105 protein-coding genes, 3 tRNA genes and 2 pseudogenes (1 of these 110 running past the window's edge) are annotated in these 115,343 nt (G+C 65.6%); 56 read left to right on the top strand and 54 right to left on the bottom strand.

The features are described from left to right. The 5 genes in view from C5B85_RS06735 to C5B85_RS06715 are tightly spaced (at most 54 nt apart) and all read right to left on the bottom strand, a layout consistent with a single transcriptional unit that may run on beyond the window. Positions 1-65, bottom strand: the start of a protein-coding gene (locus C5B85_RS06735; RefSeq protein WP_104285258.1) for an Arc family DNA-binding protein. Its footprint begins 163 nt before the window's first position; 65 of the gene's 228 nt are visible here — the first part of the coding sequence; the start codon lies at positions 63-65; the stop codon falls past the left edge of the window. Positions 66-119: 54 nt separating this feature from the next. After that, positions 120-881 carry an ABC transporter permease gene (locus C5B85_RS06730; RefSeq protein WP_104285257.1) on the bottom strand — a complete coding sequence of 254 codons (762 nt, stop codon included), beginning with the start codon at positions 879-881 and terminating at the stop codon, positions 120-122. Further along, a complete protein-coding gene (locus tag C5B85_RS06725) occupies positions 878-1,657 on the bottom strand; it encodes an ABC transporter ATP-binding protein (RefSeq protein ID WP_104285256.1) in 780 nt (259 codons plus the stop codon). Before C5B85_RS06725 ends, C5B85_RS06730 begins: the two co-directional genes overlap by 4 nt. 2 nt (positions 1,658-1,659) lie before the next feature. Next, a complete protein-coding gene (locus C5B85_RS06720) occupies positions 1,660-2,022 on the bottom strand; it encodes a DUF1048 domain-containing protein (protein WP_104285255.1) in 363 nt (120 codons plus the stop codon). Position 2,023: 1 nt separating this feature from the next. Next, the gene (locus C5B85_RS06715; protein ID WP_104285254.1) at positions 2,024-2,425 is read right to left on the bottom strand and encodes a PadR family transcriptional regulator; all 402 of its coding nucleotides are present in this window, start codon (positions 2,423-2,425) and stop codon (positions 2,024-2,026) included. Positions 2,426-2,657: 232 nt separating this feature from the next. Between C5B85_RS06715 and C5B85_RS06710 the strand changes: the two genes are divergently transcribed. Continuing rightward, positions 2,658-3,194: a PadR family transcriptional regulator gene (locus C5B85_RS06710; protein ID WP_258070631.1), complete on the top strand. Its 537-nt coding sequence runs from the start codon at positions 2,658-2,660 to the stop codon at positions 3,192-3,194. Between the two features lie 170 nt (positions 3,195-3,364). Beyond that, positions 3,365-5,059, top strand: coding sequence for an AarF/ABC1/UbiB kinase family protein (locus C5B85_RS06705; RefSeq protein WP_258070663.1), 1,695 nt, complete (start codon positions 3,365-3,367; stop codon positions 5,057-5,059). A 212-nt stretch (positions 5,060-5,271) separates the two neighbouring features. On the opposite strand, the gene C5B85_RS06700 is transcribed toward C5B85_RS06705, so the two are convergent. Next, positions 5,272-5,889 carry a YdeI/OmpD-associated family protein gene (locus tag C5B85_RS06700; protein ID WP_104285252.1) on the bottom strand — a complete coding sequence of 206 codons (618 nt, stop codon included), beginning with the start codon at positions 5,887-5,889 and terminating at the stop codon, positions 5,272-5,274. Between the two features lie 104 nt (positions 5,890-5,993). Between C5B85_RS06700 and C5B85_RS06695 the strand changes: the two genes are divergently transcribed. Then, entirely contained in the window at positions 5,994-7,700 is a 1,707-nt protein-coding gene (locus C5B85_RS06695) for an FAD-dependent oxidoreductase (protein WP_104285251.1), read from the top strand. A gap of 106 nt (positions 7,701-7,806) precedes the next feature. Here the strand turns inward: C5B85_RS06695 and nhaA are convergent, their stop codons facing one another. From nhaA to rpsF, 12 genes are all read right to left on the bottom strand, one after another. Further along, positions 7,807-9,648: a Na+/H+ antiporter NhaA gene (gene nhaA / locus C5B85_RS06690; RefSeq protein WP_219819360.1), complete on the bottom strand. Its 1,842-nt coding sequence runs from the start codon at positions 9,646-9,648 to the stop codon at positions 7,807-7,809. 130 nt (positions 9,649-9,778) lie between these two features. Beyond that, positions 9,779-10,570, bottom strand: coding sequence for a S9 family peptidase (locus C5B85_RS06685; protein ID WP_104285249.1), 792 nt, complete (start codon positions 10,568-10,570; stop codon positions 9,779-9,781). Between the two features lie 13 nt (positions 10,571-10,583). Further along, positions 10,584-11,063 (bottom strand): cupin domain-containing protein, encoded by a 480-nt coding sequence (locus tag C5B85_RS06680; RefSeq protein ID WP_181064314.1) that lies wholly within the window; start codon positions 11,061-11,063, stop codon positions 10,584-10,586. 197 nt (positions 11,064-11,260) lie between these two features. Beyond that, positions 11,261-11,509 carry a hypothetical protein gene (locus C5B85_RS06675; RefSeq protein WP_104285248.1) on the bottom strand — a complete coding sequence of 83 codons (249 nt, stop codon included), beginning with the start codon at positions 11,507-11,509 and terminating at the stop codon, positions 11,261-11,263. Between the two features lie 67 nt (positions 11,510-11,576). After that, positions 11,577-11,762: a hypothetical protein gene (locus tag C5B85_RS18920; protein WP_146077868.1), complete on the bottom strand. Its 186-nt coding sequence runs from the start codon at positions 11,760-11,762 to the stop codon at positions 11,577-11,579. A 431-nt stretch (positions 11,763-12,193) separates the two neighbouring features. After that, entirely contained in the window at positions 12,194-12,433 is a 240-nt protein-coding gene (locus tag C5B85_RS06670) for a ribbon-helix-helix protein, CopG family (protein WP_181064313.1), read from the bottom strand. A 70-nt stretch (positions 12,434-12,503) separates the two neighbouring features. Continuing rightward, positions 12,504-13,889, bottom strand: coding sequence for a replicative DNA helicase (gene dnaB / locus C5B85_RS06665; protein WP_068482203.1), 1,386 nt, complete (start codon positions 13,887-13,889; stop codon positions 12,504-12,506). Between the two features lie 357 nt (positions 13,890-14,246). Beyond that, entirely contained in the window at positions 14,247-15,815 is a 1,569-nt protein-coding gene (gene mptB, locus C5B85_RS06660) for a polyprenol phosphomannose-dependent alpha 1,6 mannosyltransferase MptB (protein ID WP_104285246.1), read from the bottom strand. 200 nt (positions 15,816-16,015) lie between these two features. Then, complete coding sequence (gene rplI / locus C5B85_RS06655) at positions 16,016-16,468, bottom strand: 50S ribosomal protein L9 (protein WP_104285245.1); 453 nt, start codon at positions 16,466-16,468, stop codon at positions 16,016-16,018. A gap of 12 nt (positions 16,469-16,480) precedes the next feature. Continuing rightward, entirely contained in the window at positions 16,481-16,741 is a 261-nt protein-coding gene (gene rpsR / locus C5B85_RS06650) for a 30S ribosomal protein S18 (RefSeq protein WP_068482210.1), read from the bottom strand. 38 nt (positions 16,742-16,779) lie between these two features. Next, positions 16,780-17,364 carry a single-stranded DNA-binding protein gene (locus C5B85_RS06645; RefSeq protein ID WP_104285244.1) on the bottom strand — a complete coding sequence of 195 codons (585 nt, stop codon included), beginning with the start codon at positions 17,362-17,364 and terminating at the stop codon, positions 16,780-16,782. 2 nt (positions 17,365-17,366) lie between these two features. Further along, entirely contained in the window at positions 17,367-17,756 is a 390-nt protein-coding gene (gene rpsF, locus C5B85_RS06640) for a 30S ribosomal protein S6 (protein WP_104285243.1), read from the bottom strand. A gap of 227 nt (positions 17,757-17,983) precedes the next feature. On the opposite strand from rpsF, the gene C5B85_RS06635 reads away from it, so the two are divergent. Then, positions 17,984-19,393, top strand: coding sequence for a hypothetical protein (locus C5B85_RS06635; protein ID WP_104285242.1), 1,410 nt, complete (start codon positions 17,984-17,986; stop codon positions 19,391-19,393). 79 nt (positions 19,394-19,472) lie between these two features. Here C5B85_RS06635 and C5B85_RS06630 read toward each other — a convergent pair whose 3' ends face one another. Beyond that, on the bottom strand, positions 19,473-20,903 hold the full coding sequence (locus tag C5B85_RS06630) for a CCA tRNA nucleotidyltransferase (RefSeq protein ID WP_104285241.1): 1,431 nt from the start codon (positions 20,901-20,903) through the stop codon (positions 19,473-19,475). A gap of 92 nt (positions 20,904-20,995) precedes the next feature. On the opposite strand from C5B85_RS06630, the gene C5B85_RS06625 reads away from it, so the two are divergent. The 7 genes from C5B85_RS06625 (at position 20,996) to C5B85_RS06595 (ending at position 29,854) form a co-directional block, all read left to right on the top strand. Then, positions 20,996-23,326 (top strand): DUF6049 family protein, encoded by a 2,331-nt coding sequence (locus C5B85_RS06625; protein ID WP_104285240.1) that lies wholly within the window; start codon positions 20,996-20,998, stop codon positions 23,324-23,326. Positions 23,327-23,328: 2 nt separating this feature from the next. Next, complete coding sequence (gene murJ / locus C5B85_RS06620; protein ID WP_219819358.1) at positions 23,329-25,410, top strand: murein biosynthesis integral membrane protein MurJ; 2,082 nt, start codon at positions 23,329-23,331, stop codon at positions 25,408-25,410. 71 nt (positions 25,411-25,481) lie between these two features. Beyond that, on the top strand, positions 25,482-26,474 hold the full coding sequence (trxB, locus tag C5B85_RS06615; protein WP_104285535.1) for a thioredoxin-disulfide reductase: 993 nt from the start codon (positions 25,482-25,484) through the stop codon (positions 26,472-26,474). 108 nt (positions 26,475-26,582) lie between these two features. Further along, positions 26,583-26,906, top strand: a complete 324-nt coding sequence (gene trxA, locus C5B85_RS06610; protein WP_104285239.1) for a thioredoxin — start codon at positions 26,583-26,585, stop codon at positions 26,904-26,906. Between the two features lie 37 nt (positions 26,907-26,943). After that, positions 26,944-27,429: a Cys-tRNA(Pro) deacylase gene (gene ybaK / locus C5B85_RS06605; protein WP_104285238.1), complete on the top strand. Its 486-nt coding sequence runs from the start codon at positions 26,944-26,946 to the stop codon at positions 27,427-27,429. A 104-nt stretch (positions 27,430-27,533) separates the two neighbouring features. Then, positions 27,534-28,856 (top strand): PLP-dependent aminotransferase family protein, encoded by a 1,323-nt coding sequence (locus tag C5B85_RS06600; protein WP_104285237.1) that lies wholly within the window; start codon positions 27,534-27,536, stop codon positions 28,854-28,856. 35 nt (positions 28,857-28,891) lie between these two features. Beyond that, the gene (locus tag C5B85_RS06595; RefSeq protein ID WP_104285236.1) at positions 28,892-29,854 is read left to right on the top strand and encodes a D-alanine--D-alanine ligase; all 963 of its coding nucleotides are present in this window, start codon (positions 28,892-28,894) and stop codon (positions 29,852-29,854) included. A 101-nt stretch (positions 29,855-29,955) separates the two neighbouring features. Here the strand turns inward: C5B85_RS06595 and C5B85_RS06590 are convergent, their stop codons facing one another. Then, a complete protein-coding gene (locus C5B85_RS06590) occupies positions 29,956-30,918 on the bottom strand; it encodes a ParB/RepB/Spo0J family partition protein (RefSeq protein WP_104285534.1) in 963 nt (320 codons plus the stop codon). Here C5B85_RS06590 and C5B85_RS19140 point away from each other — a divergent pair. Then, the gene (locus C5B85_RS19140) at positions 30,917-31,306 is read left to right on the top strand and encodes a hypothetical protein (protein ID WP_181064312.1); all 390 of its coding nucleotides are present in this window, start codon (positions 30,917-30,919) and stop codon (positions 31,304-31,306) included. The genes C5B85_RS06590 and C5B85_RS19140 overlap by 2 nt on opposite strands. A gap of 118 nt (positions 31,307-31,424) precedes the next feature. Here C5B85_RS19140 and C5B85_RS06580 read toward each other — a convergent pair whose 3' ends face one another. The 7 genes from C5B85_RS06580 to rpmH form a co-directional block, all read right to left on the bottom strand. Continuing rightward, positions 31,425-32,348 (bottom strand): ParA family protein, encoded by a 924-nt coding sequence (locus C5B85_RS06580; protein ID WP_104285235.1) that lies wholly within the window; start codon positions 32,346-32,348, stop codon positions 31,425-31,427. A 6,786-nt stretch (positions 32,349-39,134) separates the two neighbouring features. Next, positions 39,135-39,773 carry a 16S rRNA (guanine(527)-N(7))-methyltransferase RsmG gene (gene rsmG / locus C5B85_RS06570; protein WP_104285233.1) on the bottom strand — a complete coding sequence of 213 codons (639 nt, stop codon included), beginning with the start codon at positions 39,771-39,773 and terminating at the stop codon, positions 39,135-39,137. A 281-nt stretch (positions 39,774-40,054) separates the two neighbouring features. After that, complete coding sequence (locus tag C5B85_RS06565) at positions 40,055-40,564, bottom strand: R3H domain-containing nucleic acid-binding protein (protein WP_104285232.1); 510 nt, start codon at positions 40,562-40,564, stop codon at positions 40,055-40,057. 42 nt (positions 40,565-40,606) lie between these two features. Further along, the gene (yidC, locus tag C5B85_RS06560) at positions 40,607-41,617 is read right to left on the bottom strand and encodes a membrane protein insertase YidC (RefSeq protein WP_104285231.1); all 1,011 of its coding nucleotides are present in this window, start codon (positions 41,615-41,617) and stop codon (positions 40,607-40,609) included. Between the two features lie 21 nt (positions 41,618-41,638). Next, the gene (gene yidD, locus C5B85_RS06555; protein WP_104285230.1) at positions 41,639-41,944 is read right to left on the bottom strand and encodes a membrane protein insertion efficiency factor YidD; all 306 of its coding nucleotides are present in this window, start codon (positions 41,942-41,944) and stop codon (positions 41,639-41,641) included. 1 nt (position 41,945) lies between these two features. Beyond that, positions 41,946-42,404, bottom strand: a complete 459-nt coding sequence (gene rnpA / locus C5B85_RS06550) for a ribonuclease P protein component (RefSeq protein WP_258070628.1) — start codon at positions 42,402-42,404, stop codon at positions 41,946-41,948. Continuing rightward, positions 42,343-42,480 carry a 50S ribosomal protein L34 gene (rpmH, locus tag C5B85_RS06545; RefSeq protein WP_068484134.1) on the bottom strand — a complete coding sequence of 46 codons (138 nt, stop codon included), beginning with the start codon at positions 42,478-42,480 and terminating at the stop codon, positions 42,343-42,345. The genes rnpA and rpmH overlap by 62 nt, the downstream gene beginning before the upstream one ends. A 380-nt stretch (positions 42,481-42,860) precedes the next feature. On the opposite strand from rpmH, the gene dnaA reads away from it, so the two are divergent. From dnaA to C5B85_RS06500, 9 genes are all read left to right on the top strand, one after another. After that, entirely contained in the window at positions 42,861-44,369 is a 1,509-nt protein-coding gene (gene dnaA, locus C5B85_RS06540; protein WP_104285228.1) for a chromosomal replication initiator protein DnaA, read from the top strand. 478 nt (positions 44,370-44,847) lie between these two features. Then, positions 44,848-45,987, top strand: a complete 1,140-nt coding sequence (gene dnaN, locus C5B85_RS06535) for a DNA polymerase III subunit beta (protein WP_104285227.1) — start codon at positions 44,848-44,850, stop codon at positions 45,985-45,987. A 3-nt stretch (positions 45,988-45,990) separates the two neighbouring features. After that, a complete protein-coding gene (gene recF / locus C5B85_RS06530) occupies positions 45,991-47,202 on the top strand; it encodes a DNA replication/repair protein RecF (protein ID WP_104285226.1) in 1,212 nt (403 codons plus the stop codon). Next, complete coding sequence (locus C5B85_RS06525; RefSeq protein WP_104285225.1) at positions 47,195-47,683, top strand: DUF721 domain-containing protein; 489 nt, start codon at positions 47,195-47,197, stop codon at positions 47,681-47,683. The genes recF and C5B85_RS06525 overlap by 8 nt, the downstream gene beginning before the upstream one ends. A 165-nt stretch (positions 47,684-47,848) precedes the next feature. Next, complete coding sequence (gene gyrB / locus C5B85_RS06520; RefSeq protein ID WP_104285224.1) at positions 47,849-50,089, top strand: DNA topoisomerase (ATP-hydrolyzing) subunit B; 2,241 nt, start codon at positions 47,849-47,851, stop codon at positions 50,087-50,089. A gap of 17 nt (positions 50,090-50,106) precedes the next feature. Continuing rightward, complete coding sequence (gene gyrA, locus C5B85_RS06515) at positions 50,107-52,749, top strand: DNA gyrase subunit A (RefSeq protein WP_104285223.1); 2,643 nt, start codon at positions 50,107-50,109, stop codon at positions 52,747-52,749. Between the two features lie 11 nt (positions 52,750-52,760). Continuing rightward, on the top strand, positions 52,761-53,168 hold the full coding sequence (locus C5B85_RS06510) for a DUF3566 domain-containing protein (RefSeq protein ID WP_104285222.1): 408 nt from the start codon (positions 52,761-52,763) through the stop codon (positions 53,166-53,168). Between the two features lie 54 nt (positions 53,169-53,222). After that, a tRNA-Ile gene (locus C5B85_RS06505) sits at positions 53,223-53,296 on the top strand. Between the two features lie 38 nt (positions 53,297-53,334). Beyond that, a tRNA-Ala gene (locus C5B85_RS06500) sits at positions 53,335-53,407 on the top strand. A gap of 227 nt (positions 53,408-53,634) precedes the next feature. On the opposite strand, the gene C5B85_RS06495 is transcribed toward C5B85_RS06500, so the two are convergent. The 3 genes from C5B85_RS06495 to C5B85_RS06485 all read right to left on the bottom strand — a co-directional run bounded on the left by C5B85_RS06495 (position 53,635) and on the right by C5B85_RS06485 (position 56,623). Next, a complete protein-coding gene (locus C5B85_RS06495; RefSeq protein WP_258070626.1) occupies positions 53,635-54,480 on the bottom strand; it encodes an NAD(P)-dependent oxidoreductase in 846 nt (281 codons plus the stop codon). A 170-nt stretch (positions 54,481-54,650) separates the two neighbouring features. After that, entirely contained in the window at positions 54,651-56,282 is a 1,632-nt protein-coding gene (locus tag C5B85_RS06490) for a cation acetate symporter (protein ID WP_104285221.1), read from the bottom strand. After that, positions 56,279-56,623, bottom strand: coding sequence for a DUF485 domain-containing protein (locus tag C5B85_RS06485; protein WP_104285220.1), 345 nt, complete (start codon positions 56,621-56,623; stop codon positions 56,279-56,281). The genes C5B85_RS06490 and C5B85_RS06485 overlap by 4 nt, the downstream gene beginning before the upstream one ends. Before the next feature lie 182 nt (positions 56,624-56,805). Here C5B85_RS06485 and C5B85_RS06480 point away from each other — a divergent pair, with 182 nt between their 5' ends. The 5 genes from C5B85_RS06480 (at position 56,806) to C5B85_RS06460 (ending at position 61,222) form a co-directional block, all read left to right on the top strand. Further along, positions 56,806-57,699, top strand: coding sequence for a LuxR C-terminal-related transcriptional regulator (locus C5B85_RS06480; RefSeq protein ID WP_146077867.1), 894 nt, complete (start codon positions 56,806-56,808; stop codon positions 57,697-57,699). Between the two features lie 176 nt (positions 57,700-57,875). Further along, entirely contained in the window at positions 57,876-58,751 is an 876-nt protein-coding gene (locus C5B85_RS06475; protein ID WP_104285218.1) for a MetQ/NlpA family ABC transporter substrate-binding protein, read from the top strand. A gap of 35 nt (positions 58,752-58,786) precedes the next feature. After that, positions 58,787-59,953 (top strand): methionine ABC transporter ATP-binding protein, encoded by a 1,167-nt coding sequence (locus C5B85_RS06470; protein WP_374953088.1) that lies wholly within the window; start codon positions 58,787-58,789, stop codon positions 59,951-59,953. Continuing rightward, entirely contained in the window at positions 59,950-60,609 is a 660-nt protein-coding gene (locus C5B85_RS06465) for a methionine ABC transporter permease (RefSeq protein WP_104285217.1), read from the top strand. Before C5B85_RS06470 ends, C5B85_RS06465 begins: the two co-directional genes overlap by 4 nt. 154 nt (positions 60,610-60,763) lie before the next feature. Beyond that, complete coding sequence (locus tag C5B85_RS06460; protein ID WP_104285216.1) at positions 60,764-61,222, top strand: NUDIX hydrolase; 459 nt, start codon at positions 60,764-60,766, stop codon at positions 61,220-61,222. Positions 61,223-61,263: 41 nt separating this feature from the next. Here the strand turns inward: C5B85_RS06460 and C5B85_RS06455 are convergent, their stop codons facing one another. After that, positions 61,264-62,160 (bottom strand): DMT family transporter, encoded by an 897-nt coding sequence (locus C5B85_RS06455; RefSeq protein WP_104285215.1) that lies wholly within the window; start codon positions 62,158-62,160, stop codon positions 61,264-61,266. Positions 62,161-62,228: 68 nt separating this feature from the next. Between C5B85_RS06455 and C5B85_RS06450 the strand changes: the two genes are divergently transcribed. Beyond that, positions 62,229-63,098, top strand: a complete 870-nt coding sequence (locus tag C5B85_RS06450) for a LysR family transcriptional regulator (RefSeq protein WP_104285214.1) — start codon at positions 62,229-62,231, stop codon at positions 63,096-63,098. Positions 63,099-63,131: 33 nt separating this feature from the next. On the opposite strand, the gene C5B85_RS06445 is transcribed toward C5B85_RS06450, so the two are convergent. Next, positions 63,132-63,737: a hypothetical protein gene (locus tag C5B85_RS06445; RefSeq protein WP_104285213.1), complete on the bottom strand. Its 606-nt coding sequence runs from the start codon at positions 63,735-63,737 to the stop codon at positions 63,132-63,134. 131 nt (positions 63,738-63,868) lie between these two features. Here C5B85_RS06445 and C5B85_RS06440 point away from each other — a divergent pair, with 131 nt between their 5' ends. Beyond that, positions 63,869-64,408, top strand: coding sequence for a peptidylprolyl isomerase (locus tag C5B85_RS06440; protein WP_104285531.1), 540 nt, complete (start codon positions 63,869-63,871; stop codon positions 64,406-64,408). Between the two features lie 21 nt (positions 64,409-64,429). Beyond that, on the top strand, positions 64,430-65,305 hold the full coding sequence (locus C5B85_RS06435; protein WP_104285212.1) for a rhomboid family intramembrane serine protease: 876 nt from the start codon (positions 64,430-64,432) through the stop codon (positions 65,303-65,305). Between the two features lie 204 nt (positions 65,306-65,509). Here the strand turns inward: C5B85_RS06435 and C5B85_RS06430 are convergent. Beyond that, positions 65,510-65,743: pseudogene (locus C5B85_RS06430) on the bottom strand (cell division protein CrgA); the annotation flags it as partial. A gap of 151 nt (positions 65,744-65,894) precedes the next feature. On the opposite strand from C5B85_RS06430, the gene C5B85_RS06425 reads away from it, so the two are divergent. After that, positions 65,895-66,800, top strand: a complete 906-nt coding sequence (locus tag C5B85_RS06425) for a class E sortase (RefSeq protein WP_181064311.1) — start codon at positions 65,895-65,897, stop codon at positions 66,798-66,800. Then, a complete protein-coding gene (locus tag C5B85_RS06420; protein WP_104285210.1) occupies positions 66,800-66,991 on the top strand; it encodes a hypothetical protein in 192 nt (63 codons plus the stop codon). Before C5B85_RS06425 ends, C5B85_RS06420 begins: the two co-directional genes overlap by 1 nt. Before the next feature lie 146 nt (positions 66,992-67,137). Here C5B85_RS06420 and pknB read toward each other — a convergent pair whose 3' ends face one another. The 7 genes from pknB to C5B85_RS06385 form a co-directional block, all read right to left on the bottom strand. Beyond that, positions 67,138-68,910: a Stk1 family PASTA domain-containing Ser/Thr kinase gene (pknB, locus tag C5B85_RS06415; protein ID WP_104285209.1), complete on the bottom strand. Its 1,773-nt coding sequence runs from the start codon at positions 68,908-68,910 to the stop codon at positions 67,138-67,140. Positions 68,911-69,096: 186 nt separating this feature from the next. Next, on the bottom strand, positions 69,097-70,893 hold the full coding sequence (locus C5B85_RS06410) for a protein kinase (protein WP_104285208.1): 1,797 nt from the start codon (positions 70,891-70,893) through the stop codon (positions 69,097-69,099). Next, positions 70,890-72,350, bottom strand: coding sequence for a penicillin-binding protein 2 (locus C5B85_RS06405; RefSeq protein ID WP_104285207.1), 1,461 nt, complete (start codon positions 72,348-72,350; stop codon positions 70,890-70,892). The genes C5B85_RS06410 and C5B85_RS06405 overlap by 4 nt, the downstream gene beginning before the upstream one ends. Beyond that, entirely contained in the window at positions 72,347-73,741 is a 1,395-nt protein-coding gene (locus C5B85_RS06400) for an FtsW/RodA/SpoVE family cell cycle protein (RefSeq protein WP_104285530.1), read from the bottom strand. The genes C5B85_RS06405 and C5B85_RS06400 overlap by 4 nt, the downstream gene beginning before the upstream one ends. Next, on the bottom strand, positions 73,725-74,975 hold the full coding sequence (locus tag C5B85_RS06395; protein ID WP_181064310.1) for a Stp1/IreP family PP2C-type Ser/Thr phosphatase: 1,251 nt from the start codon (positions 74,973-74,975) through the stop codon (positions 73,725-73,727). The genes C5B85_RS06400 and C5B85_RS06395 overlap by 17 nt, the downstream gene beginning before the upstream one ends. 2 nt (positions 74,976-74,977) lie before the next feature. Continuing rightward, on the bottom strand, positions 74,978-75,562 hold the full coding sequence (locus C5B85_RS06390; RefSeq protein WP_104285206.1) for an FHA domain-containing protein: 585 nt from the start codon (positions 75,560-75,562) through the stop codon (positions 74,978-74,980). Further along, entirely contained in the window at positions 75,559-76,269 is a 711-nt protein-coding gene (locus C5B85_RS06385) for a DUF3662 and FHA domain-containing protein (protein WP_104254452.1), read from the bottom strand. Before C5B85_RS06385 ends, C5B85_RS06390 begins: the two co-directional genes overlap by 4 nt. A gap of 245 nt (positions 76,270-76,514) precedes the next feature. On the opposite strand from C5B85_RS06385, the gene C5B85_RS06380 reads away from it, so the two are divergent. Further along, a tRNA-Leu gene (locus C5B85_RS06380) sits at positions 76,515-76,599 on the top strand. 283 nt (positions 76,600-76,882) lie between these two features. After that, the gene (locus tag C5B85_RS06375) at positions 76,883-78,352 is read left to right on the top strand and encodes an MFS transporter (RefSeq protein ID WP_258070625.1); all 1,470 of its coding nucleotides are present in this window, start codon (positions 76,883-76,885) and stop codon (positions 78,350-78,352) included. A 221-nt stretch (positions 78,353-78,573) separates the two neighbouring features. On the opposite strand, the gene C5B85_RS06370 is transcribed toward C5B85_RS06375, so the two are convergent. After that, the gene (locus tag C5B85_RS06370) at positions 78,574-79,848 is read right to left on the bottom strand and encodes an alpha-amylase family glycosyl hydrolase (RefSeq protein ID WP_104285205.1); all 1,275 of its coding nucleotides are present in this window, start codon (positions 79,846-79,848) and stop codon (positions 78,574-78,576) included. A gap of 177 nt (positions 79,849-80,025) precedes the next feature. On the opposite strand from C5B85_RS06370, the gene C5B85_RS06365 reads away from it, so the two are divergent. Next, complete coding sequence (locus C5B85_RS06365; protein WP_104285204.1) at positions 80,026-80,946, top strand: aldose 1-epimerase family protein; 921 nt, start codon at positions 80,026-80,028, stop codon at positions 80,944-80,946. A gap of 154 nt (positions 80,947-81,100) precedes the next feature. Then, positions 81,101-82,642 carry an HNH endonuclease signature motif containing protein gene (locus C5B85_RS06360; RefSeq protein ID WP_181064309.1) on the top strand — a complete coding sequence of 514 codons (1,542 nt, stop codon included), beginning with the start codon at positions 81,101-81,103 and terminating at the stop codon, positions 82,640-82,642. Positions 82,643-83,017: 375 nt separating this feature from the next. Here C5B85_RS06360 and C5B85_RS06355 read toward each other — a convergent pair whose 3' ends face one another. After that, complete coding sequence (locus tag C5B85_RS06355) at positions 83,018-83,947, bottom strand: N-acetylglucosamine kinase (protein WP_181064308.1); 930 nt, start codon at positions 83,945-83,947, stop codon at positions 83,018-83,020. 78 nt (positions 83,948-84,025) lie between these two features. Here C5B85_RS06355 and C5B85_RS06350 point away from each other — a divergent pair, with 78 nt between their 5' ends. The 4 genes from C5B85_RS06350 (at position 84,026) to C5B85_RS06335 (ending at position 87,228) form a co-directional block, all read left to right on the top strand. Then, positions 84,026-84,757, top strand: coding sequence for a hypothetical protein (locus C5B85_RS06350; protein ID WP_104285201.1), 732 nt, complete (start codon positions 84,026-84,028; stop codon positions 84,755-84,757). A gap of 70 nt (positions 84,758-84,827) precedes the next feature. Continuing rightward, on the top strand, positions 84,828-85,766 hold the full coding sequence (locus tag C5B85_RS06345; RefSeq protein ID WP_258070624.1) for a CoA ester lyase: 939 nt from the start codon (positions 84,828-84,830) through the stop codon (positions 85,764-85,766). Between the two features lie 149 nt (positions 85,767-85,915). Next, the gene (locus C5B85_RS06340) at positions 85,916-86,380 is read left to right on the top strand and encodes a peroxiredoxin (RefSeq protein WP_219819356.1); all 465 of its coding nucleotides are present in this window, start codon (positions 85,916-85,918) and stop codon (positions 86,378-86,380) included. A gap of 134 nt (positions 86,381-86,514) precedes the next feature. Beyond that, positions 86,515-87,228, top strand: coding sequence for a GNAT family N-acetyltransferase (locus C5B85_RS06335; protein ID WP_104285198.1), 714 nt, complete (start codon positions 86,515-86,517; stop codon positions 87,226-87,228). A 137-nt stretch (positions 87,229-87,365) separates the two neighbouring features. Here C5B85_RS06335 and C5B85_RS06330 read toward each other — a convergent pair whose 3' ends face one another. The 5 genes from C5B85_RS06330 to C5B85_RS06310 form a co-directional block, all read right to left on the bottom strand. Continuing rightward, complete coding sequence (locus tag C5B85_RS06330; protein WP_219819355.1) at positions 87,366-88,562, bottom strand: ATP-binding protein; 1,197 nt, start codon at positions 88,560-88,562, stop codon at positions 87,366-87,368. A 17-nt stretch (positions 88,563-88,579) separates the two neighbouring features. Continuing rightward, positions 88,580-89,062 (bottom strand): DUF3224 domain-containing protein, encoded by a 483-nt coding sequence (locus tag C5B85_RS06325; protein ID WP_181064307.1) that lies wholly within the window; start codon positions 89,060-89,062, stop codon positions 88,580-88,582. 112 nt (positions 89,063-89,174) lie between these two features. Next, positions 89,175-89,942 carry an HAD hydrolase-like protein gene (locus tag C5B85_RS06320; RefSeq protein WP_258070622.1) on the bottom strand — a complete coding sequence of 256 codons (768 nt, stop codon included), beginning with the start codon at positions 89,940-89,942 and terminating at the stop codon, positions 89,175-89,177. 69 nt (positions 89,943-90,011) lie between these two features. Next, complete coding sequence (gene nucS / locus C5B85_RS06315; protein ID WP_104285195.1) at positions 90,012-90,707, bottom strand: endonuclease NucS; 696 nt, start codon at positions 90,705-90,707, stop codon at positions 90,012-90,014. A gap of 119 nt (positions 90,708-90,826) precedes the next feature. Next, a complete protein-coding gene (locus C5B85_RS06310) occupies positions 90,827-91,459 on the bottom strand; it encodes a LysE family translocator (protein WP_104285194.1) in 633 nt (210 codons plus the stop codon). Positions 91,460-91,593: 134 nt separating this feature from the next. Here C5B85_RS06310 and C5B85_RS06305 point away from each other — a divergent pair, with 134 nt between their 5' ends. Next, positions 91,594-92,730, top strand: coding sequence for an ECF transporter S component (locus tag C5B85_RS06305; RefSeq protein WP_104285193.1), 1,137 nt, complete (start codon positions 91,594-91,596; stop codon positions 92,728-92,730). A gap of 7 nt (positions 92,731-92,737) precedes the next feature. Here C5B85_RS06305 and C5B85_RS06300 read toward each other — a convergent pair whose 3' ends face one another. Both C5B85_RS06300 and C5B85_RS06295 read right to left on the bottom strand, forming a co-directional pair. Then, the gene (locus tag C5B85_RS06300; protein ID WP_104285192.1) at positions 92,738-93,826 is read right to left on the bottom strand and encodes a hypothetical protein; all 1,089 of its coding nucleotides are present in this window, start codon (positions 93,824-93,826) and stop codon (positions 92,738-92,740) included. A 204-nt stretch (positions 93,827-94,030) separates the two neighbouring features. After that, positions 94,031-95,392: an MATE family efflux transporter gene (locus C5B85_RS06295; protein WP_104285191.1), complete on the bottom strand. Its 1,362-nt coding sequence runs from the start codon at positions 95,390-95,392 to the stop codon at positions 94,031-94,033. Between the two features lie 119 nt (positions 95,393-95,511). Between C5B85_RS06295 and C5B85_RS06290 the strand changes: the two genes are divergently transcribed. Beyond that, positions 95,512-97,524 (top strand): M13 family metallopeptidase, encoded by a 2,013-nt coding sequence (locus C5B85_RS06290; RefSeq protein WP_104285190.1) that lies wholly within the window; start codon positions 95,512-95,514, stop codon positions 97,522-97,524. A 127-nt stretch (positions 97,525-97,651) separates the two neighbouring features. Here the strand turns inward: C5B85_RS06290 and C5B85_RS06285 are convergent, their stop codons facing one another. Both C5B85_RS06285 and C5B85_RS06280 read right to left on the bottom strand, forming a co-directional pair. Next, entirely contained in the window at positions 97,652-98,152 is a 501-nt protein-coding gene (locus C5B85_RS06285) for a hypothetical protein (protein ID WP_104285189.1), read from the bottom strand. A 275-nt stretch (positions 98,153-98,427) separates the two neighbouring features. Further along, complete coding sequence (locus C5B85_RS06280; RefSeq protein WP_104285188.1) at positions 98,428-99,771, bottom strand: glutamyl-tRNA reductase; 1,344 nt, start codon at positions 99,769-99,771, stop codon at positions 98,428-98,430. Positions 99,772-99,914: 143 nt separating this feature from the next. Between C5B85_RS06280 and hemE the strand changes: the two genes are divergently transcribed. The 12 genes from hemE (at position 99,915) to C5B85_RS06220 (ending at position 110,862) form a co-directional block, all read left to right on the top strand. After that, positions 99,915-101,048 carry a uroporphyrinogen decarboxylase gene (gene hemE, locus C5B85_RS06275; protein WP_258070621.1) on the top strand — a complete coding sequence of 378 codons (1,134 nt, stop codon included), beginning with the start codon at positions 99,915-99,917 and terminating at the stop codon, positions 101,046-101,048. Next, the gene (locus C5B85_RS06270; RefSeq protein ID WP_104285187.1) at positions 101,045-102,529 is read left to right on the top strand and encodes an NAD(P)/FAD-dependent oxidoreductase; all 1,485 of its coding nucleotides are present in this window, start codon (positions 101,045-101,047) and stop codon (positions 102,527-102,529) included. Before hemE ends, C5B85_RS06270 begins: the two co-directional genes overlap by 4 nt. Before the next feature lie 97 nt (positions 102,530-102,626). Beyond that, on the top strand, positions 102,627-102,950 hold the full coding sequence (locus C5B85_RS06265; RefSeq protein ID WP_104285186.1) for a hypothetical protein: 324 nt from the start codon (positions 102,627-102,629) through the stop codon (positions 102,948-102,950). Between the two features lie 30 nt (positions 102,951-102,980). Further along, the gene (locus tag C5B85_RS06260; RefSeq protein WP_104285185.1) at positions 102,981-103,442 is read left to right on the top strand and encodes a phage holin family protein; all 462 of its coding nucleotides are present in this window, start codon (positions 102,981-102,983) and stop codon (positions 103,440-103,442) included. Further along, on the top strand, positions 103,435-103,731 hold the full coding sequence (locus C5B85_RS06255) for a DUF3618 domain-containing protein (protein ID WP_104285184.1): 297 nt from the start codon (positions 103,435-103,437) through the stop codon (positions 103,729-103,731). The genes C5B85_RS06260 and C5B85_RS06255 overlap by 8 nt, the downstream gene beginning before the upstream one ends. Before the next feature lie 61 nt (positions 103,732-103,792). Continuing rightward, positions 103,793-104,587, top strand: coding sequence for a hydrogen peroxide-dependent heme synthase (gene hemQ / locus C5B85_RS06250; protein WP_258070620.1), 795 nt, complete (start codon positions 103,793-103,795; stop codon positions 104,585-104,587). A gap of 89 nt (positions 104,588-104,676) precedes the next feature. Then, complete coding sequence (locus tag C5B85_RS06245) at positions 104,677-105,870, top strand: ferrochelatase (RefSeq protein ID WP_104285524.1); 1,194 nt, start codon at positions 104,677-104,679, stop codon at positions 105,868-105,870. Further along, on the top strand, positions 105,867-106,790 hold the full coding sequence (hemC, locus tag C5B85_RS06240; RefSeq protein WP_181064306.1) for a hydroxymethylbilane synthase: 924 nt from the start codon (positions 105,867-105,869) through the stop codon (positions 106,788-106,790). The genes C5B85_RS06245 and hemC overlap by 4 nt, the downstream gene beginning before the upstream one ends. Positions 106,791-106,831: 41 nt before the next feature. After that, positions 106,832-107,746, top strand: coding sequence for a uroporphyrinogen-III synthase (locus tag C5B85_RS06235; protein WP_104285183.1), 915 nt, complete (start codon positions 106,832-106,834; stop codon positions 107,744-107,746). Between the two features lie 96 nt (positions 107,747-107,842). Next, a complete protein-coding gene (hemB, locus tag C5B85_RS06230; RefSeq protein ID WP_104285182.1) occupies positions 107,843-108,868 on the top strand; it encodes a porphobilinogen synthase in 1,026 nt (341 codons plus the stop codon). Continuing rightward, the gene (gene hemL, locus C5B85_RS06225; RefSeq protein WP_104285181.1) at positions 108,865-110,217 is read left to right on the top strand and encodes a glutamate-1-semialdehyde 2,1-aminomutase; all 1,353 of its coding nucleotides are present in this window, start codon (positions 108,865-108,867) and stop codon (positions 110,215-110,217) included. Before hemB ends, hemL begins: the two co-directional genes overlap by 4 nt. 6 nt (positions 110,218-110,223) lie before the next feature. Next, the gene (locus C5B85_RS06220; protein WP_104285180.1) at positions 110,224-110,862 is read left to right on the top strand and encodes a DedA family protein; all 639 of its coding nucleotides are present in this window, start codon (positions 110,224-110,226) and stop codon (positions 110,860-110,862) included. 149 nt (positions 110,863-111,011) lie between these two features. Here the strand turns inward: C5B85_RS06220 and C5B85_RS06215 are convergent, their stop codons facing one another. Next, positions 111,012-111,671 (bottom strand): FMN-dependent NADH-azoreductase, encoded by a 660-nt coding sequence (locus tag C5B85_RS06215; protein ID WP_104285179.1) that lies wholly within the window; start codon positions 111,669-111,671, stop codon positions 111,012-111,014. A gap of 81 nt (positions 111,672-111,752) precedes the next feature. Here C5B85_RS06215 and C5B85_RS06210 point away from each other — a divergent pair, with 81 nt between their 5' ends. Continuing rightward, on the top strand, positions 111,753-112,100 hold the full coding sequence (locus C5B85_RS06210; protein WP_104285178.1) for a helix-turn-helix domain-containing protein: 348 nt from the start codon (positions 111,753-111,755) through the stop codon (positions 112,098-112,100). 21 nt (positions 112,101-112,121) lie between these two features. Here C5B85_RS06210 and C5B85_RS06205 read toward each other — a convergent pair whose 3' ends face one another. Continuing rightward, positions 112,122-113,141 (bottom strand): acryloyl-CoA reductase, encoded by a 1,020-nt coding sequence (locus C5B85_RS06205; RefSeq protein ID WP_104285177.1) that lies wholly within the window; start codon positions 113,139-113,141, stop codon positions 112,122-112,124. Positions 113,142-113,198: 57 nt separating this feature from the next. On the opposite strand from C5B85_RS06205, the gene C5B85_RS06200 reads away from it, so the two are divergent. After that, positions 113,199-113,675 carry a GNAT family N-acetyltransferase gene (locus tag C5B85_RS06200; protein ID WP_104285176.1) on the top strand — a complete coding sequence of 159 codons (477 nt, stop codon included), beginning with the start codon at positions 113,199-113,201 and terminating at the stop codon, positions 113,673-113,675. Positions 113,676-113,785: 110 nt separating this feature from the next. After that, a complete protein-coding gene (locus C5B85_RS06195) occupies positions 113,786-115,141 on the top strand; it encodes an ABC transporter substrate-binding protein (protein WP_104285175.1) in 1,356 nt (451 codons plus the stop codon). Here the strand turns inward: C5B85_RS06195 and C5B85_RS19135 are convergent. Continuing rightward, positions 115,138-115,343, bottom strand: a pseudogene (locus tag C5B85_RS19135) (hypothetical protein); the annotation flags it as partial. The gene C5B85_RS06195 and the pseudogene C5B85_RS19135 overlap by 4 nt on opposite strands.

Genomic DNA, 115,343 nt, shown 5'->3' with positions numbered 1-115,343 from the left:
GCCGCACGTGCTTTGAGGGCACGCCTCGTCTCTTCGGGCAGATTCCGGATAGTGAGCGTCGCCATGAGACCTCCAAGAGTGCTAGCAATGCTAGCACTGTCCAAGTTCAGTCCATCAGCTCAGCTGATCTTGCGCCGGTAGACCACGTTCGCCGCGAGGTAGGAAGCAAGCAGGATGCCGACGCACCACGCGAGCGCCAGCCAGAGGTCACCGCTCACCTGTTGCCCCTCCAGGAGTTGGCGGATGCTGTTCACGATCGACGTCACGGGCTGGTTCTCCGCGAACCAACGCACGGGGCCTGGCATGGTCCCGGTCGGCACAAACGCCGAGCTGACGAACGGCAAGAAGATGAGCGGATAGGAGAAGGCGCTCGCGCCCTCGACGGTCTTCGCGGAGAGCCCCGCGAGCACTGCGATCCAGGTGAGGGCGAGCGTGAAGAGCACGAGGATGCCCGCGACTGCCAGCCATTCGAGCACTCCGGCTCCGGACCGGAACCCCATGATGAGCGCGACCCCCACGACGACCGCGACGGAGACGAGGTTCGCGACCAGCGACGTGAGGACGTGCGCCCACAGTGCGGACGACCTCGCGATCGGCATCGACTGGAACCGCTCGAAGATGCCGCCCTTCAGGTCGAGGAAGAGCCGGTATGCGGTGTACGCAACCCCGGAGGCGACCGTGATGAGCAGTATCCCTGGCAGCAGGTAGTCGACGTATGCGCCGGCGCCGATGTCGATCGCCCCGCCGAACACGTAGACGAACATGAGCATGAACGCGATCGGCATGACGGCCGTCGTCACGATCGTGTCAGGACTGCGGAGCACGTGGCGCAACGAGCGGCCAGTGAGGACGGCGGTGTCGCCGAGGAAGTGCGTGGTCATGACGCCACCTTCCGTTCCTTGTTCCGGTCGCCGACAACGGCGAGGAAGATCTCCTCGAGGGTGGGCTGTCTCTCCACGTACTCAACCTTCGCCGGCGGCAGCAGTCGTTTGAGCTCTGCAAGCGTGCCGTTCGCGATGATGCGACCTTCGTGGAGGATCGCGATGCGGTCAGCGAGCTGCTCCGCCTCGTCGAGGTACTGGGTGGTGAGGAGCACGGTGGTGCCCGCAGCGGCGAGCCCCCGCACGGCCGCCCACACCTCGAGCCTGGCCTGCGGGTCGAGGCCGGTCGTCGGTTCATCGAGGAACACGACGAGTGGGTCCCCAATGAGGCTCATCGCGATGTCGAGCCGACGCCGCATGCCGCCCGAGTAGGTGGCCGCCCGCCGCCCGCCGGCATCGGCGAGCGAGAACCGCTCAAGCAGCTCGTCGGCGATTCGATCGGGCCGCGGGACGTGTCGCAACCGCGCGACGAGGGCGAGGTTCTCCCGGCCCGTGAGCACCTCATCCACGGCCGCGAATTGTCCGGTGAGGCTGATCGCGCCCCGCACTTCGGCGCCCTGAGCGGAGACGTCGAAGCCGTTGACGGATGCTGCACCACCATCGGCGCGAAGGAGGGTCGAGAGGATGCGCACCAGGGTCGTCTTGCCGGCCCCGTTCGAGCCGAGGAGAGCGAAGATGCTGCCCTTTCCGACCGTGAGGTCGACTCCGGTCAGTACAGCGAGGTCGCCGTACGACTTCGTGATGCCATCGACGACGATGGCCGGACGTGTGCTCATGGCTACTGTCCTCGCTCCGCTTCCTCGACGGCCTTCACCAGTCGAGCGCGTTCCTTGTCGATCCACTGCTTGCCTGAGTACGACTGGCCGAAGGTCTCGGCGAAGTCGACCGGGTCGGCGCCCACGATGTCGTGCACGGGTGTGCCGTCTGCGGCCGCGCGCTCCCACAGATCAGCGAGGTCGACGTTCATCCGCACCATCGACTCCCCGTCGGTGATGCCGCTGTAGTACATGAGGTAGCGCTGGATGGCCTGCGCCACCTTGGCGTAGGGCGCCGGCAGCGCGTCCAGTCGGGCCTGCGCGTCCTTGAACTGCTTCTTCTCTTCGAACGAGCCGGTGAGCGCTTCGATCCACTTGGCGGCCATGTCAGTTGCCTCTTTCTTCGTCTGTGCTGGTCTTGTCTGTGCTGGTTTCGTCTGCGACAGTTCCAGCGGATGGTGTGGTGCTGGTGTCGCGGAGCTGCTCGAGGCGTTCCGCGAGGAACTCCCACGTGCGCCAGAACTCCCCGAGGTACTCAGTGCCCTCTGCGTTGATCGTGTAGACCTTCCGCGGCGGACCCTTCTCGGATGGCACCTTCTCGACGTCGACGAGCCCCTTCTGCTCGATGCGCACGAGGAGCGCGTAGACCGTGCCCTCTGCGATGTCGGCGAAGCCCTGCTCGCGTAGCCAGGTCGTGATCTCGTACCCGTACGCGGGACGCCTGGCTAGGACGGCGAGCACGATGCCCTCGAGCGTGCCCTTGAGCATCTCTGTCGCTTGCTTGCCCATCGATCACCCTCTCTACTCAGTAGTGATGACTACCAGTACAAAGTAACACTGAGTACCAGTATCTAGCAACAAAGAGTTGTTCGGGTGGAGGGAACACCCAGACAGGCGGAATGCACAGCTTCGCCGACATTCACCGATGTATCGTCGGGTGTCGTCAGGTATCGCGAGTACCTCGCATCCCTCGCGCCGATTTTTCCGGCAACGGATGCCTGCCACACGAAAGGGAATGAACATGGTCACTCAGCACACCCCAGGCGGACTCGGCTTCGGCCTCCGCGAAGCCGTCGACGAGATCCGCGAGAGCTTCGCATCCCGCCCCACGAACCCCCGTGCTGGCCGCGGCGATGTCCGCACCGCGCTGCTCGTTGCCCTACTCGAAGGTCCTCAGCACGGCTACCAGCTCATCCAGGCCATCGAGGAGCGCACGAGCGGTGCCTGGAAGCCGAGCCCCGGCTCCGTCTACCCGACACTGCAGCTGCTTTCCGACGAAGGACTTGTTGTCCCCGAGGTCACTGGCGAGCGCAAGGTCTACGCGCTCACCGAAGAAGGACGAGCCGTCGCAGTCGATGCTTCGACTGGCGACCTGCCGTGGGAGTCTCCCGCAGCACGCCGCGCTGAGCGCGCCGCGACACTTCCGAAGGCCGGCGCACGACTCGCCCAGGCCGTCGTGCAGGTGCAGAGCAGCGCAACCCCCGACCAGGCCGAGCGCGCAGCAGCGCTCCTCGACGAGACTCGGCGCAAGCTGTACTCGATCCTCGCCGAGGACTGAGCGTGACAGATGGCCTTGGCCTGACCGAGCAGCGGGCGGGTGCAAGCAGGCCGACGGCCACGAGCAGGCTAACGACCGCAGCGGCGCAGGCGCAGGCCGTCACCCGAGGCAGCACACCCCAGGAGAACACGACCAAGCTCTCTGCGGATGGGCGCGCCAGGTATCGCAGGATCGTCCGGTTCGCACAGCGCGCGATGGTGCAGATCTGGTGGTTCGAGATCTTCCTGCCGCGCATCCGTCTCGGCAAGCTCTCGGAGCGAGGGCGTACTGCGCGCATGCAGCGGCTCGCCCGGCGCTTCCACGCCCTCGCGGTCGAGCTCGGCGGGCTCATGATCAAGGTCGGCCAGTTCATGTCGTCGCGCCTCGACGTGCTCCCACCCGAGATCACGGCCGAGCTCGAGGGGCTTCAAGACGAGGTCCCCGCTGTGGCCTTCCCCGCGATCCGCGCGCAGGCCGAGTCGGAGCTCGGCATGGCGCTCGAGCAGGCGTACGCGAGCTTCGAGGAAACCCCTATCGCGGCCGCCTCGTTCGGGCAGGCCCACCGAGCGACCCTCACCCCCAACCTCGCTGAGGAGACGGGATACACGACGGTTGTCGTGAAGGTGCAGCGGCCTGGCATCGAAGACCTCGTCGAGACCGACCTGCGCGCGCTTCGCCGCGTCGGGCAGCTCCTCAAGCGCGTCGAGCTCGTGTCGAAGCGCGCCGACGCTCCCGCGCTCGTCGAGGAGTTCGCGGCAACCAGCCTCGAGGAGATCGACTACATCCACGAGGGCTCGAGCGCCGAGCGCTTCGCGTCCGACTTCGAGACCGATCCCCGAGTGGGGGCCGCGCAGGTCGTGTGGGAGCGCACAGCGTCGCGCATCCTGACCCTGTCGGACGTCACCGCGATCAAGATCACGGACGTGGATGCCCTCCGCGCCGCGGGCATCGACCCCGTCGAGGTCGCCAACGAACTCGCACGGGCGACGTTCCAGCAGCTCTTCGTCGCGGGGTTCTTCCACGCGGACCCGCACCCTGGCAACATCTTCGTCACTCCCCTTGCGACGCCAAGACTCCCGGCTCCGTCAGACGGCGAGGGTGAGGCCGCGGCTGACACCCCGACGCCCGTCACGTGGGAGCTGACTTACATCGACTTCGGCATGATGGGTGTCATCTCCGACACCCTGCGCGCGAGCCTGCGCCAGCTCATCTTCGCCATCGTGTCGCGCGACGGGCCAGGCCTGGTCAGGTCGATGCGCAGCGTCGGCGTGCTGCTGCCTGCCGGCGACACGATCGAGCTCGAGCAGGCGATGACCGAGCTCTTCGGACGCTTCGGCGGCATGGGTGTCGCCGAGCTGCAACGAGTCGACCCCGCCGAGCTCGGCGATTTCGCCGACCGTTTCCGGGACACGATCCGGGAGATGCCGTTCCAGCTGCCCGAGAACTTCCTGCTCATCATCCGCGCTGTCTCGCTGGTCTCCGGCGTGACCTCGGCACTCGACAAGGACTTCAACATGTGGGAGGCGGTCGACCCGTTCGCCCGCACCCTCACGCGCGACGAGGGCGGCAACACTATCCAGGCCGTCGCGAAGCAGGCAGTCTCGGCACTCGCGACCGCCGTCACGCTGCCGGGGCGACTCGACGCGCTCACCACGCGACTGGAGGCGGGGCAGCTCAAGGTGCAGACGCCAAGTGTCGACCGGCACATGCGCTCACTTGAGCGGATGCTGCGCGGAGTCGTGTCGGCGATCGTCTTCGCGGCGCTGCTCATCGCAGGTGTCATACTGCTGCCGCAGCTCGCGCCGCTCGGCATCGTTCTCATGAGCGTCTCCGTCGTGCCGTTGCTCCACGCGATTGCCGTCACGTTCGGCCGACGCCGACGCTGACGCAGACTCGCGCGCATCCACAGACTCGCGCATCCACAGGCTCGCGCATCCACCACCTCCCGTTTCGGGATGGGTTACACGCTTCGGGATGGGTTGCAACCCATCTGCAAGCGCGAAACCCATCTCGAAATCACGACTCCGAGGTGGTCACGACTCCGAGGTGGTCACGACTCCGAGGTGGTCACGACTCCGAGAGATGCAGACTGAGAGGCTCAGACGGCGAGCTTGCCGCTCTTCGACAGTTCAGGGTCGGTGCACGACGAGAGATCGAAGCAGCACGGGCGTCGCTTTCCGGCCTCGAGCTTCGACAGGCCGACCTCGATTCGACGCTCCCGGGTCTTCACAACTCGCGTCGAGTTGATCCACCGCACCCACTCCCACCTCGCCATCGGCGTGATGTCGTTCCAGGTCTCGGTGGAGTCCGGTGCTTCCGCGAGCGCCACGGCGAAGTCTGCCGGCACCTTCGGCTCGGGCCACTCGCCGCTCGGCCGCAGCTCGACACTGACAGTGCCACCGTCGGCCGCGTCGGAACCGACCGCAGCAGCGACGTCGAGCCAGTGCCCACGCAGGCCGTCTGGCTCGATGACGGTTTCGAAGGTTCGCGAGGCGTCGCCGTCACGTGCACCCGAGCCAGCACGAGCGCGGATCGAGCCGACAACGGCGACCTGCCCGCGCGAGGGCAGCATCCGGCTCGCGTCATCCGGAAGGCGCACGATGAGCCGTTCCCCGTCGTCCCCCACGATGGGCACGGCGATGACCTGCGCCTCGAACCTGACGGCAGTGGTGTCGGGTGCGGCCTCCTCGCCGAGCGCGCCGCGTGCGTCAGCCATGAGCCTGATCGTCTTCCATGACAGGAAGCGTACGCCCGACCGACGCGTGAACCACCGTTCTTGCACTTCCGACAGAATCGCGCATCCGTCAGTACGCTGATTCCATGACTGACCAGCCCATCATCCTCATCGCCGCTGATGAGCACCTCTCGCAGATCGAAGCAGAATTCCGGGCAAGATACGACCGCGACTACCAGATCGTCACGTCCGGCGACGTCCAGGGTGCCTTGGAGGTCCTCAAAGAGCTCGTCGACTCCCGAGCCCCCATCGCGATGATCGTCGCCGGCGTCTCCCTTGGGGAGACCTCGGGGGCCGCGTTCCTTCGCCGCACGCAGGCCTTCTCGTCGACTGCGAGGCGACTCATCCTGGCAATGCCGGGGGCCACGTACGCCGCGAACCTCGACGACCTCCGCGAGGCCACCATTCGTCGCGACATCGACACCTTCACGGGCATCCCGATGGGCCCGCGCGATGAAGAGTTCCACACGATCGTGACGGAGCTGCTCTCCGAGTGGGGCTGGTCGGTGGCTCGCCCCGCGGTCAGCCTCATCGATGTCGTCGCCGAGCCGCACGACCGCGAAGCCGGCGCCATCAGGGACCTGCTCGAGCGCCTCGGCTTCCCGAACCGCATCCTCACCCCGGACAGCATCGAAGGCGCAGCACTCCTCGCGCAGGCCTCGGCGGACTCCTCGTCCCCAGTGGTCTTGCCGCTCGCGAGAGCTTATGACGGACGACTCTTTCCCGCAGCAACGGCGAGGGGCCTCAACGAGCTGCTTTCGACGCAGTTCGATGCGGTCCCCGAGGGTGAGGTGGCGGATGTCCTGGTCGTCGGCGCCGGCCCCGCCGGCCTCGCCGCGGCCGTCTACGCCGCCTCCGAGGGACTCAGCACGGCCGTGCTGGAACGGGATGCGATTGGCGGGCAAGCAGGGTCAAGCTCGATGATCCGCAACTACCTCGGCTTCCCGCGAGGCATCTCAGGCATGCGCCTCGCGCAGCGATCCCGCATCCAGGCCGGACGCTTCGGCGCGAAGTTCTACACGGGACGCTCAGTCACCGGCCTCGAGCCCTGCACGCTCGACGGCGTGCCCAGTTACCGGGTGCACCTCGGCGACACCGAGCTGCGTGCGCGGACCGTGCTCATCGCGACGGGTGTCGCGTATCGGCGCCTTGGCATCGAATCGGTCGACGAGCACACCGGTGCAGGCGTCTACTACGGAGCCGCCACCTCCATCGCTCGCGAGATGCAGGACAAGAACGTCATCGTCGTCGGCGGAGGCAATTCAGCCGGTCAGGCGGCCGTACACCTCGCGAAGTTCGCGAAGCACGTGACCATCCTCATCCGCCGTGCTTCGCTGAGCGAGTCGATGTCCGAGTACCTGATCCGCGAACTCGACTCGACCCCGAACGTCTCAGTCGCCGGCAACAGTGAGATCGCGGACGGCGGAGGGGAAGCGGCCCTCGAGTGGGTGACCGTTCGCGACCGAACCTCGGGAGATGAGCACCGCTTCGACATCGGCGGGCTCTTCTGCATGCTTGGCGCCCAACCGGACTGCACGTGGCTGCCGGAGGGAATCGCGCTCGACAAGGCCGGCTTTGTGCTCACGGGACGAGACGTTCCCAAGGATGCGTGGACCGACGGCATGCCTCCCGCCGACCTCGAAACCACTCTCCCTGGTGTCTTCGTCGCCGGTGACGTTCGCTCCGGATCGATGAAGCGCGTCGCCTCCGCCAGCGGTGAGGGCGCTTCCTCGCTGCCCCTCATCCACACCCACCTCGCCGCCCTGCGCGCTCGCGAGTTCGGCGCCGAGTAGGCAAGCTGCCCCGCCGACGGCGCATCGACACGGAAAATGCCGCTTCGCCTCGAAACGAAGCGGCATTTCTCGTGTGCCTGCGGGCGGATGCGTGGGCCGGGCAGGGTCAGGAACGCCGGCGGATCGCGAGCTCCTTGCGTTGCGCCTCGATCGTCGCGATGAGGGTGCGCGCGTCGTGCGCACCGCTGTGGCGCGTCTCGCCGATGAAGAACGTGGGCGTGCCGCGCGCACCGCTGTCGAGTGCGCTCTGCATGTCGTCGCGGATGCGCTGCGGCAGCGCCTCGTCGAGCATGTCGACGTCGAAACGGTCGAGGTCGAGGCCGATCTCCTCCGCGTAGCCGCGCAGGTACTGCACGTCGAGGCGCTCCTGGTTGGCGAAGAGCACGTTGTGCATCTCCCAGAACTTGCCCTGGTTTGCGGCCGCCTCCGCCGCGATCGCAGCCTGGAAGGCGTGGGGGTGGTAGTCCTCGAGCGGCAGGTGCCGCACGATGTACCGTGCACCGCCGTCTTTGAAGTGCTCGCCCAGGTCCTGCCACATGCCGGTCGCTCGCGCACAGAACGGGCACTCGAAGTCGAGGTACTCGACGATCGTGACCTGCGCATCCGGATCGCCCAGCATGTGGTCGTTCTCGGGGTCGACCGGGCGCGAGAGCGTCGTCGGCAGGTCGGCGCTCGTCTCGTTCATCTTCACGCGAGCGAAGGTGAAGGTGAGCCAGCCGATGACCCAGGAGAGGACCATGGCGATGAAGACGCCGACGATCGCCTGGCTCGCGACTTGACCCTCGAGGGCAAGCGAGATGATGAGCAGCGACATCGTGAAGCCGATGCCGCTGAGCGCAGCGCCGCCGAAGACGCTGCCCATGCCAACCCCCTGCGGGAGCGTGCCGAGGCCAGCCCGAACGGCGATCCAGCTGCCGAGTGCGATGCCGCCGAACTTCCCGATGACGAGTCCCGCCACAACACCCCAGGTGATGGGCGATGTCAGCGCGTCGCCGAGCATCCCGCCGCGCAGGTCCACGCCCGCATTCGCGAGCGCGAAGATCGGCACGATGAACAGCGCCACGGGGCTGAGCAACACCTCGTGGAGGCGCTCGTTGACGGAAATCGACTTGGCGAGGCCCAGTCGCACGTTGCGGGCTGCGTCTGCGCGGGGCGACTGCGTGAAGTCACGGAACAGGCGCTTTGCTCGCACCACATCGTCGCGTTCGGGGTCGGAGGCAGGAATGAGCAGGCCGGCCGCCATGCCCGCGAGCGACGGATGCACACCAGAGGCGAGGGTCGCCGCCCATAGCACGACGATGAGCACGATGTAGGGCGTGCTGCGCCACTCGTTGGCCCGGGCGAGGAGGAAGAGCAGTACCAGGCAGACAACAGCGATGGCCAGGGGCATCCACTGCACCGACTCGGTGTAGACGATGCCGATGATCGACACCGCGAGGAAGTCGTCGACAACGGTGAGCGTCAGCAGGAACACGCGCAGCTGGCTTGACAGCTTCGGTCCGACGAGCGCGAGCGCTCCGAGCAGGAACGCGGTGTCGGTGCCGATGACGGCACCCCACGCCTCTGGTGCGTCTCGGCCGGCGATGGCCAGGTAGATCAGGGCGGGCAGCACGACGCCGGCGATCCCGGCGACGATCGGGACCAGCGCCTGGCGACGGTCGCGGAGCGAGCCGACCGCGAACTCTTGGCGAACCTCGAGGCCGATGAGGAAGAAGAAGATGACCATGAAGCCGTCGTTCACCCAGTGGTGAAGGCTCATGTCGATGCGGAAGTCGCCGACACCGATGGCCGCGTGCATCTCCCAGAGGTGCACATACGACTCAGACCAGGGCGAGTTCGCCCAGAGGAGTGCGAAGACCGCGACTCCCACGAGCAGGAGCGCGCTCCCCGATTCGGTCCGTAGCCGGTCCGCGACGAGGCGCACCCAGTCCTGTTTCTGCTTCCCCAATGGATCCCCCTCCACCTCGGCGCTGGTCTGTGCTCAGACCCCTCGCACCGGATGGAAAGCATACGTCCCAGCGGAGGCGCTTGGGGGTGTCAGGCAGGCCCTGCTGATCCCTCCCTGGCGTCAGACCGCCTCAGCTGTGGCGAGCGAATGCGGATGCGGAGGCGGATGCGGATGCGGATGCGGATGCGGATGCGTCGAGCCAGGCATGCACGTCTGGCCAGTGCGGCGCATCCGGTGCGATCGCGGCGCGGTGCTCAAGGCTCGCGGGCTCGATGAGTTCGACCTCGGCGCCCGCCTGCCTGGCGGCGGCGACGTAGGCCCGGGTGTGCTCGACCGGGACACGCGCGTCGTCGGCGCCGTGCACAAGCAGTGCTCGCGCCTGCAGAGGCAGGTGCTCGATCGGTGACGCAGACGCATAGAGCTCCGGGGCTTGGGCGGGCGCCACGCGGAAGAATTCCGATACGGCTCCTTCTCCGTTGCCTTCTTCGTAGCCGCGCGCGAGATCGGTGACCGGCGCGAGCGCTATAACCGCGTCGCCTGGCTCTGCGCCGAGCAGCGCGAGTTGCCCGCCAACCGAGTGCCCGACGATCACGAGCCGAGCATCCGACGTCAACTGGAACGCCTCGCTGCGCGCCACCGAGAGACCATGCGAGAGGTCCCCTCGCGTCGCTGACCACCCATCGTCGCCCCGCCGGTACTCGAGATTCGCCACGGCCCAGCCGCGTCGGGTGAACTCTGGCACCAGCGGCAGCATGAGTTCGGCGGTGAACTGCGACCGCCAGTATCCACCGTGGATGAGCACAGTGAGCCCGCGCACGGGCCCGGAAGGTGCCCAGAACGTCAGATTCTGGTCTCCGTCCGAGCCGTATCTCTCGCGCCGCGCCCCCGGGTCGCCCGGCACGCTCCGGACGCTCGCATCCATCACGTGCGCCGCCTCACGCGCCTTCCACGGCACCCTCTGGCAGGAAGTCGACGCCGTTCAGGGCTGAGAGACGCACGACTTCGGCCGGGTCGGTCACGTTGTGAAGCAGGCTGAAGAGGTTCGCCAGCTTGCCGCCTGGGCTTACCCAGAACAGCGACTTCGCTGCCTCGTCCTGCTTGTTGTAGTAGGCGTGCGGGATGCCTTTCGGCATCTGCACAAGGTCGCCCGGGCCGGCCGTGGTCCATTGGCCGTCGAGGTAGAGGGTGTAGACCCCCTCGAACACGTAGATGAACTCGTCCTGGGTGGGGTGCACGTGCGGCGGCACCCCGGTTCCGGCTGGGTCGAGCGAGAGCCATGAGTAGGTCGAGGCGCTCTCTGATTTCGTGATGTAGGTGTGGCCGAGCACATTCCAGACACGGCCGGCAACGGCCTCGTCTGCTCGGACGATACATGCGGGCAGGTCGCCCAGGACGATCTCTTCAGAACTCACCATTGGGTTCCTCCAGTCGGGTCGGTGCGCTCAGTCTGGCAGATGCCGCGCAGCCTCGACGACCGCCTTCGGGCTATTTGCTGGCCCGCTGGCGAATCCCGACGACGCGCGGGGTCGTCAGGAAGGCCCTGCTCATCCCTCCCCGGCGGGGCGCTCTCGAGGAGTCGGCCGCGGACTCGGCGTGACTGCGGAAGTTCGGCTCAGGCGAGGGCGCGTGTCTTCGCGCGGATGCCGACGTAGGCGGCCACCCAGGCGGCTCCGACCACCGCCGCGCTGGCGCTGGCCGCGACCATCATCGGTGCAGAACCAGTCACGACGCCGGCGACGAAGAGCACAATGAGGCTCAGGATTCCGACGCTCATCCCGATCGTGAGGACCCGCATCGCGATGCGCTGCTTGTCCGCGTCGCGCTGAACGGTGGTGCTGGTGTTCGTGCCGTTGGCGTTCATGGTCCCACTCCTCTGTCGCTGTGTTCACGTGGCCCGAGCCTCGGGTCGAGTGCCTCGGTTCATCTGACTACGACGTTACGGATGCGTGGGCGTGCGCCGCTTCCACCGTGAGGGGGAAGTGCGCCGCCGTGCGGAGGAACTCTGCAGACACGGCAGTAGTCGCGAGGATGAGCTGGCCGCCGTGTAAACCTTTGTTGACGAACGGGCCACGAAGAGGGTCGGCGGAGCTCCAGATGAAAGTGGCGTGAATCACCACTGGTGTGCACTCAGGGGTCGATCGGCAAGTGCACGGCACATGAGGCCAAACTTCGAGCCTCTTTCGTTACCGCCGCGTGCCTTGGACAGAGCCGGCGTGCTAGCCACTGAAGTAGCTGCGCGCCGGTCAACCAGGTCGTTGACGCTGCCCCTTTTGGTGTCTCACGAATGCGCTTCGATCAGTTCGGCTAACCCACCAATTTTTCCCAGGCCGGACGTTGAGCGATGGTTTGGCTTGCCATCGAACGCGTGCTCTCCGGATGCCCGGGAACCCGTCTACAGGTGTTGCCCCGTCCGGGAACGCCACTAGCCGATCGACAAGCTGGTCGACCTGGTCGAGGAATCTGAGTTCCAGTTGGTCGTAGATCTCTCGGAAATGTTCACGCGCCTCTAGGAGATCTGCAACTGCGAGTTCAGTAAACCGAAGGGTCACTGCTCTTCTCGCAGGACCGACCGAACCTCGTCCCAGCTTCGAGTGCGGTCCGGATGCTGAGTCTCCTCGTCGAGCGCAGCTTTCAGGAGCAGTTTTTCCTGCTCACCGGGCACATACACCGGTTCACCGAAATGGCTACGCAGAGCCTCCTGGATCACTTCTGAGCGAGTGCGATGCTCGACAATCCGTGCGCGCTCGAGGATCTCGTAGATCTCGTCTGGCAGGCTGATCGCCACCTTGTGAGAACCCATGTTTTCTCCGAACCTCACCGGTATGACCGAATCACACCGAGCATCCACGAGAAAACTACTGGCCCGTGGCGTACCCGGGGGCCATGTCCATGAAGCGCGAGAAGTGCCCTTGGAAGGTGACGGTGATGGTGTCGGTCGGGCCGTTACGGTGCTTCGCGAGGATGAAGTCGGCCTCACCGCCTCGCGGGCTCTCGCGGTCGTACGCACCCTCGCGGTGGAGCAGGATGATCATGTCGGCGTCCTGCTCAAGCGATCCGGACTCACGGAGGTCGCTGGCTGCTGGCCGCTTGTCGGCACGCTGCTCGGGACCACGGTTCAGCTGGGACAGTGCGATGACCGGAACGTCGAGTTCCTTCGCGAGCAGCTTGAGCGCACGCGAGAACTCGGAGACTTCCTGCTGGCGGCTCTCGACGCGCTTGCCGCTTGTCATCAGCTGCAGGTAGTCGATGACGACGAGGTTGAGACCAACCTTCTGCTTGAGCCTGCGGCACTTGGCGCGGATCTCGACGAGCGTCATGTTTGGGCTGTCGTCGATGTAGAGCGGGGCGTCGGAGATGTCGCCCTGCGTGCGCGCGATCTGCGTGAGGTCTTCTTGCGTGAGGCCTCCCGCGCGCATGTGCTGCAGGCGCACACTCGCCTCGGCGGAGATGAGACGCATGGCGATCTCGCTCTTGCCCATTTCCAGGCTGAAGAAGATCGAGGGCTTGCCGTGCGTGATGGATGCGGAGCGCGCGAAGTCGAGGGCCACCGTCGACTTTCCGAGACCCGGGCGGGCTGCCACGATGATGAGCTGGCCGCCGTGGAAGCCGTTCGTGATGCGGTCGAGGTCGCTGAACCCCGTCGGCACACCCGTCATGCCGCCTGACTTGTTCTGCGCGGCGTCGATGTCGTTCTGCGCCTCGAGGATCGCCTCGGCGAGGACTACGTAGTCTTCCTTCTCGACGGCACCCGTGACCCCGTAGATCTCAGCCTGCGCCTGATTGACGAGGTCGACGACCTCACCTTCCGCGAGATAGCCCATCTGCACGATGCGCGTGCCGGCCTCAACGAGGCGTCGCAGCACTGCCCGCTCGGAGACGATGGCCGCGTAGTAGCCGGCGTTGGCTGCGGTCGGAACGATTCCCGCGAGCGTGTGCAGATACTCGGCGCCACCTGCGCGCGAGAGCTCACCCGACTTCGTGAGGTGGTCGGTGACCGTGATGACGTCGGTCGGCTCGCCCGCCGCGTAGAGCGCGTGCACTGCGTCGAAGATGATCTCGTGCTTCGGGACGTAGAAGTCGATGCCGCGCACGCCCTCGACGACATCGGCGACCGCATCCTTCGAGAGCAGCATGCCACCGAGCGCGGACTGCTCTGCGAGCAGGTCGTGTGGAGGAGTGCGTACCCCGTCGTGCGTTTCGCGTTCACCCTGAGGCGGGGAACCGAGGTGCGCGATCGACACGGATGCTCCTGACTTCGCTCGAATGCCGGTGAGAGATTTCCCCACAGTAGCCCCCACCTCCCCCGCCGAGCGAACACGAAGCGGCGTGCCTGTGGATAACCCTGTGTGAAACTGTGGAGACGCGCCGTAGGGGTTGTGGAAACTGTGTGGAGAACGTAACTACCAATTGGTCGGTCTAGTGTTAAAAACTAGTCCTGACCTGGCTTTTACTGCTTCGCAAGCATTGTGTATAAGAGGTGTGAAGCATCCATTGAAGGTTGAATGTGCAGAGCCGCACTGTGCATAACATCCGGCACGGACCCCGCGCAAACCGGGGATATCCGGCGTTTTCCACAGACCAGAGGCGCAACGCCGCGCTCAGTGAGACGTGTCTGCCCGCAGCTGCTGCCTGCGCTCGCGCCTCGCAGCCAGGCGGTCGACCAGCACCTGGCCGAATGGGACCGCGACAAGCAGCGCACGCCCTGAGACGTTTCTCGAGCGCCACCACCACACGAGTACCGACAGTGCGAAGAGGACCGTGATGAGCGCTACGACGAGCCTCGTGTACGGACCCTCAAAGAATGAGTCAGTCGGTTCGGCGAGCGTCACCGTCGTGAAGAAGATCGTCGCAAGCACCGCCAGGTCCTCCTGCCCCTTCCGCCACGGCCCCGCGACGGCCGCGAACGGAAGTATCCACATGACGTACCAGGGGTGGATGGCCGTGGACGCGGCGACGATGACGGCCGTGCACAGCACAAGGCGGAGCACAGGGTCGATGGGTCGCTTGGTGATCACAACCCACGACGCGACGAGGCCAGCTATCGAGAAGGCGATGACCTTGAGGATGATCTCGAACACGAACGGGTCAAGTGAGACGAGCTCTGCGAGGCCGCGGACCGTGCCGACCATGAGGGTGAGCGGCGAGTACCAGTGCTGGATCGCCCCTGGCACGGTGAGAGCCGTCACCCACCCGAAGCCGAGGCCGAGCGCAAGACCGAGCGCCCCGACGAAGCCGATGGCGATCGCCCCGTGCAGTGCCCAGCTCTTCACCCTGTCCCACAGGGGAAGCGTGCTCGGGCGGCCGACAAGCGCCACGATGGGCAGGGCGATGAGCGCGATCGGCTTGATGGCGATCGCAAGGGCGATCAAGACCACTGCAAGGATTCGGCGCCCCTTGAGAGCCGCCAGGAGTCCGAACCCCATGCCCGCGAGCATGAGCCCGTCGTTGTGCCCTGAGGCGATGAACAGGAGGAGCGTGAGGGGGTTCGCCGCGATCATCCACGCGACGAAGGCGCGATTGCGGCCACGGAGTGCGGCGATCTTGAGGAACGCGACCACCATGAGCACGGCCCCAGCGGTCGCGGCCAGCCGGTTCAGGAAGAGGGCGTACTCGGGGATCTCGGAACCGAGCCAGGAGAAGACGGCAGCTAGCGCGATGAAGAGCGGCCCATAGGGCGATTCGGTGCTCGACCAGAACGGGTCTACTCCAAGCGAGTACCAGCCTGCGATCTCGTTGACGCCGTGCTGGTACGGGTCGATGCCAGCCGCCATGAGACGACCGACGGCCACGTACGAGAACATGTCGCGACTGAAGACGGGCACGCAGATCAGCAGGGGAACGGCCCAGATGACGGAGGTTCTGATGACCCGCCGCAACGAGGCGTCGTCATCTCGGATGCTCGGACGGAAGCGCAGCCACGCGATGACGAGGAGAAAGCCCCCGACGATGAGCAGCATCGTGCAGAGGCGCGTCAGGTCGGGCGAACTCCGAAAGAACGCGATGGGAAACCACTCACGCAACCCGAGGCCGTCGCCGATCCAGCCGGCACCGAACGAGCCGACGAGGATGCACAGCGACCCGATGAGACCCAGGAACGTCGGGCTCACCGTCGCCGCAAAGCGGCGCGGCTCGCGCGCGATCGCGGTTCGGTGAGTGTGGTGCGGCATGTTCTTGAATCAATCAGGGGAAGGGTCCGGCCGGATGCTGGACTCCGCTGACCTTATAGCGTTCCGACGCACATCCGCCCGGGAGTGGTGCTTGCACGCCGGAGGGTGTAGCGCGGCGCAGGACCAAAACGACGACGGCCCAGGACATCGAAATGTCCTGAGCCGTCGTCGTGTCACTGCCGCAGGACGGCAGCTGCTGGTTATCGCTGGGCGATGACCTGGAGCTTGACGGTCGCAACGAGGTCGTCACGGAGGCGAACAGTCGCCTCGTGGTTGCCCGTGTACTTGATCGGGTTGGGGAACTCGACCTTGCGCTTGTCGATCTGGCCGAGGCCAGCTGCTTCGACAGCGGTCGCAACGTCGGCGCCGCGAACGGAACCGAAGAGGCGGCCTTCAGCGCCCGACTTGACGTGAAGCTTGACGAGGGCGGCCTCGATCTTGTCCTTGAGCGCCTTCGCCTCTTCGAGGGTTGCGAGTTCGCGTGCGGCACGAGCTGAACGAATCTGCTCGACCTGCTTCTCGCTGCCACGGGACCAGCTGACTGCATAGCCCTTGGGGACGAGGTAGTTGCGGGCGTAGCCGCTCTTGACCTCGATGACGTCACCGGCTGCACCGAGGCCGGAGACCTCGTGCGTAAGAATTACCTTTGCCATGTCGACTACTCCTTAGCGGCCAGAGCCGGCGTAGGGCAGGAGCGCCATTTCACGTGCGTTCTTGACTGCACGCGCGATGAGGCGCTGCTCCTGAACGGAGACGCCGGTGATGCGACGTGCGCGAATCTTTCCGCGCTCCGAGATGAACTTGCGGAGGGTGTTGACATCCTTGTAGTCGATGACTCCGACCCGGATCTGCTTCGCGGGAGCAGCGGGCTTGCCGCCCTTCCCGCGTACACCCTTGCGGCGGTCGCCGCTTGACTTTCCAGCCATTGGGATCTTCTTTCGTTGAGTGTGCTTGCGAGCGCCCTTTAGAAGGGGGGCTCGTCAAAATCGTTCGATGCGCCGGGCGTCGCCCAGCCGGATGCGCCGTTGTCGCGAGGCTGGCCCGCGGGCTGTCCCCACGGCTCGTCCGCAGGAGCGGACTGGCGTCCACCGGCGTTGCCGCCGCTGTTGCCGCCACCGAAGGAGCGCTGCTGGCCTCCACCGAAGCCGCCCTGGCCGCCACCCTGCTGTCCGCCGGCGCCGCCGGAGGACGTACGGGTGAGCTGAGCCGTGGCGTAGCGGAGGCTAGGTCCGATCTCTTCGATCTCGAGCTCGATGGAAGTGCGCTTTTCGCCTTCCTTCGTCTCGTAGGAACGCTGCTTCAGGCGACCCTGCGCGATGACTCGCGAGCCCTTTGCAAGGCTCGAGGCGACATGCTCTGCGAATTCACGCCAGACACTCGCCCGAAGGAAGAGTGCCTCGCCGTCCTTCCACTCGTTCGCCTGACGGTCGAACACGCGGGGGGTGGATGCGATGGTGAAGTTCGCGACTGCGAGCCCGTTCTGCGTGTAACGGAGTTCGGGGTCAGCCGTGAGGTTGCCCACCACGGTGATGATCGTGTCGCCGGCCATGACTAAGCCTCGGTGGTCGCCGCAGGCTTCGCTGCAGCAGCAGCGGCCTTGGCAGCCTTGCGAGCCTCGTCGCGCTTCGCCTCGGAGGCAACGCGAGCGATGGCCTCTTCTGCGCGGAGCACCTTGGTGCGCATGACAGCTTCGGACAGGTTCAGCTGGCGGTCGAGCTCGTTCGCCGTTGCCGAGGTCGACGTGAAGTCAACGACGGCGTAGATGCCTTCGCTCTTCTTGTTGATCTCGTAGGCGAGGCGACGACGGCCCCAGATGTCGGTCTTCTCGATGGTTCCACCGTCGTTACGAATGACGTTGAGGAACTTATCGAGGCTTGGAGCTACGGTGCGCTCGTCGATCTCTGGATCGAGGATCACCATCAACTCATACTGATGCACGATAAACCCACCTCCTTCGGTCTAGAACGGCTGCAGACGATCTGCAGCAGGAGGGTTATTGCGCGTGTCTGGGCAGTTGATCGCACAGACAACCTCGCCAGCATAGTCGCTTCTGCCTCCCAAATGCCAGCCAATTGGAAGAACTCCCCTTCGCGCGAACGAATATGCTCGTTCCAGCACAACCGGCGGCCCCCGTGGTCCGCTGAACCGCACCACTACCTAGGGGAATCATGAGCGATCCAACAGGCGGCGCGGGCGAACGCGACCCGAACGCCCCCGTGCCACAGAACCCAGCACCGCAGAACGGCGACCCTGCAGCACCGCAGGCTCCTCAGGCGTCCTTCGGCGACCAGCCCGCCAGCGGCGAGCAGGGCGGTTATGGCGTCGGCAGCAGCTACGGCTCGAACGGCGACAACTACCAGGCTCCGAGCAACTACACGGCTCCGGGCGGTTCGTACGAGGCTCCAGGTTCCGCATCCGGCTACCAGAGCGGCCAGTCCTCTTACTCTGGCTCCGCCGAGCCCAGCGTGCCAAGCGCCTCGTCGAACTCCGGCTACTCGACTCCGGGTTACGGCTCGTCGAGCGACTCCTCGTACTCGGCACCGAGCGCAGGCTCCTACACGGGAGACACGTCGTACACGGCACCTTCCGCATCCGGTAGCGACTACTCGGCACCCGCGTACGGCAGCACGCCCGACTACTCGGCAGCTGGCGGATACGGCAACAGCAACGAACCTGGTTCGTACGGCTCCGCACCTGCCCCTGACGCGTACGGCGCACCCACGCAGAACGCGTATGGCTCGGCACCCGCCGACCCGAACGCGTACGGCGCGCCTGGACAGAACGCCTACGGTTCGGCGCCTCAGGACCCGAACGCGGCGCCCGGCTACGGTGCCGCGTACGGTGTCGCCGGTGGTGCTGGCGGTGGACAGCAGCAGTACGGCAACTACGCACCGCAGGGCCAGGGCGGTATGAACACGCTCGGGCTCATCGCGCTCATCGCCGGTGTCCTGAGCATCGCGATCTCGTTCATTCCCTTCTTCGGGTACTTCGGCATCGTGCTCGCGCTTGCAGCCATCGGACTCGGCATCGCCGGATTGGTCGTCAAGCGCTTCAACGCGAAGAAGCTCCTCGCGATCATCGGGCTCGTGCTCGGTGGCCTCGGACTCATCGTGGGCCCGTTCATCACGACGGCGACGACGGTCGCAGCCGTCGCGAGCCAGCTTCCTGAGGTCGACGACTACGAGACGCTCCTCGATGAGGAGTACTCGACGCTCGACAACGGCTTCCCGGCCGAAGGCGAGATCGAGGTCGAGCTCACTGTGACCAGCACGTCGACCACGCCGGTCGACATCACGTACAGCTACGACAACGCACTCACGGGCGCCGATCGCCAGCAGGTCGACACCGAGGCGCTTGCAAGCGCAGTGCCGTGGTCGGAGTCGGTGACGATGAAGTACAAGGCTGAGTACGGCTACGACAGCTCGTCCGCATCCGTGTACGCGACGACGAGCGACTACTCGGACACGTCGCAGCTCACGTGCACGCTGACGGTCAACGGCAACGTGGTCGAGGAGGCGACGAGCTCGAGCTACGTCTCCTGCTCGGGCTACAGCCTCGCCGACTACCTGAGCGAGTAACGCCAAGTCCCAGCACACGCGAATGGCCCCGTCTTCGGACGGGGCCATTCGTGTTCAACGGGCGCGCAGGATGCTCGACCTAGGGTCGGTTCGTTTCCCACCATTCGAGGAGTCGCTGCTTCGCGTCGTCGTGATCGAGCGGTCCCTCATCGAGGCGAACCTCGAGCATGTGCTTGTACGCCTTCCCGACGAGGGGCCCTGGCGCGATCTCGAGGATCGCCATGATCTGCTCCCCGTCGAGGCTCGGGCGCACGGAGTCCAGCTCTTCCTTCTCCTGCAGTTCCAGGATGCGCCGCTCGAGGTCGTCGATCGCGAAGAGGAGCCGGTCAGACTTCCGCTGGTTGCGGGTCGTGATGTCCGCGCGGATGAGGATGAGGAGCCGCTGCAGCTCCGGTCCCGCGTCGCGCGCGAAGCGTCGCACCGCGGAGTCCGTCCAGCCGGCGCCCTCGTAGTTGAAGACGCGCATGTGCAGCTCGACGAGTCGCGAGACCGACTTGATGGTGTCGTTGTCGAAGCGCAGCGCGGTGAGGCGTTTGCGTGCGAGCTTCGCACCGACGACGTCGTGGTTGTAGAAGGTGACCTTCTTGTTGTCTCCGAAGCGCCGCGTCTTGGGCTTGCCGATGTCGTGCAGCAGCGCGGCGAGGCGCAGGACGAGGTCGGAGTCGGCACCGGGGTTGCGCTCGCGCTCGAGGCTGATCGCCTGTTCGAGCACCGTGATGGAGTGCTCGTAGACGTCCTTGTGGCGGTGCGCGTCGTCGCGCTCGAGCTGGAGTGCGGGCAGCTCGGGGAGCACGAGCTCTGCGAGGCCCGTCTCGACGAACAGCTCAAGGCCTGCGCGTGGAGTGTCGGTCTTGAGCAGCTTCACGAGCTCGTCGCGCACACGCTCGGCGGAGATGTCGAGGATGCGGCGCCTCAGCTCGACGATGGCGTCGAACGAATCGACGTCGAGCTGGAAGCCCAGCTGCGACGTGAAGCGCACTGCCCTGAGCATGCGCAGCGGGTCGTCGCCGAATGAGACGGCTGCCTCGATTGGCGTGCGGAGCGTCGCGTCGATGAGGTCCTTCGTGCCGTCCGAGGGATCCACGAGTGTCATCCCGGGCAGCTGCAGCGCGAGCGCGTTGACCGTGAAGTCGCGCCGGTGCAGGTCGCCATCGATCGTGTCCCCGAACGCGACGACTGGCTTCCGAGAAGTTCCGTCGTAGCTATCGGCGCGGTACGTCGTTATCTCGACCGTCTCACCCGAGAACCTCGCCCCGATTGTTCCGAACTCGCGGCCGATGTCCCAGTGCGCATCCGCGATGGGGGCGACGATGCGGAGGATCTCGTCCGGTCGCGCGTTCGTCGTGAAGTCGAGGTCGGTGACGTCCCTGCCGAGGAAGGCGTCACGGACGGGACCGCCGACGAGCGCAAGCTCGAAGCCGGCCGATTCGAAGGCGGAGGCGAGCTCTGCGACAGGCGAGGCGGTCGCGAGTCCGCGAAGGCGTTCCATGGCGGACTGCACGTTTTGCATCCGCTCATTCTACGAGGCGAGGCGGATGCTCGCCGAGCCGCCCCGGGCGCGTACAGCTCCCCACCTCCCCGTCCGTACTTACTATGGAGGTCATGGACCACGCACCGCGCGCAGCTGTGCCACGGTTCCTGCGTGCCGCTGCACGCCGGGTTGTCCCTGCGACGCTCCTGGCGTCGCTGCTGGCACTCGGGGTCGCCGGTGGCGCGTCAGCAGCACCCACGAGCCAAGCGAACCCGGCCACGATCGTTGCCTCAGCGGCCGAGCCGCGAGCGATCGCCGACGCCCCTGACGGGCAGGTCTCGGTCTACGCAGCACCTGCCGATGGCGGGCTCGTGCAGCCCGGCGGGGCCCTGGTCGTCGAACTGGTCGTCGTGAACAAGACCGAAGCTGACCTCGAACCCGCCCAGCTCGAGCTCGCTGTTGGGTCGTCGACCATCGACACGCGGTTCGCCCTTGACGCGTGGAGCGCATCCAGCGACGAGGCTGCGGTCGAGCGACTGGACGTCGTCGCAAGCCTCGCGACGGCGGCCGTCGCTGCCGGGGAGACCACTCAGGTCAGCGTCTCCGTGCCAGCTGAGGGGCTTCCCTTCGCGGCCACCGATGACTTCGGCCCGCGTGCCATGGCGGCAACATTCACGGATGACGACACGAAGCTCGCGCAGGCCCGCTCCACGATCGTGCTCAACGGGCCAGTCGCGGCTCAGCCGACGCTCGTCTCAACCGTGGTCCCGATCACGTCCGGACTCGTCGCGAACGCGGACGAGGCGCTCCTCAGCAGCCAGCACCTGACCGAGGAGACCGCTCCGGAGGGGCGCCTCACGCAGGTGCTCGCTGCAGTAGAAGCCAGCCCGAGCACAACCGTGGCAATCGACCCGCGCATCCTCGTGTCGATTCGCGTGCTCGGCTCGGCTGCACCCCGCTCCGCGACCGACTGGCTCACGAGGCTCGAAGCGCTCGAGAATCCGACGTTCGAGCTGCCGTTCGCAGACGCGAGCCTCACCCTGCAGTCGCAGTGGGGTGCCGCAGAACCCCTGCAGATCCCGAACTTCGACTTCGCCATCGATCAGGCCAACTTCGCAGAGCCCTCGGCGACCACGACAGCCACCCCCACGCCGACGCAGAGCACCGGCTCAGCGATGCAGCCACCAGCCGAGGAAGCCGTTGATGGTGAATCGCCAGCGACGACCGAGGAAACGACGGCTGCACCCACGCCGACCGAGTCACCAGAGCCGTCGGCACCGCCGCTGCCCACGACCGAGAGCCTGGTGAGCTTCGACTACACGATGACCGGGGTTGTCTGGCCGCAGGCAGGCACCGTGCAGTCCACTGACCTCGCCCGCTTCGAGACCTGGGGCGGATCGTCGATCATCCTCGACGACACCAACGCGAGCACAAGCGCGGAGGCCAACTTCACCGAGAGCGCGCAGGCCGTCGTCTCCGGTTGGAACGCGGTCATCGCGGAGCGGATCCTCGACAACGCCATCGACAACGCGGTGCACGCATCGACGGACGAGGAGTGGAATGAAGCGGCCGCTCGCGTGGCGACGCTCCTCGCCGTCGTCACACGCGAGCTCCCGAATGAACCCCGCACCCTTGTCGGCACCGTGACGCGCGACGAGTTCGACGGCGAACGACTCGCACAGACGCTCCAGTTCATCGACGGGCTCAGCTGGGCGACACCGACACCGCTCACGTTCCCGAGCGACGACGACCAGGACCGCCGTGAAGCGACACTCATCGACGGCACCGTGGGCGAGCAAGCGCTCAGCCGCATGACATCCGCCATGCAGGCGATCGAGCGCGCGCAGACGATCTCGACGATCTTCGACGACCCCACCGACTACAGCGATTCCGTGCGCACCGCGAGCATCGGGTCCCTCTCGACGGGCTGGGCGAAGTATCCGGTTGAAGCGCAGACGGCGGTCAAGAACATCCGCGACTACGTCACCGTCACCGAGTCGTACGTGCAGCTCGGTGACACGAGCGAGGCGCTCATCGTCGGCCGCGACACTGAGCTCCCACTGTTCGTGTCGAACGCCGTGCCGAATCGTAAGGTGACCGTGCTGGTCGAACTCCAGCCCACCACCGGAGCCGTGGAGACAGGTGACGCCGTTGCGCTCACGATCGAGACCGGCTCCATGGCCCGAGTGGGCATTCCCATCACCGCCATCGCGAACGGCGCGACCTACGTGAACGTCAAGATCATGACGCCGGAGGGCGAGCCGCTCGCCTCGACGAAGCAGATCCGACTGGATGTGCGCGCCGAGTGGGAGGGCATCGCCATCCTCATCGCGAGCATCGGCCTCGCCGTGCTCTTCGTCGCCGGCCTCGTGCGCACGATCCGTCGCCGACGCGCGGCGGTCGCCGGAACATCCGGTGACGTGACCGACACCGTCAACGCGACCGAGAGCACCAAGGAGTAAGCATGGCTCAGGGCATCGCGCGGGCGAGCGCGCTCCTGGCATCGGGCACCATGGTGTCGCGCGTGCTGGGCTTCGTGAAGGCCATCGTCATCGCTCAGACCATCGGCGTGATCGGCGTCTCCGCCGACGCGTTCGCCGGCGCGAACCAGCTACCGAGCAACATCTACTCGATCATCTCGGTGGGCCTCCTCAACGCCGTCATCGTCCCTCAGGTCGTCAAGGCGGCCAGGCACGAGGACGGCGGGCAGCTCTACGTCAACCGTCTCGTCACGCTTGCCATGGTGCTCCTCGGCGGGTTGACGATCCTCGCGACGGTCGGGGCGCCCATCATCGGCGCCCTCTACGGTGCGAGCCTCAGCTCGGAGCAACTCGGTCTGCTCGTGGCATTCGCCTACTGGTGCATGCCGCAGATCTTCTTCTACGGCATGTACGCCGTGCTCGGAGAGATCCTCAACGCACGCGGGCTGTTCGGCCCGTTCGCGTGGGCACCCGTCATCAACAACGTGGTCGGTATCGCGGGGCTGTTGCTCTTCAGCTCTGTCTTCGGCGCCGACCCGACGGGCGATGGACGCAACATCGACTCGTGGGACCCCACGATGATCGCGATGCTCGGTGGCACGGCGACAATCGGCGTCGCGATGCAGACGATCGTGCTGCTGTTCTTCTGGCGGCGCGCCGGGCTCCGCTTCGGCCTCGACTTCCAGTTCCGAGGCACCGGCCTCGGCCAGGTGGGAAGACTGGCAGGCTGGACTCTCGGGATGCTGCTCATCATGCAGCTCGCGGGCCTCGTCGAGACGATCGTCGCGAACGTCGCCTTCGGTCGGGCGGCATCGATCGCTGCCATGCAGAACGCCTTCCTCATCTTCGCCTTACCGCACGCTGTCATCGCAGTGTCCATCGCTACTGCCTTCTTCACACGCATGAGCGCGGCAGTGAGTGACGGCAGACCCAAGGACTTCATCCGCGATCTCTCCGAGGGATCACGCCTCATCGGCATGTTCCTCGTCTTCTCTGGATTCGGCCTGGCGCTCGTCTCCGTCCCTTTCGCGCGCATCTTCGCGTCGACGGATGCCGGCATCAACTCCATCGCGATGACGCTTGTCGCCTTCCTCATCGGCCTCATCCCCTTCAGTGGTCTGTTCCTCGTGCAGCGCGCGTTCTACGCGCTCGAGGACACCAGGACCATGTTCTTCGTCTTTCTCTTCACCGTGCCGCTGCACATCTTCGGCATGGCACTCGCCGCGATCGGCCCGTTCGAGCTGATCGTCGTGGGGCTCGCCCTCATGCAGTCGATCATGTCGACGCTGCGGCTCGCGATCCTGCTCTTCATCCTCCGGAAGCGGATGGGGCAACTCGACTTCGCGAACATCGCCCGCTCATACCTGCGCTTCACGATCGCCGCCGTCGCCGCCGCCGTTCCCGCCCTGCTGGTCATGTTCCTGCTCGGCACATTCCAGGAAGACGGTTTCCCGCGCTCCGGCATCTTCCAGGCTCTCATCTCCTGCGCGATCGGCGCCGGCGTCATGGCGCTCTTCTACTTCCCGCTGCTCTGGCTCCTCAAGTCGACTGAGTTCCGCGGCTTCGCCGGCCCGGTGCTGGCGCGCTTCGGCATCAAGAGCGGTGGCCCATCGGATGCGGCGCGCAGGGAAGAGGAAGCGCTCGACGAGGACATGCTGGCGAACTTCCCCGACAGCGCCGCCGTCTCCGGCAACGACTCCGCACCCACTCCTTGGAATCTCGCGTCAGAAGATGCCGATGCTGAGGTCAGCGAAGACCGCAGGCAGGCCGAGGAACAAGAGAAGCGCGAAGAGCGCGTCAATGCTGCGTCGTGGGCATTCGGGGGCGCGACCGAGGACCTCTCGACGGCCGGCATCATCCTGCCCATGCACACTCGCACGACCGAGATTCCGAAGGTCGGACGGCAGGAGCCCCCGCGCACGCGTCGGGAGCGTCGCGAAGAGGAACGCCGGGCTGTGATCGAGCTGGCCGCCCGCCGTGAAGAGGAGGCTCGCCTCGCCCGAGAAGCCCGCGGCGAGACGGATGAGCTCAACGGGCGCGGTTCAACACCTCGTCCGAAGGAATAGTCGCTAGTCTCAACGCGTTTGCCTGTATGTCGAGCCGCGATTCCCGCGACTCGGAGAAGTGCGGAGGACTCATGCGGAACGTCATCATCATCGGCTCAGGCCCCGCCGGCTACACCGCTGCCATCTATGCGGCACGTGCTGGCTTGAAGCCGGTTGTCATCACCTCGAGCGTCGAAGTCGGCGGCGAGCTCATGAACACGACCGACGTCGAGAACTTCCCCGGTTTCCCCGAGGGCATCCTCGGTCCAGACCTCATGGAGCGCATGCAGGCGCAGGCCGAGCGTTTCGGCGCGGAGCTCGTCTACGACGACGTCGTTTCTGTCGACCTCGACGGCGACGTCAAGAAGGTCTCCACGTCGTACAGCGGTGACTTCGAGGCGCGCACCATCATCATCTCGACGGGTTCCGCGTACCGGAAGCTCGGCCTTGACGCGGAAGCTCGCCTCTCGGGCCGTGGAGTCTCCTGGTGTGCGACCTGCGACGGCGCGTTCTTCAAGGACCAGCACATCGCGGTTGTCGGCGGCGGCGACTCGGCCATGGAAGAGGCGACCTTCCTGACGCGTTTCGCGAGCAAGGTCACGATCATCCACCGCTCAGAGAATCTGCGCGCATCCGTCATCATGCGGGAGCGCGCCGAGCAGAACCCGAAGATCGACTGGATGCTCAACTCGCGCATCGACGACATCACGGGTGAGACGAGCGTCGAGTCGGCAAGCGTCCTCAACACGGACACCGACGAGCGCACCGAACTGCCCGTCACGGGCGTGTTCGTCGCGATCGGCAACGACCCGCGCATCGACCTCTTCAAGGATGTCCTCGACATCACCGAGGAGGGCACCATCTGGGTGGACGGCCGTTCGTCACGCACGAGCATCCCTGGTGTCTTCGCGGCCGGCGACGTCATCGACCCCCACTACCGGCAGGCCATCACGGCCGCAGGGTCCGGCACCGTAGCGGCGCTTGACGCCGAGGCGTTCCTCGCGGCGCTGCCGGAGCCGATCGCTCAGGAGTCCGAAGACCAGGCTGCTGCTGCGGTGACGGAGAGCGAAACCGTCATCGTCTGACCGTCGGGGCGTTTCGCCAGCCGAAGTGGGTCATCCGCTCAATCCGGGCAGGCACTCGGCACCGAACACCATTCACCACGAAGCACGACAACTCCCACGGAGGTACAAATGTCAGAACCGATCGTCGCCACCACGGCGAACTTCGACCAGATCGTGGCAGACGCCCAGGGTCCCGTCATCGTCGACTTCTGGGCGCCCTGGTGCGGCCCGTGCCGTCAGGTCGCGCCTGTGCTCGACCAGATGAGCGAAGCGCACGAGAACCTCTCCATCGTCAAGGTCAACGTCGATGACGAGCCAGACCTGGCCATGAAGTTCCGCATCACGAGCATCCCCGCCCTCAAGCTGTTCTCGAACGGCGAGGTCGTCAAGGAGGTCGTCGGCGCCTACCCGCGTGCTGCCCTCGAGAAGCAGTTCGCCGACTACCTGGGCTAAGCCGCTGGGCTGAGGCTCAGAGTCAGGTTCAGCAGTCATGGCGAGAGCGCCGATCACCCCCGCGACGAAGGCGCTCGACGCGGCCGGGGTCGTGCACGTGGTTCACAGCTACGTGCACGACCCCGGCGTCTCTGCGTTCGGGGCCGAGGCGGCCGAGAAGCTCGGCATCGACGAGGCTCGCGTCTTCAAGACGCTCGTGGTGCAGCTCGACGAGAAGCAGTTGGCCGTCGCAGTTGTGCCCGTCAGCGGGTCGCTCGACCTGCGCTCCCTCGCCCAGGCGGCGGGCTGCAAGCGCGCGGCCCTTGCCGACACCGCGCTCGCTGAGAAGCGAACCGGCTACGTGCGGGGCGGCATCAGTCCGTTCGGGCAGCGGATGCGCTTGCCCACCTACCTCGACGAGTCGGCCTTCGCGCATCCCACGATCTTCGTGTCCGGCGGGCGTCGAGGCCTCGATATCGAGGTCGCCCCGGACGCGTTCCTCTCGATCACCGAGGCCGTTCGGGCCGTAATCGCGCGCGACTGACCCCGCACGCCACAGGGTCGGGCAGTCCACTTCCTGCATGCGGTTCGCGAGCGAACTGTTCGCGCGGGCGTATCCTGGGATTTCGACTCTCGCGAAGGAACCCCGTGACGCATCCAGGCGACGTCGGCCCGCAGACAGGCCGAAACCTTGACCCGTGGTACACCAGCTACGCCGACCGCACCGCCGGTCTGGCCGCCAGCGAGGTCCGAGCCCTCTTCGCCGTCGCCTCCCGCCCCGAGGTCGTCTCCCTCGCCGGCGGAATGCCGTTTGTGCAGGCACTCCCGGAAGAGCTCATCCACTCTGCCTTCACGACGATGATGCGCGAGCACGGATCCGAGGCGCTGCAGTACGGCGGAGGCCAGGGCATCCCCGAGGTGCGCGAGCAGATCCTGCAGGTCATGAGCCTCGAAGGCATCAACGATGCCTCGGCCGACGACGTGGTCACGACTACCGGGTCGCAGCACGCGCTCGATCTCGTCTCGAAGCTCTTCCTCAACCCCGGCGACGTCGTCCTGGCCGAAGCCCCCAGTTATGTCGGCGCGCTCGGAACGTTCAAGTCCTACCAGGCTGACGTCGCCCACGTCTCGATCGACGAGAACGGCCTCATCCCGGAGGCGCTCGAGGAGACCATCGCGCGTCTGCGCGTCGAGGGCAGGACCATCAAGTTCCTGTACACCGTCGCGAACTACAACAACCCGGCCGGCGTGACCATGAGCCTCGAGCGGCGCGTCCGCGTGCTCGAGATCTGTCGGCGCGAGCACATCCTGATCCTCGAGGACAACCCGTACGGGCTCCTGTACTTCGACAAGCCGGGTCTCCCCGCGCTGCGCTCGATGGACGCCGAGAACGTCATCTACCTTGGCTCGTTCTCGAAGATCCTGTCGCCCGGCCTGCGCGTGGGTTGGGCGCTCGCCCCGCACGCCATCCGCGAGAAGCTGATCCTCGCGGTCGAGGCTTCTATCCTGTCGCCGTCGACGTTCAACCAGTGGGTGGTGACCGAGTACCTGCGGCAGAGCGACTGGCAGCAGCAGATCGAGGGGTACCGGGCTGTGTACCGCGAGCGTCGAGATGCCATGGATCAGGCGCTCAATGAGTACCTGCCGCAGCTCAGCTGGACAAAACCGGACGGTGGCTTCTTCGTCTGGGTGCGCCTCACCGAGCAGCTCGACTCGAAGCAGATGCTGCCCCGCGCCGTGAAGGAGCTTGTTGCCTACACGCCGGGCACCGCGTTCTTCGCCGATGGGCGTGGTCGCCACGAGATGCGCCTCTCGTTCTGCTACCCCACCCCCGAGCGCATCAAGCTCGGCGTGCGGCGCCTCGCGAACGTCATCAACGGCGAACTCGATCTCGTCGAGACGTTCGGCACGTCCACGCGCCGCGGGCGGGACGAAGACCGCGTCACCACACCCCCGCCGAACATCTCCTGACCGCGGCACCTGACTCTCCTACGAAGGGAACTCCATTGAGCATCGAGGGCCTGCACGTCGTCATCCTTTCCGGCGGCATCTCGCACGAGCGGGACGTTTCCCTGCGCTCCGGCAGACGGGTCGCGGATGCGCTCGGCCGCGCGGGTGCGGAGGTCACCATTCGCGAGCCTGACGCGTCGCTGCTCGGTTTCCTCGAGGAGACCAAGCCTGATGTTGTGTGGCCGCTGCTGCACGGCTCGAGTGGCGAGAACGGTGCCCTGTACTCGCTGCTGCGCGCCGGACGTTTCCCGTATGTCGGCTCCCGTCCGACTTCGGCGCGGCTCGCGTGGAACAAGGCGACCGCGAAGGCGCTCGCGAAGCGCTCCGGCTTGTCGACACCCCCGTCGATAGTGCTTGAGAACAGCACCTTCCGCGAACTGGGAGCCGAGGCCGTGATGCGGCTCATCGCGCGCGGCATCGAGCTGCCTGCGGTCGTGAAGCCCGTTGAGGGCGGCTCCGCCCAAGGCGTGACGTCGGTGGCGAGCTTCGAGGAACTCCCGCAGGCGCTGGTCACCGCATTCACCTATGACGACACCGTCATCATCGAGAAGCGCATCGAGGGGCGTGAAGTGATGGTTGGCGTGCTCGACCTCGACGGAGAACCTCTTGCGCTCCCCGCAGTCGAGGTCGTGCCGAACAACGGCGTCTACGACTACGAGGCGCGCTACAACGCCGGTGAGACGACGTACTACGCGCCGGCGAGGCTCTCCGAGGACGAAGCTGCGCGCGTCAGCGAGGCGGCACTTCACGCCGTGGCGTCCATCGGTCTCTCCGACGTGGCCCGTGTCGACTTCATCGTCGACGAGGCCGGAGTGGTGTGGTTCCTCGAAGCTGACCCCATCCCGGGTCTCACGGAGACTTCTATCGTTCCCCTCGGCATCGAGGCTGACGACTCGGAGCTGAGCGCCATCTACGCCCAGCTCGCTGCGGCCGCAGCCGCGCGCGGTCCGCTCGAGTAGCAACGGCCGTTCGACCCGCAGGACCTGAACACGACTGAAGCGGGTGGATGTGCCTCTCGGCGCATCCACCCGCTTTTGTTGTCCTGGGTGCCACCCAGCAGCTATTTGCCGGGTGCTGACTCGCCGAGTTCCTCGAGGATGCGGTTGAGGTCGGCGATCGACGCGAAGTCGACGACGATCTGGCCCTTGGTGCGCCGCAGGGTCACCTTGACGCGTGTGTTGAGGCGGTCGCCGAGCTGCTCGCCGATCTCGTCGAGGTAGCCGGTGAGGCCGCTGCGTGGCTCCTTGTGGATGGGTGCCTGAGTGTCCGCTTTGGCACTGCTCGACTTGGCGGCTGCCGCTTCCGCGGAACGGACGCTGAGGTCCTCGTTCACGATCTTGTCGGCAAGCTGCTGCATAGCTGCCGGCTCGCCTGCGCTGAGGATCGCGCGAGCGTGGCCGGCGGAGAGCACACCGGCAGCCACGCGACGCTGCACCTCAAGCGGCAGGCGCAGGAGGCGGAGCGTGTTGCTGATCTGCGGACGCGAACGGCCGATACGTTCGGCGAGCACTTCCTGCGTGATGCCGAAGTCGTTGAGCAGCTGCTGGTACGCGGATGCCTCTTCGAGGGGGTTCAGCTGACTGCGGTGCAGGTTCTCGAGGAGCGCGTCACGAAGCATGACGTCGTCTTCGGTGTTCCGGATGACGGCCGGGATGCTCGGCAGCCCCGCTGCTTTCGTCGCACGGAGGCGGCGCTCACCCATAATGAGCTCGAAGTCAGCTTCGTCGCGCAGCGGGTGGTCGTCTGGGATGGGGCGCACGACGATCGGCTGCAGAACGCCGAACTCTCGGACGGAGATGATGAGTTCCTGCAGCGCGCTCTCATCGAACTCGGTGCGGGGCTGGTGCGCGTTGGGGACGATGCGGCTTGGGTCGAGAGCTCGCAGGGTGGCACCGGGGATCTCGATGAGTCCGTCCGAGTTGTCGTCACTACTGTCGGGGGCGGTGTCTCCACCGCGCGTAGCTGCGGAAGCGTCAACATCAGTTACCGTGCTCGCGGCCAGTTCTGACGTGTCCTCAACCATGCTTACTGAATCGATGTTCTTCGATTCAGTGTCCTCCTTGGCCCCTGTTGCCGTGTCTTTTGCCGTGTCTTTTGCCGTGTCGTTTGCCGTGTCGTTTGCCGTGTCGTTGGCGGTCGCGGCGGCCGTTGTTGCTCGTGTCTTCGCGGCAGCTGCTGCGCCTGCCCTGGGCTTAGTTGCCGTCGTTTTTGCCGTGCCTGACTTGGCCGCGGCTGGTGTGGCCGTTGGAGTCTTGGCGCGCGTGGTCCGAGTCGCGGGCGTCTTTCGCTTTGGTTCCTCGGCTGCTGATTCAGCGGCGGTCGTCGTCGAGGGAGCCGCCTCGACCGCGTCGCTGGCGGCGTCTGGAACCTTCGTGGCTGCATTGGTACGCGTCGATGCAGTCGTGGGGTAGGCAGGCGTTTCACTGTCGAAGAAGACGTCTGAGGGGCGTGATGCGCCTCTGTCCGAGGTGGGGATGAGGGAGCCGATGCCTCGTCCTAGTCCAGTGCGTTTTTTGGTTGCCATGGTTGTTATGCTCCTCGCTGGGCGATTTCGACGGCCGCTTCGAGATACGCGATCGCGCCGGTCGAGGTTGGTTCGTGCGAAATGATGGTCTTGCCGAAGCTTGGCGCCTCGGAGATGCGGACGGTGCGCGGGATCGCAACCTTGAGCGTCTCTTGGGGGAAGTGTTCGCGCACGTCTGCGGCGACTTCCTGTGACAGGTTGGTTCGTCCGTCGTACATGGTTAGCAGGATCGTTGTGAGTCGAAGCTGTGGGTTGAGGTCCTGCGACAGGAGGTTGAGGTTGGCGATCAACTGGCCGAGACCCTCGAGCGCGTAGTACTCGCACTGGATGGGGATGAGCACCTCGCGGGCAGCCACGAAGGCGTTGATTGTCAGCAGCCCGAGGGAGGGAGGACAGTCAATGAAGATGTAGTGAAACTCTTCTTCAGTACCTGTTGTCTCGTCGAGGAGGGCAGCGATGGCCTGACGCAGTCGGTAGTCGCGCTTATCGAGGTTGACGAGTTCGATTTCGGCACCGGCGAGGTCCAGCGTCGCCGGGACGCACCACAACGTGTCGATGTCGGGGCATTGCTGCATCAGCTCGCTCAGCGGTTCGCCGTCGAGCAGCGCCTCGTAAGTGCCGGCCGTTTCACCGCGGTGCTCGATGCCAAGCGCCGTCGACGCGTTGCCCTGTGGGTCCAGGTCGATGACCAGAACGCGTGCGCCGAGCGTCGCGAGTGCGGCTGCCAAGTTGACCGCTGTAGTGGTCTTACCAACGCCACCCTTTTGGTTGGAGACAGTGAAGATGCGCGTGTGGTCGGGGAGGGGAACTTCCTTCTTGACCAGGCTTTTCCTCCGCTGGTTCAGCTCGGACAGAGCTGTCGCGAGCGGTGAATCGTCGAGCCCTGACGCGGGTGGCGTCGCGGCATCGCCGGCAGATGAAGCTTTCAAGAATGCTCTCCCTCAAGTAGACGTCTCAATTGTGCCCCACATCCTCGCGGGAAACGCGGTGACGCTCAGAGTTGTGGAATCGCGCACGTTCCACCCGGCCTGTTTCACGTGGAACAGACGTGGTGGTTTCAACTTCAACTACAGGGTTCGGCACGCGGCAGTGAGACGAGAACGCTTGTCCGACACCCTGAAGCTGGGTTCTCGACGCGCGTCACAAACGAGGAGGTGCGAATGACTCTTGGTCGGACGCCGACCGTTCCACGTGAAACGCGACCGTTTCACGTGAAGCCGACGCAGTTCAGCTCGCCGACGCGGTTCAGCTCGTGCTGCAAGCTGTTCCACTGAGCAGCCTTGTCCATGGTTGATAGATCAGTAGGGGACGTCGGCCGTCTGTGAGTGCAGGTAGCGTGCCGTATCGGGCCCGAGGCGAGCTTAGGAGGCGTCCCACCCTTGACAGTCGAATGATCCCCAAGACATCGAACACCCAGCACGCTGTATGAGCCCGAATACGACACAGCCACACTAAGCAGCTCGGCTACCGAGTGGAGCAGGTAGTGGTGTGTGTTGGGGTTGGGGTTGGGGTTGGGGTTCTCGGGCTTCCCGGCCACAACCACCATCCCAATGAGTTCCAGAGACTGGTCATTGCGAGCACAGAGTCCGCAGCGAGATGCGGAGTGGGATAACAAGCAGTGAAGACAAATCAAGCAGTGATGACGGGGGCGGCGGAGCGATCAGTCTTTGATCGGGTAGCAGAACAGACCTTGCCGGGGACCAATTGACCGAACTCGGTTGCCAGCCGTGCGCTGCATCGCACAGTCTCTGTGATCTCGTCCATCGCCGACGTTTTCTAAAGCCGAACGAAGCAAACCTGGAAACCTGTGTAGCAACTGCATCTTCAGCAAAACCAACGCGCGCCAAACAAACGTGTTTCACGTGGAACAGCCGCAGATTGTGCACATCCCGGATACGGGACCAGTGTCGGCCGGACCGACCGAGTCTGCCTCTCCGACTCGGCATTCGTCCGTGCCGCGTGTTGACCGCGCTTAGCAATCAGCCGAGCAGTCACGCACTCAACTCGGGATGTGCTCGTATGCGCTCATGGCCGCGCTCACCAGGATCGCCGCTGGAAGACAGGGATCTCACCCGCGCCGGCCGGCGTTCATGGTGAAGATCATAAGGGGAATCAGTCGGTCGTGGCCCGACTCCAGGGTGAAACGAAGCAGACGACGAAGCTTCCCGATTCAGGTTCTGATAGGCGCGCATTCGCGACAGACATGCGTGAACGCACCCCAAACTTGGAGTCGTAGCCGTCGTGGTGGGAGTCCCCAAGCTTCTACTGCGAAGCGGAGCACGGACTGCTCAACGACGAGAAGCACCTAGTATCGAGCTCGTAGTGAGGAGCTCACAGCTCACAGCTCACAGTACTGAGCTCGCGGTTCTCCAGAGCTCTCTCTCCCAGCGCGGGCAAGACTATGCGGCTGCAACCTGACCCAATAGGCTGCCGCCCTCCGAATCCACGAGACGCGTCACCAAATGCTCCCTATTGTGAAGGAGGTCGATTTCGGTGATTCACACGCTCAGCATCTCGACACCCTCCGCGCGTCCGAGAATTCCCTTCGCAATGTTCGTCGCGACATGCAACTCATTGAGCGCGAGCGCGGCCCGCCACGTGTCCGCCGGGACCACTTCGTTGAGTCGGATCGCTACACTCTTGATCTGAGGTCCAGGCGCCCGACTTCGAGGCCCAGTTCCTGCGGTTGAGTTCCACGTGAAACATCGCTTCTTGCAAACACTTCTGACATCTACCGCGGCACGGCCTAGCTTGTCCCTCACTCTCAGCCATCAGCCAGAGCCTGTAGGTGTCACTTCGTCCAGTCCCAAGCGCCCTCCTTCCCTCACACATCCTTGCCTAGGGCGGCGAGTCTCGAACGTGCAACTGAGCGCGAAGACTTGTGGTGCGCCTGGCGACAGCCAATCGTCAAGACCAACGAAATTGCGCACACCTCAGCAGGAACTATCTCACCCCGGCAGCGAGCAGCGAGAGCCTGCCGAAAAACCGAGAACTAGACCACCCTCGCCGCATGCCAAAGCGTAGATAGCTATTCAGTGAAGCGTGTCCCGCTCGTCCAGACGGCAGGAGGGGATGTGTTCACTCACAACTCGGGAGAGAGAAGCCAATTGGCTCCGCGACACATTGCGAGCTCTGTTTCGTTTCACGTGGAACACTTCTCGCCTCCATGCGTTTGCGCTCAATCGGGCACTATGTATTCGTTTCATGCAAAACACTTCTTAGGTTGAAACTCAAAAGAACACGGCAAGGCATGGGATCCAAGACAGAGCGGCCGGGAGTGTTTCACGTGAAACACCCGATCGGCTCACGCAAACTGCCCAACTTGGATTCATTCCTTGTCGCTGCTGTAGAGCGGCTGGCAAGCGTAAGAACCACCACACCCAGTCCGTGCGCGGACTCACTCCAGCCGCACTGGCACTCGAGCTCAATTCGCGCCCAATACCGCTCCGAGAGAGACCCACATCGCCCTCGGAAGCGGCTCAATCTCGCGATCATCGCGCCCAGGCGAACCGAGGATTTCCACGAACGGAGGAAGGTGGACGTCCTGCCCACCCTCGAGATACATACCCGTGAAACACAGATCATCGTCGTTAGGACGACTCTTTGCCCTCCATTGCGCCCCGACTGAGACCGTCTGTCTGAGCATCAGCAAGGAGCGCACTGCACAGGCGGCCACACAGCACAGGCCGCCACAGAGCGCAGAGCGCAGAGCGCAGAGCGCGAGCGCAGAGCGCAGGCAAGCAGCGCGGAGGGAGTACCGACTGCTGAACACCAGACACGAGACCAAAGGACAAAGGACAACATGTCGAAGACAGACAGTGAAACCTCGACTCCACGAAACAACGCACAAACTATTGTGTTGCCGGCCACACCAATCCGCTGTTGAAGGCCCGACCCAAAACGTTCGGTCTTCTGGGGCCCAGCGATCCAGCGGCGCGTTTCACGTGGAACGCATCACCAAGCGGTCCAGCGGTGCGTTCCACGTGGAACGCTGAAGAGGCCCTACCTTTCACTTGATCACGGAGTCTCCGAAGAGCCGGCTAAGCCGACCGTCGGCTGTTGGGAACTTGGGCTCATCCACCGAAAAGCACCCCCAGTGAAGCCGAGGCGATCCGATGGGAAAGGGCACATTCACCTCTGCTCGACACTCGACAGCACAACCACGATGCGATCGACGAGCAGTTGCTGGCGTCTCTGGCATGAGACCGGCTGCATGAAGCCACGGCCACCAGGCGGAAGGCATCAGGCATAGGCCAGATGCAGGGCAGGGCACGCAGGGCACTAAGCACTGAGCACGGGGCACGGGGCACGGGGCATGGGGAGCTGCTGAACACGAGTGGCCCCGGGCACTGGGTACTGCGCGGCCGCTGGGCACGAGAGGGCCGGAAGAACCCGGCACGAGGCCGATAGGCACGAGCCACAAGCCACAAGCCACAGAGTATGTAGTACTTCCAGCACACCAGAAGACGGGCACCCGAGCAGAATCCTGAGAGACGCGACGCTGAGTACAGCACTGCGAACCCAGAGCCACACCGATCGGTCACGAGAAGTCCGACACAAGCGAGCACTGGACTGCACCGAGCAAGGCAGCTGGGTTCGGCACGGAAACTCCTCTCCGTTGGGCGTCTGACCTCCAGCACTCGGGCGCTGTATGCCCCGCTGCCGAACGACCTCGAAGGCCTTGTCTGGGGCATTCTGATAGTCGGTCTACGGAGCTCGCGCGTGCTCACTTGGGGCTGCAGTATCGTGCTCGGCAGGGGGCTGGGTAGGTAGCTGGACGGTACATCGACACCGTGCAGGAGGTGGCCTTGCAGTCCGACAGGGAAGCTCAGACTGCTCTTGCATTGTCCCTCCACGACCGCGAGTAGCGCGCGGCTCAACACCCGTCTAAGAAAAGCCAGCGAGGGCCCCCCCGCACCAGATCTACCGGGCTGGTCACCGGGATCGACCGGCATCCAATTGCGATAGACCCGCGCCGGTGCATTCTGGCTGTCCTGATGGCCTCCCTCCTCGTTCCACGTGAAACAACAGCTAGCGTCCGACATCTCGAACGAACATTTCCGATACCTAGTTCCTGAAACTCAGATGGTCTGGGTCGGGCCTACTCACGATGTGGGCGCGAGTTGTGTTGCCTGCGGATCGTAGATCGGCGTCAGATTTCGCCAATGTGCCCCTGGGCTCGCGACCTCGTTCCGTGGTTAGTGGCGTGAGAGCGATTGACCCCCGTCCTATGAAGTCACTAGCCATATGACGAGGGGACGGGACGGGACGTGACGGACCCGTCGGTGCTCGGAACCAGCACTTGTGGTTGTCACCAACGCAAGCGGCACCGATACTCACATCGACGCCGTCAGTGGCAGTGCACGCGCCAGTAGCACTGACAATGGCGGCAGCAACAAGAGCGACAGCGGGAGAGACTGGTGGCGCTGCGCTCCGTGTCGCGTTTCTTGGAAGGTAAGTCCACTTCGGACTCTCGTTTCCCTGAGCATCGCACGTCCACTTCCAGGGCCAGCGCGACTCTCATCGCTCAACACACAGGCAAGGGTGCTCATGGTGTCCCGCGGTAGATGGATGGCATGCACAAAGCGCGCAGGACCAAGAACTGGACCGAACAAGAACAAGAACAAGGGCCAGAACCAGAACAGGAGCAAGAGCAAGAGCAACAGCAAGAGCAAGAGCAAGAGCAAGAGCACTGCACTAACTAACCTCGGACCGCTCACTGCTACGCAGAAGCACAGGTGGGTTGGCTTGACACTCTTGACCGAGCTCACGTCGAGCCAGAGCGCACGCAGACAGCTGTCGCCGCACGTGGGCGGGTGTGTTGTCTCGGCAAAGCCGTTCCACGTGAAACGTAATGAGCCGCCTGCGCACTAACTACGCGGCGACAGTTGCAAGGTCGTCGAACTCTAGCGAGAAGTGCTGGCGTCGACGGGTTCGGACTTCGGACCGACAAATCTCGGATAGGGACCTCCGCCGGCCTCACATGTTCCACGTGAAACTTGATCAGTTCGGCTTTTTCACCCGTCGTATGCCCACATCATCGGCCTTCACAGTATCGGGCTCTGAACAGCCGACTGGAGAACCCCTGCCGCCTGGCACCAACACCGGCCGCGCAACCTGAGCGACATCTAGACCCCTGGAATAGACGCATACTCTTGCGTCCATTTTCGGAGGCTACCGTCGTTGTTGCGGATGGGGCCCGCTTGAAGTGATAAGACCCACGGAGGACTCGGCGGTCTCGACGGACGGAGGGACCGTGGCTCAGCGCCGATACGACAGTGGACCGAGTTGTGCCACCGGATGAGCTCACCTGAAAGCGCTGACTTCTCCGGCTGCAGCATGAAGCGTCCCGGATTGCTGCAGCTCGAAGAAACTAAAGCCCGCATTTCAGCCCACGCCAATTTCGCTCGGCAACCCTGCCTGCCTTGCCATCCCCGCCCTGCCCTCCCGTTCCCTGCCACCCTCACCCTGCCCTGCCGTTCCTGTCGTTCCCTGTTTATGCCCTGCCCTGTCGTTCCTTGTCATGCCTGTCCTGTCCTGCGTGCCTTAGCTCAGGAACAGTAAGTTCTGAAGAATCAACGATGGGCCTTGGCTTTGAGATACGCGCTAGTGGCAGTAGCAATAGTCAGCGCGTATGAGGTAGTCGCACCGCGATGACCAGTCGCCAGACTTCGTTCCACGTGAAACCACCGCGAAAACGATTGAAAACTTTCAAACCGCGATTGCTGCTCCCAACCACAGAGCCGTTGCGGTGTACTACCTTCGGTTCGCCGATGCGTTCCACAGTTCTGACTGTCTATTGAAGTACCGTCTCTGCCGACGTCAAAGGGCCTCATGTTGGTCGAGCGCGGGACCAGCAGCGTGTGCACCCCCCTGCTGCTACACTCGCGTGTTCGAGTGTGTGCCCTGCTCAACACTGCCCTTCGAATCGACCGAGAGACGGCGAGCGGGTCCAGTGACAGAAATTGTCGCCTGTCACGCCACCGACCCCGGCCCCAACGCGCGGCCACCAGTCACGAAGGATCGCAGGTCCTGCGAGTAGCGAACGTGTAGTTGACTACCGGCAAGCGAGCAACACTGCACCTGCCGACGAGAGGGTGACTACGCGAGCGAGGGTCACTCGGCGCAGAGGAGTACACACCTGCCGAACGACGCTAGCCCGGAGAGAGTGCGGGTGAACCTCTATGCCGCAAGGCAGCACAGGACTGCGCCGCACACTGCGCCGCAGACTGGCACTGCACTGCACTGCACTGCACTGCACTGCACTGCACTGCACTGCACGTAGCTTCATCCGTGTCAGACAGACACGGATCCACGTACTGTACGAGAGCAACCCCAACCCCACCACAGCCAGCTGAATCATCAACAGTCTTCGAGCCGCTGCTCGACCTAGACACCTGACGTTCCATGTCTGCACCGGCTCAAATCTTCAAAGTTTCACGTGAAACAGTGCCCGAAATCGTCTCTGCACGGACGCATCTACAAAAGTTGCCATAACGAGCTCGAATCGCGAGCAGAATTGCGCGCTCAGCCCCGTGGGCACAGTACTCGCGTCTTCAGCGAGGAGAACCGCACGAGATGCAGAATTGCATTAAATATCCGCGGCGACGAGCGTGTACGAGGCTCAACCGAGGGAATTTCGAATGACTGCGTTGAATCGGCGTAACTCGATCCAAGACTCACGCTCTCAGCAAGCGGGCTCGCAACTAAACCTTCTATTCGACCGTCGCCCGGATGACGCGCGTGGTCTCAGTGTCGAGCCCTTCGCCAAGCTCCTCGACGCGCACGTCGGTGAGTCCGAACTTTCGGATCGCCTTGCTTGCCTTCTCGATCTCGGCCTCGGCAGAGCGTCCCTTGAGGAAAACCAGTTCACCACCAGAACGAACGAGAGGAACCGTGATCGGAATTAGCTTGCTGAGAGCTGACACCGCGCGCGCCGTTAGCTGATCAAAGGTGAACTCATCGTGCACCTCTTCCGCACGAGCGCGACGCACCTGCACGTTTGAAATGGCCAGAGCATCCACCTCACGTTGCAGCCACTCCGTGCGACGCTCCATCGGCTCGATCAGCACGAAGTTCACGTCAGGCCGGGCGATCGCCAGCACGAGTCCGGGGAGACCGGCACCCGATCCGATGTCACCCACGAGCCCCGGACGCAGAAGCGGCGCCATGAGCACGGAGTTCACGACGTGACGAGTCCACAGCCGCGGGTACTCCAGCGGCCCCACCAGCCCGAGCTGCTCCCCATACTTCGCGAGGTCAGCCGTAAAAGCCCGAGCAAGATCGATTCGCTCCCCGAACAGCTGCGCGGCGATGGCCGGCTCAACCTCGAGTTCAGTTGGCTGCTCAGTCATAGAGAAAATCCTCTCGCAACAAAAATGTATCGACAAGAACGCACTGCAGTCCCGTGGCCAGCTGCAGCCAGTCTGACACGACGTTGACGCCTCGGACATCGCCGCCGAGATATGCACGTTCGTCATCCTGTGGATAACTATGTGGAGAACTCACGAGCAAACAAAATCACGACGAAGATCAAGGAATACACTCGCTGACCAGGTCTTTTAGTGCAAAGCACTACTCAACAACGAATCAGCGGGATTGGGACTGTGGAAAGTCCTGTGGATAAGTCTGTGGATCAGGCCGAGGCCCCGGGGCGAATGACCGTATGACGCTCACGCGCCTCACCCTCCGACTCAGAAACGTAGCCACGCTCGGAGACGATGTCGTGCACGATTTTCCGCTCGTACGAAGACATGGGTGGCAGCGCCGCAGACGAGGCCCCCTCTTCGATACGCGTGATGGCGCGGTCTACGAGGCCTGCGAGCTCTCCACGGCGCGCCTCACGCGACCCGCCGATGTCGAGAATGAGCCTCGAGAACTCACCTGTCTCCGCCTGCACAGCGAGACGGGTCAGATGCTGCAAAGCATCGACAGTCTCACCGTCAGCAAGCTTCGAGAGGTTCGACTCTCCATCCGAATTGACCGAGATGTACGTACGTGCCTCGCGAACCTCGATGTCGAGGTCACCGTCAACGTCACTGATGTCGAGGAGCTCTTCGAGGTAATCAGCAGCGATGTCGCCGTCGTCACGGGAATCCGGTGCGCTCTTCCCGGCGGGGATGGCCTCGGAGGTTGCTTCAGTCATTCGTGTTCCTTATAAAGACAGTGGGGCGACGAGAGTGGGAAACTACTTCTTCGCGGGAGGAGTGCTCTTCCCCGACGTACCACCCGTGTTGGGCTTGCCGCCGGTTGCCTTCTTCTTCGCGCGGTTCTTCGAAACCGGCTGAGCACGCTGCGCTGGCTGCTGCATGGGGGCCTCAACGATGACATTCCCCTTCGAGTCCTTGCGTTCAGGCTCGACCCACTTGCCGCGAGCCTTGAGACGGTCCTCGCGAGCCTTAGCGGCCTCGGAGCCGGGCGTCGGCATGTTGCGGATGATGATGTACTGCTGGCCCATGGTCCAGAAGTTGGAGATAAGCCAGTACGTCATGACGCCGAGCGGGAACATCACGCCGGATACGAGGAATGTGAGGGGCAGGATGTACAGCAGCATCTGCTGCTGGCGGTACATCGGCGACTCCTTGGTCGCCTGCGACACGTTCTTGGAAGTGATCTGCTTCTGTGTGATGAACTGCGAAACCGTCATCACAACGACCATGACGCCGGCAAGGATCTGCACGCCCACGTTGCCATCGTTGTTCAGGAACGTCGCGCTGAGCGGTGCTCCCCAGATGTCAGCCTGAGAGAAGGAAGTCGCAAGCTCTTGGTTGAGCGCGCCAACACCCACCGTGTTGTGCTGCGCGCCGTTCAGCACAGAGAACAGACCGAAGAAGATCGGCATCTGCACGAGGAGGGGCCAACAGCCGGCCATCGGGTTCGACCCGGTGCGCTGGTAGACGGCCATGGTTTCGCGACGCATGGCCTCCATCGAGAACTGGTCGCGCTTGCCCTTGTATTTGTCCTGGATCTTCTTGATCTCAGGAGCGACGTCCATCATGGCGCGCTGGGACTTCACCTGCTTGACCATGAGGGGGATCATGGCGGAGCGAACCACGAGCACGAGGCCGAGGATCGCGAGGATCCAGGTCCAACCATCAGTGCCGTTGAGACCGAGCGTCGTCCACAGCGTGTGGAAACCGACCAAGATGAGCTCGATGACCCATTTGATCGGCCACAAGATGGTTCCGAGGATATCCATGAGTGCGGTGACGTCTTTCTCTTAAGTTCCGCTACTGCCCTGGACAACGAATCCATGAGCGGTAGTGGTGGTGGTTCGGTGTTCAGGCTCAGGCACGTCGTCAATGCCTCCAGCAGCCCAAGGGTGGCAACGAACGAGTCGTCGCCCGGTGAGGAAGCCGCCCCGGAGGACGCCATGAACCTGCACAGCCCTTAAAGAGTACGCGGAGCAGCTGGGGTGATACCGGCAGACGTCTCCGTACAGCGGTGAGATCACCAGGCGGTACGCGTTCAGGACTGCTATCACCACGTTGCGGGGAAGCAGAGCAAGTCGGCGCAGGGCACGCATCTCAGCCGCCCGACTTCGATCTGTCGCGGGCATCCGCATCACTGGGGGCAGCGATGCGACGCACGCCTCGGATCGAACCGAACCTGGCACGCTCACGGAGATCATCGAACCCGAGCGCGGCCGCTTCCGGATGCACTCGGTACACGATGTCGAAGCCAGAGCCGACTTCAGGGAGAAGCTCCCTTGAGACTGCCTTGAGGCGTCGACGGATGCGGTTGCGCACAACGGCCACACCTACCCGCTTCGAGACAATGAAGCCGAAGCGGGTAGGTGTGTCGTTGTTTTCGCGCTCGCGCACGCTGACCGTGATTCCCCGAGCACCTACGCGAACGCCGCGCCGAACGATGGCCTGATAGTCATCGCCCTTCGTGACGCGGTTCGCGTAGGGAAGCAAGAAGCTACGCGGAAAGCTCGGTGCGACCCTTGCGGCGACGAGCCGAGAGGATGGCGCGACCCGCACGGGTGCGCATGCGCAGGCGGAAGCCGTGGGTCTTCGCGCGGCGGCGGTTGTTTGGCTGGAAAGTACGCTTCGACATGAGAACTCCGGAAGATACGACCCGATCGGCGGACGCCGTACGGATTTTCACAAGTGCCCTACCGAAGGGCACAACTGCCTTAACCTACGTGACCTGCGGCCGGCAGTCAACTGGCGCCAGAGGGCCAGCATTATGCTCAGGACACCGACGGCCGCGCGCACGACATGCCGAATCCTTCAAAAGCGATTGGCGCGCGTCCCGATCCGGCGTAGGCTAGCCCCCTACCCCCGCGAGTTATGCACAGGCACCCGCCTGTTTGTCCACAGAAGTTGTGGATATCTCTCCGGGTAGATCACAATGACTTGCGCACCAGTGCCACACGGCCGGTGCGTTGACCATGCTGCGGGTGCGTAGCCAAGAAGAATCGCCAGTCCGCAGAGATGCGGTCTCGTGAAGTACAGAGGGACGGGGGGAGTGCTTCGGTGACCGACCCGGTTTCAGAGACGTGGCAGACGCTGCTCTCCACACTTCGAGAAGATGATCGCGTCCCAGCTTCCCTGCTTGGATTCCTTGGACTGGTCGAGGCCAAGGGCGTCATGAGTGGCGCGCTGCTCCTCGAAGTCCCCAACGACATGACCCGAACGATGATCGAGACTCGCGCTCGCGTGCCAATGCTCGCTGCGATCGCCGAACTCGGCGAGCCTGAGATCAAGACCTTCGCGGTTCTCGTCAATCCGGATGCCGCTCCGCGCGCATCCGTGAGCGAGCCTCTCGACTCGCACGACTACATCGAAGTGGCTCCGCCGCGCTCCGCCCCTGCGCCGACCAGCTCGGTGACCGTGGTCGAAGCAGACTCGGTTGGCCTCCACTCTTCCTCGGACCAGAGCGCTCGCACACAACCCGACCCCGAATCGCGACTCAACCCGCGGTACACCTTCGACAACTACATCATCGGCGGGTCGAACCGATTTGCGCATGCCGCTGCGGTTGCTGTCGCCGAGGCACCCGCCCGCTCCTACAACCCGTTGTTCGTCTACGGCGGCTCCGGACTCGGCAAGACCCACATGCTCCACGCGATCGGCAACTATGCAGAGTCGATCTACCCGGGCATCCAGGTCAGGTACGTCTCGAGCGAAGAGTTCACGAACGACTTCATCAATTCGATCGCGAACAACCGGACGCAGTCGTTCCAGGCGCGCTACCGCGACAACGACATCCTCTTGATCGATGACATTCAGTTCCTCCAGGGCAAGGACTCGACGCAGGAAGCGTTCTTCCACACGTTCAACACCCTGCACGAGCACAACAAGCAGGTCGTGATCACCAGCGACCTCCCCCCGAAGCAGCTGACCGGCTTCGAAGACCGAATGCGGTCGCGCTTCGAGTGGGGGCTCATCACCGATGTGCAGTCCCCAGACCTTGAAACGCGAATCGCGATCCTCAGGAAGAAGTCGCAGGTCGACAACCTTCTGATCCCCGATGACGCGCTCGAGTTCATCGCGGCGAGGGTCTCCTCGAGCATCCGCGAGCTGGAGGGCACGCTCATTCGCGTCACGGCCTACGCGAACCTCAACGGTGAGAAGGTCGATCTGGCACTCGTCTCGACGGTGCTGAAGGATCTCGTGTCCGACCAGGACACGGGAATCGTGTCGCCGGTCGACATCATCAACAGGACAGCTGCGTACTTCCAACTGACCGTCGATGACCTGTACGGCTCCTCACGGTCACAGGCAATAGCGACGAGCCGACAGATCGCGATGTACATCTGCAGGGAGATGACCAACCTCTCCCTCCCGAAGATCGGGCAGCTGTTCGGCGGGCGCGACCACACCACGGTCATGTACGCGCATCGCAAGATCACAAAGCTCATGACCGAGCGCCGGGACGTCTACAACCAGGTCACCGAGCTCACCGCGCGCATCCGCCAGAACGGAAACGGCCGCTCCTGAACCCACTTCAGCTCCGCATCACAGGCTCTCGAGGTCGGATGCGGGGTTTTTCTTGGCCTCAAGCCCTGTGGATAACTTGTGGAACTCTGGAACAACACGCGGAGACGGACTGTGGAAAACGCCCTCGACGCTGTGGAGTCCGGAAAGTTGTGCACGCCAGTGCTCGTCAGCGTGCACAGGGCGTCCACCGCCCCGCCACAACTTACATTTTTGTAGTTCCCATACGGACGCTGGTCAGAACAGAGTTATCCACAGTGTGCACAGCTGTTAATACGATGATGACAAGTAATCTATAGATATTGGGAGAGTCGATGACATCGATGAGCGGTGGTCGGCCGAGCCTCGATGGGCTGGTATGTTCACGGGCGCGAAGCGGCGAGGGAGTCGCTCAGGACATCACAGGATGCTCTGACGATCGGGGACAACACACCGAATCGAGGCGGCTACCATTGGGGCATTCCAACGAGAGGAACGCCTAGTGAAGTTTGTGGTCAACCGTGACGTCTTCAGCGATGCGGTGTCGTTTGTCGTCAAGCTTCTGCCTCAGCGCCCGACTCTTCCCATCCTCAGCGGTGTTGTTGTCGAGGTCGGGGAAGCAGGGGTCACGCTCTCGTCATTCGACTACGAGGTCTCGAGCCGCACCAGCATCGACGCTGATGTGCAGGAGCCAGGGGCTGTGCTCGTCCAGGGACGTCTGCTCGCAGACATCGCGAACCGGCTTCCTCAGGCACCCGTGGAGCTCAGCCGCGACGACTCTGGGGTTGTCATTCGCTGTGGAAGCGCTTCGTTCCACCTGCCGACGATGCCCATCGAGGAGTTCCCGAGCCTTCCCGTCGTTGAGGGCGCAAGCGGCTCCATCGCCGGTGACGTGTTCTCGGAAGCTATCTCGCAGGTTGCAGTTGCAGCTTCTCGCGAAGACGTCGCGCCAGTGATCACGGGTGTGAACCTCTCGCTGCAGGCAGATTCCATGAGCCTCGTCGCGACCGACCGCTACCGCGTCGCGGTCCGCACCATCGAGTGGCAGAGCTCTCTCACGGAGACCGAGACGGCCCTGGTTCCCGCCAAGACGCTCGCTGAGGTCGGCAAGTCGCTCGGCAGCTCCGGCGAGATAACGATCACGCTCGTCAAGGACGACATTCGCGAACTGATCGCTTTCTCCGCAGGCAACAAGACCGTCACGTCGCTCCTCATCAAGGGAAACTTCCCTGCCGTCGAGCGCCTCTTCCCGGCAGAGACGCCGCACTACGCCGTGCTCACCGTGAGCGACATCGTCGACGCGGTTCGCCGCGTGCAGCTTGTGCTCGAGCGTGAGGCTGCTCTCCGGTTCACCTTCACAACCGAGGGGCTTCACCTCGAGGCGCTCGGCAGCGAGCAGGCGCAGGCAAGCGAGAACCTCGACGCCGTGCTGCACGGCAACGACATGGTTGTCTCGCTCAAGCCGCAGTTCTTGCTCGACGGAGTTGGCGCCATCCACTCGCCGTTCGTGCGTATCGCGTTCACGAACTCCGAGAACCCGAACAAGCCGGGCCCTGTGCTGCTCACGAGCCAGACCTCGCGCGACGAGGGTGAGTCGACGAACTACCGCTACCTGCTGCAGCCGAATCTGCTCATGCGGTAACCGGTGCACGTCACCCGTCTGCAACTGCACGACTTCAGGAACTACGAGTCGGCCGACCTCACGCTCGGGCCAGGAGCTCACTTGTTTGTCGGCTCCAACGGCCAGGGCAAAACGAACCTGGTCGAGGCGATCGGCTACTTGGCCACGCTCGGTTCCCATCGAGTCTCGAGCGACCAGGCGCTTGTGCGCTTCGGCCAGGAGTTCGCCGTCGTCAAGATGGAACTCGCCCATGAGACCCGCTCGCTGCACCTCGACGTGCAGATCGCGAGTTCCGGTGCCAACAAGGCGCGTGTCGGTGGCCAGAACGTTCGATCTCGAGACCTCGCTCGGTACTTCGCGAGTGTGCTGTTCGCGCCAGAGGATCTGACCCTCGTGCGTGGTGAGCCCGGCGCTCGCCGGCGTTTCCTCGACTCCCTGCTCGTGACGCATTCGCCGAAGCTCGGTGGAGTGATCGCCGACTATGAGCGGGTCCTTCGGCAGCGGAACTCCCTGCTTCGCTCGATGCGCGGACCGAGATCGTCGGAAGCGATGGTCGCGACGCTGGATGTGTGGGATGAGCGGATGCTGGAGCTCGGCTCGCAGATCATCGCCGAGCGGCTCCTTCTCTGCGACCGTCTGCTGCCGCACCTCGCGGGCTCGTACCGGCGATTGGTCGGTGCTGACCACCGGCCGACCCTGTCCATGCGTGTATCGGCGTTCGGCCACGCCGCTTCCGTCATGGGCGATGCCGATGGTGAGGGCGCGGAGGTCGATGGCGGCGAAGTCACGACCGAGGAGATCAGAGAGCGGTTCACGGCGCAGCTCGCTGCGATGCGACCACGAGAGCTCGAGCGCGGCGTGAGCCTGGTCGGCCCGCACCGCGACGACGCGGTGTTCTGGCTGAACGGCCTCCCCGCTCGCGTCACTGCCAGCCACGGGGAATCCTGGTCGTTTGCGCTTGCACTCAAGCTGGCTGCTGCGGAGCTTGTGCGCAGCGAATCTCGCGCCGGCGACCCCGTGCTGATCCTGGACGACGTGTTCGCTGAGCTCGACGCATCGCGCAGATCTCGTCTTGCTGAGGCGATCGGCGACTTCGAGCAGGTGCTCATCACAGCGGCCGTGCTTGAGGACGTTCCTGAAGGCCTTCGATCGCAGGTCATACGCATCAGCGCAGGCACGATCCAGACAGGCACGATCCAGACAGGGGCGATCCAGACAGGGGCGGCCGATGAGTGAGGGTGCTGAGGTCTACGCGCGTTTCAAAGAGGTCTTCGGCGGAAAGACGACGTCGTTGCGGCGCCGGCTGGCAGCGAAGGCCAAGGATTCAGCGGGAGCCGACCTCTCCGAACCGTTCGGTTTCGGACGCGATCCGGTCGCGGCCGGCTCAGCTCTCGCTGCTCTCACCAGGCAGTTCGGCTGGAACGGCCCCATCAAACAGGCTGAGTTGATGGATGCGTGGCCCGAGATCGTCGGCAAGGAGACCGCGGCGCATTCGACTCCCCTGCACATCGAAGACGGGGTGCTGCTGATCCAATGCGACTCGACGGCGTGGGCGACACAGCTGCGCGGGATGCAGTCGCTGCTGCTCACCAACCTCACGGAGAGGTACTCGGAAGCCAAGGTCGAGCGCATCCGCTTTCTGAACCCGGGTGCCCCCTCTTGGAAACGCGGTCCCAGATCGGTTCCAGGGCGTGGCCCACGCGATACCTACGGTTGACAAGGCAAATACGGTACGCGCCCTTGTTTTCGTCGCTTCACGCGCCATTTTCGGGCTGCGTGTCGCGTTCCTTGGTAGACTGAACAGTCGCTAGATCCGCGTCGTGCGAGTTTGCTCGCAACGCGGATCTTGCATGTCGCCACACAGCAAGGAGACGCCCGAGTTATGGCATCAGAAACTTCCGACCCCGAGAACACGACTGAGACGCCGGACGAGGCGCGCAAGTCGGACGGTCCAGGAACGTCGGAAGGCCTGACAGCGTCTCAGGAACAGGCTGCGCTGGGAGACCAGACAGCGGCGCCCGCCGAAGTCGTCGAGGCCCGCTCGCAGAACGACCGCGTCGAGAACGACTACGGCGCAGGTCAGATCCAGGTGCTCGAGGGACTCGAAGCGGTCCGCAAGCGCCCGGGTATGTACATCGGCTCCACTGGTCCTGAGGGCCTGCACCACCTGGTGTACGAAATTGTGGATAACTCTGTGGATGAATCTCTCGCGGGGTACTGCGATGACATCCAGGTGTTCCTGCAGGACGACGGCGCTGTGCGCGTGAGCGACAACGGTCGCGGCATTCCGGTCGAGCTCCACCCCGTGGAGGGAATCTCCACGTTGGAAGTTGTGCTCACCAAGCTGCACGCCGGAGGAAAGTTCGGCGGCGGCGGTTACGCGGTCTCCGGTGGGCTTCACGGTGTGGGTTCCTCCGTCGTGAACGCGCTCTCCTACCGCCTCATCGCTCAGGTCAAGCGTGACGGCTATGAGTGGGAGATGGACTTCGAGAACGGCGTGCCGACCGGGAACATCCGCAAGGGAGAGCCCACGGAGGACACCGGGACGACGATCACGTTCTACGCGAACTCCGAGATCTTCGAGACCGTCGAGTACGACTTCGAGGTACTCCGCACGCGCTTCCAGCAGATGGCCTTCCTCAACAAGGGCCTCCGCATCTCGCTCGCAGACGACCGTGATCAGGCGAGCCTCCAGGGCGACGGCCTCGCGGCCCAGATCACGGAACTGCAGGACGAGACCGCAGCCGAGATCGACGACGCCGAGCGCACCGAGACCGGCGAGCCGAAGGCTGTCACCGAGTCCATCGAGATTCCGCAGAAGCGCGCGCAGACGTATCTCTTCGAGCGCGGTCTCGTCGACTACGTGCAGCACCTCGTGAGCCGCCGCAAGAAGCAGCCGGTCCATGAGGAGATCATCGAGGTCAACGCGGAGGACACCGAGCGGAAGATCTCGCTCGAGCTCGCGATGCAGTGGATCGACTCATACTCGGAGTCCATCCACTCGTTCGCGAACACGATCAACACCAAGGAGGGCGGCACGCACCTCGAGGGGTTCCGAGCGGCGCTCACGACCGTCGTGAACCGGTACGCGCGAGAGAAGAACCTCGTCAAGGAGAAGGACGAGAACTTCTCAGGCGAAGACGTGCGCGAAGGGCTCGCAGCTGTCATCTCCATCAAGCTGGGCGAGCCTCAGTTCGAGGGGCAGACGAAGACCAAGCTCGGCAACACCGAGGCGAAGTCGTACGTGCAGCGCATCGTCGGCCAAGCCCTGCAGGACTGGTTCGACCGGAACCCGTCGCAGGCCAGGGACATCATCCGCAAGGCAGGGCAGGCATCCGCCGCTCGCCTCGCGGCCCGTCGTGCCCGCGAGCAGACCCGACGCAAGGGCCTCCTCGAGACCGGCGGCATGCCAGGCAAGCTCAAGGACTGCCAGTCGAAGGACCCGACCCGGTCCGAGGTGTTCATCGTCGAGGGCGACTCGGCAGGCGGCTCCGCCGTGCAGGGGCGCGACCCGGAGACGCAGGCGATCCTCCCGCTGCGCGGCAAGATCCTGAACGTGGAGAAGGCGCGCCTCGACCGGGCGCTCCAAAACAACGAAGTGCAGTCGATGATCACGGCCTTCGGCGCCGGTCTCGGCGATGACTTCGACCCTGACAAAGTCAGGTACCACAAGATCATCCTCATGGCAGACGCCGACGTCGACGGCCAGCACATCACGACGCTGCTGCTGACGCTCCTCTTCCGCTACATGCGTCCGCTCGTCGAGCTCGGCTACGTGTTCCTCGCGCAGCCGCCGCTCTACCGCATCAAGTGGTCCAACGCGGCTCACGACTTCGCGTACTCCGACCGGGAGCGCGACGCGATGCTCGCAGACGGCAAGGCAGCCGGCCGCCGCATTCCGAAGGACAACGCCATCCAGCGCTACAAGGGTCTCGGCGAGATGAGCTACCAGGAACTCTGGGAGACGACGATGGACCCCGCTGTCCGCACGCTCCTGCAAGTCAAGGTGAGCGACGCGGAAGCGGCTGACGCCGTGTTCAGCACGCTCATGGGCGAGGACGTCGAATCGCGCCGGACCTTCATTCAGCAGAACGCGCACGATGTGCGCTTCCTCGATATCTAAGGCACACAGGCACATCTATGGCTGAAGAACGCGTCACAACCACCAACGCCGACGGAGAAGACCGCATCGGGCAAGTCGACCTGCAGCTCGAGATGCAGCGCTCGTACCTCGACTACGCGATGAGCGTCATCGTCGGGCGAGCGCTCCCCGAAGTTCGGGATGGGCTCAAGCCCGTGCACCGCCGTGTCATCTACGCGATGTACGACGGGGGCTACCGCCCAGACAAGGCATTCTCCAAGTGCGCCCGCGTCGTCGGCGACGTCATGGGGCAGTTCCACCCCCACGGCGACTCAGCGATCTACGACGCGCTCGTCCGTCTCGTGCAGCCATGGTCGCTGCGCTACCCGCTTGCCCTCGGCCAGGGGAACTTCGGTTCCGCCGGAAACGACGGCGCTGCTGCTCCTCGATACACCGAGACCAAGATGGCGCCGCTCGCGCTCGAGATGGTCAGGGACATCGACGAAGACACTGTCGACTTCCAGGACAACTACGACGGCCGCACGCGCGAGCCCGCCGTGCTGCCTGCGCGATTCCCGAACCTCCTGGTCAACGGCTCCGTCGGCATCGCTGTCGGAATGGCCACGAACATCCCGCCGCACAACCTCCGAGAGGTCGCGGCCGGTGCACTCTGGCACCTCGAGCACCCGGATGCAACCCGTGAGGAGCTCATGGACGCGCTCATGTCGCGCATCCACGGGCCCGACTTCCCGACCGGTGCCCAGATACTCGGAACCAAGGGCATCCAGGAGGCGTACCGCACTGGTCGCGGCTCCATCACGATGCGCGCCGTCGTCGCAATCGAAGAGATCCACGGCCGCACGTGCCTCGTCATCACCGAGCTGCCGTACCAGGTGAACCCAGACAACCTCGCGCTCAAGGTGGCCGAGCTCGTCAAGGATCAGCGTCTCTCCGGCATCGCCGACATCCGCGACGAGTCCTCTGGTCGTACCGGTCAGCGCCTCGTCATCGTGCTCAAGCGCGACGCCGTTGCCAAGGTCGTGCTGAACAACCTCTACAAGCACACGCAGCTGCAGGAGAACTTCGGCGCGAACATGCTCGCGATCGTCGACGGCGTGCCCCGCACGCTCGCGGTCGACGGCTTCATCACCGCGTGGGTGCAGCACCAGGTCGAGGTCATCGTGCGCCGCACGAAGTTCCGCCTCAAGAAGGCCGAGGACGAGGTTCACATCCTCCGCGGCTACCTCAAGGCCCTCGACATGCTCGACGAGGTCATCGCGCTCATCCGCCGGTCGCCGACGGTTGAAGAAGCTCGCACCGGCCTCATGGAGCTGCTCGACGTCGACGAACTGCAGGCCAGCGCCATCCTGAACCTTCAGCTCCGTCGCCTCGCGGCGCTCGAACGCCAGAAGATCATGGAAGACGCAGCCCGGCTCGAAGCCATGATCGCCGAGTACAAGGAGATCCTCGCCGACCCCGTGCGCCAGCGCACCATCATCGGCGAAGAGCTGCAGGAAGTCGTCGACAAGTTCGGCGACGACCGCCGCACCGAGATCCTGCGCGGCTCCGGCGGCGACATGACCGACGAAGACCTCATCCCAGAGGAAGAGATGGTCGTCACCGTCACGCGCGGCGGCTACATCAAGCGCACGCGCAGCGATAACTACCGTTCACAGCACCGCGGTGGCAAGGGCATCAAGGGCGCCCAGCTCCGCGCGGACGACGTGGTCGAGCAGTTCTTCGTCACGACGACCCACCACTGGCTCCTGTTCTTCACGAACCTCGGCCGCGTGTACCGGGCCAAGGCGTACGAGCTCATTGAAGCTGGTCGCGACGCGAAGGGGCAGCACATCGCGAACCTCCTGCCGCTTCAGCCGGACGAGAAGGTCGCGCAGATCCTCGACATCAGCGACTACCGCCAGGCCCAGTACCTCGTGCTCGCAACCCGCGAGGGTCTCGTCAAGAAGACGGCGCTCACGGAATACGACACGAACCGCCAGGCCGGCATCATCGCTGTCAACCTGCGGGAAGGCGACGAACTCGTCTCCGCCATGCTGGCCGACGAGTCCGACCACGTGTTCTGCGTGTCCCACCTCGGAATGTCGCTTCGCTTCGAGGCGAACGACGAGGCGCTCCGGCCCATGGGCCGATCAACGTCGGGCGTCAAGGGCATGTCGTTCCGCGACGGCGACTACCTGCTCACGGCGGCCGTCACCTCGAGCGATGACGCGTACGTCTTCATCGTCACCGAGGGTGGATACGCGAAGCGCACCTCGGTGTCGCAGTACCGCATCCAGAAGCGCGGCGGCCTCGGCATCAAGGTCGCGAAGCTGAACGAAGAGCGTGGCGGCCTCGCTGGCGCGCTGCTCGTCCACGACGAAGAAGAGGTGCTGGTCATCCTCGGCTCCGGCAAGGTCGTGCGCTCCAACGTCGCCGAGGTCTCTGTGACCGGACGCGACTCCATGGGCGTCACGTTCGCGAGGCTGGACAACAGCGACTACGTGATCGCTATCGCCCAGAACGCGGACCGCGAACTCGAGAAGGAAGACGAAGACGCCGAAGGCGACGAGACTGCCGACTCCGGGTCCGAAGCGACGCCCCAGGCCTCGACCGACGGGGAGAGTACCCCAGCCGAGAGTGCCGCGAGTGAGACTGTGGCAGACTCGGTCACGTCGTTCGAGCAGGACGAGACCGAAGACTGAGGTACTGATCTATGACGAGCGTTGCTGACAAGCTGGCCCAGAAGTCCAGCAAGAAGACTGCGAGCAAGCAGGTGCGCCTCCGTTTGGTGCATATCGACTTCTGGTCTGTCGTGAAGTTCTCCTTCCTGCTGTCCATCTGCTTCGGCATCATCACGATCGTTGCGACGTTCCTGATGTGGACGGTCATCGAGAACACAGGTGTGCTCAACAGCGTCAACAGCCTGCTCAACGATGTCTCCGGCTCGGCCGGTGTCGGAGTCGACGACTTCGTCACACTGCCGCAGCTCATGCTCTTCTCGCTTGTTGTAGCGCTGCTGAACCTCGTCGCGGGCACCGCCCTCGGCGCGGTTGCGGCGTTCCTCTACAACCTCGCGGTGAAGGTCACGGGAGGCCTCGTGTTCGGTTTCACGAACAGTTAGCGGCTCGATTTCCCCTACGGTGCACTTTTCGTGTATGTTGGGGCAGTCGCTTCGGGGGCTATAGCTCAGGCGGTTAGAGCGCTTCGCTGATAACGAAGAGGTCCCAGGTTCAAGTCCTGGTAGCCCCACGGTTCGATACTGAAACTGGTATCGTATCCACCCGAACGGGGCCTTAACTCAGTTGGTAGAGTGCCTGCTTTGCAAGCAGGATGTCAGGAGTTCGAATCTCCTAGGCTCCACGGTGACAAAGAACCCCGGTCAGAGAAATCTGACCGGGGTTCTTTTGCGTTGATCCGCTGACCCCCTGCAGATCCGTTCTCCCGCCTACAGAGTTGTGTCCAAGTGTCGAGACACCCGAAACGAAGAGCACTGCGCCACAACTCCGGGGCGTTGCCAGCGGCTCGCGGGCTTCGCGGGCGAGCGGCTCGGCGGGCGGGCTTCTTCGCCGGGAGAGCGCGCGGAACCGTCAGTCGACGAAGGCGTCGGGGAAGAGCTCGGATGGGTCCACGCCTGGCGAGTAGGCGCTCAGGTCGCTCACGCCGGCATCTGCGAGCACGTCTTCGCAGAGCAGGGTCTCTCCCTGGTATCGGCCGTGTGGAGCGGTGAGCACGGCGTGTGCGGCGTCGGCGTACAGCTCTGGGGTGCGGCTGCGGCGCATGAGCTCTTCCCCGCCGATGATGTTGGCGACGGCGGCAGTCTGAATGGTCGTGCGGGGCCAGAGCGTGTTCGCGTCGATGCCCTTGTTCGCGAACTCAGCACCGATGCCGAGCGTCGCGAGCGTCATGCCGTACTTCGCGGTCATATAGGCCGGGTAGGCGCCAAGCCACTTCGGTGACAGGTTCAGGGGCGGCGACAGCGACAGGATGCGAGCATCCGGCGACGCGAGGAGGTGCGGTAGGGCAGCCCTCGACAGCATGAACGTTCCGCGCTGATTGATCTGGTGCATGAGGTCATAGCGCTTCTCGTCGATGTCGAGCGTGGATCGCAGGTCGATGGCGCTCGCATTGTTGACCACGATGTCGATGCCACCGAACTCGGTCGCGGCGCTGTCGACGGCCCGCTGCAGGTCTGAGTCGTCACGGACGTCGCCGACGACGGGAAGCGCGCGACCTCCGGCTTCCCGGATCTCCTCAGCTGCCGTGTAGACCGTCCCTGCCAGCTTCGGGTGCGGCTCACCGGTCTTCGCGAGCAACACGACGTTCGCGCCGTCACGAGCGGCGCGTTTGGCGATCGCGAGCCCGATGCCGCGGCTTCCACCCGACATGATGATGGTCTTCCCCTCGAGGGAACCGGTCTGCGCTGACTGCGTCAATCTGCACCTCCATGTGCATCGTGGACATGTTCACGCTACCCACGTGCATCCAGAACCCCATGTGCGTTGTGGCACCGTGACAACGGGAACGCCGAAATGGTCGCACTGAGCGAGTCAGTGCGACCATTCCAGGAGTTCCGCGGTGAGGGCCGCGCGAGTTGCAGGAGCCGCTAGTGCTCGACGGCCTCCTCGGCGCCGTACCCCGTGAGGGACCGCACATCCATCTCGGCCGCGACTCTCGGGTCTTCCTTCTTTTGCGGAAGGACCGAGCCAAGCCAGCCCAGGAAGAATCCGACCGGGATAGAGACGATGCCTGGGTTATTGAGGGGGAACCAGGCGAAGTTGATCTCTTCGCCGAGCATCGCGGTCTCAGCCCCCGAGACGACCTTCGAAAAGAAGATCAGGACGATGGCCGTGGCGAGGCCTCCGTACATGCTCCACAGTGCGCCGCGGGTCGTGAACTTTCTCCAGTACAGCGAGTACAGGATCGTCGGCAGGTTGGCACTGGCAGCCACCGCGAAGGCGAGCGCTACGAGGAAGGCGATGTTCTGGCCTTGAACGCCGATGCCGCCGACAATGGCGACGACACCGAGGACAACAACGGTGTACTTGCCGACCTTCACCTCCTGCTCCGGAGTCGCCGTGCCGTGCTTCACGACGCTGTTGTAGATGTCGTGAGCGAAGGATGCGGCCGCCGTGATGGCAAGACCGGCGACGACAGCGAGGATGGTGGCGAAGGCGACGGCCGAGATGAAGCCCATGAGGATCGGCCCGCCGAGCTCGAGGGCGAGGAGCGGGGCCGCCGAGTTCACGCCACCTGGCGCGTCCTTGATGGCGGGAGCCCCGACAAGCGCAGCCGCGCCGTAACCGAGGACAAGCGTGAAGACATAGAAGCCGCCGATGAGCCAGATGGCCCAGACCACGGACTTGCGAGCCTCTTTGGCGGTTGGCACCGTGTAGAAGCGCATCAGCACGTGCGGCAGGCCGGCGGTGCCCAAGACAAGAGCGAGCCCGAGCGATACGAAGTCGATGGGGTTCTTGCCGTACTGAAGGCCCGGCGCAAGGATCGCCGCGGGATCCTCGGCTCCGTCGAGCGCCGCCTTGTCCACTGCCGCCTGCAGGAGCGCGGAGAGATCGAAACCGTTGATGACAAGCACCCAGATGGTCATCGCTCCTGCCCCACCGATCAGCAGGAAGGCCTTGATGATCTGCACCCAGGTGGTGCCCTTCATGCCGCCGATGAGGACGTAGATGATCATGAGCACGCCGACGACGGCGACGACGATCGCGACCCCGATGTCATCGGTGATCCCGAGCAAGAGCGCGACGAGTCCGCCGGCGCCAGCCATCTGCGCGAGCAGGTAGAAGAAGCACACCGCGAGTGTCGTGAGGGCGGCCGCAACCCGCACGGGGCGCTGCTTGAGGCGGAACGACAGCACATCCGCCATCGTGAACTTGCCCGTGTTGCGCATGAGCTCGGCGACGAGCAGAAGCGCAACAAGCCAGGCGACAAGGAATCCGATCGAGTACAGGAACCCGTCGTAGCCGTTGACCGCAATGGCCCCGACGATTCCGAGGAACGACGCGGCGGAGAGGTAGTCACCGGAAATGGCGAAGCCATTCTGCGTGCCGGTGAATGAGCGTCCACCCGCATAATAATCGGCCGCGCTCTTATTGTTCCTGCTCGCCCTAATGACAATGAACAGCGTGACCGCCACGAAAGCGGCGAAGATGGCGATATTCAGGACCGGATCGTTGTCCGCCACCGCGCTTGCCCGCGGGGCGATGAGCTGGACGCTCATGCCTGGTCCTCCTTGGTGAGCTGGACTCGCAGGTCATTCGCGAGCGGATCGAGCCTCCGGTTGGCGTAGGAGACGTACCACATAGTGATCGCGAAAGTGGTCACGAACTGGCCGATGCCGAGCAGGAGACCGACGTTGATGTTCCCGAAGACGGGGGTAGCCATGAAGTCGTGCGCGTAGGCGGCGACCACGATGTAGGTCCCGTACCAGATGAGGAAGAAGAGGGAGAGGGGGAAGACGAAGGAGCGCTGCCGCTTCTTCAGCTCCTTGAAGTCAGCCGATTCTTCGAATGCGACATAGTCGATTCCTCCGGGCGGCTGCGATGACGGTTCGTTCTGCATGGGGCCTCCTTGCCTCAGTGCATTGCTGCGTTCGTCAGATATGGATGTGCATTCCGTGACGGCAAAAGGCGGCGTTTCTTCGCATCATTGCGAACACGAAAGCCTCATTGCCTGCGTGATAGCATCCACGCTACGCATACGACGAAGTATCGAACTACCCCCGGAAGTTGGTAGTGACGCACATGATGTTTCCAGAGGCAGCCACCGAAGCGGACGTCTTCGCCCAGGCCGTCGCGCGCCTCCGCGACTCCACGGGGTGCCCCCTCTCATTCGGCGGACAGACTCACCGCGACACGACGGACGTCCACACGATCTGCGGCAACCAGGGCCGTGGGCTCGTCGGGCTGAGGGTGCAGCTCGGTCGCGGACTCGGCGGTCGCGCCATGCTTGAACGCCGGGCCAAGGTCACGACCAACTACCGCGGAAGCAGCCGCATCACACACGACTACGACGTGCAGGTGCTCTCCGAGCACGTGCAGAGCCTGCTGGCGGTGCCGGTCATCGTCGACAAGCACGTGCGGGGTGTCCTCTACGGCGGTTTCAGGGCGGCTCAGGACTCCCAATCGATGTCACTCGGCCAGGCTGTCGCTCTCGGCAAGAAGGTGGAGGACGAGCTTCGCTTGCGGGACGAGCTCAGTCGGCGGATGAGGGTAGGGTCCGCGAGCATCTCTGAACTCGGCTCCGGTGGCCTCACCGCAACCCAATTGGAGGAGCTGAGGGGCACGTTCTCGGAACTGCGGGAGGTGTCGTCGATGCTCAGTGACGTCCAGGCCCGGGCGAGGCTTCGGAGTATCGAGGAAAGGCTCGTTCGGTTCGCCGGCGATCATGGAGACCCACGTGATCGCGAGGCTGCTGCCGTGGCTGAACTGGCCGAGGCCCCGGTCAAGCTCTCCCCGCGCGAACTGGACGTGCTCGGCCAGATCGCCCTGGGTCTCTCCAACAAGGACATCGCCGGAAAGCTGATTCTCACCGAAAGCACCGTCAAGAGCTACCTCGGTACGGCAATGACGAAGCTGGATGCAAGCTCTCGCTACCAGGCTCTTGCGAAGGCCAGGCAGTTGGGGCTCCTGCCCTGACCTGAACGGCGATCCGAACGCAACATTCTTGCGTCAGTGACCCAGTCGGTGGACTGTTACGCAACGTGTCAGGATGTATCGGCGCGGAGACGCGCTGTTCTCTTATTCTTGCGAGGCCCTCTAGACCCTTAGAGGATGGCTGGCGTTTGCGCGCCGCACTGAAAGGACCCTCCTCCATGTCACGTTTCACCAAGATCGCCGCAGCTGTCGGTGCGATCGCCCTCGTTGGAGGCCTCTCCGCGTGCTCCACCGGCGCATCTGATGACAGCACCATCAAGCTCGGCGTCGTGGGCGCATCCGACCCGTACTGGGAGGTGCTCGTAGAGGAAGCAGCAGCTCAGGACCTCACGGTCGAGCTCGTCGACTTCTCGGACTACAACCAGCCGAACCCCGCGACGAGCGAGGGTGAGCTCGACGTCAACGCGTTCCAGCACATCATCTACCTCGCGCAGCACAACGCAGCGAGCGGCGACGACCTCGTGCCGATCGGCTCGACGGCCATCTACCCCCTCGGCTTCTACTCCTCGCAGTACGACTCCGTCGACGCGATCCCGGACGGCGCAGAAGTTGCAGTTCCCAACGACGCGTCGAACCGCGCACGCGGTCTCCTCGTGCTCCAGGAAGCCGGCCTCATCGAGCTCAAGGACGGCGGCTCGCCGTTCTCGACGCTCGACGACGTACTCCCCGAGTCGCGCGTCAAGGTGACGGAGCTCGAAGCATCAGTCACGGCGACCTCGCTGCCTGACCTCGCTGGCGCGATCATCAACAACGACTTCGTCGAGAACGCCGGCCTCACGACGGAAGACGCGCTCACGCGCGACGACCCCCAGAACGCGTCGGCCTTCCCGTACATCAACATCTTCGTGACGACGGCCGAGAACGCCGACAACGAGAACTATCTCAAGCTTGTCGAGATCTACCAGAACTCCGAGGCAGTCGCTGCCGCGGTCAAGGAGACGTTCGGCGACACCGCCGTCCTCACCAAGACCCCCGTGGAGGAGCTGCAGACGACGCTCGATGAGCTCGTCGCAGAGATCGAAGCCCAGGGCTAGGACTCACCCCTAGCGCGCTCGCCGTCCGAGACCCGATGATGATCATCAGGCCTCGGGCGGCGATCTCGCTTGCACCGACGATTGGCGTCTCGGCGCCGCTCACCAGCACCACCACACGGTTCCACCGTGAAGAAGGCGAGAGCGAACATATGGCCCTCATCACACTCACCGACGTCGTCAAGGAGTATCCGTCGCCGAAGCGCGGAGCCCCCGCGATCAGAGCCGTCGACGGCGTCTCGCTCACCATCGAGGCCGGCGACATCTACGGCGTCATCGGCTACTCGGGGGCTGGCAAGTCGACCATGGTGCGCCTCATCAACGCCCTCGAACCCACCACCTCCGGCAGCATCCATGTGGATGGCGTCGACATCACGCAGCTCCCGGAGTCCAAGCTTCGTTCCGTGCGTGCCGGAATCGGCATGATCTTCCAGCAGTTCAACCTCTTCAACTCTCGCAATGTTGCTGGCAACGTCGCGTATCCGCTGCGCGTCGCGAAGACGCCGAAAGCGGAGCGAGAGAAGCGCATCGCCGAGCTGCTCGAGTTCGTCGGGCTCTCCGAGAAGGCGCGCGCCTTCCCCGACCAGCTCTCCGGTGGGCAGAAGCAGCGCGTCGGGATCGCTCGCGCGCTCGCGACGAACCCGAGCATCCTGCTCGCCGACGAGTCGACGAGCGCTCTCGACCCACAGACCACCGCTGACGTGCTGCAGCTCCTGAAGAAAGCCAACCAGGAGCTCGGCGTGACGATCATCGTCATCACGCACGAGATGGATGTTGTCAAGGAGATCGCGAGCCACGTCGCGGTCATGGAGCACGGCAAGATCGTCGAGCAGGGCGAGGTATTCGACATCTTCGCGAACCCTGAGGCTCCTGCGACTCAGCGCTTCGTCTCGACTGTCGTGCAGGGCATCCCGGACGCCGAGCTGCGCGCCGACCTGAGCGCCCGCCATCCCGGAACCCTCGTCACGCTGAGCTTCCGCGACGGACGCACGAACCAGGGCCAGGCGCTGCGCATCCTGCACGAGGCCGGCATCACCGTCGAGCTCGTGTATGGCGGAATGAACGAGATCCGTGGGAAGTCGTTTGGCGACTTGACCTTCGCCCTGCAGGGCGACGCGGATGCACGACGTCGGGCCCTCGACGAGATCGGCGGTCTCGCGGTCGTCACGGAATTCGAGAACGTCACTGCGGGAGGTGCGGCATGAACGAGGTCATCGAACTCCTCCCGAAGCTGTTCGAGGCGACCGGTGAGACACTTCTCCTCGTCTCTTTCAGCCTGCTCTTTGGTGGTGTCGGCGGACTGCTCGTCGGACTGGTGCTCTACCTGACGCGACGCGACAATCTCTACGAGCAGCGCTTCGCGAACGCGGTCATGAACGTGATCGTGAACTTCTTCCGTCCTATCCCGTTCATCATCTTCATCGCCGCCGTGCAGCCGCTTTCGCGACTTGTCGTCGGCTCCGGTATCGGGACCAACGCGGCGATCGTCGCGCTCTCGCTGGCGGCGACCTTCGGCATCTCACGCCTTGTGGAGCAGAACCTGCTCACCGTGTCCCCTGGTGTCATCGAGGCGGCACGCGCGGCGGGCGCTGGCCGCTTCCAGATCGTGTGGACCGTCATCGTGCCAGAGGCACTCGGGCCGCTCATCCTGGGCTACACGTTCGCCGTGGTCTCGCTTGTCGACATGTCGGCGGTCGCAGGATTCATCGGTGGCGGAGGGCTCGGTGACTTCGCGATCCAGTACGGCTACCGGCAGTTCCAGCCCGAGGTCACCTGGGCAGCGGTCATCGTCATCGTCATCCTCGTGCAGGGGCTCCAGTTCCTCGGAAACTTCCTGGCACGCAAGACGTTGCGGCGCTGACCCCGTCCCTCACCAGCTCTATCGATCGCGCGTCGGCGCCCCTGTGTGGGGGCCCGGCGCGCGTCGGCGTACGATAGCGTGCGCCCGTGGTTCGGGTCGGCCCAGGCACCGGGCCGCTGACCTCGAGACCTCGGCGGAGATCTTTGGGGGTTCCGTGCATCGACGACTCGCTTCCTACGGTGTCATCGTGCGCGACGGGCAGATCCTCCTCGCGCACTGGCACGACCGCGGCCGCTCAGGGTGGACGCTGCCTGGTGGCGGCACCGACCCGGGCGAAGACCCGATTGACGGCGTTGTCCGCGAGATCTGGGAAGAGACCGGCTACCACGCGTCCATAGACCGCCTCCTCGGCATCGACTCGCACATCATCGCGGGCCGAGACCGGCTGGAGCCTGGCAAGACGCCCATGCAGTCCGTGCGCATCGTCTACGAGGCGAGCATCGTGAGCGGCGAGCTTCGCAACGAGCGGGGTGGCTCTACTGACGAGGCGCGCTGGTTCGAGCTCGACGAGATAGCGGCGCTTCGCACCGTGTCGCTTGTGGATGTTGGGCTCAGACTCCACGCGGAACGCCCCGCCAACGGCCACCTGCGATCCGTGCGAGCGGCGCGCTAGGGCACCGTCCGTTCCTGACATACTCTGCGCTCCTTGCAGCCTCAGGCGCTGCGTGACCTTTTCAGACCCCGGGAGACTGCGATCGCGTTGACGCCCACGATGATCGCCATGCCTATCCACTCGTGTGCGACCGGGACCTCGCCGAGGACAACAACTCCGGCGAGCGCCGCGAACATGGGGTTGATGCTCATGAAGACGCCGAAGAACCGCGTGGTCACCCAGCGGAGGGCGATGACGTCGATCGAGTACGGAATGACCGAGCACAGTAAGCCCGAGAGCGCGGCCAGCAGCAGTGGCCAGCCGAGGAACCTGCCATCCGCGATCAGGTGCACCGTGATGGGCAGCGTCAGCAGGCTCGAGACGAGAGTCGCCGTCGCAGGGGCCTGGAGGCCGCTCAGGCGCCCGCCGAGCATCCGGTTGAGCAGGATGTAGCTCGCCCAGCAGCAGGCTGCGAGGAGCCCCAGAGCGTAGCCGAGGACGTCGCTCGACGCATCGGGGAGCAACAGCACGTACACGCCGAGCGCGGCGCCGGCCGCGAGGAGCAGGTCCGCTCGCGTGCGCGATGAGCAGAGGGCCACAGCGAGCGGACCAAGGAACTCGAGAGTGACGGCAAGTCCAAGCCCGATTCGGTCGACGGCTCCGTACAGGGACAGGTTCATGGTCGCCAAGACGACGCCGAGCAGCAGTGCCGGCCACCACTGGGCCCACGTGAAGCTGCGGAACTTGGGGCGGGCGACTGGAAGCAGTATGGCGGCCGACACGAGCTGCCGCACGGCCACGACGCCAGAGGTGCCGAGCGCGTCGAAGGCCAGTGCGCCGAACGCGGCACCGAGCTGGTTGGAGAGGCCGCTGCCGGTGAGCAGCGCGGAGCCCGTCAGCACGCCGCGCGGCGCATCTGCGCTTGCGCTTGCGATGCTGGTGTCCGCTGCGCCTGTCATGCGCTCATCGTGACCCCGATTCGAGGCACAGAGAAATGCGTGACACGCGTGAGTTATACGCTGGGCGCATGAGTCTGGAGCTCCGTCACCTCAGCGCCCTCGCTGCAGTCGTCGACGCGGGAACGTTCACCGACGCCGCCATCCAGCTGCAGTGCTCGCAGGCCGCCGTCTCGCGCGCGATCCTGGCCCTCGAGACGCAGCTCGGTGCCCAGCTGCTCTCCCGCTCCACAAGGCACGTCGCGCTCACACCCCTCGGCGAGCGAATCCTGACTCGCGCCCGCAGAGTCCTGCTCGAGGTGAGCCTCATCGGCGACGAGGCGAACGAGTCGACCAGAGAACTGCGGGTGGGATACGCCTGGTCAACCCTCGGCGGGCACACGAGCGCCGTTCAGCGCAGCTGGCGGGCCGCGCATCCCGAATCGCACCTCGTCTTCCGGCAGAGCAACACTGCGACGGCAGGTCTCCTCGACGGGGAAATCGAGCTCGCCGTGTTCCGCACCGCTCCGCGTGACCCTCGCATCGAGACAGTGCGCCTCGGCGAAGAACGACGCGTCGCCACCCTCGCGAAAGACGACCCGCTCGCCCGAAAACGAACGCTCGCCCTCGATGACTTCGCCGGCAAAACCATGGCAGTGGATGCACGCACGGGCACAACGGTCGGCTCGCTCTGGCCCGCAGACCGATCCCCCGTCTTCATCCCGACGAGCACGCTCGACGAGTGGCTCACTCTCATCGCGGACGGCGACGTCTACGGGGTCACGAGCGAAGCCACGGCCGCGCAGCATCCGCGACCCGGAATCGTCTACAGGCCACTCCGCGACGCACCAGCCATCGAGGTCAGGCTCGCCTGGTGGCGCGGAGCGAGACCCGCCCTGGCCGACGAGCTCGCGCACCTCATCCGAGCCGCCTACGACGAAGCCCCGCAGCTCACGAGGTGAGTGCGGGGCTCGTCAGACGCCTGGTTGCGCGAACTACTTCGCTGCCGAAGCGGGCGAGACCGTGGTGACGGGAGCGTCGAGCTCCTCGTCGGCAATCCACAGGTCGTCGTCTGCGCGGAAGGTCTGCCACAGGGCGTAGCCAACAGCGGCGACTGCGGCGACGCCAGCACCGATGAGCAGCCAGCCGCCGACACCGACGCCGGAGCTGTTGTACTTCTTGTCGTACGCCTTCGATGCCTGCTTGGCGCGAGAGTTGAGCTCCTTGGAGACCTTCTTCGCGGAGCCAGCAACGTCCTTGAAGTCGTGGTTCTTCGAAGCGAGGTTGCTGACCGTGCCGGCGAGCGAGCCCGAGAGGCCTGCGACGACGGGGAGAACCTTGCCGTTGAAGCGGACGCTCGCGTCTTCGTACTTCTCGCGGGCCACGTTGTAGCCGCGGTCGAAGCTCGGACGGACGTTGTTGTCGTAGCTCTTCTGCAGAGCGGGAACAAGCTCGGACTCAGCCAAGCCCTTTGCGCTCACTCCTGCGGACTGCAGGATGCCGCGAGCGTGCTCGATGACAGACTGCTGCTCGCTCCACAAGTTGTTTGCGTCCTTGCGGAGACGCTTGAGTTCACGCGACTGCTTCCGTGAAAGGGCCATTGGTACCTCCGGACGTTGACAAGTAGGTACTGCATATCTTGGCACGCTTCTGCCACACGAAACCTGAATCACCGCACGCTGTCGGCGGACAGGCAGGAGAGAAGTGGGAGGGCTATGGAAAGATGACCAACATGTCAATCGCCACTGCACTTGCAACGATCAACACGAACCACGGCCCCATCAAGGTGGAGCTCTTCGGCAACCACGCGCCGAACACGGTTAAGACCATCGTGGGCCTCGCCACTGGTGAGCTGGAATGGACCGACCCTCGTGACGGCCAGACCAAGAACACGCCCCTCTATGACGGCGTGATCTTCCACCGCATCATCCCCAACTTCATGATCCAGGGCGGCGACCCCACGGGCACCGGCACTGGCGGCCCCGGATTCGCGTTCGACGACGAGATCCACCCGGAGCTCAACTTCAACGAGCCCTACATTTTCGCTATGGCGAACGCCGGCAAGCAGATGGGGCGTGGCACGAACGGCTCACAGTTCTTCATCACGACGGACCCCACTCCCTGGCTTCAGGGAAAGCACACGATCTTCGGCCGCGTTGCCGACGATGAGTCGCGCACCGTCGTGGACGCGATCGCGAAGGTCCCCACCGACGGCCGTGACAAGCCGCTCAAGGACGTCGTCATCGAGAGCGTCACCGTCGAGCAGCTCTAAGCTCCAGGTTCCTCTTCACGAATGACATCACCCGAGCTGTCGCAGCAGCGTGAGAACTTCTGCTACCGACACCCAGACCGGCAGAGCTTCGTACTCTGCCAGCGCTGCGGTCGCACTGTGTGCCCCGAATGCCAGACTCTCGCGCCCGTTGGCGTGATCTGTCCCGAGTGCATCCGGGAATCGAATGCGAAGGCCAAGGCCGCTCAGCGACCTTCGGCCCGCACACGGCTGCGACGGCTCGGGCAAGACCAGCGGCCCCTCGTCACCTACGCCATCATCGCCGTGTCGGCCGTTCTCTGGCTGGTCCAGCAGGTGACCGGTGACTGGCTGACCGGCATCCTGGTCTACCACGGCATCTACTCGCACGCTGGCGGCGGGGCCTTCGAGCCGTGGCGCATGCTCACGTCAGCGTTTGCGCACTCGACTGTCTTCCACCTCGCGTTCAACATGCTGACGCTCTGGATCTTCGGGCGAACGCTGGAACAGGTCTACGGGCACTTGAGGTTCGCGGCGCTCTACGTGGTCAGCGCTCTCGGTGGCTCTCTGGCGATCGCGCTCGTCGCGCCGAACACGACGGTGCTCGGTGCATCAGGTGCGGTCTTCGGGCTGTTCGGCGCCTACTTCGTGGTTATGCGCCAGGCGCGCATGAACACGATGTCGCTCATCGTCCTCATCGGCATCAACGTCGTCATGGGGTTTGTCATCCCCGGCATCGCGTGGCAGGCGCACCTTGGCGGTCTGGTCACCGGCGCGCTCTGCTCGTGGCTTTTCCTCTGGGAATCGAAGTCGGCGAAGCCCTCTCGGAAGGGTCTCTGGCTCGTGGCGACTCTCGGAGTGCTCATCATCGTCGGAGCCACCGTGAGCGTCTCGCAACTGCCGTTGGCCATCGCGGGTTAGTCCCCGACCCCGCGGGAGCAGACCCTCAGACACAGGCTCTCAGACACGAAGAAGCCGCGCATCCGTTGGGATGCGCGGCTTCTTCGTGTGCGGAGCGAGGCTATGCCGAAAGTTATCCACAGGGTTATGCACACCTGGGGATGAATTACACAGGTGTAACTCGCTGTCCTGTGGAGAACGTCACCCTGTGGATAAGTGGGGCCGCTAGCGCCAGTTCGTTGTCATGATGAAGCCGATGAAGGCGATACCGAAGCCGACGAGGATGTTCCACGAGCCGAGCTCGGCGATGGGCAGGGCCCCGCTCGTCAGGTAGAACAAGATGATCCAGAGGAACCCGACGATCAGAAAGCCGAACATGAGCGGCTTGAACCAGACAGGGTTCGGATTGCGCTCGTCGCTGTCGCTCACGCCCGCGGCGCGCTTCTGCCTACGCTGCTTCTCCGTCGCCGCGAGAGCGGCCGCTGCTGCGGACGCTTCCGAGGAACGGTGCTTCTTCGTACCGGCCGGAGTCTTCTTCTCCGGCTCGTCGGACTTGGAGCCGCTGGACTTCTCACGAGACATGCGGGCCATCCTATCTATGATTGCTCTTATGCCATCTGCTGAACGGCCTGGACGAGACGACGGGACAACCTCGATCGAGTCACTCCTCGCCGAAGACGACGGCTACCAGACTCGTGCCGAGCGGCGGGCCCAGGAGGGCCAGGCTCGCCGGCGAACGTCCTCAGGCGGACGTGGCTCCCGTTCGTCGAAGTCATCGGGCTCGAGGCCGAGGCGCAAGCTCAGCGTCGTCGGCGTCTCCGGCGAAGTGCTCATGACGCTCGGAGTGGTCATGCTCCTCTTCGTCGGCTGGAAGTACTGGCTCAACGATCTCATCGTGGGAGACGAGCAGAACCAGGCAGGGCAGGAGCTCAGTCAGGTACTCGCCGAGGGCGGCGAGGAAGCCACGACGGTGACAACCACGGATCCCGCCATCGGCATCCCGATCTCCTCGGCGCCGACGGTCACGAATGAGCGGTTCGCGATTCTGTACGTGCCGACCTGGGGCGCCGACTACGCACGCCCGATCGCGCAGGGCATCGAGCAGCATGAGGTCCTCGACCACAACATCGGGCACTACCCCGACTCCCAGATGCCCGGCGAGGTCGGCAACTTCGCGATTGCGGGCCACCGTCTCGCCTATGGCGCTTCCATGCAGAAGATCCACGAGCTCCAGCTCGGCGACGAGCTTGTCGTGGAGACGGCCGACGGTTGGTACACCTACTCCTACCGCTCCGGCGAGTACGTCGCACCGACCCAGGTCGACGTGCTCGGTTCCGTGCCGCGCTACCCCGAGCAGGCTGGCACCGATCGACTCATGATGATCATGAGCTGCAACCCGTTCTGGTCGACCGCTGAGCGCATCATCGGGTACGCGGTCTTCGACACCTTCACGCCGCGGGCGGACGGCCCACCCGAGTCCATTGCCGCCTCCGTGGCGAGCCAGGGAGGTCTCTGATGTACGGCGCCCTCTGGCGGATCCTCCCGGGGCCCTGGCCCGTGAAGCTCCTCATCACGCTTGTTGTTGTCGCGGGTGCGCTCTACGGCCTCGTCTTCTACGCGTTTCCGTGGGTGGATGCGCTCATCACGCCACAGAACGACGTCACCGTCGGTCTCGGGGCCGCCGGGCAGTCACCAGCCTGGCTCTGACCTGGCTGAAGCCCTCTGTCTCCTCAGCGGCGCGAGCTGAAAGATCAGCGCCACAGGCTGTTCGTCGCAGACTCTGAGCAAGAAGGAGGCCCCTTCCGGTTGAACGGAAGGGGCCAGAGTTCTTGCGCTCTCGCTGGAGCCTCGAGTCAGTCGCCGGGGGTCGCCGACGGGTCAGTGCTCGGCGTCGCATCTGGAGCCGGTGTTGTCGGTGTCGGGGCTGGCTCCGACGTGCAGTACGTGACCTCGACCTGCGAGTGCTGGGCGACCGGTCCTGGCGGCACAGACATGTTGACGATCGGGTTGCCCTCAACCACGAGGCAGCCTGGGTCCTGCTTCACGACTGCGAGCAGTCCGAGCTCACGCAAGGTGGCCGTCGCGGACTCGAGCGGCTGACCGATCAGGTCGGGCAGCGCCACGTTGCCCGTAGACGTCACGAGGTTGACACTGGAGCCCGCAGCGACGCTGGAGCCGCCCGCAGGGTCACTGCGGACGATCGTGCCCGCAGTGACGGTAGGAGAGTCCTCTGACGTGATCTGGCCGACGCTCAGGCCCGCACCTTGAAGCGCGACGGTCGCCTGCTCGACGGTCATGCCGTTGATGTCCGGCATCGCAACGGCTGAAGGGCCGGTGGAGACGACGACGGTGATCTGCTGTCCGGGTGCGACGCTGAGCCCGGAACCGGGGGTCGTGCTGATGACCTGGTTCTCGGGCACTTCGTCGCTGGTCTGTGCCTCGCGGACGGGCGTGAGTCCCACCTCTTCGAGCGTCGTGCGAGCTGCATCCCACTGCTCGCCGACGACGTCAGGAACGTCGACGCTCGTATCAGGGACCTGGCCGCTCTGGGGAAGCTGGGACACCCAGATGCTGACGGCGACGATCACAACGACGAGGAGTGCCGCGGCGCCCCAGATCCACATAGCCGGAGGTCGACGCTGCACCTGTGGGGCGCGGTCGTCGGTCTCGGAGAGGGAGTTGAAGGCCGACTCCGTGGCGCTCACGCCAGAGGGCGCCGGGCCGAAGAGCTGGGTGCGGTCGTCGTCTTCGACTTTCGTCGCGAAGGCGGGCATGATGCCTTGCGCCGCGAGGTCGAGGTCGCGGCGGAACTCGGAAGCCGACTGGTAGCGGTCTTCTCGGCTCTTCGCGAGCGAGCGCTTCACAACCGCGTTCATGGCCTTCGAGACCTTCGGGTTGATCTCGTTCGCGTCGATGGGGCGCTCGGTGACGTGCTGGTAGGCGACGGCCACGGCGGAGTCACCCTGGAAGGGGACCTTGCCCGTGAGCATCTCGTAGAGCACGATGCCGGCGGAGTAGAGGTCGCTCCGACCGTCGACGTTTTCGCCCTTCGCCTGCTCTGGCGAGAAGTACGAGGCGGTGCCGAGGATGGCGGTGGTCTGCGCGATCGTGCCAGCGGTGTCGGAGATGGCGCGGGCGATGCCGAAGTCCATGACCTTGACCGTGTCTTCCGGCGTGATCATGATGTTTCCAGGCTTGATGTCGCGGTGCACGACCCCGGCGCGGTGCGAGTACTCGAGCGCCGTGAGGATGCCCGTCATGTACTCGTGGATCTGGGTGTCGGCGAGCGGGGCGCCCGCCATGACGTCGCGGAGCTGCTGCCCCTCGATGTACTCCATGACGATGTACGGGACAACAAGCTCGTGGCCGTCGGCGCGAACGAAGGTGTCCTCACCGGCGTCGAAGACGCGCACGATCGTGGGGTGCGTCATACGAGCGGCGGCCTGCGCCTCCTGGCGGAAGCGCGAACGGAAGTCGGGCTCACCAGAGAGCTGCGTGTTGAGGAGCTTGACGGCGACGCGGCGGCCGAGGCGCTCATCGGTCCCGAGATAGACCTCAGCCATACCTCCACGACCAATTCGCCGACCGATGTCGTATCGGCCAGCGAGCGTGCGTTCGCCCTGCATCACGGAAGCAAGCTCCTCTCCCCTTGGCAGTGTTCGCCAAGCTCAAGCCTCGTTAGTCTGCCGATCTTATCTCGCCCCGAATGAGTGATCGGTGCCATCCAGGCTGTGAACCGCGCGTTCCATGTGGATGCATGGAGTTGAGGCGTTTTGTTGCCTCCTGCATCCGCTGGCCGGCGGTCCTTGGTGCTATTCCCCGGGAGGAGTGGATGTCGATGGAGACGGGGGCGTTGAAGGTGGCTGCGGCACGGTCGCGGACCCGGTCGGGGAATCCGCGCTCGTGTTGCCAGAGCCGCACGTCGCACTGTAGGAAGCCTCGACGATGGTCGATCCCTCGTTGACCGTGACATTTACAGAGGTCCCGGTCACGCTGCCAGGCGACTCAGCACCTGACACGTTGACGTTGTAGCTCGAGAGGCTCTGACCCGGAGGGCACTGGAACGACGGCCAGCTGATGCTTGCCTGCGTGCCTGCAGCATTGACCGTCACGGTCGGAGCTGTCGTCGGGGTGTTCGGAGTCTCCACGTTGGCGTAGACCGTGAGGGTCACGGTTGAGCCGAGGTCGACCGTGCCGGTCGGGCTGACGGCCGTGACCGTGTTGACGTCATCCTGGTTGGTCGCGACCGGACCCTCCACACGGTTCGGCGTGAGGCCGAGCTCGGAGATGCGGTTGGCAGCAGTGTCGTAGTCGAGGCCGATGTAGTCGCCCTGCGCGATCGAGACCGTCGTCGGCGTGCTCGCGGTTGGCGTCGGATTCTGCGAAGGCGTCTCAGCCGCCGTGGTCTCGACGGAGGTCGTCGGGGGTGGCGTCGTCTCGGCGGGGGCGTTGCTGTTTACGAGCGCCAGAGCGAACCAGGCGAGGGCGGCAGCGAAGAGCACGATGGCGCCGATCAGCACCCAGACCCAAGCGGCCGGCTTCTTGCGCTCGTCCTCGGCGGGTGTCGCGAGAGCAGTCGACTCCTCCTCGCCCTCGACGGGCGTGCCGCCGATGAGCGTGTCGAAGTCGTCCTTCATGACCTCGGTCGTGCCAGCTGCCGTGCCGAGCACAGTCGTGCGCGCGCCGTCATCCATGATCGCCGTGCGGTCGAGCGGCGCCGTGGCGTCGCCGATCTCGTCCGCGGCGGTGAGTCCGAGGACAGCTGGAACGGCCTGGGCCGCACGGGTGACGTTGCCGTCGCGGAGGGCGCGAGCGGCACGGGCGAAGACCTCCGCAGAGACCGGGCGGTCTTCTGGCTTCTTGGCGATGGCTGCGAGTACGAGGTTGCGGACGGGCTCTGGCACGGTGACGGGCAGAGCTGGCGGCTCATCGTTGATGTGCGCCATCGCGATCGCGACCTGCGACTCGCCCGTGAAGGGGCGCCTGCCGGCGAGAGCCTCGTAGGCGACGATGCCGAGCGAGTAGATGTCGGTTGCCGGGTTCGCAGCGTGGCCTGACGCCTGCTCGGGCGAGAGGTACTGCACGGTGCCCATGACCTGGCCAGTAGCGGTCAACGGAACCTGGTCGGCGATGCGTGCGATGCCGAAGTCTGTGATCTTGACGCGGCGGTCGGGAGTGATGAGCAGGTTGCCTGGCTTGATGTCACGGTGAACGAGGCCGGCCTTGTGTGCGGCGTGCAGGGCAAGAGCCGTCTGCGACACGATGTCCATGACCTGGTCTGGAGGCAGAACGCGCTCGCGCTCGAGCACAGTCGAGAGCGCCTCACCTGGCACGAGCTCCATGACGAGGTAGGCGGAGCCGTTCTCCTCGCCGTAGTCGTAGACGTTGGCGATGCCCTCGTGGTTGACGAGAGCTGCGTGCCTCGCCTCGGCGCGGAAGCGCTCGAGGAAGCCGGGGTCGCCCATGTACTCGTCTTTGAGGATCTTGATCGCCACGGTGCGGCCGATCACCTGATCGGTCGCCTCCCAGACCTCGCCCATGCCGCCGATGGCAATGCGCGAGCTCAGCTTGTATCGGTCTCCGAACGAAACACCTGCAGCTGGTCTCATCTGCTCAGCACCGCCTTCATCACTTGCTGCCCAATCGTCGCCGCCAGGCCGTTGCCCGTCCCAGACTGTCCCATTCCGCCACCGTCTTCGAGCACTACCGCGACCGCGATCTGCGTATCGCCTGATTCGGCGAATCCTGTGAACCACAGCGAATACGGCTCGCCCTCACCGTTCTCCGCGGTCCCTGTCTTCCCAGCCACGTTGATCCCGTCAATTCTTGCATTACTGGCAACACCAGAGTTCACGCTGCCCTCCATCATCGACTGGAGTGACGCCGCAGTCTCTTCGCTGATGGCTCTCCCAAAGCTAGAGATCTCCGGCCCCTGGATCTCCTGGAACGTCGGAGTCTGGATGCTCTCGACAAGTGAGGGGTTCATGACCTCGCCGCCGTTGGCGATTGCGGCAGAGATCATCGCGAACTGGAGGGGCGTGGCGCGAACGTCGAACTGGCCGAAACCGGTGAGCGCGAGCTGCGCGTCGTCCTCGAGCGCCGTCGGATAGGTGCTGGCGCTTGCCGTCATGGGGATCTCGAACTCGTGGTTGAAGCCGAAGGCCTCGGCCATTTCGCGCACGCGCTCGGCTCCCAGGTCCATCGCCAGTTGGGCGAAGGGGACGTTGCACGACTGCTCGAGCGCGATGCGCAGGTTGGTCGTGTCGCCGTTGCCGCATTTGGCGCCAGCCGAGGGGTTGTTCACGGCCACGCTTGTCCCCGGGAGGGTCAGCGTCGCCGGGTTCGGGAGCGGCGACTCGGGGGTGGCGAGACCATCCTCGAGCGCGGCGGCCGCGACGACGAGCTTGAACACCGAGCCTGGTGGGTTCATGTTGCCGCCGATGGCGCGGTTGCTGAGCGGATCGTTGGGGTCGGCCAGCAGCGCGTTGTACGCCTCGAGCACGCTCGTCTGGTCGTGGCTGGCCATCGACGTCGGGTCGTAGGTCGGGGTCGAGTACATGGCCAGGATCGCGCCAGTTGCCGGGTTGAGCGCGATGGCCGCGCCCTTGAACTCGCCGAGCGCATCCGCTGCCGTCTGCTGAGCGAGAGGGTCGATCGTGGTCTCGACGGCTGCACCGGCCGGGTCCTGGCCGGTGAAGAGCCGCTCGAGTCCCTGGAAGAACTGCGTGTCGCTGTTGCCAGAGAGCTCGGGGTTGAGGGCGCCCTCGAGTCCCGTCGACGCGCCGTCGATCGAGTAGTAGCCGGTCACAGCCGCGTAGAGCGGCCCATTCTCGTAGAGACGCTGGTACTTATATGCCGTGTCGATCGGAGTCGAGCTCGCGATCGGGGTGCCGTCGACGAGGATCGGACCGCGCTGGATCTCGAAGCTCTCCTCGCGAGTCCGGCTATTGTTCGGGTCGTCGCGCAAGGTCTCGGCCTGGAAGACCTGGATGCTCGTCGACGCAACGAACAGCGACATGAACATGATGATGACGAGGACGCCAACGAGGCGGATGTTCTTGCTCATTCGTCGATCGCCTCCGTCGGAACGTTACGCACGGTGTCGCTCAGCCTCAGCAGGATCGCGACGATGATCCAGTTGGCGAGCAGGCTCGAGCCGCCCGCCGCCATGAACGGCATCGTGAGGCCGGTCAGCGGGATGACGCGCATGACGCCACCTGCGACAACAAACACCTGCAGGGCGATCGTGAACGCGAGCCCCGTCGCGAGCAGGCGGCCGAAGTCGTCAACGCCCTGCTGGCCGATCCGGAAACCGCGGGCCACGAAGATGACGAAGAGCAGCAGCACCACGAAGATACCGGCCATGCCGAGCTCCTCGCCGATTGCCGCGATGATGAAGTCGCTCGACGCGAGCGGCGTGGTGCCCGGGCTGCCCGAACCGAGTCCCTTGCCGATGAGGCCACCGGCGCCGAGGCCGAAGAGGCCCGTCACGAGCTGATAGCTGCCGCCGTCGGCCTCGTACATCTCCTGGTCGAACGGGTCGAGCCAGGCGTGGACGCGGAACTCGACGTAGCCGAGCGTGTTCGCCGCGATGAGCGCGCCACCGATGAACAGACCCAGGCCGATGAGCACCCACGAGAGTCGGCCGGTCGACACGAAGACCATGACGAGGAACAGGCCGAAGTAGAGCAGGGACGTTCCGAGGTCGCGCTGGAAGACGAGCACGCCCATGCAGACGGCCCAGACGACGAGGATCGGTCCCAGGTCCCTGATGCGGGGGAAGCGCATCCACAGGAACTTCTTGCCGACGACTGAGAGCGAATCTCGGGCCGTGACGAGGTAACCGGCGAAGAAGATCGCCAGCGCGATCTTCGCGATCTCGCCCGGTTGGAAGGAGAAGCCGGCGATGCTGATCCACACGCGTGCGGCGACGTCGGTGCGTCCGAGGCCCGGGATGAGCGGGAGCAGCAGGAGCACGATGGCGATCGCCATGAACACGTACGTGTACCGCTGCAGCACACGATGGTTCTTGAGCAGGATCAGCACGACCATGGCGACGCCGACGGCGAGCATCGTCAGCACGATCTGCTGCGTCGACGGGGTCCAGAAGACACCCTCGAGGTCGGAGTTGCTCAGGTCGATGCGGTAGATCATCGCGATGCCGAGGCCGTTGAGCACCGCCGCGATGGGCAGGATGAACGGGTCGGCGCCTGGCGCCCGGAACCGGAGCACGATGTTCACGCCGAGCGTGAGGGCACCGATGATGGCTGAGAGTGTGACGACGTTGAAATCGAAGGTGCCTCGCACGCCGAGCTGCACCAGCAGCAACGCGGAGAAGTTGATGATGAACGCGAAGACCAGCAGGCCGAGCTCCATGTTGCGGAGCCCCTGCCCCATCTTCCGGGGAGCACCGGGCACAACAGGCGCCTGCTCGCGTGTCCTAGTCAGGAATGGCATCTCGGAGCCGTTCCACGATCTCGTCGGCGGCCTCGCGGTCGCCAGCGCTGATCGTCTTGTCGACCTGCGACTGCTGGTATTCGGGCAGGGCGCTGATCTTGATATCGGTCGTCTCGGTGAGCTCGTGCAGCGTGATGGGGCCGATTCCCTGCTGCACGCCCTGGTAGATGGCGACGTAGCCGACGTTCTCGCCGACGTAATACTGCTGCTGCGTCCAGTTGTAGGCCAAGAGGCCAGCACCGGCCACGGCCGCGAGGAAGACGATGGATGCGGCGAGCCACGAGAACTGTCGAACGCGCTTGCGGCGCTTGTCCTCGGCAACCAGCTCTTGCAGGGCCTCGTCGCTGAACGGGACGAACTCCTCGTCCTGCGGGCGAGGAGCGGGACGCCGCAACGGGTGCAGGATCGAGGGGATGATCTGGTTGCTGCGTTTTTGCAGATTCGCCGAGTAGCGCAGCGGGTTCGCCGCTGATCCGACGACGCGAGTCTTCATGGGCTCGAGGGCAGTGGTGCCGATCTCGAGCATGACGACCGTCACGTTGTCCGGTGCGCCGTTGTCGAGCGCCAGCTGGACGAGATCGTCGCTGATCTCGCGGCTCGACTCGTCCATGCGCGCGAGGGTGCGCTCGATCTGCGGCTCGTCGACGTAGCTGGAGAGGCCATCGGAGCAGAGCAGCCAGCGGTCGCCCTCCTGGATATCGAAAACCTCGGTGTCGACGTCCGGGCGTGTCTCGACGTCGCCGAGCACCCGCATGAGCACCGAGCGCCTCGGGTGCGTGAGCGCTTCCTCAGGCGTGATGCGACCAGCATCCACGAGCCGCTGCACGAAGGTGTGGTCCACGGTCATCTGCACGAGGGAGCCCTCGCGGAAGCGGTACACACGCGAGTCGCCGATGTGGGCGAGCACGAGCGACTCGCCGACGAGGCTGAGCGCGCTCACCGTGGTGCCCATGCCGCGGAGCTCGCTGTGCTCCTCGACGGCACCCGTGATGAGCGAGTTCGCGTCGAGCAGCATCTCCGTCATGGAATGCTCGGCGTCATCGGTGCTCGAGTACTGCTCGTCGTTCTCGGCGAAGTGCTTGACGGCGATCGCGCTCGCGACGTCACCACCGGCGTGCCCGCCCATGCCGTCGGCAACGACAAACAGGTGGGTTCCGACGAACCCGGAGTCCTGGTTGTTGCTCCTGACCTTGCCGACGTGCGAAACGGCGCCGGCGCGCGCGATGACCAGCATGCCTATCGCAGCTCGAACGTCGTTGTCCCGATGCGGACGGGGGTGCCGACGGGAACGTGGGTCGGCTGCGAGACGCGCTTGCCGTCGACGTACGTGCCGTTCGTGGAGTCGAGGTCCTGCACCATCCAGGCGTCGTTCCAGAGCAGGAGGCGCGCGTGGTGGGTCGAGCTGTAGTCGTCCTGGATGACCAGGTCGGAGTCGCCGGAGCGGCCTATGGAAAGCGGCTCACTGCGGAGACTGAGTTCAGTGCCGCGCTTCGGGCCCGACGTGATGACCAGCTTGCTCGGCCGCTCGGAGCGTGCGGACGCGCTCGGCACCGGGGTCGACGGGCGCTGGACTGCCTCCGTGGGGTCGCTGGGCGTCTGGGCTCGGACGGGAGACGCTGCCGGAGCTGCCGGTGCTGGCGCGCTGTCGTCGTCTGCCGATGCGAAAACCTGCTGGCGCGACTTCTCCATCGCCTGCTTGTAGGCGGAAGAGCGTGTACCGAAGAGGTCGCTGCGAAGCGAGTAGATGACCGAGAAGACGAAGATCCACAGCGCCGCCAGAAAGGCGAGGCGAAGGACGAGGAGCGTCAGTTCGCTTGTCATGTTCTGCCTCCCTGTCGAGGCAGGTAGCCAGTGTCGTCGCTCGGGTCGGCCTGGGGGATCACCCGGAACACAATACGATGACGACCGATCTGAATCGTGGAATCGGGTTCGAGACCCGCCTGGGAGATGGACCGGCCGTTGACCTTCGTGCCGTTCGTGGAGCCGAGGTCGCGGATGCCGGCGCGCTTCCCGTCCCAGACGACCTCCGCATGCTTGCGCGACGCGCCCGTGTCGGCGATCGTGATGTCGGCTTCGGAACCGCGCCCGATGACGGTCGAGCCGATGCCGACGTGGATTCGCTCCCCGTCGACGTCGAGAATGGGCGCCCAGGCGACCTGGCCCTGCACGCTGCGCGAGTCGACCTCGATGCGCCCCTCGGAGAGCGAGTCGTTCTCGAGGAACTTGATGCTGAGGCCGCCGGAGAACTGGTAGCCCTGCTTGGCCGCGTGCTGCTCGACGACTCGCATGAGTTCGTCCTGGATGCCGGCGATCTGCGAGATGCGCGTGTAGTCGACCTGCGACATCTGCACGTTGAAGCGGTTGGGGACAAGCACACGGTCGCGGGTGACAACCGACGCCCTGGTGTCCATCTCGCGTTTCAGCGCAGCGCTGATCTCGACGGGCTGGAGCCCAGAGCGGAAGGTCTTCGCGAACGCGCCGTTGAAGACACGCTCGAGCCCACGCTCAAATCTGTCGAGGATTCCCACATGACTCCTGGTTCTAGAGGGCACGCCGCAGCCCGCACCGGGTGGCGCGAATCTGTTTCATGCTAACGGCACTGGGCTGGATGTCCGACTTCTCTCCCTTTCCTGTGGCCTTGCTATGGGATCCCGCTGCCGGTTCTCGGCACGTGAAGGGCGCCCGGATCGGGCGAATCCGGCCGGTCGCGAGCACCGCATCCGCTCTTCGGTTTCGCACTCGAGGAAAGTGTCTGGTAATCTCTCGGAGGTTGGCGCGAGTGGCGGAATTGGCAGACGCGCACGGTTCAGGTCCGTGTGCCTTCGGGTGTGGGGGTTCAAGTCCCCCCTCGCGCACCAGCGTTCCAGAGCAGCTCACCTGCGTACAGGTGAAGAGCTGGAGCACAGAACCCCCGGAACTTCGGTTCCGGGGGTTCTTTCGTTTCTCGCCGATTTGATGCATTCGACTGGCGCGCTCGTCTGGCGCACTCGGACTTATGTGGACACCCGATGTGTTGCTAAGGTTGCCGATCTGTCGAGCGTCGCCGCTCGGGTAGGTCGAGGCGGCGACGTCCTCGGTCCGAGGCTTGAAACCTCCAGCACTCGATTTCTGAGAACCTGGAGGGTTTTCTTGTCTACTGACGTGTCTTCCGTCAAGCGTGCATCCGCGCCACGCACCATCTCGAAGTGGTGGGCACTTGCCGTGCTCGCTCTCACTCAGCTGGTTGTTGTGCTCGACGGCACGATCGTCACGATCGCCCTGCCGCAAGCGCAGATCGACCTCGGGCTCACGGATGTGCAGCGCCAGTGGGTCGTCACGGCCTACGCGCTGGTGTTCGGTGCATTGCTTCTTCTCGGCGGTCGCATCGCCGACTACTGGGGCCGGAAGCGCGCCTTCCTCGTCGGCATGATCGGCTTCGGGGCCGCCTCCGTGTACGGCGGCTTCGCTCAGAACGCCTTCGACCTGATCCTCGCTCGAGGCCTGCAGGGGCTCTTCGCGGCGCTCCTCGCGCCCGCCGCGCTTGCGCTGCTCACGGTGAGCTTCCCGTCCGGCAAGGAGCGCACAACTGCGTTCGCCGTCTTCGGCGCCATCGGTGGAAGCGGAGCCGCGGTCGGACTCGTGCTCGGCGGGGCGCTCACCGAGTTCGCCAGCTGGCGCTGGTGCCTGCTCGTGAACGTCTTCTTTGTCATCGCCGGCGTCATCGGGGCGCTCGTCGTGCTCAAGGAGAGCAAGGCAGAGGGCGACAACAAGTACGACCTCTGGGGCACGCTCACGGTGTCCCTCGGCCTCGGCTCGCTCGTCTACGGCTTCAGCCTCGCCGAGGAGGGCTGGGGTTCGCTCGGCACCATCGGCTTCCTCGCGCTCGGTGTCGTGCTGCTCGCCGCGTTCGTGTGGATCGAGACTCGTGTGGCCCAGCCGCTCCTGCCGCTGCGCGTCGTGCTCGACCGGGTCCGCGGAGGTGCGTTCCTCATCCAGGCGGTCATCGGCAGCGTGCTCATCGGCGCGACCATGTACCTGGCGCTGCATCTGCAGATCGTCATGGGCATGGAGCCGCTCGTCGCGGGCCTAGCGAACGTCGCCATGACGGTGGTCATCCTCGCGTGTGTCCCCGTCTGCGCGCGACTGCTCCCCAAGTTCGGACCTCGCCCCTTCATGATCCTCGGCCCGGTCATCGTCGCAGGCGGACTCCTTCTCCTCTCGGGTGTGACCGTCGACGGCAGCTACCTCACGCACATCCTGCCGGGCCTCGTGCTGCTCGGCATCGGCCTCTCCATGATCTTCGTGCCCCTGCAGAACCTTGCGCTGACGGGCGTCGAGCCGCACGACGCGGGCGCCGCGGCGGCGACCGTGAACTCGTCAATGCAGATCGGCGGCTCGATCGGCCTGTCCGTCTTCACCGTGTTCTACGCGAACGCCGTCGCCTCCGGTCTCGAGGCGGGCGAACCGCAGCTCGAGGCCTTCACCAACGGCTACTCGGCAGTGTTCCTGGCCGCGGCGGGCGCCATGCTCATCGCAGCCCTCATCACCGGCTTCATGATCAGAGGCACGAAGGATCGCCCGCTCGTGCAGCCGGAATCAGCGGAGCAGGACGCGGTCGTCTCGATGCACTGACGCCGGGTGTCCCGAGGCCGGGACTCCTGAGGTTGGCTGTCCAACTTCAGTGCGATATGCCTCGTTTCGAGGCGTTCTGAGCGCCTGAGCGTCGTTTGAGCACTGAAGTTGGACAGTCGTCACTGAGAGTCGTCACTGACAGTCGTCACCGAGAGTCGTCACTGGGAACCGTCACTGCGAGTCGCCCGACCTTGGAACGCGGTCCGATGGAACGCAAGTCGTTAGTCGCTGTCTGCCCAGCGCACGAAGGTGTGGGGGCCAACCTCGCGGCCGCCGAGCTGCACGGCGGCATCGTCGAGGTTCACCGCGAGGTGGGCGCGCTCATCGCCGCTTCCCTCGGCGATGAAGAGCGCCGCGGTGTTTGCCAGCTCCTCCGTGCGGATGCGCGCGGTCGTGAGCCACGGGTGTTGGCGTCTGAAGGCGATCGCATCACGGTGGGCCTGCGAGTAGGCGTTCTCCGGCCACTCTCCGGGGCTGGCCGGGAATTCCGGGCGGATGGCGTCGTCGCCGCCCGCCCGCTCCTCCTTGACGGCCTCGAGTCCTCGCTCGTCGCCCGCGTAGATGCTCGGGGCGCCTGAGAAGAAGAGGAGCATGGCGGTGGCGGCCGCATGGTTTCGCTCGTCGTCGATGGCGCTCGCGATGCGGGTCACGTCGTGGTTGCCGAGGAACGTCATCGGCAGGAAGCGCTCGACGAATGCGTTGTGCCGCTGCAGCGACCAGTCGAGCTCGAACAGGTTCTGCTCCTGCACGGAAGAGCGCAGCGCCTTCCAGAGTTCGTACTGGGTCACGGAGTCGAGGCCCGATTCCTCGACGTACTGCTCGTAGTCGCCGTGGATGACCTCTCCCACAAACCACGCATCCGGGAATCGCGTGCGCACAGGGTCGATCGTGGCGCGCCAGAAGAGCGGCGGCACCGCGTAGGCGGCGTCGAGGCGCCAGCCGTCCACTCCCCGCTCCAGCCAGTGCTGCATCGTGCGAGAGACATACTCGATGACCTCCGGATGCTGGTGGTTCAGCACCACAAGCGCGTCGTGACCCTCGAACACGTCGACGGCGAGCCCATCCACCTCACGTGCATCCTGGCCCCTGGCGAACCTCGCGGCGGCGGCGGAGTCCGGGCCGTCCTCGATAGCCTCACGCCACCACGGGTGGTCGCGGCCGACGTGGTTGAAGACGCCGTCCAGGAGAACTCGGATACCGCGCTCGCGGCACGCGGCTATGAGGGTGTCGAAGTCGTCGTCGTCGCCGAGCCGCGGGTCGATGCGGCGGTGGTCCACGGTGTCGTAACCGTGCGTCTGGGATGCGAACACAGGGCCGAGGAGCAGCCCGTTGAGGCCAAGCGCGACAAGCTCATCCAGCCATGCCGTGATCCGGTCGAGGCGATGCTCGACCGGCCCGGACAGTGCGCTGCGCGTCGTGTCAGCACCCACGAAGCCGAGCGGGTATACGTGCCACCAGAGCGCGGTCTGTGGCCAGGACTGGGGGGCTGTGGTCATCCCCCAAGGCTAGTGATGCGGGCTGGGAGGGGTGACGGGCTGCGACTGCTAAACGAGCGGCTCGGGCTGGTCTCTGCGACTTGCGGGTGCTGCCCTGTGGACGGCGCCGTTCGTACACGCGTCGGCATGAAAGACTGCCTTGGCCCTTCCCCCGACAGCACCTAGGAGTCTCCACAGATGTCGACCACACCGCGCTCAGGCTCCTCCTACTTTCTCTCGCACGGCGCCTACGAAGCTTCGATTTCCAGCATCGGGGCAACGTTGCGCGAGCTGACATTCCACGACAGGCACCTCGTGCATACCTTCGACATGGACGAAGTACGACCCGCCTATAAAGGGGCGACGCTCGCGCCGTGGCCGAACCGAATCATCGACGGTCGCTACCGCATCGATGGCCAGGAGCTGCAGCTTCCGCTTTCCGAGCCCAAGCGCGGGCACGCCCTGCACGGGCTCGCGCTCTGGCTCGACTTCGCTCCGGAAGACGTGGGTCCCGACTTCGTGCTCCTGACCGCGACGATCGAGCCGCAGACGGGGTACCCGTTCCGCATCGAAGTTCGCACCAGGTACGAGCTTGGCGATGATGGCCTCACCACAACGATCGAGCTGCGGAACGTGGGCGTGGGAACCGCGCCGGCTGGGGCATCCACGCACTCGTATCTTGTTGCGGGTGGCGGACAGATCGACGAGTGGACGCTCACGTCTCCGGCCCAGAAGCTCATGCACGCGCACGGTGCGAGGCTGCTGCCCGGCTCAGTCGTCTCTGTCGAGGAGGTCGCGGGGGCTTTCGACTTCCGTGAGGCTCGGCGCATCGGCGAGATGGAGATTGACCACGCCTTCACGGACGTCTTCGGCGACGGCGAGTCGGCGACGGTGACTCTCACGACGCCCGACGGTACTGGTGTCGGCATGACCTGGGGTACGGACGCGCCTTGGGTGCAGATCTTCACGAGTGATCAGCCCGGCATCGACTGGGACCGTCAGGCCGTCGCGGTTGAACCCATGACGTGCGCGCCGGATGCTTTCAATTCAGGGCTCGACCTGGCCTGGCTCGAGCCGGGGGAGAAGCTCGAGACGTCGCAGCGCATCTTCGGGATCTAACGTTCGTAACTAGATTCGATCTTTACAGGTAAATGCCAGGTCGTAAGCTGATCTCGCGGGAATCTCTGTTATGCTGGTGGTGATCTTGGGGGAGGTTACCGTGGCATCGGAGCCGGGGCAGGAAGCGCGTTGTTCGTCGTCGATGGAGACGGCTGTGGTTGATGCGCTCCTCGAGGCTCGAACCCAACTTTCCGGAGTTCCTGACGCGGAGATCGTGGTCGTGCTGCACGAGTTGGCGGCTCGTCGGCGGGTGTTGGATGCGGCGTTGGTGGAAGTGGCTGCCGAGATGCTCCGGCGGGAGGATGAGTCGCCGCGGTCGGAGACGGTCGCACGCAAGGCGGGGTTTCGGGATTTGGCCGGCATGGTTGAGCAGGTGCTCGGCGTGAAGCTGTTCGAGGCGAACACGCTCGTCAAGGTGGCTTCCGTGACGCGGGAGCGGATGGGGATGACGGGGGAGCCGATCCCCGCGAAGTTCGCAGCGGTGTCCCGGGCGGTTTCGTCGGGGGTGATGTCGGTGGCGCAGGCGGCCGCGATCACGAAGGGTCTTGAGCACACGCGTGACCGCGTCGACGTCGATGATCTCGCGTTGGCCGAGGCGGAGCTGGTGGCGTCGGCGTGTGGGGTGAACCCGGAGGATGAGCAGCCGGCGGTGCCGAAGGTGCTGGAGGTGCAGGCCGCGATGTGGGTGTCGTACCTGGATCCGGATGGTGACGAGCCGCGGTCGGAGAAGATCGCGGCGGAGCGGGGTTTGTGGTGGTCGCGGCGCGATGATGGGGCGATCACGGGCAAGTTCGTCGCGACGCCGGAGCAGGGTGAGCAGCTGATCTTGGATATTGACGCGCTCCTCTCGCCTCGCCGGGCGGTGGAGTTCCCCGCGGCGACGAGTTGCGGGGAGCCGCACGCCGCGGCCCTCGGCACGGACGGCGCGCCCCTCGACAGCGACGATGCCGGCGCTGACGCGGGCGCTGACGCGGGCTTTGACTCCGACGGCGTCGCCGCCAACGACGGCGACGGCGACGACCCTCGCAGCGACGACGACAACCACGAGCGCGGTGACGCCGAGGCTCCATTGGAGGATCTGCGCACGCAGCCGCAGCGGCGCATGGACGCGCTCGCCGCGATTCTGACGTCCTACGCCGAATCGACCGACGCGCCCCGCATCGGCGGGGAAGCGCCCACGCTCGTCGTCGTGACCACCGAAGCTGGAATCGAAGGGAACGCTGCGCGTCCCGAGGATGTGCCCCACTTCGAGCACACCGGCGAACCCGTCCCGGCGTCATTCGCCGCGAAAGTCATGTGCGACGGGTTCATCCGCGTTGCAGTCCGGGGCTCGAATGGGGAGATCCTCGACCTCGGCAGGCGCCGCCGGCTCTTCACAACAGGCCAGCGGCGGGCGATCTTCGTCAGAGACCGACACTGCCGAGCACCCGGATGCCGAGCGCCAGCACGCTGGTGCGAAACACACCACGCCGTGCCCTGGAGCGAAGGCGGACCAACCGACGTGAAAGACGGCATCCTGCTGTGCTCCTTCCACCACCACGAAGTCCACCGCGGCAGACTCACGCTCATCCTGGGCGCCGATGGCAGGTGGAGAGTCGTCGCGACCGTCGGCCACCACGTCCGACGCCGGACCCCACGGCGCCGCGTCTCCCAACGCACCGACGCGCCCCGACCCGACTGGAACCGCAGAACCTGAAGCCGCGGGATCTGAAGCCGCGGGATCTGAAGCCGCGGGATCTGAAGCCGCGGGACCTGATACCGCAGAACCTGAAGCCGCGGGATCTGAAGCCGCGGGATCTGAAGCTGCGGGATCTGAAGTCGCGGGATCTGAAGCCGCAGGACTAGAAACCGCAGGCTTAGAACCGCCGAACCGCCGACCGCCGAGTCGAGCACTTTCGAGTGTGCAGCTTGAGAGCAGCCAAACATCCCGCCAACCAACGAACACCAGCCGAATACCAGCCGAATACCAGCCGAATAAAGACCCAATAGCGACCGAATAGCAGACAGGCGAAGACACTCACGGGATACTCAGGCGCCGAATGGCCCGCAGATCATCCCTCTAGGAAGCCGTCTAGAGCGTCACGAACCCGATCGAGGCGATCAGAGCGTGGTCCTTCTCGAGGTGGGGGAGCATCGCCGCCCCATCGAGCGGGTGGCTCTCACCGACCGCCACCCGCGCCTCGGGGACCCGCTCGAGCAGCGAACTCCGGAAAGCTGCTGCGACGTGCGGAGACGAGAACACGTTGCCGATCGCTCGCACCTGCACCTCGGAGCGCCCACCGGGGAGTCCGACGCGGGCGAGTCCCGCCGCGACAGAGGCAGCGAGTTGGAACCCCGCAGATGCCAGGATCCCCGCCGCAACCGCATCCGTCTCCGCCAAGTCACCTACCGACCTCGCGAACGACGCGATGTGCCGCACCTTGCCCTCGTTCGTCTGCAGCGAAACGTACATGCTCGGCAGATCAGGGTGGTGCGCGAGCACAACCTCCGTGAGGGCCGTCTCGGGGCCACGACCGTCGAAGGCGCGCATCACCGCATCCAGGGCCGCCCGGCCGATCCAATAGCCGGAACCGGCGTCGCCGACGAGGTAACCCCACCCGTCAACCTGAGCGAGCCGCTCCTCACCGACCGCGAGCGTCACGACGCCCGTGCCCGCGGCGACAACCGCGCCGAGCTCCGAACCGAGCGCCCCGAGGAACGCCGAGATCGAGTCGTGCGCGACGAACACCCTCGCCACGCCGAACGGCTCGACCAGCAGGGCCAGCTCATCCGCGACCGTCTGCGCGTGCGTCACGCCGGAGACCCCGCCAGACACCGTGACCCCCGTCAGCCCAGAACCCCTCAACGACTGCTCGACGACGCTCGCGAGCTGCGGTGCCAACGGCAGATCAGTGCGGATGGCAGCAAAAGAGCGCACCTCACCGGAATCGATCTGCGAGCGGATGCCGCTCTGACCAGCGTCGATGGCAAGAACGGGCGCAGGGGGGAACGTCGTCGTCATGCACCGAATCGTATTGCAGTCCGGCATCGGGCAGAGGTACCCATGCCCGGAACCCGGCATCAGTTCTAGGGTGATCGCATGACAACACCCAACCAGTGGAACGGACAGCAGGGCCACGAACCCCGGCAGAACTCGCCCCAACAGGGCGCGTCCAGCTACGGCACTCCACCCACCGGTCAACCCGCGGCCTACAACGGGTACGGCCAAGCGGCCCCGGCATCCCAGGGATACGGGCAAGGTCAGGGATACGGGCAAGGTCAGGGACAGGAGCAGGGATACGCGCAGAACCCGTACGCCGGGGGATACGCGGCCAGCGACGGCAACTCGGGGCCAGCACAGCAGGTTCAGCCACCACAGCAGGTTCAGCCACCACAGCAGCCCACGGGCTACCAGCCCCCGACCGCCAACGGTTACGAGCAGCCCGGCGCCTACCCGCAGGCACGCCCATCGGCGCCGCGACAGCTCCTCACCTTCCCGACACTCCGCGAGGAGCTCTCCTTCTCGACCAACCGCTTCGGCATGATCTCGCTGGCGAGCGCGCTCGGCGGATGGATCCTCGCGACGCTGCTCTCCTTCATCATGAGCATCGTCGCGCGGTCTGGGAGCTTCGAGGTCTACGGGGTCCTGAATCCGGTGCAGACGATCCTTCAGATCCTGGCCGCGGCCGCCGCCGTCGTCTTCGGAGTGCTTGCACTGCGGGCCAGCGGATGGCGCAACATGCCCGCTGCCGTCGGCGCCGTTCTCGGGGTCGTCATGCTTGTCCCCGCGATCTTCTACTTCTTCCTCGGCCTCATTCCGTACTCCTACTGATCACCTTCCGCGGTCGTTCTTGTAGAGGTCCGCAAAAGGACGCAGCGTTTCGTCGTACTAAGCTCACACCTTGGCTGCGGAAAACGCGGCCGTGCGTGGTCGAGCCGGCCCGTGCAACACGTCGATGAATGAGGCGAGAGTTCTGAACGTTCCAGCGAGCCCCCACCCCAAGTCAACAGCCGGTCACGTTGTGCCGCCGGCAGACGCCAGGTCCTGGTTGCTCGTTCCGGCGTCCAGGCCGGAAGCGTTCGACGCCGCTGCGGAGTCCCGCGCCGACGTCGTGATTCTCGACATCGAGGACGCCGTCGACCCGAAGCACAAGGCGGCCGCGCGAGCCGACGTCATCTCTTGGCTCCAGGCGGGCAACTCCGCCTGGGTGCGCATCAACGACACCCTCTCCGACTTCTGGGCCGACGACGTCGACAAGCTCGCCGGTGTCCCCGGCCTCCTCGGCGTGGTACTCGCGAAGACCGAGCAGGCCGAGCAGGTCGTCAACACGTACCAGCGTCTCGGCGCGCGCATCCCAGTGGTGCCGCTCATCGAGTCCGCTCTCGGCCTCGAGGAAGCGACCAACATCGCTCGCGCAGACGGGGCCTTCCGTCTCGCCTTCGGCAGCGGTGACTTCCGCCGCGACACCGGCATGTGGGCAACGCGAGAGGCCATGGCCTACGCGCGCTCGCGCCTCACGGTCTCCTCGAAGGCGGCCGGCCTCCCGGGCCCCGTCGACGGGCCGACCACGGACGAGAGCCTCCGCGTGCTGCGCAACGAGTCCGAGTGGACCCTCGAGCACGGCATGACCGGCAAGCTCTGCCTCCGCCTCGAGCAGACCGCCGTCGTCAACGAGGTCATCTGCCCCCAGACGAGCGACATCCTCTGGGCGCGCGAGTTCCTCGCCGACTTCGACGCCTCCGGCGGCGTGGTCCGCGACGGCAGCGACCTGCCCCGTCTCGGCCGTGCCCGCAAGATCCTTCGCCTCGCGGAGGCCTTCGGCATCACCGTCGAGGTCTAGTCGCACCCGACAGGCAGCTCGACTGAAGGCCTGCGGGCCGCCTGCCACGGCTCACCCGCCGGGGACGTGACCCGCAGGCCGTTCTCAGGGGACCGTGGATGCACGCTCGCTAGAGTCGGCCAGGTCAGATTCCCGAGCGAGGAGCAATCTTGGTCACCACTCTCAGCGTCGGCGATAGCGCCCCAGATTTTGCGCTCACCGACCAGCACGGCGAGATCATCCGACTCAGCGACCTCGCCGGCTCGCCGGTTGTCGTCTACTTCTACCCGAAGGCCGGCACCCCGAAGTGCACGCAGCAGGCGTGCGACTTCCGCGACAATTTCGGAGCGCTGAGCGATGCCGCCGTCACGGTGCTCGGCATCTCGCTGGACCAGCCGCGAGAGCTCCTGAAGTTCGGTGAGGAGCAGCAGGTGCCGTACTCGCTGCTCAGCGACTCCGGGGCGACCGCCATGGAGTGGGGTGCGTGGGGGGAGCGGCCCGTCGCGGGAATCGCCGGCACCGGCGTCATCCGCTCGAGCTTCATCGTGGATGCGAACGGTGCTCTGTCGTACGTCGCCTACGACATCGACCCCAACGGCCACGTGCAGGAGTTGCGCGCGCAGCTTGGCGTCTAGGGATACCGCGAGCCCGGGACGCAATGTCGGGGGCCGCTGTTGGAGGCAACTGACCGTAACCGTCGGTCACGGCGCCCACCGTCGATGCCGGTGTGCGTGACAATCAGAGACACATCCACTGTCTCGAGGACCACATGACCGACACCACCACCGCCCCCACCTCCGCGCTCGATAACTCCGTGCTCGACAACCCCGCGTGGCATTCGCTGACCGGTGCGCACGCGCACCTCGCGATCGGCGGAGACCTCGTGAAGCGGTACCCGGCGGACGTTTCGCCGTTTCTCGGCGTGCGCTCCTGGGATGAGCCAGGCGTCTGGGATGCGATCGCCGAGCTCCTCGGTTCCGGAGCAGAACTCGCGATCTCCCACGCAGACCCCGTTGTGCCTGCAGGGTGGGCGCAGACCTGGCGGGGCGAGGGCGTGCAGCTGATCCAGACGCCGCGACTGCAGACCAGGCCGGACGACGAGGTCGTCGAGCTCGGTGCCGACGACGCCGCCGACATGCTGGCGCTCGTCGAGCGGAACCAGCCAGGGCCTTTCCTGCCGCGCACCTACGTGATGGGTCGCTACATCGGCATCCGCCGTGATGGCAAGCTCGTCGCCATGGCGGGGGAGCGCCTCCACCCCGCGGGGTGGACGGAGATCAGCGCCGTCGCCACCGACGCCGACTACCGACGCCAGGGCCTCGCCTCTCGCCTCGTGCTCGACGTCGCCTTCCACATCCAGGAGCGCGGCGACAAGGCCCTCATGCACGCCGCCGCAACCAACACTGGCGCTATCGCGGCCTACGAGAAGCTCGGCTTCGAGCTGCGCCGCGCAACGCCGTTCACCGGCGTGCGCGTTCCGTGACCGGTTCCCCGCAGCGCTGAGGTGTCTGCCTGAGTTGTCTGCCTGAGTCGTCTGCCTGAGCTGTCCACCCGACCCGCCGCCCTGACCCGGTCTCCGGCAGGCCTGACGGGCCCCCAGAGCGGGCCCCTGGGGCGTCGCTACTCGTCGTCGGCAGGGGGCGGCGGGAACGCGCGACCCTGCGGCAGCGCGATGGCCTCGCTTACGACGTGCTCCCTGAGGTACTCGCGCAGGTACGGGGTCGTGAACTGCACGCTGCCGTAGCCCGCCGGCTCGATGATGCCGGCGTTGATGAGCCGCTGCCGGTACACACCCACATAGCCCGCCTTGGCGCGCATCCGTAGCCTGATGTCGCTCGAGAGGGAGGGCCCCTCGTCGCTTGCCATCGCGGCCAGGTAGGTGCGGTCGCCGACGGACAGCGCCGCCATCGTCGGCTCGTAGATGTACTGGCCCATCGCCTGTCTCGCGAGTCGAACAGCCCGGCGCGCGTGCGCGAGCTGCATGCGCTCGGCGTCGCCGGCTTCCTGCCACGACTTCGAGCCGATGAACTGCACAAGGAACGGGTAGCCCTGCGTGCCACGGACCGCATAGTCGAGGGCGTCGTCGTCGATGGTGCGCCCACCTTCGGTAATCGGCGCCGAAAGGGCCCTCACCGACGCCTCGAAACTGAGCTGACCGAGCTCCTGTACATGCGCGCGGCGAAGGAACGTCAGCATTCGGTCGCTGCGCAGCTCGTTGATGTTCGGCTTGAGACCGGCGCCCACGAACGCGACGTCGAGGCCCTCACGAAACGCGTGCTGCACGACTGTGGTGATCTCGCGGAGGTCGTCGATCGCGCCCCGATGGATCTCATCCACCGTGATGAGCACCCCCGTGCCGTTCGGCGCGAGCAGACCCGTGAGCGCCGTCAACTGCGACCGCATGTTCGCGACTGGCCTGTGTCGGTCCTCGACCGTTGAGACGAACCCGCCGGAGCTCATCGGCAGGGTGACACCCGTGATGCGGCGCTTGCTGGCCTTCGGGTCGTGCTCGGCGAGCAGTTTTGGGAGTGCTTCCGTCGTGATGCGCTCCGCGAGTCCCTTCGTGGCCGTCTCCGAGATCACCAGCCAGCCACGCGACACGGCGATGTCCTCGAGCGCGTTGAGCATGACCGTCTTTCCGACGCCGCGAAGCCCGGTGACCAGTGTCGCCCGCCCCACCTCACCGGGGGTGCCGTCGATCGCCGCTTCGAAGGAAGCCAGCATGGTCGACCGCCCGACCAGCAACGGAGGCGTGACCCCGAAGGACGGGGTGAACGGGTTCGGGCGTGCGGATGCGGCTCCCGCTTTTGCTGGCACGGCCTACCGGTTTCCGATCAGCCCTCGGACTTCGGCGTACCCGCCTCGACCTCGCCCGCGAACACCTCGCCGTCGATCTCGACCTCATCGGCGTCGTCGAACTCGATCTCGAGCACAAGCGTGTGGTCGTCGCCTCGGGCGATGATCTCTCCGGTGCCGCTCACACCAGTCAGCTCTGCCGTGCCGGAGTCGGGCACGATGTGCAGCAGTCCGCCCCCAGCAGCTGGCCGGCCCCGAGCGACCGTATTCGCGTGCCAGAACGCGAGTGTGCCCGTCTTGCCCGCGATCGTGCCCTCGAACGCGTCGATTGCGACGTACGTGCCAGAACCGTGCTTCTCGTTGAAGGCACCCGCGAAGAGCACTTCGCTTCGCCCCTCAATATCGCCGCCCGAGATGGCACGGACGATGAACGCCCCGCCGAGCGGGGCTGCGGTCTCGATGCCGACAGCACGGCCGTTTGAGTCCCAGGCTTCGATGGTGAAAGAGCTTTCTACGCGCATGCCCCGAGGATACGACGGGCCACCGACAAAGCGACTGGAAGGAGGGAACTCGGTGTCCATGACTGGCCGAGTCGGTCCGGAGACAGGGCGGTCAGACCATCCTGAGACTGATTCAGCCCAGCGACAGGAAGGTACGGAGTCGCTCAGCCGAATCCGCGACGCCCACCGAGCCCTCTTCTTCGCCAAGGCGGCCGTAGCCCCACGAGACGTAGACGGCGGGGACCGCGTGCGCGGCGGAACCCTGCACGTCGTAGAAGCGGTCGCCGATCATGAGCACGTTGCTGAGGTCGACCCCGGCCACCTCAAGGCGACGGAGCGCCTCCTCGATGACGTCGGCCTTCGCCGAACGAACCTCATCGTCTGAGGCGCCGGTAATCGTCAGGAACTGGTCGGCGACGCCGTAGCTCTGGAGGATGACCGCAGCTGAGCTCTCCGGCTTGCTTGTCGCCGTCGACTGAGGGATACCGGCTGCGTGGACATCGCGGATGACCTGCAGGACACCTGGGTACGGGTCCCCGATGAACGAGTCGGACTCGCGGTAGATGGTCCGGTACCGTTCCGTCGCCTCGATGGGATCGAGCCCGTAGGCGGCGAACGTCTCGTGGATGGGCGGGCCGACGTGCTTGAGCAGCTCGGCGTCGCTTGGGATCGGCAGGCCATAGCTGGAGAGCGTGGCGCGCAAGCTGTTCAGGATGCCGGGCGCCGAGTCGCTGATGGTGCCGTCGAGGTCCCAGAGGATCGCCGTGAACGGGGCCACGCCCGTGCCGCGCTTGAGGTCAACGCGTCGCGTATCGCGAGTCGCCGCTGGCTGGACGACCGGGGTCGGCTGAGGCTCGACGGGGATCGGGCCGGTCATTTCAGTGGAACGTGTGTGCGTCATGTTCGAGCCAGTGTAGTGAGCGGTGGCCGAGCAGAAGGCGACAGCTCCCTGAACGGTTGGGGTGGCCTGCTAAAACAGGCGCATGTGGCGCGGGTCGACGCCGCGCATCTCGTCGTAGTCGAGGATGACGCAGCGGATGCCACGGTCCTCCGCCAGCGTGCGCGCCTGCGGCGCGATTTCCTGCGCCGCGAAGACACCGGAGACGGGGGCGAGCAGGGGATCGCGGTTCATGAGCTCGAGGTAGCGCGTGAGCTGCTCGACGCCGTCGATGCCACCTCGCCGCTTGATCTCGACGGCGACGGAAGCTCCGTTCCCGTCGCGCGCGAGGATGTCGACGGGGCCGATGGCCGTCATGTACTCGCGACGCACGAGCGCGTGCCCGTCTCCCAGGAGATCGATCTGGTCGGCGAGGAGCTTCTGCAGGTGTGCCTCGACGCCATCCTTCTCGAGGCCAGGGTCCTTGCCAAGCTCGTGGGAGTGGTCGCTGAAGACCTCACCGATCGTGACGAGCAGCTGGTCACCGGTCTTCGTCTGCGTGACCCGCCAGAGGGCCGTGATGCCAGCCTCGGCTTGTGTCGCATCCGGTGCCTCTTCCACGATCGAGCACGGGGCGCTCATCCAGTTGAGCGGCTTGTAGCTGCCGCCGTCCGAGTGCACAAGAAGGCTGCCGTCGGCCTTTCGCATGAGCACCCGAGGGGCCATGGGCAGGTGGGCGGTGAGACGGCCGATGTAATCGACGCTGCAGTTCGCAATAACAAGACGCACCTCACGAGGGTAATCGCTTGGGATGCGCCGAGCGGTCGTGCGCGCCGGTGCGGCTTCCGACGCTGCCGCCCTCTCGTTGCTCGCTGGCTCTTCGTCCCGGGTTGGCTCTTCGTCCCGGGTTAGCTCTTCGCACCCGAGAGGGCGAGCACGCCTCCGAGGCCGATCATCATGGCGCCGCCCGTGGCAGACATGCCTGAGATGCGTTTGGGGGACCTGGCGAACCACTCGCGGGCGGTCCCGGCCGTGAGTGCCCAGATCCCGTCGAAGATGAGGGCGAGCAGGAGGAAGCAGACGCCGAGCTCAAGCAGCTGCGACCAGGCTGGCCCCGCCGTCGGCGACACGAACTGCGGCAGCACCGCGACGAAGAACGCGATCGTCTTCGGGTTGGTGCTACCGACGATGAACCCCTGCGTGAGAAGCTTGAAGGCGCTCGCGGGCTGCGGCGCCTCCTCGGTGAGGTGCGCGTTCCGGTTGCGGATCGCTTGCACGCCGAGCCAGACGAGGTAGATGGCGCCGAGGATCTTGATGATCGTGAATGCCACGATCGACGACGCGACCAGCGCGCCGACGCCGAGTGCCACGGCGAGCACGGCGGGGATCATCCCGATCGCATTGCCGACGACGCTGAGGACTCCCGCCCGACGGCCGAGCGCGATCGACCGCCCGATGACAAACAGCACACTCGGCCCCGGGATGAGGATGAGCAACACCGACGCGATGGCGAACGCGAGCAGGCTTTCGAGCGGGACCATGACGAGAACGTACCCCGCGGGGGTTCCGAACGCGAGGACTTCTCACGATACGGTTACGCCCGCCGCCTGGAAGCCGAAGAGGCGACTCTCGCGCTGATATCTTGAGAATCGGCCAGCCTGTCTGGGCGAGACAGGTGGGCGACAACGTGGCGGACGCCGAGGGGCGAGAGACCTGCGACTCCGTCGTCGCGGATCTTCGTCGCCTGCGCGCCGCATCTGGCGGGGTGACCTTCGCGGAGATCGCGCTCCGCATCCAGGAGAATCGCCGCCGCAAGGGCGGCCCCGATGTGCCGCCAGGGCCCGCCAGAACCACGGTCTACGATGCCTTCCGACCGGGTCGCGCTCGGCTCGACTCCCGTCTGGTCGGCGAGATCGTGGAGGCACTCGAAGTACCTGTGGAGTCCGTTCCGAGGTGGGTCGAGCGTGCGAGTGCCGCTCGCCCGTCAAGTTCCGACCTCGGTCTCGACGAAGCGAAGCCGGCTCTGGAGAGCGCTCCCGCCGTTCGTGCTGAGCACATCGAGTCGGTGCCAGATCGGCCGGTGGTCCCTCGAGGACCAAATTTGGATGTCACCGGGCAGACCGAGCTGCCCGGTCAGGCAGACGAGCACACCCAGGGAGCGAAGCGTCCATTCACCTGGGGCCTTGTCCTCGGCGTGATGGCCCTCAGCATCCTGATCAACCTGTTCGGGCACTTCGTCGTCGCGGCCTTCCGGCTGCCCCTCTTCTTCGACATGGTCGGCACCGCCATCACTGCCATCGCCATCGGCCCGTGGGCGGGGGTCATCGTCGCCGTCGCGAGCAATACCGGCGGGGTCTGGCTGAGCGGCCCGCAGTCGCTCTTCTTCTCGCTCGTCAACATCACGGGCGCGCTCGTATGGGGGTATGGGGCGCGACGGTTCCGGATGGCGTCCAGCATTCCGCGCTTCTTCCTGCTCAACATCATCGTCGCGGTCTGCTGCTCGGCCGTCGCGGTCCCGATCATCCTCATCCTCTTCCACGGAGGTACCGGCCACGCCGCCGAGAACGTCGTGTGGACGCTGCAGATGCTCGGGCAGCCGCAGGGCCTCGCCGTACTCTCCTCGAACCTCGTCGCGTCGGTCACCGACAAGCTCATCTGCGGCTTCGTCGCGCTCGCGGTGATCGCCTTCATCGCGCAGCGCTGGACGATTCCGTGGCTGAACGGGGGAGGCGGCGAGGGTGCGGATCTCGTCGATCTCTCGAAGGGGCCCTTCGAGTCACGCGCCGACGAGACGCACCGAACGCCGCACTGACCGTCCCTCAGGCAGGGATCACCCCGTAGACGTAGGCGAACTCGGTTGTGCGCTGGTCGCGGTCGTTGTTGTCGGCCGGGGTGAAGCCGACGTGCCCTGCCGTCGAGGGCACGTCGTATCCGCCGAGCGACGGAGCGTCGTAGACGACGTCGAACTCGAGGGCGTCGCCGGCGTTCAGCGGCGCGCCGAGCTCGGCGAGCAGCTCCTGCACGCTCGACCATGCCTGGCGCTCCGGCGCGGTGACGGTCTGCAGGAAGGCTGATGTCGGGGCGCCGTTGAGCCGAACGTTGGCGATGGAAAAGGCGGTCGTCGAGCGGTAGTCGAACCTGACGACGGCTGACCCGGAAGCTGGGAGCGGTCGGGGTCCGATGGAGGTGATCTTCACAGAAGTGGGTCGGCTCGTGCGGGCCGGTCCAGTCCCGAGCGGTGCCGTCTCGAAGGTCGCCTCGGTCTGGGCCGCGTAGGGAGACGCAGGCTCGAGATCGCTCTTGCCGACGCCCTGGAGGACGTTGTTGTCCGTCTTCGTCTCGGCCGCGAGCGAGGTCGCGCTCACGCGAGACCCGATGAGCTTCTCGGGGTCGTACGCGTCGTTCGGGTACCGGAGGAGCACCGTCGACTCGACGACCAGCGCGACGGCTCCCGTCGGGAACATCGGATCCTCCGACTCGTTCACGGGGACGGAGACGGGCACGAGCCACCGGTACTCGGTGCGAGTCCCCGTGACGATCGTTTCGACGTCGTCGACGTAGGTGGGCTCCGTCGAACCGGCAACGCGATATCCGACGCGGTCAAGGACGGCGAGCTCGTTGTCGACCGTGTAGCTGGCGCGGAATCCTTCGACGGGGGATGGCTGGTCGCCGAAGTTCGCGACGGCGAAATTGCTCAGCGGCGTGTACGACGAGTAGCGCTGCGTGTAGTCGGGTGTGAAGAGCGGAAGCGTCTCGCCGAACTGCAGGCCGACGATCGCGAGATCGAACCCTGCGGTTGTTGTGCTCGCCGACGCCATCGGCACTCCGACCGCCAACGAGACGAGGGGGATGCTCCACGCCCCCGCCGTGACGACCGAGCGGCGAGTGGGGAGGTTGCTCTCGGTCACACCGATATTCGAAGGAAGGGATGCACGCATTGTGGAACTCCAAAGGGAATCTGTTCGCGCCGGCGTCAGATGTGCACAGCGACGGCGAGCCCGGGGTCGGCTCGATTCCCCCACATTTGCAGGAAAATCCCCGGGTGGCGATGGGGAGAACTCCCCGGTTTCCCGTTTCGAATCCCGGAATTCGGCCTGCGTGCGGACCGCCGACTACCTCGAAGCGCCGGGCACGAGCCACTTCGCGCCGCGCTCGCGGGCCCCGAGCACCAGCGCCCGCGCACCCATCGTGCCGATGGTGAAGGAGGCCCAGAGGAGCCCGAGTCCCACCGCGCCCTGCATCCCGAGAGGCAGCACGACAGCCACCCCTATGACCAGCACCAGCAACGGCGGGATGCCCGCGAGGGCGAGGTAGCGCACGTCGCCGGCGCCGATGAGGATGCCGTCGAGCACGTACACGAATCCGGCTATCGGGGTGCCGGCCGCGAGGATGAGGAAGCCGAGAGGCAGGAGCGCGAGCACGGCGGGGTCGCTCGTGAAGACGTAGCCGAGCACCCAGGCGAGCGCCGCGAAGACAACCGCGAGAATGACGCCGAACCGGAAGCCCCACTGCTTGAGGCGGCGAGAGATGGCCGTCACCTTCTTGGTGTCGCCAGCGCCAAGGGCGTGCCCGACCATCGCTTGCCCTGCGATCGCCAGCGCGTCGAGCGTGAACGCGATGAGGCTGTTGACGGAGAGCAGGATCTGCAGTGAGGCCAGTTCGGCGACTCCCTGCTGCCCGGCCGCCCACACGAGCACCACGAGGGAGGCGCGCAGCGTGAGCGTGCGGAGCACCATGAAGGCGTTTGCCGAGAACACGATGCGGGGGTCGCCGATGCCCGGCCGAAGCGAGACACCGACCTCACGACCAGCCCGTATCGCGATGACGATGTAGACGACCGCCATGCCCCACTGCGCGATGACGGTGCCTATCGCGGAGCCGGCGATGCCCCAGCCGAGCCCGTAGATGAACACCGCGTTGAGGGCGGCATTGACGGCGAAGCCTGCGATGGCGACGACAAGCGGGACCTTCGTGTTCTGCAGGCCACGAAGCAGACCCATCGCGGCGATCACCAGCAGCATCGCCGGCAAGCCCCACAGGCTCAGGGAGAGGTACGTGTTCGCGGCGTCGATTGCGCCGGGGTCGCTCGTGAAGACGCCGACGAGCGGGGCGCTCAGCGGTAGGCCGACAACAAGCAGCACGACGCCGCAGAACGCGGCCAGCCACATGCCCTCGATGCCGGCGCGAATCGCCCCGGGCCGGTCTCCGGAGCCGAGAAGCCTGGCTACGACGGGGGTTGTCGTGTACGCCAGGAACACCATGATGCCGACAACCGTGTGAAGGATTGTCGCAGCGACCCCGAGGCCAGCGAGAGCGGTATCGCCGAGGTGCCCGACGAGCGCCGTGTCGGTGAGCAGGAAGAGTGGCTCTGCGACAAGGGCGCCGAAGGCGGGAACCGCGAGTGTCAGGATGCTGCGGTCGAGCGCGCGTGCGTCGGTGCGGCTTTGAGAGGAAGGGTTCCCGGATGCGCGCACTCGGCCATTGTTGCAGGGCACGGGTGCTGTCACACGCGGGCGAGATCCACGTGACTCAGCGTGTTCGCCCTGAGGTGATCTCAGCGCCAGTGTCGGCGGGGTGTTCTAGCCTGAGGGACATGTCACAGACGGACGACCTCGCCTCCACCGCTCCCGCAACCGAGCAGCTCTCCTCGGGCATCGACCTCGAGGCGCTCGACGCCTCGGTTCGCCCCGCCGACGACCTGTTCAGGCACACCAACGGCAAGTGGATCGCCGCCACCGAGGTGCCCGCGTATCTGCCGGCCTACGGCAGCTTCATCCAGTTGCGGGAAGACGCCGAGAAGGCGGTCCTCGACATCCTCGAGAGCGGCAAGGACGCCGAACCGGGCACGGAACTCCGCAAGGCGGCCGACGCCTACGCCGCCTTTATGGACGAAGAGAAGCTCGAGGCGCTCGGCTTCGACCCTGTCCGCCCAGACATCGACCGCGTGCTGGCTGCGTCAACGATCAACGAGTTCCTGCACGTGCTCGGCGACCTCGAGCGCACCGGCCTCGGCTCGTTCGTGTCGGCCTACGTCTACCCCGACCTCAAGTCGCCCGCCGAGTACGCCTTGTACTTCGAGCAGTCCGGCCTCGGGTTGCCAGACGAGAGCTATTACCGCGAGGAGCAGTACGCGGAGATCCGCGAGCAGTACACGGCGCACATCGCGCGCATGCTCGGCCTCGCCGGTCTGCCAGACGCTGGAGAGCGAGCAGCCCGAGTGTTCGCGCTCGAGACCGAGATCGCCAAGCTGCACTGGGACGTCGTCAAGTCCCGCGAGGCTGAGCTCGCCTACAACCCGCGCACCTTCGAGGAGCTCAACTCGGCCTACTCGAACGTCGACTTCGTCGGCTGGACCTCCCGTTGGGGCGCCCCCGCCGGCGCTCTGGATCGTGTCATCGTGCGTCAGCCGGACTTCTTCGAGGGCGTCGCTGGCCTCCTCACGGAAGAGCACCTCGAGGCGTGGCGGGACTGGCTCGTCTGGGGTATCGCCTCCCAGTACTCGGGCATCCTCGCCCCGTCGGCCTCTGCCGCCAACTTCGAGTTCTACGGCAAGACCCTCCAGGGCACTCCAGAGCAGCGCGAGCGGTGGAAGCGCGGCACCGGCCACGCGGAGGGCAAGCTGCCGGAAGCCATCGGCAAGGCCTACGTCGAGCGGCACTTCTCGCCGACTGCCAAGGCCAAGATGCTCGAGCTCGTCGGCTACCTGACGGGCGCCTACCGCGCATCCATCACCGAACTCGAGTGGATGAGCCCCGAGACGCGTGAACGCGCCCTCGACAAGCTCGAGAAGTTCGTCACCAAGATCGGCTACCCCGACCGCTGGCGTGACTACTCCGACCTCGAGATCAAGGACGACGACGTCGTCGGCAACTCGCGTCGTGCATCCGTCTACGAAGCAGGCTACGAGTTCGCGAAGCTCGGCACCCCCGTGCGGCGCGACGAGTGGATGATGCCGCCGCAGACTGTCAACGCCTACTACTCGCCGGGCGAGAACGAGATCGTCTTCCCCGCCGCGATCCTCCAGCTGCCGTTCTTCGACGAGCACCGTGACCCGGCCGCGAACTTCGGAGCGATCGGCGCCGTCATCGGCCACGAGATCGGGCACGGCTTCGACGACCAGGGTTCCAAGTACGACGGAGACGGACGCCTGGAAGACTGGTGGACCTCTGACGATCGCACCGCCTTCGAGCAGCGCACGCGAGCTCTCATCGACCAGTACAACGAGCTCTCACCGGAAGGCACCGAAGGCCAGAAGGTCAATGGAGAACTCACGATCGGCGAGAACATCGGCGACCTCGGCGGACTCGGCATCGCCTGGAAGGCGTACCGCGCCTACCGGGCAGACGCCGGCTTCAGCCCCGACGACGAGAACATCATCGACGGGCTGACGGCAGCTCAGCGCTTCTTCCTCAGCTGGGCACAGGCCTGGCAGCAGAAGGCGCGCCCCGAGTACGCCAAGCTGCTCCTCGCGGTCGACCCGCACTCGCCGGCCGAGTTCCGCTGCAACCAGATCGTCCGCAACGTCGACGCTTTCTACGACGCGTTCGACGTCACCGAGAATGACGCCCTCTGGCTGGCACCGGAAGCCCGCGTGACGATCTGGTAGCCAGCCCAATCGTCCGCAACAGGGTAACGCCCTCCGCGATGGACATCCATCTCGAAGGGCGTTCTGTTGCTGTCGTGGCCTCACCCCTCCGACTCCGGATGAGTTCGGCGACTCCGGTGGTGTGCGACTACTCGACGCCGGTCGGCGTCCAGACTTCGCCCTCCTTGGAGAGCATGACAAACGCGCCAGCGCCAAGATAGGTGGAAGCGACAGCTCCGCTTGAGCAGAGGTCCACCGATTCGCTCGTGTACAGCGTTGACGTCGTGATCTTGTCGTCTGCATCGCCGAAAAGCAGCGCAAACGAGCCGTCTGCTACGGGCAACGTGCCCTCTGCGACGTCGAAGTTACCTGTGTCGATGCCCGTGCTCTCGGCGAGTGACTCGACAGTGTCTCCGGGGCAGGCGATGACAGCGCCGGTCGCCCCGCTGGGCAGGAGCGCACCGAAGTCGAGCGTGCCGCCCATCTCGCTCTCGGTCAACGCGTCCGAGATCGACGTGCCGGGTGCCTGCATGCCCTCATCGGGGACGGCGTCGTCGGTCTGACCGTCGCCCGCGCATCCGCTCAGCGCGAGGAGCGCGGTCAGGGCGGCGGCGCCGGCAGTCAGCTTGAAGCGGTGTTCGCGGAGCATTCGGAAGGATTCCCATCGACGGTGCGTGCGCCCGGCGGCCGGCTCGGTATGTTCGCCGCTGGTTCGCGCGGGGTTCGGTGCCCGAGCTTGCCGGCGCGCGTCGATTCTCCCTCGCGAGTTCGAAGATGCGGGTGAGCCAAACCGCGTGGCCCCGCATTCGCGGTCGATCCTGCGCATCAGTGCGCCGCGCCGGCTTCTCGGGGTGGGCAAGCCGCGTGTTCGGGGAAACTTCCCGCAGGAGAAGGAGATCTCCAGCGGCAAGTGTGCGATGAGGGCTAGGAGGTGTGCACGGGGCACTCGAGAGCCCCGTCACCTTCGACCTCGGTGATGCTCGGGAGCGGAGCGGGGACGGCCTGCATGGCGGGCGGCGTCGGCTCAGATGCTGAGCGTTCGACGGTGATGCCGAAGAGCAATTCGATGGCGTCGAGGTACTCGTCGCCACGTCCAGCGCGCGCAAGCTCTTTCGCTCGCACGGATGGGCTGTGCAGGAGCGTGTTCGCGAGGCGACGCAGTGCCGCCTCGGCCACGCCGGCGTCGTCCTTATTCGCGACGCGCTCAGTCTCCGCGCGGGCGATGTCGGTGATGTGCGAGCGGAGCGCGGCGATGCCCTCGGCGACGCTCGTTTCGGCCTGCTGCTCCACGAACTCGCTCGCCGCGCGCGACACGATGCAGCGGGCCTCGTCGGCGGCCCCGAGCTCCTCGAGGGGTGCGTGGATGCGGATGGTCTCGAGGTCGAGCACCGAGACACCGTTCAGGCGCCCGACGGCGGGGTCGACGTTGCGTGGCATGCCGAGGTCGATGAACAGCGTGGACTCTGCGCAGCCTGGTGCGAGGCGAGCGCCGAGAACGAGGTCGTAGTCGATGACCACCGTGTCTGCCGTCGAGCAGGTCACGACGAGGTCTGCGTTCGAGAGGTGCTCCGGCAGATTCCTGCGCTCGATGACGAAGACGCCTTCACGCTCCGCGAACTTATGGGCGCGACCTGAGGGCGAGTAGACGCCGACGCGGGTCACCCCGCGGTCCTGGAGGGCCTTGAGCGACGCGGCTGCGTAGGATCCGGTGCCGACGAGCACAACCTGCGCGGTGCTCCAGTCGGCGATCTGTGAGGCGGCGAGCTCCAGCGAGAGGCGCACCAGCGAACGGCCTGCGCTCTGCAACTTCGTGCCCGACTTGATGCCACGCGACGTCGTGGACGCCGACTGGAAGAGGCGCTCGAGCTGCGACGTGGACATTCCGGCCGCGCGCGATTCCTCGAGCGCTCGGCGTACCTGGCCGGAGATCTCTCCCTCGCCGACGACAACAGACTCGAGGCCGCTCGAGACCGCAAAGAGGTACTCGGGCACCTGGGTGTCGTGGATGACTGCCATGTTGGCGCGAAGCGTCTCGACTGAGACGTCGAGCGCTGAAGCGATCGTCGGCATGAGCTCTGGGGCGACAGGCTGAGCCGTGTCGATGTCGAGGTAGATCTCGAAGCGGTTGCATGTGGCCAGCACGATAGCTCCGTCGACGCCGGGGGCGCCGCGGAGCGCGGACTCTAGTTCGCCGTCCTCGCGGGCCGCGAGCTTTTCAAGTACTGGGAAGCTCGCGGTGCGGTGATTGGCACTCAGACACAGCAACACGATTACTTATTGTAGAAGTTCTCCGGACATCCGCTTAAGAGCCATACCTTCCCTTAAACCTGTTGCCATCGGGCGTCGGCTCGGAAGCGGCCCCGAAGACCAGACGGAGTGGTCTCGCGCGCACCTAATGGGACAATGGACAGGTGACACAGACAGCTCCTGCACTCCTGCCGCTCAGCGACTCGCACCCCCTCTCCTCAGGCCTCACGGCGGACGCTGCGCTCATCCGCGCTGCCCGCGGCGAGCGTCCCGAGACGCTGCCCGTATGGTTCATGCGGCAGGCTGGCCGTTCGCTCCCGGAGTACCGCGAGCTGCGGAAGGGCATCGAGATGCTTGACTCCTGCCTGCGACCGGAGCTGGCTGCCGAGATCACGCTGCAGCCGGTTCGCCGCCACGGCGTCGACGCTGCCGTGTTCTTCAGCGACATCGTCGTGCCCCTGAAGCTCATCGGCGAGGCTGTCGACATCGTTCCTGGCACTGGCCCCGTCTTCGAGAACCCGGTGCGCACGTCGCGCGAAGCTCACGAGTTCGCGGCGCGCATTCGAGAGCGCATCAGCCCAGAGCTTTTCGACCCCATCACTGAGGCGGTCTCGCTCACGGTCGCAGAGCTCGGGTCGACGCCGCTCATCGGCTTCGCAGGTGCGCCGTTCACGGTCGCCGCCTACGTCGTCGAGGGCGGTCCGTCGAAGGATCACCTCCGCACGCGCACGCTCATGCAGGCCGACCCGGAGGCTTGGTCCGACCTTTCCGGCGCCATCGCCGAGCTGTCCGCGGCGTTCCTCGAAGCGCAGGTACGTGCCGGCGCGAGCATCGTGCAGCTGTTCGACTCGTGGGCCGGTTCGCTCAGCCGCGACCGGTACCAGAAGTCGATCGCCGCCTCGAGCGGCCTCGCGCTTGAGCGAGTGCGTGCCCTGCGCACGCCAGGCGGCGAGCGGGTCCGCACGATCCACTTCGGCGTCGGCACGGCGGAACTCCTGCCGGACATGCACGCGATCGGCGCCGATGTCATGGGCGTCGACGACCGCATCACGCTCGATGAGGCATCGCGTCGTCTCGGCGGCAACGTGCCGCTGCAGGGCAACGTCGACCCCGCGGTGCTCGGCGCCGGGGACGATGTGCTGCAGGCGCATGTGCGCGACGTCGTGCGTCGGGGCAACTCGGCGCCAGCCCACATCCTGAACCTCGGCCACGGCGTGCCCCCGTCCGCCGACCCCGCCGTCTTGACGGGCCTCGTCGAGTTCGCGCACTCCCTGCCAGACGGCGGTCGGGTCGAGTGACAAGGCGGCCCTCGGGGCAGCCTGAGTTCCTCGTCATCGGTGGCGGCATCGCCGGCATGCTCGCTGCCAGGCGCGCCGCGCGCCGCGGCGTCAGGGTTCTGCTTGTGGAGGCCACAGACCAGCTCGGGGGGATGATCCGCTCGGCTCAGCTGGGCGGACTCACGATCGACATCGGCGCCGAGGCATTCGCGACCAGAGGTGGTGCCTTCGCGGCACTGCTCGAGGAGCTCGGGATGCTCGACGGCGTCGTCGAGCCGCGTGCGCTCGGCTCCTGGGTTGTGACCGACGAGACGGCCGCCCCCATGCCTGCCGGTGGGATGCTCGGGATACCGGGCGAGGCCGCTCTGCTCGACGACGAGGCCCGCGCGGCCGTGCACGCGGCTATCGGCGATGAGGGCATCGCCGAACTCGAGCGCGATCGGGAACTCGCCCCGGAGATCGGCGCAGACGCAGTTGACCTCGAAGCGCTTGTCCTCGCGCGTATGGGGCCGGTGGTGCTCGGCCGCCTCGTGGCGCCCGTGACCAGGGGCGTGTACTCACTCGATCCCGCAGAGCTCGACCATCGGGTGCTCCTCCCGGCGCTCGCCGAGCGCATCCGCGAGCACGGCTCGCTGGCCGGCGCCGTGGCGGCGCTCCGCCGGAACGCCCCCCCTGGGGCCGCCGTTCGCACGGTCGATGGCGGCATGCATCTGGTCGTGGCGCGTTTGGGGCACGATCTCGAGGAACTCGGTGTCGAGATCCGTCTCGGCACGCGCGTCGTTTCGGCAGCCGAGGTGTCGGTATCCGACCTGCCGGCACCCGACGGGTCGACGGCGGGTGGTGCAACCGCGGGCCGCGAGTACTGGCGTGTGGTGCTCGAGCACGGCGAGCCGCTTGTCGTGCCGCGCATCCTCTCGACGATCGAACTCCCGGCACCGGGCCTGGCGGGCGCGTCGGCACCCGGGGGTGCGGCCCCCGTGCCGGCCGAGGTCGTCGCGCTTCTTGTGCGCGCCCCCCAGCTCGATCAGTACCCTCGAGGCACCGGAGTGCTCGTCGGGGAGCCGAGCACGAGCATCCGCGCCAAGGCCCTCACGCACGTCACTGCGAAATGGGCATGGCAGCAGGCGGCTGCAGGCGAGGGAATGCACGTGCTCCGCCTCTCATACGGTCCGGAAAGGCCCGGGGGAGCGGAGCCCCTCACGCATGGCCTCGACGATGACCAGCTGAAGGCGCTCGCCTGCACGGACGCAGGGCGCCTGCTCGGCACTGCGATCTCCGACGACGACGACGTCGTGGCGGTGGCCCGCCACGTCTGGCGCATCCCAGCGCCGGCAGCCCGACTCGGCCGCGCAGAGGCGCTCAAGGAGGCGCGCGATGGGGCGAAGTCAGCGGAAGGATTCGCGCTCGCCGGTACCTGGATCGACGGCACGGGGCTCGCGAGCGTCGTGCCCGGGGTGCTCCGCGCGGTCGACGAGCTGTTCCCCGAGGACGCACAGGCTTAGCGCGAGTTGAGATGCCTAGCGGGGCTAGGCTTGATCCGTGGCTTCACGGCGCCCGATTGACCGATCGATGGCGCACCGGCGAACGATAGGAGTTTCCATGAAGAAGTTCGTGTTTGTGCTTGGCCTCGGCGCCGGGTACGTTCTTGGCGCTCGCGCTGGGCGCAAGCGGTATGAGCAGATCTCCTCCGTCGCGCAGACGGTCTGGGACACGAAGCTCGTCCGCTCCAAGCGCGCCGAGGTCGACGAGTTCTCTCGCAAGCTCGCCCCGAAGGTCGCCGAGGTCGCCGTGAGCGGCGCGAAGCTCGTGACCGCTCAGGTCACGAAGGCCGTCAAGGACAACGGCAAGAAGGGGTCCTCCTCGAAGTCGAAGCCGCCGGCCCCCACCGGGACCGTCGGCAACCCGAGCAGCGACGCGTCCTAACCAGCACTCCCAGCAGAGAGCGACACACCCATGTCTGAGTCGTCAGAAAAGAAGCCGATCCGCGGGCCCTTCCCCGGCATCGGCCGCACGAGGGCGAACCCGAAGTCGAGGGCCAGCCTCGGCACGCTCGTGACCGACATCCCCAAGCTCCTCACGAAGCTCGTGCGCGACGAGGTCGAGCAGGGCAAGCGCGAGCTCATCTCGACGGGCACCAAGTACGGCATCGCGGTTGGCTTGTTCGCCGCCGCGGCGTTCTTCGCGCTCACACTGTGGGCTGTGCTCGTCACCGCCGCCGTCCTCGGGCTCAACACGGTCTTCGCGCCGTGGCTCTCCGCGCTCATCGTGGCAGGCGCGTTCCTGCTGCTCGTGATCGTGCTCGGCCTGGCTGGCTACCTCGCGCTCAAGCGCGCAGGTTCGCTCGCGCCAGAGCGCACAATTGCCAGCGTCAAGCAGGATGTCAACGCAGTGAAGGGGCTCGGACAGTATGAGTGAGCAGAACGGCGAGGCGACCCTCGCGAAGAAAGAAGACAAGCGCAATGACGGCCAGCTGAAGGCCGACATCGAGCGCACGCGCCGCGAGCTCGCCGCGACGCTCGACGCGATCGAGGTGAAGGTCGACCCGCGAATTCGTGGACGCGAGCTCCTCAACTCCACTCGCCACAGCATCCAGCGCCTGAAGGAAGACAACCCCCTGCTGCTCGCGGGCCTCGCGACAGGTGCCGCGGTGGTCGTGGCAGGCGGCATCACGGCCGCCATCACGCTGTACCGACGCTCGCGCTGAGCTCGCGAGCGGCCGTCGGCCGTACCCTCACACTTTCCTCGACATTTCGTAGAATAGGACCATGACCCACTCGAACGAGGTCCCGGCATACGCCGCCGAGCCCAACGCAACGTCAGCAGCGCCCGCCGAGCAGGGAGCTCCAGCAGCCCACCAGGGCAATGAGGAGCAGGGGGGAGGCGGAGCGCTCACCGAGTACACGATGATCTCGGTGTTCCGACGCGAGACCCTCAACGAGCTGGTGCTCTCCGGCCGCGACGCCATCAAGGCCGTCGACGAGCTCGACGGCATCGTCGCGGAGCTCGCCCAGAACGGCGTCAAGGTCCGCGGTTTCTACGACGTCTCCGGCTTCCGCCATGACGGTGAGCTCATGGTGTGGCTGCACGGCGAAGCGCCGGAGAGCCTCCAGTGGGGGCTTCGCCAGATTCGTCGCAGCGAGCTCATCGCGCCGCTTACCCCGTCGTGGCAGATCGTCGGCGTGCACCGCGCAGCCGAGTTCAGCGCGCGTCACATGCCGGCATACATGCTCGGCAAGGAGCCGCGCCAGTGGGTCACCGTGTACCCATTCGTTCGCTCGTACGAGTGGTACTTGTTGCCTGAGGCCGAGCGTCGGCAGATGCTCGCCGACCACGGTCGCGCGGGTGCCGCGTACACCTCGACGCTCACCAACACGGTCGCGGCCTTCGGCATCAGCGACTACGAGTGGCTGCTTGCCCTCGAAGACGACAACCTCCTCAACCTCGTCGACATGATGCGCGACCTGCGCCAGACGGAAGCTCGCCGCCACGTGCGCGAGGAGGTGCCGTTCTACACGGGTCGATTCGTGCAGACCTCCGAGATCATCGAGGTGCTGCAGTGACCGACGTCGCCTCGCAGCAGACGGGCCAGCGATCCGCCGCACGAAAGCCCAACCCGGCCACGTTCACGCGCGTCGAGGTCAACGCGGCCGTGAGCGCAGCATCCGACGCCGCCAAGTTCGGTCCGGAACACACGACGGAGCCCGTCGCGTACGACGGCATCCTCCTGGCCTCGTTCGGCGGGCCGGAAGGCCAGGACGAGGTCATCCCGTTCCTGCGCAACGTCACGGCAGGCCGCGGCATCCCGGACGAGCGCCTCGAAGAAGTTGCCCACCATTACCGCCACTACGGCGGGGTGAGCCCCATCAACGAACAGAATCGCCAACTGAAAGCCTCCATCGAGCGCGAGCTCGAGCGCCGCGGCATCGACCTGCCCGTCTTCTGGGGCAATCGCAACTCGGAGCCGTACTTCAACGACGTCCTGCTCGGGGCCCGTGAGGCTGGCTGCTCGACCCTCATCGCGATCGCGACAAGCGCGTACTCGTCGTTCTCGAGCTGCCGCCAATACCGTGAGGACTTCGCCGACGCGCTTGAAGACACAGGTCTCGGCGGGCAGATGACGATCGACAAGGTGCGCGCGTTCTTCGACCACCCCGGATTCGTCGCCCCGTTCATCGAGGGTGTGCGCGACGCCGTGCTCAGCCTCGCGCAGGAAGACGCCGAGCTCGACCTCGCCACCGAGATCGAGGTGCTGTTCACCACGCACTCCGTCCCGATGGCCGACGCCGCAAATTCCGGCCCTCCCGGCGCCGGCTTCGGCGAGAGCGGCGCCTACGCCGCCCAGCACCTCGCGGTTGCCGAGGTTGTGGCTCTCGCAGCCCTGCAAGAGCTCGCAGAGGACACGACCATCGCCGGCCGCGTGCCTGAGCAGCTCTCGTGGCAGCTCGTCTACCAGTCGCGCTCCGGCCCGCCCTCGCAGCCGTGGCTCGAGCCAGACATCAACGACGTCATCCAGGAGCTCCCCTCCAAGGGGGCCAAGGCGGTCGTCGTCGTGCCCATCGGCTTCGTGTCCGACCACATGGAGGTGCTCTGGGACCTCGACAACGAGGCGAAAGACTCAGCCGCAGATGCGGGACTCGCGTTCCGCAGAACCCCCACGCCCGGCATCCACGCCAAGTACGTTGAGGGCCTTGTTGACCTTGTGCTCGAGCGACGCGACGCGACCCCGGTGGGGGAACGCCCAGCGATGACCTCCATCGGGCCCTGGTTCGACGTGTGCCGCCCCGGCTGCTGCGCGAACAAGCGCCTCGGCTTCAAGCCGGCGGTCTCCGGACTCCTGCCGTGACGCTGCGGATCGGCACGCGAGGCAGCGCGCTCGCGGTCGCGCAGACCTCGACGATGGCTCGCGAGCTCGAGCGCATCACGGGAGAGCCGACGGAGCTCGTTCGGGTGACGACGCACGGCGACGTGACGCGCGCCGCGCTCTCGTCGCTCGGTGGCACGGGTGTGTTCGCGAGTGAACTCCGAGACGCGCTCCTCGCGGGCGAGTGCGACCTGGTGGTGCATTCGCTCAAGGACCTCCCGACGGCCAAGGCTCCTGGCCTCACGGTTGCCGCCTACCCGGTTCGGGAGGACCCGCGTGACGCACTCTGCTCACTCGGTGGCGAGTCCGGGCTGACGCTCGAGCAGCTTCCGCACGGCGCGAAGGTCGGTACCGGTTCGCCGCGTCGGGTCGCGCAACTCCTCACGTTGCGGCCCGACCTCGAGATCCGCGACATACGTGGCAACGTCGAGCGCCGCCTCCGCTTCGTGACCGACGGTGAACTCGATGCCGTCGTGCTCGCCGCGGCGGGCCTCGAGCGGCTCGGCTTCGCAGACGCCATCACGGAACGCTTCGACCTGAACGACTTCCCGAACGCGCCAGGGCAGGGGTGCCTCGGCATCGAGGTGCGCGACGGCGATGCCCCCGAGGGTGTCGCCCAGCTCGACGACCCTGCGGCGCGTGCGGCAGTGCTCGTTGAACGCGGCATTCTCGCGACACTCGAGGCCGGATGCGCGGCGCCCGTCGGCGCATCCGCACGCTACGCCGACGGAATGCTCGAGGCGTGGGCTACCGTGTATGCAGTAGACGGATCTTCGCGGGTCTCCAGCAGGCGTGCCGTGGAGGTCTCCGACCCCCGCGCACTCGACGCCGCCCAGGCTGAACTGGTCACGCTCATCTCGACGGACCTCTTCGATCAGGGTGCCGTTGCGCTGATGGCCTGATGGCCTGAACGGAGGGTCCTGACGTGAACGGAGGAGCCGCGATGGATGCACCGCTGAAGGGCTGGAAGATCCTCGTCCCACGTGGTGGCGTCTGGGGCGGCGACGTCGCAGAGGCGGTGCGTGCGCGCTCCGCCTTCCCGATCACTGCGCCGCTCATCAACTTCGCGAGCCCGAACGAAGCCGACTCGCGCCTGCTCTCCGAGAAGATTCGCCTGCTCGAGAGCGGGCACTACAACTGGATCGCGGTGACGAGTGCCACCGCGGCCGACGTCATGCACTCGCTCGGCGTGAAGGTGCCTGACCACACGCTCATCGCGGCGGTCGGTGAGACCACCGCCGCCTCGCTGACGACCGCGGGCTACCGGGTCGACTTCGTGCCCACACACGACAACTCGGCTAAGGGGCTCCTCCTCGAGTGGGCGGAAGCGGCACGGCATCAGCCGGCGATCTCTGTCCTGTGGCTGCGCTCGGAGGTCGCACGACCGACGCTCGCGGAAGGTCTCGCGCGTCGCGGCCACCTCGTCGATTCCGTCGTCGCGTACCGGACCGTCGGCGTGCCAGCGGCGGAGAGCATCCAGTACGACATCCGCAACAGCAGGATCCGCGCGATCCTCGTGACGAGCGGCTCCGTGGCGGAGCAGGTGCACAAGCAGTTCTCGCCGATCCCGGACGAGATCTACATCGCCGCGATCGGCCCCCGAACGGCCAAGGACGCCAGGCAGCTTGGGCTGCGGGTCGACGTCGTGGCGAAGCAGCGTTCGGTCGCTTCGCTGCTCGACGGTCTCGAGTGGCTCGCGAGCGGCAGTGATATGCCGGTGACGGAGGCCATCGACCTCAAAGCGCTTCGTGCGTTCGAGGCGCTTGAACTGCAGGCTGAGCAGGACAATCAGCCTGTCCCGAAGGAAGACATCCCCGCGCTCGACGAGGGGCGCGGTCAGACTCCCGGCGACCGCTGAGCTCCCACTTGTGGCGCTGCACAGGTAACGGACCGAACGCAGAACCGGAACGCGGATGCGACTCCGACGCTGAACTTTGAGGAAGGACACGATCGCATGATCTCCCCGAGCCGCAGGCCCCGCCGTCTGCGCCAGAGCGACGCCGTGCGCCGCCAGGTACGCGAGGTGCGCGTGCACCCGAACGACCTCATCCTGCCCCTCTTCGTTCGGGAGGGAGCCAGCGAGCCGATCGCCATCACGTCGATGCCCGGTGTGCAGCAGCATTCGCTGGACTCGCTTCGCCGCGCGGTCGACGAGGCGGCGACGCTGGGCGTCGGCGGGGTCATGCTCTTCGGAGTCCCGGAGACGCGCGACGCGATCGGCTCTGGCGCTACCGACCCGAATGGCATCCTGAACGTCGCCGCGCGTGTGCTCGCGGAGGAGTTCGGCGACGCGATCGTCGTGCAGACAGACCTCTGCCTCGACGAGTTCACGGACCACGGCCACTGCGGGGTGCTGGATGCGGTTGGCCGGGTCGACAACGACGCGACCCTCGAGCGGTACGACGCCATGGCCGTCGCCCAGGCCGAAGCAGGCGCCACGATGCTCGGAATGTCGGGGATGATGGACGGCCAGGTCGCCAGCGCGCGGGCCGCCCTCGACTCCGCCGGGCACACCGACGTCGCGATCGTCGCGTACTCGGCGAAGTACGCCTCCGCGTTCTACGGCCCCTTCCGCGAGGCCGTCGACTCGCAGCTGCAGGGGGACCGTCGCTCGTACCAGCTCGACCCGGCGAACCGCCGCGAGGGGATGCGCGAAGCGCTCATCGACATCGAGGAGGGAGCCGACGTCGTCATGGTGAAGCCGGCTGGTTCGTACCTCGACGTCCTCGCCGATGTCGCCGCCGAGTCGATCGTCCCCGTGTGGGCCTACCAGGTCAGCGGCGAGTACGCCATGATCGAGGCCGCCGCCGCTCACGGCTGGATCGACCGCGAGCGTGCGATCGCCGAGTCCATCACGTCGATTCGCCGCGCAGGCGCCGACGCCGTGCTCACCTACTACGCGAGCGAGCTTGCGCGCACCCTCGCCACACACTCTGGCGCACCACTGTCGGCGGCCCATGGCAGAGTGGATGCACGATGAATCATGAAGCCTCAGCATCGCTCTTCGCCCGCTCTCTCGAGGTCACCCCAGGGGGCGTGAACTCGCCGGTCCGCGCCTACGGCTCCGTCGGCGGCACGCCTCCGTTCGCCGCCTCGGCGAAGGGCCCGTACCTCACTGACGTGGACGGCAACGAGTACGTCGACCTTGTCAGCGGATGGGGGCCAATGCTGCTCGGGCACGCGCATCCGGCCGTCGTCGCCGCCGTGCAGGACTCCGCAGCGCGAGGCCTCTCGTTCGGCGCCCCGACTCAGGCGGAGACGCAGCTCGCCGAGCTCGTCGTGGAGCGCATCTCGCCCATCGAGCAGGCGCGACTCGTCTCGACCGGCACAGAGGCGACCATGACGGCGCTGCGCCTCGCACGCGGGTACACGGGTCGCGACCTCATCGTGAAATTCGCCGGGTGCTACCACGGGCATTCCGACGGCCTTCTCGCGGCGGCCGGGTCCGGCCTCGCGACTCTCGCGCTTCCAGGCTCGGCCGGAGTGCCGGAAGCGATCACCTCCCAGACCATCGTCGTGCCCTTCAACGACCTCGACGCCGTGCGTGCGGCATTCGCTGAGCACCCTGGCGAGATCGCCGCCGTCATCACGGAGGCGTCGCCGGCCAACATGGGGGTCGTGCCTCCGGAGCCCGGCTTCAACCGTGCGCTTGCAGAGCTCTGCTCGGCCGAGGGCGCACTGCTCGTGTGCGACGAAGTGCTCACTGGCTTCCGGACGGGCCCCGCGGGGTGGTGGGGCGAAGAGCAGAAGAGCGAAGCCTCCGGCGGGTGGCAGGCAGACCTGTACACATTCGGCAAGGTCATCGGCGGCGGCATGCCCGTCGCAGCGCTTGGCGGGCCGCGCGAGATCATGAGCCACCTGGCGCCCCAGGGCCCCGTCTACCAGGCTGGAACTCTCTCTGGTAACCCCGTGGCTGTCGCTGCGGGAATCGCGACGCTCTCGCTCGCCGATGATGCCGTGTACGCGCGAGTCGACTCGGCCGCAGAGCGCATCCGCACCGCCACCTCGGAGGCGCTCTCAGCCGCCGGAGTTGCCCACTCGGTGCAGAACGTCGGCAACCTCTTCAGCTTCACCTTCGGTGACGGCGCCGCCCTCGGCTGGACCGGCACCGGCGGCGGGCCGCGTAACGAGGATGAGGTCAAGCGCCAGGAAGCCTGGCGCTACCCGCCGTTCTTCGCGGTGATGCTCGACGCGGGCGTCAACCTCCCGCCGAGCGTCTTCGAGGCGTGGTTCGTGTCGGCCGCCCACGACGACGCGGCCATCGAGCGAGTCCTGGCGGCACTGCCGGCCGCAGCCAGGGCCGCGGCCGACGCCGTGGCACCCGGGTAGGGGCGCGTGGAAGAGCTCTCGGAGTGGGTACTCGGCTTTCGCGGGTCCGGTTGGAGCTTCGCGGTGGCCGCGCTCGTGCTCCTCGTCGGCGGCATCGTGACCTTCCTGCCGAGTCAGTCGCTCGTCGTGGCGCTCTCCGCGCTCACTGCCGGCGACCAGGGCTCGACGGCGCTCATCAACCTGTTTGGTCTCTTCGCCTTCTGCGTCGTCGGCATGGTGCTCGGTGACATCGGCACCTACTGGCTGGCACGCGGCATCGGCTTTGGAAAGTGGAGTTGGATGAACGGGCGACGGCTCACGGCTGTTCGCAAGCGGGTCAGCGATCAGCTCAAGACGAGACCGAAGTGGGTCATGGTGACCGTCAGGCTCCTGCCGATGGGGCGCATCGCGACGGTGCTCGCCGCATCCGACGCTCGCATGCCGATGCCTCGATTCCTGCCGCTGTCGGCTCTGGCGAGCGCCGTCTGGGTCGCGTATGCCGTGCTCATCGGCGCGGTCTTCGGCTCTTTCAGCGAGGAAAACCCGCTGCTCATGATGGTGCTCGCCGTCGTCACGGCCATTGCCCTCGGGGTGCTCGCGCAGTTCGTGAACGGCTGGCTCGAGAAGCTCGCTGAGCGCCGCAAGGCGAATCACGCCGCGGGCTGAACCGCACAGCCGGCCGAGTCAGCTCCCGAGCCCCGCCGAGCATCCCCTCGCCGAGCATCCCCTGATGCACGGAAGAGTGGGCAGTGGGCTCAGTGACGCGCGCCCTGAGCGCGAGGTTGCTGCACGGCCCGGCTGAACGGGTGCGGTGCCTACGCGGCGTCGGCCTTGCCGCGACGCTCGGCGAGCTCGCGGCCAGACTTCGTCGCCTTGCTCTCGGCGTCTGCCTTCAGGTCAGCGGCGAGGTCGGCGAACTGGTCAAGTGCCGGGTTCACGCCGACAAGAGTGAAGGGGCGCTCGACGACGCGCAGGTCGAGTCCCCAGACATCGCCGAGCACGCGAGCGAGCCACGGCGTTGAGTGGTCCCAGCCTGCCTTCGGCGTGCCCTCGGCGTAGTTGCCGCCGAGCACGGTCGCGAGGGTTGCGGGCTTGCCGGCCAGGGTCGTGCTCGTGTTGTTCGTCCGGGGATCGGTGTACGCCAGGTCGAACCAGAGCTTGAAGTGCTGGGAGACGCCGAAGTTGTAGAGCGGCACCGTGAAGAGCAGGGCGTCGGCCTCGATGAGTTCGTCGGCCAGCTGCGCGGCCAGAGCGACGGCCGCGCGCTGCTCCTCGGTGCGGTCTTCTTCTGGCGTGAAGCCCGCGTAGACGGCGTTCTGCCAGGCGTCGGCCGGGATCGGCGACTCGATGAGGTTGCGGCGCGTGACGACGGAGTCGGGGTGGGCTGCAGTCCACTCGGCCTCGACGAGGTCACCAAGCGCGCGGCTGGCGGACGTGGCGGGGAGGAGGCTTGCATCGATACGCAGAAGGGACATACGGGGGCTCCTTGCAAATTCTCGGAGTCGCTATGAAAACCAGAGCGACTCTGTGCAGGTTAGCACGGGTACACTGGCGGCATGGCAGAGAAAGCGCAGGAGCACGTCAAGGCAGAGTGTGACGGCGCCATCTCGCTCGCCTTCACCCTGCTCGGCAAGCGCTGGAACGGCATGATCATCGACGTGCTCGGCTCACAGCCGCTCACCTTCGTGACTTTGCGTCGGGCCGTGACCGGCATCAGCGACGCGGTCCTCTCCGACCGCCTGAGCGAACTCGCTGCGGCCGGCCTCGTGGCACGCACCGTCAAGGACGGGCCACCCGTCTCCGTCAGCTACGAGCTCACTGCAGCAGGCCAGCGCCTCATCCCGGTGCTCAAGCAGCTCGGCACGTGGGCGTCAGAGAACCTCGAGCACGCGCCGCAAGCCTGACGTGGTCGCCGCTCGGTGGGCTTAGGCGTCCCCACGCACTCGAACAACCGTCCTGCCTCGCACCTCGCCGCTGAGGAGCGGCTCCGCGAAGCCACGCGCCTCCTCGAGCGCGATGACCTTCGTCATCGATTCCAGCAGCTCGCTGTCGAGTTCGAGGAGCCTGTTCCACGCCTCCGCGCGCACTTCCACGCTCTGCACAACCGAATTGATCCCGCGCAGCGTCACGCCGCGGAGGATGAAGGGCAGAACGGTGGTCGAAAGGTCGGTGCCCTGCGCGAGTCCGCACGAGGCGACGAGACCCTCTCGCCTCGTCTGCGAAAGGACGTTCGCGAGCGTCGTCGAGCCGACTGAATCCACGGCTCCGGCCCACCTCTCGCCCTGGAGGGGCTTGCCCGCCGCATCCGAGAGCTCGTGGCGGTCAATGATCTCCGCAGCGCCAAGCCCACGGAGGTAGTCGCCCTCCTGCTCACCGCGGCCAGTGGATGCGACAACCCGGTACCCGAGACCGGCGAGCAGGGCGATCGCAACGCTGCCCACTCCGCCAGCTGCCCCGGTCACGAGCACATCGCCGTCGCCAGGCTCAACCTGCTTCTCAAGCGCAAGCACCGACAGCATCGCCGTGTAACCGGCCGTACCGATCGCTGCACCCTCGACGAGGGACATCGCCTCTGGTAGGTGGATGAGGGATTCCTCGTCGACGAGGCACAGCTCCGCGAGCCCGCCGTGCCGGGTCTCGCCAAGGCCAGCCCCGTTCAGCACCACGCGGTCGCCCGGCACGAAGTTCTCGGTGCGAGACTCCCGCACAACCCCAACCACGTCGATGCCGGGCACAAGCACATCCGCCCGGCTCACGCCCGGCCTGCCCGCAAGGAGGAGCGCATCCTTGTAGTTCAGGCTCGTGTAAGCCACGTCGAGGAGGACCTGCCCCCGGCCGAGGTGGCCATCGCCGAAGAACTCCTCCCCGAGCTCATCGAAAGTGACATCGATGCGAGGCTTCCCAGCGTCATCAGTGGACTTCGTCGTCAGGTATCCGCGAACCATGGCGCCATCGTAGGGGGCCAGCCTCCGAGCTCTCCAGCCTCTGCGACACTGGCTGGCATGATCACGCTTCGCACCTTCACAGAACTCAGCGCGGCGGAGCTGTGGGGCATCCTGCACCTGCGCTCGAGCATTTTCGTCGTTGAGCAGGACTGCGTCTACCTCGACCCCGACACGGCCGACTTCGCAGAAGGAACGCTCCACGCGTTCATCGGCGATGATCCCCTCTACCCGCACAGCTACGCGCGCCTCCTCCCACTCGGCTGGCCGGATGAGCATCTCCCGACCGACGTGTCGCGCCCTATCGGCAGAGTCGTCACCGCCGACAACTCCAGAGGCCTCGGATACTCAGCCCAGATCATCCGCCACCTCATCAAGATCGCGGATGGTGAGGGCGTCGCAACTTCCCTCAACGGGCAGGCGCACCTCGAATCCTGGTACGCGAGATTCGGGTACCAGCGCTGCGGAGACAACTTCATCGAGGACGACATTCCCCACGTACCGATGGTGAAATACACATCAGGCCCTGACTCATGATTTACTCGCTCGTAACAAGCATGAATCAGTGAGTCGCAGTGCCGCGGCTAGCTTGAGATCCGGGCGCCGCTGCGCGGCGCTCGCTCTCTGCTTACGTATAAAGGAGCACCATGAGTAACTTTGCCAAGTCGTCTCCCTCCAGGAAGTTGCGCATCACCACAGGAATCGCCGCCATGAGCGTCGGCGTCTTCATGCTGGCTGCATGTTCATCGTCAGGCGACAGCGCTGGCGACCCAGCCGCAGAAGGCGACGCCGCTGCCGCGGTCTGTGGCCCCGACACGGCTGAGACCGTAACCGAGGTCACGCCCGTCGAAGCACCAACCGCTCAGGAGCGCTCCGAAGCGCTCAAGATCGGCTCGCTGCTGCCGCAGACCGGTACCCTCGCGTTCCTCGGCCCACCCGAGATCGCCGGTGTCGACCTCGCGGTCGCCGAGATCAACGCATCGCCATCCGGTGTGCTCGGCGGCAACATCAGCGTCGTCCACCGTGACTCGGGCGACACGTCGACCGACATCGCGACGCAGTCGGTCACCGACCTGCTCAGCCAGAACGTGTCCGCCATCGTCGGCGCGGCATCGTCCGGCGTCTCGATGACGGTCATCGACCAGATCACCGGCGCAGGCGTCGTGCAGATCTCCCCGGCCAACACGTCCGCCGAGTTCTCCACGTACGACGACAAGGGCTTCTACTTCCGCACCGCCCCCTCCGACATCCTCCAGGGACGCGTCAACGGAAACACGATCGTCAACGACGGCAACGCATCCGTCGGCATCATCTACCTGAACGACGCTTACGGTTCGGGCCTCTCCGAGAGCATCACCACGGCAGTCGAGGCAGCAGGCGGCGAAGTCGTAGCGTCTGAAGCCTTCAACGAAGGTGACAGCCAGTTCTCCGCACAGATCGACGCCGTCACGGCAGCCGACCCCGACGCGATCGCGCTCGTCGCGTTCGACCAGACGGCAACCATCGTTCCGCAGCTCATCGGCACCAAGGGCTTCCCCGCCGACAAGCTCTACATGGTTGACGGCAACATGGCCGACTACTCCGCTGACTTCGAAGAGGGCACGCTGAACTGCGCCAAGGGCACCATCCCCGGCGTCGTCGCCTCCGACGACTTCCGCGCGCAGCTGCTCGGCATCGACCCAGAGCTGAAGGACTACACGTACGGCGCTGAGTCGTACGACGCTGTCATCCTCGCTGCACTCGCAGCGCAGGCAGGCGGCGCAGCCGACTCGGCCACCATCAAGGACAACATGCAGAAGGTCTCCGCAGATGGTGAGAAGTGCACCACCTACTCCGACTGCGTAGCGCTCCTCGAAGCAGGCACCGACATCGACTACGACGGCGTCTCCGGCCCCATCTCGTTCGACGAGAACGGCGACCCGTCCGAAGCCACCATCGGCATCTACCAGTACGGCAACGGCAACACCTACTCCAACATCGGAGAAGAGGCCGGCCAGCTCTAAGCTGACTCGCTGAAGAAGGGCCCGGGATGCACGCACCCCGGGCCCTTCTGCGTGCCCGGGCGGAGCATCCGCTCGCCCCCGCTGTCGTCTCTCTCCGCACCGCTGTCGCCGAACAGCCAGATGCCGCTCGTGTGCACGAATTGCGTGGGGGAGTGCACGAGTTCGTTGAGCACGTGGGGCACGAAGATCGGGTCGAGGTCGG

Origin of the sequence: Pseudoclavibacter sp. AY1F1 (genome assembly GCF_002931075.1) — a bacterium.
Taxonomy (GTDB): Bacteria; Actinomycetota; Actinomycetes; order Actinomycetales; family Microbacteriaceae; genus Pseudoclavibacter.
The sequence above is the reverse complement of the archived record's forward strand: the minus strand, read 5'-3'. Positions and strand labels throughout refer to the sequence as shown.

Bases quoted from the DNA above. Each gene is read 5' to 3' on its own strand.
- C5B85_RS06195 (WP_104285175.1), top strand. From the start codon at position 113,786: ATGAGTAACTTTGCCAAGTCGTCTCCCTCCAGGAAGTTGCGCATCACC.
- C5B85_RS06350 (WP_104285201.1), top strand. From the start codon at position 84,026: ATGACAACACCCAACCAGTGGAACGGACAGCAGGGCCACGAACCCCGG.
- gyrB (WP_104285224.1), top strand. From the start codon at position 47,849: ATGGCATCAGAAACTTCCGACCCCGAGAACACGACTGAGACGCCGGAC.
- C5B85_RS06630 (WP_104285241.1), bottom strand. From the start codon at position 20,903: ATGCAAAACGTGCAGTCCGCCATGGAACGCCTTCGCGGACTCGCGACC.
- C5B85_RS06445 (WP_104285213.1), bottom strand. From the start codon at position 63,737: ATGGCCCTTTCACGGAAGCAGTCGCGTGAACTCAAGCGTCTCCGCAAG.
- C5B85_RS06410 (WP_104285208.1), bottom strand. From the start codon at position 70,893: ATGAGACCAGCTGCAGGTGTTTCGTTCGGAGACCGATACAAGCTGAGC.
- murJ (WP_219819358.1), top strand. From the start codon at position 23,329: ATGGCTCAGGGCATCGCGCGGGCGAGCGCGCTCCTGGCATCGGGCACC.
- pknB (WP_104285209.1), bottom strand. From the start codon at position 68,910: ATGCAGGGCGAACGCACGCTCGCTGGCCGATACGACATCGGTCGGCGA.
- C5B85_RS06590 (WP_104285534.1), bottom strand. From the start codon at position 30,918: ATGGTTGAGGACACGTCAGAACTGGCCGCGAGCACGGTAACTGATGTT.
- C5B85_RS06200 (WP_104285176.1), top strand. From the start codon at position 113,199: ATGATCACGCTTCGCACCTTCACAGAACTCAGCGCGGCGGAGCTGTGG.
- C5B85_RS06435 (WP_104285212.1), top strand. From the start codon at position 64,430: ATGACATCACCCGAGCTGTCGCAGCAGCGTGAGAACTTCTGCTACCGA.
- C5B85_RS06510 (WP_104285222.1), top strand. From the start codon at position 52,761: ATGACGAGCGTTGCTGACAAGCTGGCCCAGAAGTCCAGCAAGAAGACT.
- C5B85_RS06235 (WP_104285183.1), top strand. From the start codon at position 106,832: ATGGATGCACCGCTGAAGGGCTGGAAGATCCTCGTCCCACGTGGTGGC.
- C5B85_RS06455 (WP_104285215.1), bottom strand. From the start codon at position 62,160: ATGACAGGCGCAGCGGACACCAGCATCGCAAGCGCAAGCGCAGATGCG.
- C5B85_RS06210 (WP_104285178.1), top strand. From the start codon at position 111,753: ATGGCAGAGAAAGCGCAGGAGCACGTCAAGGCAGAGTGTGACGGCGCC.
- C5B85_RS19140 (WP_181064312.1), top strand. From the start codon at position 30,917: ATGCTTACTGAATCGATGTTCTTCGATTCAGTGTCCTCCTTGGCCCCT.
- mptB (WP_104285246.1), bottom strand. From the start codon at position 15,815: ATGCCGCACCACACTCACCGAACCGCGATCGCGCGCGAGCCGCGCCGC.
- C5B85_RS06370 (WP_104285205.1), bottom strand. From the start codon at position 79,848: ATGACCACAGCCCCCCAGTCCTGGCCACAGACCGCGCTCTGGTGGCAC.
- C5B85_RS06465 (WP_104285217.1), top strand. From the start codon at position 59,950: ATGAACGAGGTCATCGAACTCCTCCCGAAGCTGTTCGAGGCGACCGGT.
- C5B85_RS06700 (WP_104285252.1), bottom strand. From the start codon at position 5,889: ATGGCTGACGCACGCGGCGCGCTCGGCGAGGAGGCCGCACCCGACACC.
- C5B85_RS06310 (WP_104285194.1), bottom strand. From the start codon at position 91,459: ATGGTCCCGCTCGAAAGCCTGCTCGCGTTCGCCATCGCGTCGGTGTTG.
- C5B85_RS06695 (WP_104285251.1), top strand. From the start codon at position 5,994: ATGACTGACCAGCCCATCATCCTCATCGCCGCTGATGAGCACCTCTCG.
- C5B85_RS06335 (WP_104285198.1), top strand. From the start codon at position 86,515: ATGACCGACACCACCACCGCCCCCACCTCCGCGCTCGATAACTCCGTG.
- C5B85_RS06485 (WP_104285220.1), bottom strand. From the start codon at position 56,623: ATGCAGAACGAACCGTCATCGCAGCCGCCCGGAGGAATCGACTATGTC.
- C5B85_RS06400 (WP_104285530.1), bottom strand. From the start codon at position 73,741: ATGCCATTCCTGACTAGGACACGCGAGCAGGCGCCTGTTGTGCCCGGT.
- hemQ (WP_258070620.1), top strand. From the start codon at position 103,793: ATGACCCACTCGAACGAGGTCCCGGCATACGCCGCCGAGCCCAACGCA.
- C5B85_RS06355 (WP_181064308.1), bottom strand. From the start codon at position 83,947: ATGACGACGACGTTCCCCCCTGCGCCCGTTCTTGCCATCGACGCTGGT.
- C5B85_RS06395 (WP_181064310.1), bottom strand. From the start codon at position 74,975: ATGCTGGTCATCGCGCGCGCCGGCGCCGTTTCGCACGTCGGCAAGGTC.
- C5B85_RS06285 (WP_104285189.1), bottom strand. From the start codon at position 98,152: ATGCTCCGCGAACACCGCTTCAAGCTGACTGCCGGCGCCGCCGCCCTG.
- rsmG (WP_104285233.1), bottom strand. From the start codon at position 39,773: ATGACTGAGCAGCCAACTGAACTCGAGGTTGAGCCGGCCATCGCCGCG.
- C5B85_RS06490 (WP_104285221.1), bottom strand. From the start codon at position 56,282: ATGAGCGTCCAGCTCATCGCCCCGCGGGCAAGCGCGGTGGCGGACAAC.
- C5B85_RS06390 (WP_104285206.1), bottom strand. From the start codon at position 75,562: ATGACAAGCGAACTGACGCTCCTCGTCCTTCGCCTCGCCTTTCTGGCG.
- C5B85_RS06440 (WP_104285531.1), top strand. From the start codon at position 63,869: ATGTCAATCGCCACTGCACTTGCAACGATCAACACGAACCACGGCCCC.
- dnaA (WP_104285228.1), top strand. From the start codon at position 42,861: ATGCGGTCTCGTGAAGTACAGAGGGACGGGGGGAGTGCTTCGGTGACC.
- C5B85_RS06450 (WP_104285214.1), top strand. From the start codon at position 62,229: ATGAGTCTGGAGCTCCGTCACCTCAGCGCCCTCGCTGCAGTCGTCGAC.
- C5B85_RS06625 (WP_104285240.1), top strand. From the start codon at position 20,996: ATGGACCACGCACCGCGCGCAGCTGTGCCACGGTTCCTGCGTGCCGCT.
- rpsR (WP_068482210.1), bottom strand. From the start codon at position 16,741: ATGGCTGGAAAGTCAAGCGGCGACCGCCGCAAGGGTGTACGCGGGAAG.
- C5B85_RS06725 (WP_104285256.1), bottom strand. From the start codon at position 1,657: ATGAGCACACGTCCGGCCATCGTCGTCGATGGCATCACGAAGTCGTAC.
- C5B85_RS06420 (WP_104285210.1), top strand. From the start codon at position 66,800: ATGTACGGCGCCCTCTGGCGGATCCTCCCGGGGCCCTGGCCCGTGAAG.
- C5B85_RS06405 (WP_104285207.1), bottom strand. From the start codon at position 72,350: ATGAGCAAGAACATCCGCCTCGTTGGCGTCCTCGTCATCATCATGTTC.
- C5B85_RS06215 (WP_104285179.1), bottom strand. From the start codon at position 111,671: ATGTCCCTTCTGCGTATCGATGCAAGCCTCCTCCCCGCCACGTCCGCC.
- C5B85_RS06365 (WP_104285204.1), top strand. From the start codon at position 80,026: ATGTCGACCACACCGCGCTCAGGCTCCTCCTACTTTCTCTCGCACGGC.
- trxB (WP_104285535.1), top strand. From the start codon at position 25,482: ATGCGGAACGTCATCATCATCGGCTCAGGCCCCGCCGGCTACACCGCT.
- C5B85_RS06265 (WP_104285186.1), top strand. From the start codon at position 102,627: ATGAAGAAGTTCGTGTTTGTGCTTGGCCTCGGCGCCGGGTACGTTCTT.
- C5B85_RS06425 (WP_181064311.1), top strand. From the start codon at position 65,895: ATGCCATCTGCTGAACGGCCTGGACGAGACGACGGGACAACCTCGATC.
- rplI (WP_104285245.1), bottom strand. From the start codon at position 16,468: ATGGCAAAGGTAATTCTTACGCACGAGGTCTCCGGCCTCGGTGCAGCC.
- C5B85_RS06480 (WP_146077867.1), top strand. From the start codon at position 56,806: ATGATGTTTCCAGAGGCAGCCACCGAAGCGGACGTCTTCGCCCAGGCC.
- C5B85_RS06475 (WP_104285218.1), top strand. From the start codon at position 57,876: ATGTCACGTTTCACCAAGATCGCCGCAGCTGTCGGTGCGATCGCCCTC.
- C5B85_RS06635 (WP_104285242.1), top strand. From the start codon at position 17,984: ATGAGCGATCCAACAGGCGGCGCGGGCGAACGCGACCCGAACGCCCCC.
- C5B85_RS06680 (WP_181064314.1), bottom strand. From the start codon at position 11,063: ATGGTGAGTTCTGAAGAGATCGTCCTGGGCGACCTGCCCGCATGTATC.
- trxA (WP_104285239.1), top strand. From the start codon at position 26,583: ATGTCAGAACCGATCGTCGCCACCACGGCGAACTTCGACCAGATCGTG.
- ybaK (WP_104285238.1), top strand. From the start codon at position 26,944: ATGGCGAGAGCGCCGATCACCCCCGCGACGAAGGCGCTCGACGCGGCC.
- hemB (WP_104285182.1), top strand. From the start codon at position 107,843: ATGATCTCCCCGAGCCGCAGGCCCCGCCGTCTGCGCCAGAGCGACGCC.
- C5B85_RS06260 (WP_104285185.1), top strand. From the start codon at position 102,981: ATGTCTGAGTCGTCAGAAAAGAAGCCGATCCGCGGGCCCTTCCCCGGC.
- hemL (WP_104285181.1), top strand. From the start codon at position 108,865: ATGAATCATGAAGCCTCAGCATCGCTCTTCGCCCGCTCTCTCGAGGTC.
- C5B85_RS06675 (WP_104285248.1), bottom strand. From the start codon at position 11,509: ATGAACGCCAACGGCACGAACACCAGCACCACCGTTCAGCGCGACGCG.
- C5B85_RS06715 (WP_104285254.1), bottom strand. From the start codon at position 2,425: ATGGGCAAGCAAGCGACAGAGATGCTCAAGGGCACGCTCGAGGGCATC.
- yidC (WP_104285231.1), bottom strand. From the start codon at position 41,617: ATGGATATCCTCGGAACCATCTTGTGGCCGATCAAATGGGTCATCGAG.
- C5B85_RS06645 (WP_104285244.1), bottom strand. From the start codon at position 17,364: ATGGCCGGCGACACGATCATCACCGTGGTGGGCAACCTCACGGCTGAC.
- C5B85_RS06685 (WP_104285249.1), bottom strand. From the start codon at position 10,570: ATGGATGCGAGCGTCCGGAGCGTGCCGGGCGACCCGGGGGCGCGGCGC.
- C5B85_RS06730 (WP_104285257.1), bottom strand. From the start codon at position 881: ATGACCACGCACTTCCTCGGCGACACCGCCGTCCTCACTGGCCGCTCG.
- C5B85_RS06255 (WP_104285184.1), top strand. From the start codon at position 103,435: ATGAGTGAGCAGAACGGCGAGGCGACCCTCGCGAAGAAAGAAGACAAG.
- C5B85_RS06290 (WP_104285190.1), top strand. From the start codon at position 95,512: ATGTCACAGACGGACGACCTCGCCTCCACCGCTCCCGCAACCGAGCAG.
- C5B85_RS06710 (WP_258070631.1), top strand. From the start codon at position 2,658: ATGGTCACTCAGCACACCCCAGGCGGACTCGGCTTCGGCCTCCGCGAA.
- yidD (WP_104285230.1), bottom strand. From the start codon at position 41,944: ATGCGTGCCCTGCGCCGACTTGCTCTGCTTCCCCGCAACGTGGTGATA.
- C5B85_RS06565 (WP_104285232.1), bottom strand. From the start codon at position 40,564: ATGACTGAAGCAACCTCCGAGGCCATCCCCGCCGGGAAGAGCGCACCG.
- C5B85_RS06525 (WP_104285225.1), top strand. From the start codon at position 47,195: ATGAGTGAGGGTGCTGAGGTCTACGCGCGTTTCAAAGAGGTCTTCGGC.
- C5B85_RS06320 (WP_258070622.1), bottom strand. From the start codon at position 89,942: ATGACGCACACACGTTCCACTGAAATGACCGGCCCGATCCCCGTCGAG.
- C5B85_RS06470 (WP_374953088.1), top strand. From the start codon at position 58,787: ATGATGATCATCAGGCCTCGGGCGGCGATCTCGCTTGCACCGACGATT.
- C5B85_RS06325 (WP_181064307.1), bottom strand. From the start codon at position 89,062: ATGCGCGTAGAAAGCTCTTTCACCATCGAAGCCTGGGACTCAAACGGC.
- C5B85_RS06720 (WP_104285255.1), bottom strand. From the start codon at position 2,022: ATGGCCGCCAAGTGGATCGAAGCGCTCACCGGCTCGTTCGAAGAGAAG.
- rpmH (WP_068484134.1), bottom strand. From the start codon at position 42,480: ATGTCGAAGCGTACTTTCCAGCCAAACAACCGCCGCCGCGCGAAGACC.
- gyrA (WP_104285223.1), top strand. From the start codon at position 50,107: ATGGCTGAAGAACGCGTCACAACCACCAACGCCGACGGAGAAGACCGC.
- C5B85_RS06205 (WP_104285177.1), bottom strand. From the start codon at position 113,141: ATGGTTCGCGGATACCTGACGACGAAGTCCACTGATGACGCTGGGAAG.